Origin of the sequence: Salibacterium lacus (assembly GCF_042684865.1) — a bacterium.
In the GTDB taxonomy this organism is placed as follows: Bacteria; Bacillota; Bacilli; order Bacillales; family Marinococcaceae; genus Salibacterium; species Salibacterium lacus.
On the sequence record NZ_JBHUML010000002.1, the window covers coordinates 1,433,998 to 1,547,964 of the forward strand.

At 46.5% G+C, this 113,967-nt stretch carries 128 protein-coding genes and 1 other RNA gene (2 of these 129 cut by a window edge); 17 read left to right on the forward strand and 112 right to left on the reverse strand.

The window, feature by feature from the left end; genetic code table 11:
* Together ACFSUB_RS08120 and ACFSUB_RS08125 are read right to left on the reverse strand one after the other, a co-directional pair.
* Positions 1-614, reverse strand: partial view of a TIGR01457 family HAD-type hydrolase gene (locus ACFSUB_RS08120; protein ID WP_380712675.1) — the 5' portion only. It extends 166 nt beyond the left edge of the window; only the first 614 of its 780 coding nucleotides appear in the window; it begins with the start codon at positions 612-614; its stop codon lies off the left edge, out of view.
* Entirely contained in the window at positions 611-1,066 is a 456-nt protein-coding gene (locus ACFSUB_RS08125; protein WP_380712676.1) for a DUF86 domain-containing protein, read from the reverse strand. Before ACFSUB_RS08125 ends, ACFSUB_RS08120 begins: the two co-directional genes overlap by 4 nt.
* 151 nt (positions 1,067-1,217) lie before the next feature.
* Between ACFSUB_RS08125 and glpX the strand changes: the two genes are divergently transcribed.
* Together glpX and ACFSUB_RS08135 are read left to right on the forward strand one after the other, a co-directional pair.
* On the forward strand, positions 1,218-2,192 hold the full coding sequence (gene glpX / locus ACFSUB_RS08130; protein WP_380712677.1) for a class II fructose-bisphosphatase: 975 nt from the start codon (positions 1,218-1,220) through the stop codon (positions 2,190-2,192).
* Positions 2,193-2,281: 89 nt separating this feature from the next.
* The gene (locus ACFSUB_RS08135; protein ID WP_380712679.1) at positions 2,282-2,563 is read left to right on the forward strand and encodes a hypothetical protein; all 282 of its coding nucleotides are present in this window, start codon (positions 2,282-2,284) and stop codon (positions 2,561-2,563) included.
* A 360-nt stretch (positions 2,564-2,923) separates the two neighbouring features.
* Here the strand turns inward: ACFSUB_RS08135 and ACFSUB_RS08140 are convergent, their stop codons facing one another.
* Positions 2,924-3,214 carry a YutD family protein gene (locus tag ACFSUB_RS08140; protein WP_380712680.1) on the reverse strand — a complete coding sequence of 97 codons (291 nt, stop codon included), beginning with the start codon at positions 3,212-3,214 and terminating at the stop codon, positions 2,924-2,926.
* A gap of 149 nt (positions 3,215-3,363) precedes the next feature.
* On the opposite strand from ACFSUB_RS08140, the gene ACFSUB_RS08145 reads away from it, so the two are divergent.
* A complete protein-coding gene (locus ACFSUB_RS08145; protein ID WP_380713215.1) occupies positions 3,364-4,032 on the forward strand; it encodes a YhcN/YlaJ family sporulation lipoprotein in 669 nt (222 codons plus the stop codon).
* Here ACFSUB_RS08145 and lipA read toward each other — a convergent pair.
* Complete coding sequence (lipA, locus tag ACFSUB_RS08150; protein WP_380712681.1) at positions 3,969-4,925, reverse strand: lipoyl synthase; 957 nt, start codon at positions 4,923-4,925, stop codon at positions 3,969-3,971. The genes ACFSUB_RS08145 and lipA overlap by 64 nt on opposite strands.
* A gap of 137 nt (positions 4,926-5,062) precedes the next feature.
* Between lipA and ACFSUB_RS08155 the strand changes: the two genes are divergently transcribed.
* Positions 5,063-6,052, forward strand: coding sequence for a M23 family metallopeptidase (locus ACFSUB_RS08155; RefSeq protein ID WP_380713216.1), 990 nt, complete (start codon positions 5,063-5,065; stop codon positions 6,050-6,052).
* Positions 6,053-6,182: 130 nt separating this feature from the next.
* On the opposite strand, the gene ACFSUB_RS08160 is transcribed toward ACFSUB_RS08155, so the two are convergent.
* The 9 genes from ACFSUB_RS08160 to ACFSUB_RS08200 form a co-directional block, all read right to left on the reverse strand.
* Positions 6,183-6,290, reverse strand: coding sequence for a methionine/alanine import family NSS transporter small subunit (locus tag ACFSUB_RS08160; protein ID WP_380712682.1), 108 nt, complete (start codon positions 6,288-6,290; stop codon positions 6,183-6,185).
* Between the two features lie 5 nt (positions 6,291-6,295).
* Positions 6,296-7,816, reverse strand: a complete 1,521-nt coding sequence (locus ACFSUB_RS08165) for a sodium-dependent transporter (protein ID WP_380712684.1) — start codon at positions 7,814-7,816, stop codon at positions 6,296-6,298.
* A 154-nt stretch (positions 7,817-7,970) separates the two neighbouring features.
* Positions 7,971-8,816 (reverse strand): sporulation protein YunB, encoded by an 846-nt coding sequence (yunB, locus tag ACFSUB_RS08170; protein ID WP_380712685.1) that lies wholly within the window; start codon positions 8,814-8,816, stop codon positions 7,971-7,973.
* A gap of 67 nt (positions 8,817-8,883) precedes the next feature.
* Positions 8,884-9,372 carry a dihydrofolate reductase gene (locus ACFSUB_RS08175; protein ID WP_380712686.1) on the reverse strand — a complete coding sequence of 163 codons (489 nt, stop codon included), beginning with the start codon at positions 9,370-9,372 and terminating at the stop codon, positions 8,884-8,886.
* Positions 9,369-10,163 carry a thymidylate synthase gene (locus tag ACFSUB_RS08180; RefSeq protein WP_380712687.1) on the reverse strand — a complete coding sequence of 265 codons (795 nt, stop codon included), beginning with the start codon at positions 10,161-10,163 and terminating at the stop codon, positions 9,369-9,371. The genes ACFSUB_RS08175 and ACFSUB_RS08180 overlap by 4 nt, the downstream gene beginning before the upstream one ends.
* Before the next feature lie 14 nt (positions 10,164-10,177).
* Positions 10,178-11,290, reverse strand: a complete 1,113-nt coding sequence (locus ACFSUB_RS08185) for an HD-GYP domain-containing protein (protein ID WP_380712688.1) — start codon at positions 11,288-11,290, stop codon at positions 10,178-10,180.
* Positions 11,291-11,338: 48 nt separating this feature from the next.
* Positions 11,339-12,736 carry a bifunctional metallophosphatase/5'-nucleotidase gene (locus ACFSUB_RS08190; protein WP_380712689.1) on the reverse strand — a complete coding sequence of 466 codons (1,398 nt, stop codon included), beginning with the start codon at positions 12,734-12,736 and terminating at the stop codon, positions 11,339-11,341.
* Between the two features lie 37 nt (positions 12,737-12,773).
* Positions 12,774-13,598, reverse strand: coding sequence for a sulfite exporter TauE/SafE family protein (locus ACFSUB_RS08195; protein ID WP_380713217.1), 825 nt, complete (start codon positions 13,596-13,598; stop codon positions 12,774-12,776).
* A gap of 73 nt (positions 13,599-13,671) precedes the next feature.
* On the reverse strand, positions 13,672-14,529 hold the full coding sequence (locus ACFSUB_RS08200) for a DUF72 domain-containing protein (protein WP_380712690.1): 858 nt from the start codon (positions 14,527-14,529) through the stop codon (positions 13,672-13,674).
* Between the two features lie 295 nt (positions 14,530-14,824).
* Here ACFSUB_RS08200 and ACFSUB_RS08205 point away from each other — a divergent pair, with 295 nt between their 5' ends.
* Positions 14,825-14,977, forward strand: coding sequence for a hypothetical protein (locus ACFSUB_RS08205; protein WP_380712691.1), 153 nt, complete (start codon positions 14,825-14,827; stop codon positions 14,975-14,977).
* A 25-nt stretch (positions 14,978-15,002) separates the two neighbouring features.
* Here ACFSUB_RS08205 and ACFSUB_RS08210 read toward each other — a convergent pair whose 3' ends face one another.
* From ACFSUB_RS08210 to ACFSUB_RS08320, 23 genes are all read right to left on the reverse strand, one after another.
* Entirely contained in the window at positions 15,003-15,797 is a 795-nt protein-coding gene (locus ACFSUB_RS08210) for an N-acetylmuramoyl-L-alanine amidase family protein (RefSeq protein ID WP_380712692.1), read from the reverse strand.
* A gap of 3 nt (positions 15,798-15,800) precedes the next feature.
* Positions 15,801-16,256: a phage holin family protein gene (locus ACFSUB_RS08215; protein WP_380712693.1), complete on the reverse strand. Its 456-nt coding sequence runs from the start codon at positions 16,254-16,256 to the stop codon at positions 15,801-15,803.
* A gap of 34 nt (positions 16,257-16,290) precedes the next feature.
* Positions 16,291-17,979, reverse strand: a complete 1,689-nt coding sequence (locus ACFSUB_RS08220) for a DUF2334 domain-containing protein (protein WP_380712694.1) — start codon at positions 17,977-17,979, stop codon at positions 16,291-16,293.
* Positions 17,980-18,031: 52 nt separating this feature from the next.
* Positions 18,032-20,038, reverse strand: a complete 2,007-nt coding sequence (locus ACFSUB_RS08225; protein WP_380712695.1) for a non-contractile tail sheath protein — start codon at positions 20,036-20,038, stop codon at positions 18,032-18,034.
* Between the two features lies 1 nt (position 20,039).
* A complete protein-coding gene (locus ACFSUB_RS08230; protein ID WP_380712696.1) occupies positions 20,040-21,350 on the reverse strand; it encodes a phage tail spike protein in 1,311 nt (436 codons plus the stop codon).
* Between the two features lie 17 nt (positions 21,351-21,367).
* Positions 21,368-22,111, reverse strand: a complete 744-nt coding sequence (locus tag ACFSUB_RS08235; protein ID WP_380712697.1) for a hypothetical protein — start codon at positions 22,109-22,111, stop codon at positions 21,368-21,370.
* Positions 22,108-24,582, reverse strand: coding sequence for a phage tail protein (locus ACFSUB_RS08240; protein ID WP_380712698.1), 2,475 nt, complete (start codon positions 24,580-24,582; stop codon positions 22,108-22,110). Before ACFSUB_RS08240 ends, ACFSUB_RS08235 begins: the two co-directional genes overlap by 4 nt.
* Before the next feature lie 235 nt (positions 24,583-24,817).
* The gene (locus ACFSUB_RS08245) at positions 24,818-25,162 is read right to left on the reverse strand and encodes a hypothetical protein (protein ID WP_380712699.1); all 345 of its coding nucleotides are present in this window, start codon (positions 25,160-25,162) and stop codon (positions 24,818-24,820) included.
* Between the two features lie 18 nt (positions 25,163-25,180).
* Positions 25,181-26,068 (reverse strand): major tail protein, encoded by an 888-nt coding sequence (locus ACFSUB_RS08250; protein WP_380712700.1) that lies wholly within the window; start codon positions 26,066-26,068, stop codon positions 25,181-25,183.
* Positions 26,069-26,401, reverse strand: coding sequence for a hypothetical protein (locus tag ACFSUB_RS08255; protein ID WP_380712701.1), 333 nt, complete (start codon positions 26,399-26,401; stop codon positions 26,069-26,071). It lies immediately after the preceding gene.
* Positions 26,398-26,745: an HK97 gp10 family phage protein gene (locus ACFSUB_RS08260; protein ID WP_380712702.1), complete on the reverse strand. Its 348-nt coding sequence runs from the start codon at positions 26,743-26,745 to the stop codon at positions 26,398-26,400. Before ACFSUB_RS08260 ends, ACFSUB_RS08255 begins: the two co-directional genes overlap by 4 nt.
* The gene (locus tag ACFSUB_RS08265; protein ID WP_380712703.1) at positions 26,742-27,041 is read right to left on the reverse strand and encodes a phage head closure protein; all 300 of its coding nucleotides are present in this window, start codon (positions 27,039-27,041) and stop codon (positions 26,742-26,744) included. The genes ACFSUB_RS08260 and ACFSUB_RS08265 overlap by 4 nt, the downstream gene beginning before the upstream one ends.
* Positions 27,041-27,337, reverse strand: coding sequence for a head-tail connector protein (locus tag ACFSUB_RS08270; protein WP_380713218.1), 297 nt, complete (start codon positions 27,335-27,337; stop codon positions 27,041-27,043). Before ACFSUB_RS08270 ends, ACFSUB_RS08265 begins: the two co-directional genes overlap by 1 nt.
* A gap of 2 nt (positions 27,338-27,339) precedes the next feature.
* On the reverse strand, positions 27,340-27,612 hold the full coding sequence (locus tag ACFSUB_RS08275) for a hypothetical protein (RefSeq protein WP_380712704.1): 273 nt from the start codon (positions 27,610-27,612) through the stop codon (positions 27,340-27,342).
* A 14-nt stretch (positions 27,613-27,626) separates the two neighbouring features.
* The gene (locus ACFSUB_RS08280) at positions 27,627-28,814 is read right to left on the reverse strand and encodes a phage major capsid protein (RefSeq protein WP_380712705.1); all 1,188 of its coding nucleotides are present in this window, start codon (positions 28,812-28,814) and stop codon (positions 27,627-27,629) included.
* Between the two features lie 11 nt (positions 28,815-28,825).
* Positions 28,826-29,395, reverse strand: coding sequence for an HK97 family phage prohead protease (locus ACFSUB_RS08285; protein WP_380712706.1), 570 nt, complete (start codon positions 29,393-29,395; stop codon positions 28,826-28,828).
* A complete protein-coding gene (locus ACFSUB_RS08290) occupies positions 29,325-30,578 on the reverse strand; it encodes a phage portal protein (RefSeq protein ID WP_380713219.1) in 1,254 nt (417 codons plus the stop codon). Before ACFSUB_RS08290 ends, ACFSUB_RS08285 begins: the two co-directional genes overlap by 71 nt.
* Before the next feature lie 37 nt (positions 30,579-30,615).
* Positions 30,616-32,031, reverse strand: coding sequence for a hypothetical protein (locus ACFSUB_RS08295; protein ID WP_380712707.1), 1,416 nt, complete (start codon positions 32,029-32,031; stop codon positions 30,616-30,618).
* A 12-nt stretch (positions 32,032-32,043) separates the two neighbouring features.
* Positions 32,044-33,708: a terminase large subunit gene (locus tag ACFSUB_RS08300; RefSeq protein WP_380712708.1), complete on the reverse strand. Its 1,665-nt coding sequence runs from the start codon at positions 33,706-33,708 to the stop codon at positions 32,044-32,046.
* On the reverse strand, positions 33,705-34,082 hold the full coding sequence (locus tag ACFSUB_RS08305; protein ID WP_380712709.1) for a hypothetical protein: 378 nt from the start codon (positions 34,080-34,082) through the stop codon (positions 33,705-33,707). The genes ACFSUB_RS08300 and ACFSUB_RS08305 overlap by 4 nt, the downstream gene beginning before the upstream one ends.
* An 84-nt stretch (positions 34,083-34,166) precedes the next feature.
* The gene (locus tag ACFSUB_RS08310; protein WP_380712710.1) at positions 34,167-34,484 is read right to left on the reverse strand and encodes an HNH endonuclease; all 318 of its coding nucleotides are present in this window, start codon (positions 34,482-34,484) and stop codon (positions 34,167-34,169) included.
* Between the two features lie 556 nt (positions 34,485-35,040).
* On the reverse strand, positions 35,041-35,964 hold the full coding sequence (locus tag ACFSUB_RS08315; protein WP_380712712.1) for a Kiwa anti-phage protein KwaB-like domain-containing protein: 924 nt from the start codon (positions 35,962-35,964) through the stop codon (positions 35,041-35,043).
* A gap of 109 nt (positions 35,965-36,073) precedes the next feature.
* Positions 36,074-36,307: a hypothetical protein gene (locus ACFSUB_RS08320; RefSeq protein ID WP_380712713.1), complete on the reverse strand. Its 234-nt coding sequence runs from the start codon at positions 36,305-36,307 to the stop codon at positions 36,074-36,076.
* 89 nt (positions 36,308-36,396) lie between these two features.
* Here ACFSUB_RS08320 and ACFSUB_RS08325 point away from each other — a divergent pair, with 89 nt between their 5' ends.
* Positions 36,397-36,618, forward strand: a complete 222-nt coding sequence (locus tag ACFSUB_RS08325) for a DUF2188 domain-containing protein (RefSeq protein WP_380712714.1) — start codon at positions 36,397-36,399, stop codon at positions 36,616-36,618.
* A 132-nt stretch (positions 36,619-36,750) separates the two neighbouring features.
* Here ACFSUB_RS08325 and ACFSUB_RS08330 read toward each other — a convergent pair whose 3' ends face one another.
* From ACFSUB_RS08330 to ACFSUB_RS08435, 22 genes are all read right to left on the reverse strand, one after another.
* A complete protein-coding gene (locus tag ACFSUB_RS08330) occupies positions 36,751-37,152 on the reverse strand; it encodes a DUF1492 domain-containing protein (protein ID WP_380713220.1) in 402 nt (133 codons plus the stop codon).
* 57 nt (positions 37,153-37,209) lie between these two features.
* On the reverse strand, positions 37,210-37,680 hold the full coding sequence (locus ACFSUB_RS08335; RefSeq protein WP_380712715.1) for a hypothetical protein: 471 nt from the start codon (positions 37,678-37,680) through the stop codon (positions 37,210-37,212).
* Between the two features lies 1 nt (position 37,681).
* Positions 37,682-38,209 (reverse strand): hypothetical protein, encoded by a 528-nt coding sequence (locus ACFSUB_RS08340; protein ID WP_380712716.1) that lies wholly within the window; start codon positions 38,207-38,209, stop codon positions 37,682-37,684.
* Positions 38,206-38,982 (reverse strand): hypothetical protein, encoded by a 777-nt coding sequence (locus ACFSUB_RS08345; protein WP_380712717.1) that lies wholly within the window; start codon positions 38,980-38,982, stop codon positions 38,206-38,208. Before ACFSUB_RS08345 ends, ACFSUB_RS08340 begins: the two co-directional genes overlap by 4 nt.
* Before the next feature lie 11 nt (positions 38,983-38,993).
* Positions 38,994-39,281 carry a hypothetical protein gene (locus ACFSUB_RS08350; RefSeq protein ID WP_380712718.1) on the reverse strand — a complete coding sequence of 96 codons (288 nt, stop codon included), beginning with the start codon at positions 39,279-39,281 and terminating at the stop codon, positions 38,994-38,996.
* Positions 39,282-39,318: 37 nt separating this feature from the next.
* The gene (locus ACFSUB_RS08355; protein ID WP_380712719.1) at positions 39,319-39,441 is read right to left on the reverse strand and encodes a hypothetical protein; all 123 of its coding nucleotides are present in this window, start codon (positions 39,439-39,441) and stop codon (positions 39,319-39,321) included.
* Entirely contained in the window at positions 39,434-39,718 is a 285-nt protein-coding gene (locus tag ACFSUB_RS08360; RefSeq protein WP_380712720.1) for a hypothetical protein, read from the reverse strand. Before ACFSUB_RS08360 ends, ACFSUB_RS08355 begins: the two co-directional genes overlap by 8 nt.
* 11 nt (positions 39,719-39,729) lie before the next feature.
* A complete protein-coding gene (locus ACFSUB_RS08365) occupies positions 39,730-40,008 on the reverse strand; it encodes a hypothetical protein (RefSeq protein ID WP_380712721.1) in 279 nt (92 codons plus the stop codon).
* Between the two features lie 3 nt (positions 40,009-40,011).
* The gene (locus tag ACFSUB_RS08370; RefSeq protein ID WP_380712722.1) at positions 40,012-41,328 is read right to left on the reverse strand and encodes a replicative DNA helicase; all 1,317 of its coding nucleotides are present in this window, start codon (positions 41,326-41,328) and stop codon (positions 40,012-40,014) included.
* Positions 41,288-42,121: a conserved phage C-terminal domain-containing protein gene (locus tag ACFSUB_RS08375; protein WP_380712723.1), complete on the reverse strand. Its 834-nt coding sequence runs from the start codon at positions 42,119-42,121 to the stop codon at positions 41,288-41,290. The genes ACFSUB_RS08370 and ACFSUB_RS08375 overlap by 41 nt, the downstream gene beginning before the upstream one ends.
* An 11-nt stretch (positions 42,122-42,132) precedes the next feature.
* Positions 42,133-42,888 carry an MBL fold metallo-hydrolase gene (locus ACFSUB_RS08380; protein WP_380712724.1) on the reverse strand — a complete coding sequence of 252 codons (756 nt, stop codon included), beginning with the start codon at positions 42,886-42,888 and terminating at the stop codon, positions 42,133-42,135.
* The gene (locus ACFSUB_RS08385) at positions 42,885-43,106 is read right to left on the reverse strand and encodes a hypothetical protein (protein WP_380712725.1); all 222 of its coding nucleotides are present in this window, start codon (positions 43,104-43,106) and stop codon (positions 42,885-42,887) included. Before ACFSUB_RS08385 ends, ACFSUB_RS08380 begins: the two co-directional genes overlap by 4 nt.
* A 241-nt stretch (positions 43,107-43,347) precedes the next feature.
* Positions 43,348-44,250 (reverse strand): RecT family recombinase, encoded by a 903-nt coding sequence (locus tag ACFSUB_RS08390; protein WP_380712726.1) that lies wholly within the window; start codon positions 44,248-44,250, stop codon positions 43,348-43,350.
* Positions 44,243-44,539, reverse strand: a complete 297-nt coding sequence (locus ACFSUB_RS08395) for a hypothetical protein (RefSeq protein WP_125556565.1) — start codon at positions 44,537-44,539, stop codon at positions 44,243-44,245. Before ACFSUB_RS08395 ends, ACFSUB_RS08390 begins: the two co-directional genes overlap by 8 nt.
* The gene (locus tag ACFSUB_RS08400) at positions 44,532-46,043 is read right to left on the reverse strand and encodes an AAA family ATPase (protein ID WP_380712727.1); all 1,512 of its coding nucleotides are present in this window, start codon (positions 46,041-46,043) and stop codon (positions 44,532-44,534) included. Before ACFSUB_RS08400 ends, ACFSUB_RS08395 begins: the two co-directional genes overlap by 8 nt.
* A gap of 63 nt (positions 46,044-46,106) precedes the next feature.
* Positions 46,107-46,259 (reverse strand): hypothetical protein, encoded by a 153-nt coding sequence (locus ACFSUB_RS08405; protein ID WP_380712728.1) that lies wholly within the window; start codon positions 46,257-46,259, stop codon positions 46,107-46,109.
* 3 nt (positions 46,260-46,262) lie between these two features.
* Positions 46,263-46,535 carry a hypothetical protein gene (locus tag ACFSUB_RS08410; RefSeq protein ID WP_380712729.1) on the reverse strand — a complete coding sequence of 91 codons (273 nt, stop codon included), beginning with the start codon at positions 46,533-46,535 and terminating at the stop codon, positions 46,263-46,265.
* On the reverse strand, positions 46,528-46,797 hold the full coding sequence (locus tag ACFSUB_RS08415) for an AbrB/MazE/SpoVT family DNA-binding domain-containing protein (protein WP_380712730.1): 270 nt from the start codon (positions 46,795-46,797) through the stop codon (positions 46,528-46,530). The genes ACFSUB_RS08410 and ACFSUB_RS08415 overlap by 8 nt, the downstream gene beginning before the upstream one ends.
* Positions 46,798-47,111: 314 nt before the next feature.
* Positions 47,112-47,324 (reverse strand): hypothetical protein, encoded by a 213-nt coding sequence (locus ACFSUB_RS08420; RefSeq protein WP_380712731.1) that lies wholly within the window; start codon positions 47,322-47,324, stop codon positions 47,112-47,114.
* Position 47,325: 1 nt separating this feature from the next.
* On the reverse strand, positions 47,326-47,553 hold the full coding sequence (locus tag ACFSUB_RS08425; protein WP_380712732.1) for a DUF7667 family protein: 228 nt from the start codon (positions 47,551-47,553) through the stop codon (positions 47,326-47,328).
* A gap of 4 nt (positions 47,554-47,557) precedes the next feature.
* Complete coding sequence (locus ACFSUB_RS08430) at positions 47,558-47,821, reverse strand: group-specific protein (protein ID WP_380712733.1); 264 nt, start codon at positions 47,819-47,821, stop codon at positions 47,558-47,560.
* A 14-nt stretch (positions 47,822-47,835) separates the two neighbouring features.
* Complete coding sequence (locus ACFSUB_RS08435; protein WP_380712734.1) at positions 47,836-48,102, reverse strand: helix-turn-helix domain-containing protein; 267 nt, start codon at positions 48,100-48,102, stop codon at positions 47,836-47,838.
* 189 nt (positions 48,103-48,291) lie between these two features.
* Between ACFSUB_RS08435 and ACFSUB_RS08440 the strand changes: the two genes are divergently transcribed.
* Genes ACFSUB_RS08440 through ACFSUB_RS08450 form a run of 3 tightly spaced genes read left to right on the forward strand, consistent with a single transcriptional unit; the run spans position 48,292 to position 50,387 of the window.
* Positions 48,292-48,795, forward strand: coding sequence for a helix-turn-helix domain-containing protein (locus tag ACFSUB_RS08440; RefSeq protein ID WP_380712735.1), 504 nt, complete (start codon positions 48,292-48,294; stop codon positions 48,793-48,795).
* 14 nt (positions 48,796-48,809) lie between these two features.
* Complete coding sequence (locus tag ACFSUB_RS08445; RefSeq protein WP_380712736.1) at positions 48,810-49,226, forward strand: ImmA/IrrE family metallo-endopeptidase; 417 nt, start codon at positions 48,810-48,812, stop codon at positions 49,224-49,226.
* A complete protein-coding gene (locus tag ACFSUB_RS08450; protein ID WP_380712737.1) occupies positions 49,227-50,387 on the forward strand; it encodes a tyrosine-type recombinase/integrase in 1,161 nt (386 codons plus the stop codon).
* A gap of 87 nt (positions 50,388-50,474) precedes the next feature.
* Here ACFSUB_RS08450 and sufB read toward each other — a convergent pair whose 3' ends face one another.
* The 14 genes from sufB to ACFSUB_RS08520 form a co-directional block, all read right to left on the reverse strand.
* On the reverse strand, positions 50,475-51,872 hold the full coding sequence (gene sufB, locus ACFSUB_RS08455) for a Fe-S cluster assembly protein SufB (protein ID WP_380712738.1): 1,398 nt from the start codon (positions 51,870-51,872) through the stop codon (positions 50,475-50,477).
* Between the two features lie 138 nt (positions 51,873-52,010).
* A complete protein-coding gene (sufU, locus tag ACFSUB_RS08460; protein WP_380713221.1) occupies positions 52,011-52,460 on the reverse strand; it encodes a Fe-S cluster assembly sulfur transfer protein SufU in 450 nt (149 codons plus the stop codon).
* Complete coding sequence (locus ACFSUB_RS08465; protein ID WP_380712739.1) at positions 52,447-53,670, reverse strand: cysteine desulfurase; 1,224 nt, start codon at positions 53,668-53,670, stop codon at positions 52,447-52,449. The genes sufU and ACFSUB_RS08465 overlap by 14 nt, the downstream gene beginning before the upstream one ends.
* A complete protein-coding gene (gene sufD / locus ACFSUB_RS08470; protein ID WP_380712740.1) occupies positions 53,670-54,980 on the reverse strand; it encodes a Fe-S cluster assembly protein SufD in 1,311 nt (436 codons plus the stop codon). Before sufD ends, ACFSUB_RS08465 begins: the two co-directional genes overlap by 1 nt.
* Before the next feature lie 17 nt (positions 54,981-54,997).
* Positions 54,998-55,783, reverse strand: coding sequence for a Fe-S cluster assembly ATPase SufC (sufC, locus tag ACFSUB_RS08475; RefSeq protein ID WP_380712741.1), 786 nt, complete (start codon positions 55,781-55,783; stop codon positions 54,998-55,000).
* 230 nt (positions 55,784-56,013) lie between these two features.
* The gene (locus ACFSUB_RS08480; protein ID WP_380712742.1) at positions 56,014-56,142 is read right to left on the reverse strand and encodes a hypothetical protein; all 129 of its coding nucleotides are present in this window, start codon (positions 56,140-56,142) and stop codon (positions 56,014-56,016) included.
* Between the two features lie 221 nt (positions 56,143-56,363).
* Positions 56,364-56,765 (reverse strand): carboxymuconolactone decarboxylase family protein, encoded by a 402-nt coding sequence (locus tag ACFSUB_RS08485; RefSeq protein WP_380712743.1) that lies wholly within the window; start codon positions 56,763-56,765, stop codon positions 56,364-56,366.
* Between the two features lie 265 nt (positions 56,766-57,030).
* Positions 57,031-57,924 carry a MetQ/NlpA family ABC transporter substrate-binding protein gene (locus tag ACFSUB_RS08490; RefSeq protein ID WP_380712744.1) on the reverse strand — a complete coding sequence of 298 codons (894 nt, stop codon included), beginning with the start codon at positions 57,922-57,924 and terminating at the stop codon, positions 57,031-57,033.
* Positions 57,925-57,940: 16 nt separating this feature from the next.
* Complete coding sequence (locus ACFSUB_RS08495; protein WP_380712745.1) at positions 57,941-58,609, reverse strand: methionine ABC transporter permease; 669 nt, start codon at positions 58,607-58,609, stop codon at positions 57,941-57,943.
* Positions 58,602-59,624, reverse strand: a complete 1,023-nt coding sequence (locus ACFSUB_RS08500) for a methionine ABC transporter ATP-binding protein (protein WP_380712746.1) — start codon at positions 59,622-59,624, stop codon at positions 58,602-58,604. Before ACFSUB_RS08500 ends, ACFSUB_RS08495 begins: the two co-directional genes overlap by 8 nt.
* A gap of 310 nt (positions 59,625-59,934) precedes the next feature.
* Positions 59,935-61,761, reverse strand: coding sequence for an ABC transporter ATP-binding protein (locus ACFSUB_RS08505; RefSeq protein ID WP_380712747.1), 1,827 nt, complete (start codon positions 61,759-61,761; stop codon positions 59,935-59,937).
* 17 nt (positions 61,762-61,778) lie between these two features.
* Positions 61,779-63,527, reverse strand: coding sequence for an ABC transporter ATP-binding protein (locus ACFSUB_RS08510; RefSeq protein WP_380712748.1), 1,749 nt, complete (start codon positions 63,525-63,527; stop codon positions 61,779-61,781).
* A gap of 201 nt (positions 63,528-63,728) precedes the next feature.
* The gene (gene gcvH / locus ACFSUB_RS08515) at positions 63,729-64,112 is read right to left on the reverse strand and encodes a glycine cleavage system protein GcvH (RefSeq protein WP_380712749.1); all 384 of its coding nucleotides are present in this window, start codon (positions 64,110-64,112) and stop codon (positions 63,729-63,731) included.
* Between the two features lie 26 nt (positions 64,113-64,138).
* Positions 64,139-64,498 carry an arsenate reductase family protein gene (locus ACFSUB_RS08520; RefSeq protein ID WP_380712750.1) on the reverse strand — a complete coding sequence of 120 codons (360 nt, stop codon included), beginning with the start codon at positions 64,496-64,498 and terminating at the stop codon, positions 64,139-64,141.
* Positions 64,499-64,656: 158 nt separating this feature from the next.
* On the opposite strand from ACFSUB_RS08520, the gene ACFSUB_RS08525 reads away from it, so the two are divergent.
* The 4 genes from ACFSUB_RS08525 (at position 64,657) to ACFSUB_RS08540 (ending at position 67,978) form a co-directional block, all read left to right on the forward strand.
* A complete protein-coding gene (locus tag ACFSUB_RS08525) occupies positions 64,657-64,926 on the forward strand; it encodes a hypothetical protein (RefSeq protein ID WP_380712751.1) in 270 nt (89 codons plus the stop codon).
* A gap of 13 nt (positions 64,927-64,939) precedes the next feature.
* Positions 64,940-65,275: a spore coat protein gene (locus tag ACFSUB_RS08530; RefSeq protein WP_380712752.1), complete on the forward strand. Its 336-nt coding sequence runs from the start codon at positions 64,940-64,942 to the stop codon at positions 65,273-65,275.
* A gap of 224 nt (positions 65,276-65,499) precedes the next feature.
* Complete coding sequence (gene thpD, locus ACFSUB_RS08535) at positions 65,500-66,444, forward strand: ectoine hydroxylase (RefSeq protein ID WP_380712753.1); 945 nt, start codon at positions 65,500-65,502, stop codon at positions 66,442-66,444.
* A 127-nt stretch (positions 66,445-66,571) separates the two neighbouring features.
* The gene (locus tag ACFSUB_RS08540; protein WP_380712754.1) at positions 66,572-67,978 is read left to right on the forward strand and encodes a DUF2254 domain-containing protein; all 1,407 of its coding nucleotides are present in this window, start codon (positions 66,572-66,574) and stop codon (positions 67,976-67,978) included.
* 6 nt (positions 67,979-67,984) lie between these two features.
* Here the strand turns inward: ACFSUB_RS08540 and ACFSUB_RS08545 are convergent, their stop codons facing one another.
* Positions 67,985-68,206: a hypothetical protein gene (locus ACFSUB_RS08545; protein ID WP_380712755.1), complete on the reverse strand. Its 222-nt coding sequence runs from the start codon at positions 68,204-68,206 to the stop codon at positions 67,985-67,987.
* Between the two features lie 93 nt (positions 68,207-68,299).
* A complete protein-coding gene (locus ACFSUB_RS08550) occupies positions 68,300-68,599 on the reverse strand; it encodes a hypothetical protein (protein WP_380712756.1) in 300 nt (99 codons plus the stop codon).
* Positions 68,600-68,856: 257 nt separating this feature from the next.
* Here ACFSUB_RS08550 and ilvD point away from each other — a divergent pair, with 257 nt between their 5' ends.
* Positions 68,857-70,554, forward strand: coding sequence for a dihydroxy-acid dehydratase (gene ilvD, locus ACFSUB_RS08555; RefSeq protein ID WP_380712757.1), 1,698 nt, complete (start codon positions 68,857-68,859; stop codon positions 70,552-70,554).
* A gap of 739 nt (positions 70,555-71,293) precedes the next feature.
* Here ilvD and ACFSUB_RS08560 read toward each other — a convergent pair.
* The 4 genes from ACFSUB_RS08560 to ACFSUB_RS08575 form a co-directional block, all read right to left on the reverse strand.
* Positions 71,294-72,274: a siderophore ABC transporter substrate-binding protein gene (locus tag ACFSUB_RS08560; protein WP_380712759.1), complete on the reverse strand. Its 981-nt coding sequence runs from the start codon at positions 72,272-72,274 to the stop codon at positions 71,294-71,296.
* Positions 72,275-72,348: 74 nt separating this feature from the next.
* Positions 72,349-73,104, reverse strand: coding sequence for an iron ABC transporter ATP-binding protein (locus ACFSUB_RS08565; RefSeq protein WP_380712760.1), 756 nt, complete (start codon positions 73,102-73,104; stop codon positions 72,349-72,351).
* Positions 73,098-74,048, reverse strand: a complete 951-nt coding sequence (locus ACFSUB_RS08570) for an iron chelate uptake ABC transporter family permease subunit (RefSeq protein ID WP_380712761.1) — start codon at positions 74,046-74,048, stop codon at positions 73,098-73,100. Before ACFSUB_RS08570 ends, ACFSUB_RS08565 begins: the two co-directional genes overlap by 7 nt.
* Entirely contained in the window at positions 74,038-74,991 is a 954-nt protein-coding gene (locus tag ACFSUB_RS08575) for an ABC transporter permease (RefSeq protein WP_380713222.1), read from the reverse strand. Before ACFSUB_RS08575 ends, ACFSUB_RS08570 begins: the two co-directional genes overlap by 11 nt.
* A 252-nt stretch (positions 74,992-75,243) precedes the next feature.
* Between ACFSUB_RS08575 and ACFSUB_RS08580 the strand changes: the two genes are divergently transcribed.
* Positions 75,244-76,050: a ZIP family metal transporter gene (locus tag ACFSUB_RS08580; RefSeq protein ID WP_380712762.1), complete on the forward strand. Its 807-nt coding sequence runs from the start codon at positions 75,244-75,246 to the stop codon at positions 76,048-76,050.
* A gap of 164 nt (positions 76,051-76,214) precedes the next feature.
* Here ACFSUB_RS08580 and ACFSUB_RS08585 read toward each other — a convergent pair whose 3' ends face one another.
* From ACFSUB_RS08585 to ACFSUB_RS08620, 8 genes are all read right to left on the reverse strand, one after another.
* The gene (locus tag ACFSUB_RS08585; RefSeq protein ID WP_380712763.1) at positions 76,215-77,807 is read right to left on the reverse strand and encodes a catalase; all 1,593 of its coding nucleotides are present in this window, start codon (positions 77,805-77,807) and stop codon (positions 76,215-76,217) included.
* Positions 77,808-78,148: 341 nt separating this feature from the next.
* Positions 78,149-79,090, reverse strand: coding sequence for an aldo/keto reductase (locus ACFSUB_RS08590; protein ID WP_380712765.1), 942 nt, complete (start codon positions 79,088-79,090; stop codon positions 78,149-78,151).
* Between the two features lie 21 nt (positions 79,091-79,111).
* Entirely contained in the window at positions 79,112-80,131 is a 1,020-nt protein-coding gene (locus ACFSUB_RS08595; protein WP_380712766.1) for an NADP-dependent oxidoreductase, read from the reverse strand.
* A gap of 223 nt (positions 80,132-80,354) precedes the next feature.
* Positions 80,355-82,289 carry a BglG family transcription antiterminator gene (locus tag ACFSUB_RS08600; protein ID WP_380712767.1) on the reverse strand — a complete coding sequence of 645 codons (1,935 nt, stop codon included), beginning with the start codon at positions 82,287-82,289 and terminating at the stop codon, positions 80,355-80,357.
* Positions 82,290-82,357: 68 nt separating this feature from the next.
* Positions 82,358-83,746 carry a glycoside hydrolase family 1 protein gene (locus tag ACFSUB_RS08605; protein ID WP_380712768.1) on the reverse strand — a complete coding sequence of 463 codons (1,389 nt, stop codon included), beginning with the start codon at positions 83,744-83,746 and terminating at the stop codon, positions 82,358-82,360.
* Between the two features lie 15 nt (positions 83,747-83,761).
* Positions 83,762-84,067 carry a PTS lactose/cellobiose transporter subunit IIA gene (locus ACFSUB_RS08610; RefSeq protein ID WP_380712769.1) on the reverse strand — a complete coding sequence of 102 codons (306 nt, stop codon included), beginning with the start codon at positions 84,065-84,067 and terminating at the stop codon, positions 83,762-83,764.
* Between the two features lie 31 nt (positions 84,068-84,098).
* Positions 84,099-85,403 (reverse strand): PTS cellobiose transporter subunit IIC, encoded by a 1,305-nt coding sequence (gene celB / locus ACFSUB_RS08615; protein ID WP_380712770.1) that lies wholly within the window; start codon positions 85,401-85,403, stop codon positions 84,099-84,101.
* A gap of 49 nt (positions 85,404-85,452) precedes the next feature.
* Positions 85,453-85,764, reverse strand: coding sequence for a PTS sugar transporter subunit IIB (locus tag ACFSUB_RS08620; RefSeq protein WP_380712771.1), 312 nt, complete (start codon positions 85,762-85,764; stop codon positions 85,453-85,455).
* A gap of 241 nt (positions 85,765-86,005) precedes the next feature.
* Between ACFSUB_RS08620 and ACFSUB_RS08625 the strand changes: the two genes are divergently transcribed.
* Positions 86,006-87,217, forward strand: coding sequence for an NAD(P)/FAD-dependent oxidoreductase (locus ACFSUB_RS08625; protein ID WP_380712772.1), 1,212 nt, complete (start codon positions 86,006-86,008; stop codon positions 87,215-87,217).
* A gap of 510 nt (positions 87,218-87,727) precedes the next feature.
* Entirely contained in the window at positions 87,728-88,897 is a 1,170-nt protein-coding gene (locus ACFSUB_RS08630) for an IS256 family transposase (RefSeq protein WP_380712773.1), read from the forward strand.
* Positions 88,898-89,073: 176 nt separating this feature from the next.
* On the opposite strand, the gene ACFSUB_RS08635 is transcribed toward ACFSUB_RS08630, so the two are convergent.
* The 26 genes from ACFSUB_RS08635 to eno all read right to left on the reverse strand — a co-directional run.
* Positions 89,074-89,226 carry a hypothetical protein gene (locus tag ACFSUB_RS08635; RefSeq protein ID WP_380712774.1) on the reverse strand — a complete coding sequence of 51 codons (153 nt, stop codon included), beginning with the start codon at positions 89,224-89,226 and terminating at the stop codon, positions 89,074-89,076.
* Between the two features lie 100 nt (positions 89,227-89,326).
* Positions 89,327-90,079, reverse strand: coding sequence for a tryptophan-rich sensory protein (locus ACFSUB_RS08640; RefSeq protein ID WP_380712775.1), 753 nt, complete (start codon positions 90,077-90,079; stop codon positions 89,327-89,329).
* A 35-nt stretch (positions 90,080-90,114) separates the two neighbouring features.
* A complete protein-coding gene (locus ACFSUB_RS08645) occupies positions 90,115-91,557 on the reverse strand; it encodes an NAD(P)H-binding protein (RefSeq protein ID WP_380712776.1) in 1,443 nt (480 codons plus the stop codon).
* 245 nt (positions 91,558-91,802) lie between these two features.
* Positions 91,803-92,786 (reverse strand): nuclease-related domain-containing protein, encoded by a 984-nt coding sequence (locus ACFSUB_RS08650; RefSeq protein WP_380712777.1) that lies wholly within the window; start codon positions 92,784-92,786, stop codon positions 91,803-91,805.
* 272 nt (positions 92,787-93,058) lie between these two features.
* Positions 93,059-94,324: an ABC transporter permease gene (locus ACFSUB_RS08655; RefSeq protein ID WP_380712778.1), complete on the reverse strand. Its 1,266-nt coding sequence runs from the start codon at positions 94,322-94,324 to the stop codon at positions 93,059-93,061.
* The gene (locus ACFSUB_RS08660) at positions 94,317-95,216 is read right to left on the reverse strand and encodes an ABC transporter ATP-binding protein (RefSeq protein ID WP_380712779.1); all 900 of its coding nucleotides are present in this window, start codon (positions 95,214-95,216) and stop codon (positions 94,317-94,319) included. Before ACFSUB_RS08660 ends, ACFSUB_RS08655 begins: the two co-directional genes overlap by 8 nt.
* A 174-nt stretch (positions 95,217-95,390) precedes the next feature.
* Complete coding sequence (locus ACFSUB_RS08665) at positions 95,391-96,401, reverse strand: hypothetical protein (protein ID WP_380712780.1); 1,011 nt, start codon at positions 96,399-96,401, stop codon at positions 95,391-95,393.
* A gap of 29 nt (positions 96,402-96,430) precedes the next feature.
* Positions 96,431-97,141: an OmpA family protein gene (locus tag ACFSUB_RS08670; RefSeq protein ID WP_380712781.1), complete on the reverse strand. Its 711-nt coding sequence runs from the start codon at positions 97,139-97,141 to the stop codon at positions 96,431-96,433.
* Positions 97,142-97,156: 15 nt separating this feature from the next.
* Complete coding sequence (locus ACFSUB_RS08675; protein WP_380712782.1) at positions 97,157-97,462, reverse strand: hypothetical protein; 306 nt, start codon at positions 97,460-97,462, stop codon at positions 97,157-97,159.
* Between the two features lie 957 nt (positions 97,463-98,419).
* Positions 98,420-98,725 (reverse strand): hypothetical protein, encoded by a 306-nt coding sequence (locus tag ACFSUB_RS08680; RefSeq protein ID WP_090926699.1) that lies wholly within the window; start codon positions 98,723-98,725, stop codon positions 98,420-98,422.
* Between the two features lie 10 nt (positions 98,726-98,735).
* Positions 98,736-100,283 carry a hypothetical protein gene (locus ACFSUB_RS08685; RefSeq protein ID WP_380712783.1) on the reverse strand — a complete coding sequence of 516 codons (1,548 nt, stop codon included), beginning with the start codon at positions 100,281-100,283 and terminating at the stop codon, positions 98,736-98,738.
* 24 nt (positions 100,284-100,307) lie between these two features.
* A complete protein-coding gene (locus tag ACFSUB_RS08690; protein ID WP_380712784.1) occupies positions 100,308-101,030 on the reverse strand; it encodes a pilus assembly protein TadG-related protein in 723 nt (240 codons plus the stop codon).
* Positions 100,978-101,376, reverse strand: a complete 399-nt coding sequence (locus tag ACFSUB_RS08695; RefSeq protein ID WP_380712785.1) for a TadE/TadG family type IV pilus assembly protein — start codon at positions 101,374-101,376, stop codon at positions 100,978-100,980. The genes ACFSUB_RS08690 and ACFSUB_RS08695 overlap by 53 nt, the downstream gene beginning before the upstream one ends.
* A 34-nt stretch (positions 101,377-101,410) precedes the next feature.
* Positions 101,411-101,632 carry a hypothetical protein gene (locus ACFSUB_RS08700; protein ID WP_380712786.1) on the reverse strand — a complete coding sequence of 74 codons (222 nt, stop codon included), beginning with the start codon at positions 101,630-101,632 and terminating at the stop codon, positions 101,411-101,413.
* Positions 101,633-101,693: 61 nt separating this feature from the next.
* Complete coding sequence (locus ACFSUB_RS08705) at positions 101,694-102,635, reverse strand: type II secretion system F family protein (protein ID WP_380712787.1); 942 nt, start codon at positions 102,633-102,635, stop codon at positions 101,694-101,696.
* A gap of 3 nt (positions 102,636-102,638) precedes the next feature.
* A complete protein-coding gene (locus ACFSUB_RS08710) occupies positions 102,639-103,571 on the reverse strand; it encodes a type II secretion system F family protein (RefSeq protein ID WP_380712788.1) in 933 nt (310 codons plus the stop codon).
* Positions 103,568-104,920 carry a CpaF family protein gene (locus ACFSUB_RS08715; protein WP_380712790.1) on the reverse strand — a complete coding sequence of 451 codons (1,353 nt, stop codon included), beginning with the start codon at positions 104,918-104,920 and terminating at the stop codon, positions 103,568-103,570. Before ACFSUB_RS08715 ends, ACFSUB_RS08710 begins: the two co-directional genes overlap by 4 nt.
* Entirely contained in the window at positions 104,917-106,041 is a 1,125-nt protein-coding gene (locus ACFSUB_RS08720; RefSeq protein WP_380712791.1) for an AAA family ATPase, read from the reverse strand. Before ACFSUB_RS08720 ends, ACFSUB_RS08715 begins: the two co-directional genes overlap by 4 nt.
* The gene (gene cpaB / locus ACFSUB_RS08725) at positions 106,038-106,823 is read right to left on the reverse strand and encodes a Flp pilus assembly protein CpaB (RefSeq protein ID WP_380712793.1); all 786 of its coding nucleotides are present in this window, start codon (positions 106,821-106,823) and stop codon (positions 106,038-106,040) included. Before cpaB ends, ACFSUB_RS08720 begins: the two co-directional genes overlap by 4 nt.
* Before the next feature lie 17 nt (positions 106,824-106,840).
* Positions 106,841-107,632: a hypothetical protein gene (locus ACFSUB_RS08730; protein WP_380712794.1), complete on the reverse strand. Its 792-nt coding sequence runs from the start codon at positions 107,630-107,632 to the stop codon at positions 106,841-106,843.
* A gap of 1,078 nt (positions 107,633-108,710) precedes the next feature.
* Positions 108,711-109,052, reverse strand: a transfer-messenger RNA (tmRNA) gene (gene ssrA / locus ACFSUB_RS08735).
* A gap of 85 nt (positions 109,053-109,137) precedes the next feature.
* A complete protein-coding gene (smpB, locus tag ACFSUB_RS08740; RefSeq protein ID WP_380712795.1) occupies positions 109,138-109,611 on the reverse strand; it encodes an SsrA-binding protein SmpB in 474 nt (157 codons plus the stop codon).
* Between the two features lie 121 nt (positions 109,612-109,732).
* Complete coding sequence (rnr, locus tag ACFSUB_RS08745; protein WP_380712797.1) at positions 109,733-112,039, reverse strand: ribonuclease R; 2,307 nt, start codon at positions 112,037-112,039, stop codon at positions 109,733-109,735.
* A 305-nt stretch (positions 112,040-112,344) separates the two neighbouring features.
* Positions 112,345-113,100, reverse strand: a complete 756-nt coding sequence (locus tag ACFSUB_RS08750; protein WP_380712799.1) for an alpha/beta hydrolase — start codon at positions 113,098-113,100, stop codon at positions 112,345-112,347.
* 196 nt (positions 113,101-113,296) lie between these two features.
* Positions 113,297-113,548 carry a preprotein translocase subunit SecG gene (secG, locus tag ACFSUB_RS08755; RefSeq protein ID WP_380712801.1) on the reverse strand — a complete coding sequence of 84 codons (252 nt, stop codon included), beginning with the start codon at positions 113,546-113,548 and terminating at the stop codon, positions 113,297-113,299.
* A 115-nt stretch (positions 113,549-113,663) separates the two neighbouring features.
* Positions 113,664-113,967 carry the final stretch of a phosphopyruvate hydratase gene (gene eno / locus ACFSUB_RS08760; protein WP_380712802.1) on the reverse strand. It continues 980 nt past the right edge of the window, so 304 of the gene's 1,284 nt are visible here — the last part of the coding sequence; its start codon lies off the right edge, out of view — the gene reads right to left on this strand; its stop codon occupies positions 113,664-113,666.

Below are 113,967 nucleotides of genomic sequence, written 5' to 3' on the forward strand. Positions count from 1 at the left end.
TCTTCTTTTCGTACACCAAGCATCTGCAGGGCCTGATCCACCATCGTACACTCGGGCTTTCCAATAAAAACCGGGTCCACCCCGGAAGCAAGGCTGACAACGGAGGTTAACGAGCCATTTCCGGGAACAAACCCCTGTTCAGACGGCATGGCTCTGTCGGCGTTGGTGCTGATAAAGAAAGCACCGTTTTGGACGGCGGTACAGGCAGCTGCCAGTTTGCTGTACGTCACTTCACGGTCCATCCCCATCACAACGTAATCAGGACTCTTTTCTTTTTCCACAATTCCTGCGGTCTGTATTGCTTCTTTCAAACCGGCTTCTCCGATAATATAAGCACTCGGATCGGTCTGTCCCCGGGATTGTATGTAGGACGCAGCTGCCATGCTTGTCGTGAGCACCTGGTCTTCCCTGCACGACATCCCCATCTTTCTCAATTTCTGTGCAACCGAGCGCGGCGGTGCTGTTGAATTATTGGTGACGAATACGTAGGGAATGCCTTTGGCGCGTAGTCTGTTCACCAAATCAACGGCCTCAGGGATTGGGTCGGCACCCCGGTAGATGGTTCCATCCAGATCGAAAAGATACGCCTCATAGGATGCATTGTCTTCCTTCATTGCCCGCGGTCCTCCTCCGGCAGAAAAGCCGAAACAGTGCCCGGTTCCTGTTCAAGAAAGGTACGTACCCGGCCTGGAAAATGTTCGAGTGCCTGCTGATGACGGGACAGTGTTTCATGCAGGGCGTGCACCTGGATGGCGTAATAATCCTGCAGCAGCGTGCGCCGGTAGCCTATAATGGTTTTCAAGCCTGCTGCCTCTTCTTCAGGCAGCACATTTTCGTCCTCCAAAATATCCACAATGTCCTCATAACTGCCGGGATCCCTCATCACAAATCCGTCGATCAATTGATTGCCTGCATCGGTTACGGCTTCCACCCAGCCCTGTGCCATTCTCTCCAGCGCCAGTTTCTCAATATGGGTGTCCACTTTGTCGAGGTTCTTGAATGCTGTCGTCAATGTTTCCATGTACTCTAATATCTCTTCGATTTTTTTCCGGTCTACAAAATACAAGTCGAAACCTTCCCTTCTGACATGTTCTCACCGTATTATACCACATGCCGCTCCCTCCTTTTCCATGAAAGAAATTATCCATTAACCTCTCTTTTGTGATAGGATAATGACGGATTTATTCTTACCTGGAAAAGATGGAGGAGGACATACTGTGGATAGAGAATTAGCGCTTGAAATCGTCCGGGTGACAGAAGCTGCAGGTATTGCATCCGCCCAGTGGCTCGGCCGCGGCGAAAAAAATGAAGCCGACGATGCAGCGACGACTGCGATGCGGACGATGTTTGATTCTGTCAGCTGCAAAGGCACAGTGGTTATAGGAGAAGGTGAAAAAGACCAAGCGCCGATGCTTTATATCGGCGAAGAAGTCGGAAGCGGCGAAGGACCGGAAGTTGACATCGCCGTCGACCCTCTGGAGGGGACCAATATCGTAGCCGGCGGACGGGCCAATGCGATGGCAGTCATTGCGGTGGCAGACCGGGGAACCCTGCTTCACGCTCCGGATATGTATATGGAAAAAATCGTCGTCGGCCCAAAAGCGGCCGGATTAATACGCATTGATGATCCGATCGAAAAAACAATTGAAATCACAGCCAAAATGACAAATAAACGAGTCCGCGACCTTACGGTTATCATTCAGGACCGGGACCGCCATCAGCCCCTGATTGACCGTGTTCGTGCCAAAGGAGCCAGAGTGAAATTATTCGGGGACGGAGACGTCGGCGCTTCCATAGCCACCGCACTGCCGCAGACGGGTATTGATTTATTCGTCGGAACAGGAGGTGCTCCGGAAGGCGTCATTTCCGCAGCTGCCATTAAAGCTCTAGGAGGCGACATGCAGGCCCGGCTCGCTCCAAAAGATGATGAGGAACTGCAGCGCTGCCGGGACATGGGAATTGAAGATATTGATGAACCGCTGGAGCTTCGTGATCTCGTAAAAGGCGATGATGCCATTTTTGCGGCTACCGGCGTGTCTTCGGGCGAACTGCTGGAAGGCGTCCGCTTTCTCGGAGGAGACTGGACCGAAACGGATTCCATCGTGATGCGGGCCAAAACCCGTACCGTACGATTTATTAAAGCCCACCACCATCTCGAACATAAACCTCATTTGATCATGGAAGAGGATTAAGATGTCTCCTGACGCCGGATATTGAAACAGATATTCCCTCTCATGCCCGGCTTTTATGCCGGGCATTTTAATAAGGAGGAGGGAAAAACATGACAAACCGGTACGAAAAAAACCGCGGTCAACATGAATCTGCGGAATATAAGGACTTTGCCAACGTGGAAGCGTCGCGTGAGACCGTGCTCCCGGAAACATTTCCGGAAGGACCGTATGGCTCCCCCATCGAGAAAAAGCCGGGAAAAAGCACGCCCTGGAAAGAAGGACAGCATGCAGTCAGCGCATTCACCTATGAAAACAGAGACCTCCACAACGACAACCCGCGGCATTATCCTAACAGCCACCCTGTTCATTCCTATGCACAGAAAAAGAAGTAAAAACGCAGTACCGGAACAAAAAACCGGCAAAAAAGGAGCTGTATCAACAGGTACAGCTCCTTTTTCTATGTAATAAAATGAAAATAAGGCAGAGACTTTTTATACCGCCCCTGTGTTCGGAAGGGACATCGCCCGTCTGCAGCGCATGCCGGCATATTAACGAAGCGCTTCTGCCTGTCTTTCATCCAGCCGTGGACACTATATATGCTGTCCGGCGGGTTAGTGTCCATGGAGGTGCTTTGATTCGGAACAGCCTCAGGCCTGACTCAGGTGCCGGATTATTTTCATCTGTGAAAAAGGAGCTGTACCAACAGGGTCAGCTCCGGGAATGCAGCAAGGCGGCTTTAAACACAGCCTCTTTTATTCGTTCTGTTCCTCTTCTCTTACCTGCTTCAAAACGAAATACGCGCATCCAAAGTTGCAGTATTCGAGAAGGTAATCCTGGAGCGTGCTGATTTTGAAATCGTACGACACTTTTTTGCGGGAATCCTCAAAAAAGCCGCGCAGGCGCAGTTGATTGTGCCCCCAGTCTCCGACAATATAATCGTACTTATTCAGCACTTCGCTGTAGCGCTCCTTAAAAACCTGTTCATCCCATCCGTTTCTGGATTCTTCCAGAAGTTCGTAGTTGCGGCCGTGAACTTCAATCACAACCTAACACCTCACTTTACTCATCCATTTCATTATAGCACATCTCTGCCGGCACCGTATATTACCGCTAATTCCCATCTTAGAAAGATCGATCAGCAGCCATACTATAAACAGGACACTGGCAGGAAAGGGGTAGACATTTAGTGAGAATGACCGTTTTTATTGTTATCCTGTTTCTTTTTATGCAGGGATGCAGCGGATTCACCAGCATGGATAAAGAAGACCTCGCAGCAGAATACGGCCCGGAAGATTCTCTGGACTATATCGCAAATAATAAAGATGACGTTCCGGAAGGCCGAAACACCGGAAATCTGTTTGGATGGAACCGCAGTGACAGTTCCGAAGCAGACCTCGACGAAGACTTATCCATGCACGACCTTCTGGACCGTCAGCGCATTGCAGAAGGATTGAGTAATATTCTCGTACAGTCACCGGACGTGAAGAAAGCCGGTGTCTTAATTACGAACGAATACGCACTCGCTGCGTTTGAGGCCGATACCAAAGACACCAGAGAGGCAGCCAAACGTGTGAAAATGATGGTGGAAGCGGCTGTCCCGTATTTCTTTGTGACCGTCGTCACGGATAATCCGGCAATGATTCAGGATCTCGAGGCATTTAAAGGTATGGATGCCCGCTCGAGCGAAGGTCACCAAGCCCTTCGTCATACGATGGATACGATGCTCGACATGACAGAACAACCTTCTACACCAAAAGAAAAGGCCGGCTCCATGGAGGAGCAGCGGCCTTCTTTTCATTACGCGCGGTATTTATCTGCTTCTTCGAGCACCTGTGCTTCGTTCACCTGTTCATCCGCATGATAGGAAGAGCGGACGAGCGGCCCTGCCTCGCAGTGACTGAAGCCTTTTTCCATCGCAATTTCTTTCAGCTCAGCGAACTCTTCCGGAGAATAGTAACGCTGCACCTTCAAATGTTTCTTGGTCGGCTGCAGGTACTGACCGAGCGTTAGAATATTTACATCATGGGCACGGAGATCGTCCATCGTTTCAATGATTTCTTCTTTTGTTTCGCCCAGTCCGACCATCAAACTTGATTTTGTCGGAATATCAGGGTGAAGTTCCTTGGACTGCTGCAGAAACGTCAGCGTACGTTCGTATGTAGCTCTGGCTCTCACTTTCGGAGTCAGACGACGCACGGTTTCCACGTTATGGTTCAGGATGTTCGGGCGGGCTTCCATCAGTGTTTCAAGATTTTCCGGACGTCCCATCATATCAGACGGCAGTACTTCGATGGTCGTTCCCGGGTTGCGGCGCCGGATCGCACGCACGGTTTCAGCAAAAACGGCAGAACCCCCGTCTTTCAGGTCATCCCGTGCTACAGCGGTGATGACTACGTGCCGCAGTCCCATCTGCTCGACAGACTCGGCCACTCTCTCCGGCTCACCCCAGTCAAGCTCGTTCGGCAGACCGGTTTTCACCGCACAGAAACGGCAGCCGCGTGTGCAGACGTCGCCGAGTATCATGAAAGTCGCTGTTTTCCGTTCGCCCCAGCATTCGTGAATATTAGGGCATCCCGCTTCTTCACATACGGTATGCAGGTTTTTCTCCCGCATCATTTTTTTCAGGCCTTTATAGGATTCATTGGTATTCAGTTTTATTTTGAGCCATTCCGGTTTACGCAGATACTCTTCTGTTTTTGCCACTTTTATCACTCCTGCTGCTTGTTTCGGGTAGGAAGATCTTTCATGTAACAACTGTATACCTATCACTTTAACATGTCCGGCACATCACCGCCAAATTTCTTTTTTCCTTTCCAATACTTGGCGATAATGAAAACGCCTATATGTCACACACTATAACCAGAAAATTAACGAAGAAAGAATGATGGATGATGAGAAAAACAATGATACTGGCGATGGTCCTGTTCTTTCTGGGCGCAGTGGAAACAGGGTCTGCTGAAGCAGAGGAAGACCCGGAACAGGATATCTACGCCGAACGCATGGCACTTTACAAAAATATGGAATCCGTCACTCATATCCCATGGTACTGGCTGGCCGGTGCTGATGCGTATGAAAGAGGAATACGCCGCGCCGGAAACGACCGGGAAGAAGCGGAGGGGGTTATCAGTATTTATTATTCCCCGAAAGAATGGAGCGGGCCGCTTAATCCCGAATTTGATGCAGAGAACCCGGTGGCTGTTTCCATGTTTAACGGGGCCGGTCTGGACGGTAACGGTAACGGCACCGCTTCCCTGTCCGAAGACGCAGATGTACTGTACACGTTCGCACACTACCTTTCGGGATACGGATATGACGATAACAATATCCGAAAAGGACTGTGGGATTATTATAAACGGGATCAGGCCGTGCGCAGCATTACCAACCATGCCCGGATCTACCGGAAATACGGGACGCTTGATCTTGATGAGCACGCATTCCCTGTACCGCTGCGTTACAATTACAGTTACAACAACACGTGGGGAGACTCCCGGGGCTGGGGAGGCCGCCGTATCCACGAAGGAACGGATATTTTCGCGGACTACCGCACCCCGGTTCGTGCCACATCCTATGGTGTTGTGGAATTGACAGGATGGAATAAATACGGCGGCTGGCGGCTCGGCATCCGGGACCTTACCAATACGTATCATTATTTCGGCCATTTAACCAGTTATGAAGAAGGATTGGAGAAAGGAGATATTGTCGCCCCCGGAGAAACGATCGGGTATGTCGGAAGCTCCGGGTACGGCCCGCCAGGCACCGAAGGAAAGTTCCCCCCGCATCTGCATTACGGTATGTACCGGGATAACGGATACAGCGAATGGTCGTTTGACCCATATCCTTCCCTGAAGTCATGGGAAAAACAGGCGAAGAAAGAGGCTTGAGGGTGAAAAAGGGCGCTGAGGTCCTTCCCGCCGATAAAATGAAATAAGCGCCGATATCAACTTTACGCGGCGCATTTATATAAAAAGGGCTGTCCTTTTTGAAACAGGACAGCCCTTCCTCTATGGTGCGTTATCTGCGTTCTTTGGTCTTTTTCCGGGCAAACAATATGCTTGAAATAAGTCCACCCCAGATAATGACCATACCGAGAATCATCATGAATATTGCTCCGCCTGTCATGTCTATCACGCCTCCTTGTCCGCTTCCGTTTCGGGGTTACGTCTCCAGCGGATAAGAGCCAGTATAACACCGATGACCAGGGCTGCCGCCGGGACGGACCAGCCGTTTGTTAAGATGAACATATCGGGATAGCCTTCATAGTTACCATTTTCAGTATCAAACTGCTTCATTAAATTCTGCCGGAACAGGTCGAACATCATGTACCCGAGCACAATCGGTGTGATGATACCAAGACACAGTTTCCACAATCCGCCGACCCGGATATCGGAAATACCGTTGGCGTGATCCTGGAGCACACCGAGTCTGCGCATAAACCAGGCAATGGTAATAACTTCCACCAGACCGAGCAGGGCCACACCGAACTGGTTGATGAAGTAATCCGCTGCATCCAGGAAGTACAAACCGCCGCGGGTCGCATACAGCAGCGAAATCAGTGCAGCCAACCCGCCGCCGAACAGAACCGCCTTGCCGCGGGAAATGTTTAATTTCTCCGACAACCCTTTTACATAGGTTTCCGTAATGGAAATTAACGATGAAAGGCCTGCCAGGGTGAGTGAAGCGAAAAACAGAAAACCGAACAATCCGCTCAGTACCGGGAACTGGTTGATAATCTGTGGAATAACCACAAAGGCGAGGCCTATTCCGTCTGCTGCTACATCTTCCACCGGCACACCGGACTGGGTGGCCATAAAGCCAAGCGCCCCGAAAATACCGATTCCCGCGAGCAGTTCAAAGCTGGAGTTGCTGAACCCGGTAATAAAGGCATTGTTCGTAATGTCCGATGTTTTCGGAAGATAGCTGGAATACGTAATCATAATCGCAAAAGCGATCGATAAACTGAAGAAAATCTGACCGTACGCTGCCACCCATACATCTCCGTTCATAATCGCCGTGAAGTCCGGTTCAAAGAAGGCCTGCAGCCCCTGCACGGCTCCGGGAAGCGTCACTGCACGGATAACGATAATAAGGAAGATAATACAAAGTGTCGGAATGAAAATCCGGTTCGCAAATTCAATTCCCTTTTTCACGCCCCGGTAAATGACACCGAGTGTCACCGCCCAAACGATGATAAGCGGGATCAGAATTCCCGGAACGAGGCCGCCGACCTCCCCGGGGTTTGCTCTTTGCAGAAAGTCCTGAAACAGGAATGTTTCCGTATCCTGCCCCCACTGCAGATTGAAGGAAAAAATACTGTACGATATCGACCAGCCGATGATAACCGCGTAATACGTTGAAATGACGAACGCAACGATTACCATCCACCAGCCGATCCATTCTGACTTCGGATTCATTCTGGCATAGCTGAGCGGTGCGGATCCGCGGTATTTATGACCTATAGTAAATTCCATAATCAAAAGCGGAATTCCCGCCGTCAGCAGGGCAAATAAATAGGGAATGAAAAAAGCTCCGCCTCCGTTTTCAAACGCTGTTGCCGGGAAACGCCATATATTTCCCAGACCGATGGCAGAACCCACCGCAGCCAGAATAAAACCGGCGCGTGTCCCCCACTGCTCTCTCATACTCATGACTTTGTCTCCTTTTTACGTAATGATGTTCTTTGTCGATATATGCAGAAAGTACGGATTAACAAAATGCGTTTCTATCCTCCTTCGCTGCGTTGTTTTCTGATAATTCATTGTATTATTGTAATTTTTTCTGTGACATTTGTCAAAACAGTTTTCATTCCATCGTCTGTTCTTCAAGGGCCGGTTCTTCGGTTTCTTCCTGCTCCCGGGTTTCACTGGTTATATCTTCTTCCTGTATGACCGCCGGGGCAGGCATGTCGCCGTCTCCTGCATTGTAAAACTCCGGCACTTCTCCGGATATGAAAGCTACGCCGACAGGAATGGATGTCGCCACTACTGCGGTATCGGTCGCAAATGGAATGACGACCCTGACATCGACCTTGATATCAATCGATACTCTAACGTACGTATTGTTGATGCCTGACTCGATAATCGATTCACTCATCGAAGCTTTCACGTGACCGATGGCGCTGAAGCGCACCGGAACACGGGGGCCGAGCTGGGCAAGCAGAGCATTATTGGTAGCCTGGCCCAGCGGAATGACATGAATAATCCCGTCTTCGGTAAACTGTTCTGTATCCAGTTCCTGCTCAATTTCCTGAGGCAGTCCGAGGTCTTTAATATTTCCTTCCTCCATCATCTGCAGATACCGCTGCACCCGCATGACGGATTCGGACTGCACCCGGTTGTACATTTTCGAATTAAAGTTAATGGAAGATACATTGCCCTGGTTATCATGCTGCATGTCGATAATATCTTCCACATCAATGTTTTCCACAATTTTATTCGAAATGGCATCGTTAATCGCCTGGGTCGCAAGCTTCTGGGTTTCTGTATGGGCGATGGCCATCAACGTCGGCCGTATTCCTTTTTCGACCAGTATCAGTCCCTGTACCGTGAACAGCCCGAATAGAACAAACGATATCAAAAACACATACCGGAAAGGGAGCGGTCCTCTGAGAAGCCGTGGTTTCCTGAAAAATCGTCCCCGTTTTTTCATGGGTGCCCCGTCCTCCTTTACCTGCTTCATGTATATGCAGATAAAGGGGGATTCAATCCATGATTTACTATTTTCGTTCGAGTGTCAAAAACGTATGGGGAACTCTGTTTCTTTCATCCAAAACGCCCTGCTCTTCATGAATAACGCGCCATTCTTTTTCTTCCCATGCGGGAAAATATGTATCACCGTTGAAATGATCATGAATCATCGTAAGGTGCATCCTGGAGGCCTGCGGCAGCAGCTCCTCAAACAATGCCTCTCCGCCGATAACAAACAATTCTTCCTTTGGATCCTCCTCGTCCAGCGCCTTGACTTCTTCGATGGAATGCACCAATTCACAGTCCGGAGCATCCAGAGCAGGGTTGGAAGTTACGACGATGTTCCGGCGTCCGGGGAGGGCCTTCCCAATCGATTCGAATGTCTTCCGTCCCATAATGACAGGACCGCCGTATGTGACCTGTTTAAAGTGTTTGAGATCGTTTGGCAGGTGCCACGGCATCGAGCCGTCCGCCCCGATCAGCCGGTGTTCATCCATCGCGGCAACAAAGCTGATCATATCGAGACCTCCCCTTTGATATGTGGATGAGGATCATACCCCTGCAGTTCAAAATCATCAATGGAAAAGTCGAAAATGGAGTCGACTTCCGGATTGATTTTCATTTCCGGGAGCGGACGTGGTGTCCGTTCAAGCTGCTGTTCCACCTGCTCCACGTGATTCAGATAAATGTGGGCATCGCCAAACGTGTGGATGAACTCATATGCTTTCAATCCGCATATCTGCGCAATCATTTTTGTCAAAAGCGCGTAGGATGCAATATTAAACGGCACACCGAGAAACATATCAGCACTGCGCTGATAGAGCTGACAGGACAGCTTCCCGTCGTGCACATAGAACTGGAACAAACAGTGACAGGGAGCGAGGGCCATGTCTTTAATTTCCGCTGCGTTCCAGGCGCTTACAATCAGACGGCGGGAATCGGGATTTGTTTTGATCTGGTCGATTACCTGTGAAATCTGGTCCACCGTTTTTCCGTCCGCCCCTTCCCAGGAACGCCACTGTTTACCATAAATCGGTCCCAGATCGCCGTCTTCCCCGGCCCACGGCTTCCAGATACGGACGTTGTTTTCTTCGAGATACCGGTTGTTTGTATCTCCTTTCAAAAACCACAGTAACTCATGAATAATCGAGCGCAGATGCAGCTTTTTTGTCGTTATGACCGGAAACCCTTCTTCGAGATTAAAGCGCATCTGCCAGCCGAATGTGCTGATTGTGCCGGTTCCCGTGCGGTCTTCCTTTTGAATGCCGTGATCAAGAATGTGACGGCACAGGGTTAAATATTGTTCCATCCCTCTTCCACCTTTCAAAACTGGTATACATCCATCTCCTGTTCATCATCTTCGTCGTTGGCAATTGTAATATCCATGCGAACCGACAAGTCTATGTCATAAGGTTCAAAGACTGCTTCGCCGTCCTGTTCCATAATTCGTATAACCGGTCTCCACGGGAGGTTTCTGTTTTGTCGCACGACCACCGCTTTGCTTCCGTTGCTTACATTGACACTCACTCCATTCGGATAAAGCGCAATAACTTTCTGGAACGCCGCAACGATCTCATTGTCAAAAAGGGTGCCCGCCCCTTGATACAGAATTTCAAGACCTTCATGGGGCAGCATTGCTTTACGGTAGACCCGGTGGGAAGTTACCGCGTCAAATACATCAGCCACCGCCATCACTTTCGCATAGTCATGGATATCTTTCTCGTGCCTTCCATGCGGATAGCCGCTCCCGTCGATACGTTCATGATGCTGAAGGGCACAGTGGGCGGCAAGAAGCGGCACATTAGGCATATCTTTCAGAATATAATACCCGTCCGTTGTGTGCTGCTTTACTACTTCAAACTCTTCATCCGTCAGTTTTCCCGGTTTATTCAACACTTTCTCCGGAATTGTCATTTTTCCTACATCGTGCAGAATAGCACCAAGGCCGATTTCGCGCAGCGCTTTCTCCGAATAGCCAAGTTCCAGCGCAAGACGGAGCGTATACACGGTAACCTGAAGGGAATGTGTGAATACATAGGAATCATAAAGCAGCACATCCGACAGCAGTCCGATAGCTTCGTCGTGGCTTTTTACGTCACTCAGGACCATATCTACAATGCTTGAAAACGTCCTGCTTAAATTTTTACCTTTAAAAGAGCCGGCCAGGTTCTCTTCCCTGCCGATCCAGCTGAACTCTTCTTTCATTGTCTGTACAGCTTTAAGCCTTGTTTCATCCCGAAGCGGCTGCTTCACTTCAATATCATTAGTAAGTGGATCTTCGACATAAATATACGTGAACGACTTATCCTTCAAGCGTTTAATGAGTCCGGACGTTAACTCCACCCCGTCTTGAAGCAGAATCTTCCCCTCGTCATCGACCAAAGCCTGTCCCAGCTTTTCGCCGGGTTGTAGAGACTGGACCCGTTTAATCCTCATTGCAGCGTCACTCCCTTTTCTCCCCAAATCCTCTCCTGAGCAATCGATTTATCCATCTCTTTGCTTCAGTGCAGCTGCCAGTACATCCCGCATCATTTCCGGCATATAGTACGTTTTGGGACCGCACTGGGCAAGGCCCGGAAATAACGGGCCGAAGGTGAACATATCCGCTGTGGCAAGTTGATATGTCTGCTTTGGGTCGAGGGGCTCCCCGTGAATCAGAACAGTCTTTATATATTCTCCGGTTTCCCTTTCTTCCCAGATGAGATCCAGGCCCGAAAAAGCCATTCTTCCCATCATTTCTCCGCGGAACCCTAGACCTTTTACCGGAAGATGAATCATTTTTTCCGTAAAAGCAGCCAAAATGGTTTCTTTCAGCACAGCTCCCGGTACCGGCAGGACACAAGGGTTAATCGGATGCGGACAGAGACGGTGAAGGTCTGCACGACGAACCGTTCCAGCCTGCAGAGACTCCAGCAGCAGACCGGAATTGACCATGGAAATTTCTGCACGGCACCATTCTCTCAATCCTTGGGCCAGCTTATCGGCAAAAGGAGAAGCGTTCGTCCAGGATACCGGCAGAGGCTCTTCCATAAAAGCTACTGCGCTGTGCATCGTCTCTTCCGCATCGTTTTTTAATTGTTGCAGCAGATGATTGGTATCGTTGTCAGGTTCTTCCTTACTGATATCGACAGCTGCCCCTTCTTTGTTTACGAGTTGATTCGTATCTTTATCAAACTCCAGCTTCACCTGACCGGCATAGTATCCACTTTTTCCGCACTGGGCGATCAGTGTATCATTCAGCAGAATGGATGTTTTCAACAGGTGGTGCGTGTGAGCACCGAGAATGACATCGATATCTGAGTACGTGCGGGCAATCTCTTCGTCCTGGGGATAGCCGAGATGAGAGAGAAGGACAACGGCATCCGACTGGTGCTTAACCTCTGCAATGAGGCCGGGGAGAATATCATAGGGATCTCTCACATCCCAGCCCAGTTCACGGTAGAACGGGTAAAAAGGAACGGTCATCCCAATCAGACCAATCCGCACCCCTTCTTTTGTTTCGACAATCTCATAAGGCTCAGCCCAGGAAGGGAGATGCCCGCTTTCATCAAAAAGGTTAGCCAGAAGCACCTTGAAATCTGCTTCTTCGTATAATGCTTCCAATTCCTTTTTAGACAACGTAATCCCTTCATTATTGCCGATAGAAGCATATTGTATGCCGGCTTGGTTGAGAAGCGCCACATTTCCTTTTCCCCGAGTCGCTTCTGTTACAGGATGAACTCTGTCCGCATGATCTCCCAGATCAAAAAATAGAGCGGTTTCGTCTTTTTTTTCATGAAAACGACTTCGTTCTTTCATATAGGACACCGCTGCCGGCCACTGCTCCAGATTACTGTGCAGATCATTCATATGGTATAAATAAATAGGTTGTATAGAAGACAATAACGTGCACCGCCTTTTTCATAACTGCCGCGTGATGCTAGGTTCCGGTTACTCCCTGCCATATTAAACGTATGCCTATAACCACAAGAAATATCCTGAGGATAAGGACAAGGGTATTGCTTTTCAGGCGCTGATTGACAAAAGCTCCCAGTTTCGCTCCGACCCACGCCCCTGGGATGAGTGCCAGCACGTACAGCCACTCCACATTCCCAAGGGTGATGTGGGAAACGGAGCTGGTCAGTGCGGAAAGTAAAACGAGAAACATGGAGGTGGCCACAGCCGTATGGGGAGGAAAGCTGAAAAGAAGGATCATGACCGGTACCATCAAGGAGCCGCCGCCGATACCGAACAGACCCGAGCACATCCCCACAATAAAAGCAGTCAGAACCCCTGTAACCGGCTGAAAGCCATATTCTTTTTCGTTTCCGTCTGCATCTATGTATGTCCTGCGGATCCCTTTCCCACGCACCTTCATCGCAGGAAGCCGGTTGCGGACAATCAGAATACATGATATAAGAATCATGAATATGCCAAACCAAACAAGAAACGGTTCTGTTTCCATACCCTTATTCAGCCAGACTCCAGTTAATGCCCCCGGACCGCTTCCGATAAAAAATACAGCCCCGGCAACATAATCAACTTTTTGTTGTTTCATGTAGGCAAGCGTGGACGAGAGGCCGGTGAATATCATAATCAACAGAGACGTACCGACTGCCGTCTGCGGCGTAATATGGGAAAAAAATTCATGAATACCGCTGTATACCATCAACGCCGGTACGACGATAATACCGCCGCCAAGCCCCATCAGGCTTCCCAGCACCCCCGCCGCAAGACCTGTCACCAATAACAGGAGCCAAACCATAGTCATCCTCTTTTCTTCCATCTGCCGTCCTTACGTTTCCTCGTAAAGGATTCATTATTCTATTCTACTATGATTACATATCATCAAACAATGAAATTTGCCGTGGAGCCAGCCCTTCATAGGAAATACCGGCAATCTTCAGAAATGTTTCTGCATTTGGTGCGGCATGTCTCCCGGAATTATTATTAAAAATAAAATAAATATTTTCCGTTTGTTTTTCCAAATGCTGCAGCCGTTCATACCATGCTTTCAACTCATCATAGGAGTAATTGTACAAATATCGGACACTCCGCCAATTCTCCCCCTGCACCGGACGTCTCCATGCTTCCTTATTGCGGCCGTGAAGGCGTACGAGCGTTTTTTCAGGATCCGTCGCCCGCAGCACAAGCGGCACCGACCCTTCTTCGATCTGTGGTTCGTCACAGATGCTGTGAATCCACTCTTCCTGCTGCATGAATTCCAGTGTTTTTTCTTTCCACTCTTCGTTAAACCAGGACGAGTGACGAAACTCAAGCGCACATGGAAAACCTTCCAGTTCTTCCCGGACGTAGCGCAGGTATGCCACATTTTCTTTATTGCATTCAAACCACGGAGGAAACTGACAGAGGACCATCGCCAGCTTACCCGCCTGCTGCAGGGGGTCAAGCGATGCCTTAAAAGCAGCAAACATTTCTTTTTTGGAGGAAAAAGGGATCTCGCCGCGTTCGTGCCCGGTCATCCCCTGATACGCTTTTACAATGAACGAAAAACGCTCCGGCGTCTGCCGGATCCATTTCTCCATATTTTTCAGCGGCTGTACAGCATAAAACGAGGCATCGAGCTCCACCACCGGAAAATGAGCACTGTATTCCTCCAGTTTTTCCTGCTGCCGGATTCCCGGCGGATACAGCCGGTCATGGTCCCCCCAGCCAGTCAGTCCTGTCAGAATCATACCAGTCTCCCCTTATGTATTAATATGAAAGGAAAAAGCGAACCCTTCGGACGGGTCCGCTTTCTCACAGTGTTCGTCTATTAACCGATGGAGCCTTCCATTTCGAAACGGATTAGGGCAAATAGGCTAACAGTTTCACTTCTTGTCAACAAAGCGGATATGTAGGGGTTTTTAATTTTTCTTTTTCACAACTCATTGTACTACTTTTACCCATGTCGGCACAAAATCGGCACGTGCCGATTTGAGTTTCTTCCATTGTATAAGTGATAATATGAATTAAAAAGGAGCGATGAACATGAACATCAGTAAAATCAGAAGCGCCCTCTACAAAATCAGCCGGATCCTGGGTGACGTCAACGCCGCAAAGAAAGGAACGGTCGGCAAGCGTATTGGGAGACGTGCAGCAGGAAAAGTAACTGGTAGATTTTTGGGGAAACTATTTAAGTGAAGCAGGGGAAGAACCCCTGCTCTTTTTATTTCAGGCCGCGCTTTCTTTCTTCACCCATCAGCCGCATAAGATCGGCATACGTCATTTTATCGTTCTCGATCTTATCCACCCAGGACTGCCCGATCGGGTTACGCTGCTGTTTTGGGTTTGCCCACCTTTTGATTGTTGGCAGCCATGCCGCTTTTGTGTTCCCGTCAATCACTTGATTCATGTCGTCGTCCTCCTTAGATTTCACGTCTTTGTAAGGTATATCAAAGTATTCACAGAGAATCTTGGCATGCGTCTCTGCTACACGTTGGCGGTAGGACTCTTTATCAGAGCCAAATATACCTTGAAAATCGCCGTCATCGTCCATAAAACCATTTTCCGTTAGCACTGCAGGCATGTTGGTTTCCCGTGTGACATGAAGGTTTGTCCAGCTCCCACTCTCTCCGGCGTGTATGCCGTTTCCATGTGTTTCAAAACCTGCTTCCTCCATACGTTTTGCAAACAACTCAGCGAGCTTTCTGCCCTCTTCTGAGGTGCCCCAGTAAAAAGCGCACACGCCGGAACCACCTCCTGCGTTACCGTGGATACTCCAATACAAATCAACGTCGCGACGATTGGCCGCGTCAGTACGAGTGTCCAGGCTGACTTCTTTGCTGTTTGGCGGCTGCGGCAACCACACAGAAAAGCCATGCCGTTCCAAGATATCCTGAAGCCGCATGGCCACATCAGAGTTAAATTCATGTTCTGGGTAAGATTTACCCTTTCGGTGAATTCCTTTATCGGGTGGAAATGTATCGGAACCATGACCAATATCGACCGCGACCATTGGCATAACTTACTCCCCCCTGTCTTTATTGTTGAGGTACTCATCATCTTTGAAAAGCTCTATCGCCTTTTTGAGTGGTTTAGGAACCGGCATGCCCAGACGCCCTAGATTCTCACTGATACTGATAAACTCATTGACCAAGTAATAAATAATAGTGGCCGCCATGACAGAAACCTGCAGCTCTCCAATCGCTAATGGCTCCCCCATCTGGTCCAGGTACACCACATCTATCACATGGCCAACAGCAACCAGGGCAAAGATCATAATCTTTTTAGGGATTCCCCAGAACCCCACCTGTGCGTTCAGCTTTCCTTTATACCCTGCTGCCACCACGCCACTTACATAATCCAACGTCACAAAGAAAAGGAGCGCTCCAAGAAGAACGCTCCACCCACCAAATAAATAAGAAAAGACGACCGAAACGGCCGCCGTAATACCTTTTGCGTAATTAATCATCATGTCCATTATTAGCCTCCTTTTATAGAATAAAAAAAGAACCCTAGCTATGAGGGCTCTCAGTTCTACTATTTCTATTCAGTCCCTTTCGAGCAACATATAGAATGACTATAATTAAAATACCCAAAGGAAATGCAGCGTACTTTAGTATCTCTTTTCTAAATATTGATCTTTCATGTTCACTGGCAACCTTCGTATTATCTACTTCGATTTCTCCGTTACCGGATGTGATGTTTATATCACCAGCTCTGACTGTATTGTTTTGTTCTTTTAAGTTCAACCAAGCACTGTCATCAACTGCTTCAAGATTCTGCACGACTTTCTTCAGACCATCAAGACCCAGATACGGATGATAGAAAGCAGACAAATAGGATTTTGTAAGAGTAGACCGCTGCCCTATTTCTTCTTTCATACGCTCGAAGGAAGACTGCTCCCCTTTCTCGATATACCCCAGTGTTTCTGGATAAACTGTCATACCATGGAGAAAAGATGGCTGAGATTCATATGGGGGAGCATACTGCCCTTCCCATGTGGTGTCAGTTAACTGTAATTGCCCTACGTAAGAACTAAAATGCTCGGATACGACTTCATACCCCTGTTGCGACATAGCATAGTGAGGTGCTTCAAATGCCAATGGATATAATTTGTGATCCGTCAACTCTTGAATGCCCTTGTTAATTACTCCTTCGATATATTGTTTTTCAAAGGTTTCGGCTTCCTCTATATAACTGCGATATGCTTCATCCGTTCCAAAGTCGTTTTTCGTCTTTGCGTCTTCAGATGATGGTTGGTATATAGGCCGATCATTTTCGACATCCCAGAATTCAAAACCTTCCCCTGTTTCTGTATCTCTATACTGATGTTCATATCCATGAAGCACCATACTTCCGCCGTGATTCTGCATATATTGTAAGGTATCAATCAATTCCGGTGAATCAGATAAATGAACGGTTTCTCCCGTTTCATTTGTATGAACCGGAATAAGAGAAACCATGTACGGAATGTTCATTTCTGCTAAAAATTCCGCCTGAGATTGAAGTTGCTTGGGATCCGATAATGGATCAACGTCCTCCAACCGAAGATATTTAACAAGACTTTTATTCTCTTTTTCGAAATAAGCGGCCAACGATTCGGTAATTATCTGACCAAAGGGTGGAGAAAATGTTTCTCCGGAGAAATAATAGTTACCTCCCGAATGAACTACAAGTGGAACGCCTTCACTCTTTGCGGTGACGGTTGCCTTGTCATCTTTTCTGATGTCATACACAATTCGTTCTTCTGGTAAGGTCATCGACATGTCCGTCCTGCTTGAAGAAACATTACCATTAATCAGCGTTTCGCCTTCCCATTCTAAAAAAGAAAAACGCTGCTTCAGTTGATCTGCATTATGGCCAGCCGCATAAATCTTTCCCTGATAGTTTTTCAGCACGTTTATCATTCTTTCAGACAACTGCTTTGGAACGCCGCCGTAGTAGACAAGGTGACTGTAGGAGCTCACCTCTTTTTCTTGCAGCTTGTCATCCGTTATCAATGTAATATCATCAGTGAACTGTCCAAGCAAAGCGTCCAGCATTCTCACTTCTTTCATCTGCTCTTGGTTTTTCAAGGAGTGAACGAGTAGCACACTTGGTTTTGTGTCATGGCCTTTCTCAGCAGAAACAGTAGAATGTCCTATAAGAAGCAATACGCTGGCAATGATAAAGACCCATTTATACATAGTTTTATCCTTCATCTTTCTTCCTAGTTTTCATTTATTTTACTACAGATAGATCATGCCCAACAAGTCACCCTCCTTCATATTGGTGTAAATTCACCTGCATCCATGCTTCACAATCGGAAGAATAGTAGTTCTGTCGAGGTGTCCAGCTATCCCGGCGTATTTGTGTACCAGCCCATATAAATGTTTCTTTGAATTGCCTACCTACTGCACCTGCGGCAGCCTTCTCAATCAACGGCCATTCTTCTTCCGCATTTTCAGGCTTCAGTACAAAACCTGCAAAATAATGCTGCTTCACAAATGGATAGCCTAATTCCAGCCACGCATAAGGATATACGTTGACATGTTGATCATTTTCACTTGTCACCCAGTCATAGTCTTCAATTTGAATAAAATCAAGCTGATTGTCGTTCCACACATAGAATGGCGTGTTCACCGTTTGCATCATCACTGGAACACGCTCTTTATCAAGAACAGAAGGAGGGAAAAACAGTACGGTGTATCTTGAATCTTCATACTCATTGGCAATTGACTTCATAAACTCCGAGTAATCACCAAGATAGTGTTTCAATTTCTTCCAAACTTCTATATTCTCTTCAGTTGCTATCGTTTTTGATTCTTCATAGACAGGAAGCTGCTCCCCCGTCTCTGATTCATATCTGTTCAAAGTGTTAGGGGAATAAAAACAAGGCGGCTGTCCTTCAAATGGTTGATTAACATCACCCGGCTGAAACTCTTGCCACCAGTACCATGGTTCACCAAGCTGTAATGTCACTTGCATACCTTCAGATTCAACAATATCTAATATCTCTTTGCTTATTTTTCTGATATACGTTTGTACAGCTTCATTATTCGGGTCATAGAAGTTGGTGGGTGGTTGCCAACCTGTTGCTCCCGGCTGTCCATCATACATAAGCTGTTTCCAGTCATCAGGCATCTGCAAGTGTTCCATTGAAACGGAGATAATAATTTCATCAAAGTTGTTCAGCTTCATATGCTTCAGAAAACTTTGTAACCACACTCGGAACGGTTCATTGATGCCTTTTGTTGTATCAATCGTTTGTACGTTGTAACCTGTACTTTCCTCACCTTCTTGACCTACTTTATTGTGAAAGTGTGAAGCACCAATGTATAAATTGATCAGCTTTTCATAGCCAAGTGTGTTCATCTGCTCCATTAACCTTTTTGGGTTTTTATCGTACTCATCATCAAATCCCTCTGCTGGACGGTATACAGTACGTGGCATTGGCTCAGGCTTTGTATTCAACTCCCCATTTTCCACCTCTATACCGGATAATGTAATAGTAAAATCATCAGTTCTCCCTGTAAGAACACGACTTCCCTCTACATAATAATCAGGGATAATAGAAAATGTCATTTTAGATATGGTTGTAGGGTCAATCATCGTCTGTAAATCAGGGTGAGTACCTTCGTATAGGTTATTAAAATCCAACGTGTACTTCTCATGAGTATTGTAGGTATAGGTGATATCAACATCAGCATTATAAGGAATGCCGCCTTCTTTTGTATAAAAAAGACCATTTACATAGTCCATATCATAATCTTTGCCTAATTCACCTGTTCCACTCCTTGTCTCGGTACTTGTAGATCCATCTGGATTCTGCACAGTTACTTCTTTCGTCCACTCTACCGTTTCACTACCTACATCAATCCACGGATGAGACAACTCAATTTCTCCATCAAATAGAAAGGAATCTGAGCCATCGTTTTTCTGTCCATACAAGCCAAGTGTGACAATATATTCTGTACCATCCTTTGCTGTCACATTCATCGAAGTTTTCAATGTCTGATCGTTGAAGTGTGCTACTTTTCCGGTATATTCAGGCACAAAAGAGAATGTCACATCGGTGTAGTCGTAATTGGTTGTATATTTGTAGTGATCATGAGTGTTCACATCTTCACTTTGATAATACACACCAATATAATCACCCTCTGTTGTAAAAAAGCCAGTCATCACAAGGTTTCCACTATCGGTAGTGGTCAATGTACACATACACTCAAAGTTGAATACTGTACGCCACAAATCAGGGTCAAAACGTTGATATATAGCCATGTTATACCCTCCCGAATGCAAGCATACAGAATTGTTGCCCACTGCCAGAAGGAGCATGGATTTTGCAACCAGTATAGACGGGAATATCCTGGAGTGTAGATTGAATATATTCAACGGTCGGTTGGATAGATTCAGAGCCAATCACCGTACAGTTGATGACTGGTTTTGTTTTGAATGGCACGGAAAAGTCAATTGTCGTCTCTTCATTGCTGAATGGAACAGTCACAAACTCTGTCCATACATTCCCACGTCTAATACCTGTATCTGTCTCTTGCTTCAACATAATATCTGCAATCAAACGGTCGGCAGAGGGTATCATTTCCTCTAATGTGACCGTTCGTTGTACACCATTGCCATAAGGTACGATAGTCGTTTCAGTGACCAGCATTTGAAAACGAACGTCTAATTCTTCATCTATCACAAGAACTCTATCACCTGTGCCTATATCTTTCTCGAGAAAATCAACGTCCACCTCATAGCTGATTTTCGGATCTTTGTTTCGTTCAAGATAATCTTTAGCAGCCTGATACAAACTCTGCACATCAGCGATATTATCAAAGCTGACAGATGCTTCACGCGGAAGTTTATAGTCACCAATTGTGTCAGCATCAATGTATAGATTGCCATTTGTATCAGGGTGTTCCTCTAGTGTGAGACCATCAGAGCCATATGGGTAAAGCCTAGTAATGACACTCTTGCCATCTATAATACGTGTGACTTGGTTTGTGTTTTTGCGGTTGTGTATCAACTCTGCTACACTTTCACCCTCAGCAGGAAGAAGTGTAATAGTAAACATGCCACTCGAATCAGGTAAACCAGTACACACACGAATGGCATAGATATCTTTCACTAGTTCATCAATGATAGAAAGTTTTGCCCCTTTGGTCTGTGGAATGTTCACTTTAAATACATCGCTTAATTGACTTTTAGCCTGAAAACGTGTTCCATTCAGTATACCGGCTAACACATCGGCAGGTTTGCCATTCTGAACAGATGCAAAATTAGGCTCAAATGCATCCAATAGCTCAAACATAATATGTTCAGCCTGCACCGATACATAGTGTTGTTTTCCTTGTGTATATTCCTCAATAATGCGGATGATAAAGACAGTATCATTCCATCTCACAAACCTACCTTCCCTGATTTGGTCATAAAAGGTGGAATCTCTAGGAAAATTAAATTGAAAGGAACAGATATCATTCTTTTTGTCGTCCATTTCCGCATCAAAGAAGTCCTGGATGACAGCAATGCCGTTACTGTTAAAATACTCTTCATACTCATCATAAAGATATATGTAATCTACATTTGCCATGCTGCATACTCCCCTTTCTATACATATCGCTCTCTGTAAGATAGGTTTAATGAACCTGAAACATCGCCGTCTATGACGACTTTTGATGTGTTGATATTTAACTGTAGAAAGTCACCACTACTATTCATCAATCCATTTGAACCATTGTCATCAATAGTAAAATTGATAAAATCAATCGTCATGTAGGTATCATGAGAGCTACTATCATAACTGAATGTACTCTCTGAACCATCTTTCTGCACTGTTTTGATGGTGAATGATCCTGCTGTACCAGACACAGTAATTGTAAATCCGGTACTTTTTGTGCCGTAATACTCTATAGGTATCTCCTGTGGCAAGGAAAGGGCATCAAAATACTTTTCAATAGAATTTGCACTCTCATAATATGGACTTGCGGCAGTAATTGAAAACTCAAACTCTGCCGCATTGTGGCTTCTTTTGGTGATACTTATTGTACTCTGCAAAAATACTTTCAATCTTCTGTTTGACCAGGCATCAAATTCAATGTATACCTCTTTCTGGTCACCATTTTCATCTAAGAATAACCTCTTAAATTGGTCGATCTTCTCCATATAATCTGAACCTAAAATGAAACATGGAATAGAAAAGGAACGGACGCCATGCACCGTTCCATAATACACACTCCCACTTGTATTCAACTCCTGCATATATTGCCGTAGCTCAGGAAGAATGGCATACTCCATATCAGAAGTTGGATACACACCATACTGGTTTTTGATATCAAAGCCATCTATCTTCATCGTCTGCCACTCCCCCTTTTTCTATTTTCAATTTGCCTGAATAAATCTCTGGATATTTTCTCTATGTCAGCTTCTTCACGTACTGTTAAATTCGCCCCTTCCATCATGCCGCGGAAGTTATTCATCTCTGTTGTTCCGCCTGCACCACCATTCATATCAGGTGTAGCAACTGATGGCATACTTGGTGTAGCTGCTTGTGCCATCCTATCACTGGCTTGCCGGATCTTCTTCTGCATAGCTTCCATGCCAACCACAAGACCTTCACCGGTGAAACGGCCAAGTTCAGCCGTAACTTTTGAAGGAGAATTGATGTTCAATGCACCTTGAATGCGGTCTTTGATTCCATCAGCTATCTCTTTAGCTTTGTTCCATACCTGACTTGCCATCTCAGAAATACCGTTCAGCAAGCCCTGTATTATATCTCTTCCAATTTGAGTTAAATTAATAGAAGATAAGAATGATTTTGCTTGATTCCATATATTCTGAATGGAATTTTTCGCTTCAGTCATCTTACTGCTGACTGTGCTTGCAATACCAGAAAGAGCAGATGAGAACCAGCTTTTTATGCTGTTCCAGATAGACTGTATGGTAGTTTTCACGGTATTAAATACCGTTTGAGTAGTGTTTTTAATCGTATTCCATGCTGCAGTAAGTGCATTTTTTATAGCATTAACTGTAGTGGTAAAGGCAGTTTTAATACCGTTCCAGATGGTCTTGATAGTATTTTTGATAGCATTGAATACTGTAGAAGTGATATTTTTAAGGCGTTTCCAGCTATTTTGGATGAAAGTTTTAATAGCATTTACAGTGGTAGTGAAGACTGTTTTAATGGCTTTCCATATTGTTTTGATGGTGGTCTTTATTGCTTTCATGACAGTTTTTATGATTGTTTTGTATAGCTTGAAATACTGTTTAATACCAGTCCATATACCCTTTATAACGGTCATAACAGCCGTTTTAATGGCTTGCCAAACCGTAGATAGAGTATTTTTAATAGCATTCCATACGTTTTTTGCCTGCGTGCCAAGATTCTTAAACCACTTCACAATATTATTTACCCACTGTGGCAATGTCGTGGTGAAAAAGTCCATTGTTGCCTGCCATGCTGTCTTTATGGCTTCCCATGCCTTATTCACAACATTTCGGAATGTCTCAGAACGTTTGTAGGCTATAACAAGTCCAGCAGCCAAGGCGGCTATCGCGGCTATAACGAGTCCTACTGGACCAGTTAAAACGGAAAATACCGGACCTAGTTTTGTGACAACGCTAATGATATTACCCACAGAGGATATCAGCGTTCCCATAACCACAAGCAAAGGGCCAATGGCTGCGGCTATACCTCCAATGGCTATGGATATTTTCTGAGCTGTAGGACTTAAATCGTTGAATTTGGATACTAATTTGGTAACTAAAGTGGTCGCTTTCGTGACGATAGGTTCTAAAGTACTTCCTAATTCAGCCATTGATTGTTTAAAATTTGCTTGCGCTTCCTGGGATTTAACCAGTTCTTCATTATTCTTTCTGTACTCTTCATTAACTTTAGAAAGTCCACTGTCAGCAAGGGTCTGTAGAACATAGTTCTGTGCATTTCCATTCTCCGTTGCCTTTTGAAGCCCTTGATTAAACTTTTCCATGTCTATCCCAAGTCGATCAATAAGCTCTGAAAATGGACCTACAGCTTTTCCTGTCGATATCGTCTCTTGCAATCCATCAGCGAGTGATTCCATTTTCAACGTATCGGGGAATTTTACAACCGCACCAGAAAGAGCATCCATAGCCTTTGTCATGCCCTGTTGGTCAAAGCCAGACGCTAGAAGATTAGACAAGGCTTCAACATTTGCATTGGTATCATCAGATACTCCAGAAAGGCGTACAAGAGCATCATTCATTGCATCTGCTCCTACGCCTGCCTGTTCAGCGTTGGTCTGCAACTTACTTAAGTTCTGCCTATATTCTTCTGTACCTTTGGTGACTGCTCCAAGTCCTGCCAGTATTGGACCTGTTAAAAAGCCGGACATTTTACCTCCGGTATCCTTTAATCCATCTCCAATACCTTTCATTTTCTCGCTTGCGTTCTGCATTTTGTCAGCAAATTTATTGGCTTGTTGCTGAGATTCTTGCAGTTTTGTTTCAAATGTAGATAGTTTGGATTCTGTTTCCGTTATCTCTCTTTGAAACGACCGGTACTGCTCTTCTCCAATTTCGCCGCTTTCAAATTGTTGCTGCACCTGGCTTTGTGCATCACGTAACTGATCTAATTTTGAAGATGTATTCTCAACCTGATCAGCCAGCAGTTTTTGTTTTTGTGCAATCAAATCAGTATTGCCGGGATTGAATTTAAGCAGTTTATCAACGTCTTGAAGCTCACTCTGGAGATTCTTAGAACGCTTATTGACGTTAGATAGAGCCTTATCAAGACCTTTCGTCTCGCCATCCAGTTCTATCGTGATACCTTTGATTCGTTTTGCCATTATTCCACCTCCTTCCTCTTTTAGAAGGCGTCAAAATCCTTCTGTGTAGCCCTGCGTACACTATCTTGCTGTTGCTGTTGGTCTTTCGGCTTGTTCCACTCAATGTAGGTATCTACAATGTCCAAAGCCATGCCAATAGTTATTTCATCCAACTCAAAATACGATAGTCCAGCCTGTTTACACGTCATAAAAAAGGAATCGGTAGTGATTGGCTCACTGTCCGATTCCTGATCTGTCACTTTTTTTTACCTTCAATGGAGTTTGTAATAAGCTCCTGGATCTCCACCAAAATATCCATAAGAGGGAATGTTTCAAACTCATCTAACCATTCCAGCGGCTCTGGGATAGAGATATCTGCTGTTTTTGCCATGACCCAACAGATATTGTAGAACACTTCCATGTCTAGCATCTGCAGCTCTTCATAGCTCAATTGCTGATTTTTCTTCACATTAGACAGTTGTTGCATCTTCATGATATCCACGAAGAAATCCTGATTGAATTGCTTTTTGTACCTGAGGGGCGTTGAACCTTTGGATTCAAACCGTATCTGTTTGCCGTCTATCTCTATTGTTTTTTCCATATTGTTTTATCTCCTTTATTATGCAGTCGTAAAGTTGGTTACGCTATTTTGTTTTAGGTTGTTTCCAGCAACGTCTTTAATATTTTGAGTTGCAATAGCAGTATAATCCGTGGTCGTTGCGAGTTCTGAATCAGGTGTAAGTGTCACCTCTGTTTGGTCAGCGTTCAGCGACAATGTACTAGCAACTTCAGCGCCTGTATCATCATTCAGGAAGAAATTAGCGCTTGTTACATCAGCTTCACGGATTGCTTCAGAGAAAGTCCAGATAATATCAGTTGTAACTGCCACAGAAGCACTTCCATCACTAGGAGACACTGTTACGGTTGGTGACGTAGTGTCTTCTTTCGGTTCATATACTGAATCATACCAAGCATTATACACAGATGCTGTCGTACTTCCAGTAGTCGATACCTTCACTGCTCGATCTTTTTCCCGCGGAGAAGCGATGAATGTTAGCTCCGTCGTTGATGGTTCTACGGAATCTGTCTTTGTACTACCTGTCAGGTTCGGACGGGATACTGTACAGTTGTACATCAGGTGTCGTACTGCTTTTTGGTCGCCGTCAAATTCAAACATGAAAGCAATATTTTTAGGTTTTGCGTTCTGTTTTTCAATCAGAACAGAATCATTTGACTCCATTTCTTCTGCGAGCACTTCCTGTTTAAACTGTTCTGTAAGTTTTGCAATCGTCAATGTTCCGTTATAGCCTTGGTTGTTTGATGCGCTATAAAACAACATGTCATCAGCATAAAACTCTACTGGGTCACCACGAACCTCAAGGGATAGTTCCACACTTCCCGGTAAAGGTTTAGGTGTTCCATATGTTACTTCACCTGTACTTTCATCTTCACTTATCACTGCATAATGGGAATTTTTTAGTCCAAAAACTACTTTGTTTTCAGGCATTCAAATCACTCCTATAGAATAAATTCGTTGAAAAAGTTTCTCCGAGTCGATATAAACTTCATCTTCGACCTGGAAAGGTAATTCGTTGTCATTCAAAGCGTCTTCCAGCGCCTGTTCCGCTGCGACGTCTTTCTTGTCGGTGTACAATTCAATGGTCGGGTTCCTAACGGCATGATACACCTTGTTATCTGCTATGAGATTGTTTGATTCATCATCCAAGTAGACGATGAACGGCGGCGATGGTGCAGGTGTGGACGCCGTGTCTACAAAACGACTATGAGCGACTGGAAGACCGCTGCTTTTTAAAGCGCCGATAAATTCCAATAACGTCATCCTCTAATCGCCCTTTCTATACGATTTTCGAACTCTTCGATCGCTTCCTGCTCCACTGGTCGGATATGTGGTTGAGCCGGAACACGACCGCCGCCGCGTTTGGCATGACCTTTTTCGAGAAGGTGTGTAAGTTGATAGTCCGTCTTGTTGTGTACCACCCAAGCGTTCCCGACCTTTTTCGCTCGCCATCCTTTTGCGTAATCGCCAGTCAAACTTGGACTGGTTCGTTTCAGCGTCTTGGCTGATTCCTTAGCAACTTTTTTCTTTGCTTCGTCTAATTCTTCGGTAACTTCATCCGTATACTCAGAAAGCGCTTGGCTGATTTCTTTTTGCAGATCAATCATGTCCCCACATCCTTATCACAGACTAATTGGAGTTTATCTCCGCGCTCGTCCACGTCCATCACGTTGTATGTCGTGTCTTTGTGTTTCAGGGACGTTTCGCCGTCATACTCAAATGAGTAGATTTCAAAACGCTTCGACGGTTTCAACCCTTGTTGTCCGGCTTCGTATCGCTCGCTTGTCGTGACACGCATCCGATTAGCATAGACTTTCCTTTTGATCGGTTTTTCGATCGGGTTGCCGTAATCGTCATACTCGATTGTTTTCGATATGAGATAGATCACGTCGTTATATCGCATCAGGAACCAGCCGCCTTGTAGTCGCCGTATAGGCTGAGGTGCTGCTTCAACATAACGTATGATTCGTAAAATCGCCCGGCTTCGGGGTTATCATAGCCGAAATTAGCCTTCGCATACGTCTTGATGGCCCGTTTGATAATGGCATCCGGTTCGTCCATATTGACCAGTGACTCTTTCACACCGGCCTGGACGAGGTCAATCTTAGCAGAGTTGATCAGTTCCTGGACTTCGCCCTTAATCCCCTCATCATTCGTGGTGATGCGTAAAGCGGCTTTCACTTCTTCCAGCAAGGGCATGATCAATCACCATCCAATTCCGCCTGTGCTTTCTCGGCTTCTTTCTTCCCATTCACTTTTTCGCCATTGGACAGTTTGTAATAGCCGCCGCCGGCATGTTTGGGGTATTCCCCTTCCGATGGAGAAGGAGGTTGCTTACTCTTTTGCTCCAGGAATCCTTTTTCGGCCAAAAAAGAGATCCTATCCCCATCGGAATGGGAATAGGTGTCGCCTTTGGAATACGGTTTGTTAGCGTCGGTTTTGTCAAAAAACGCTCTAATCACTTTTCGCTTCACGGACTATATCCTCCTTACGCTGCGCTTGCTTTATTCAAGACAACGAGAGAATTCTTGTCCACTACCTTTCCATCTACGAGCATAACGGCCTTGGTCACTTGGTCGTCTGTCTCATTATCCTCATACCGTTTCACACCCATGCGGTAATTGGTGTTTACGATGTAGTCGGTGTAGTTGAAAAGGAAAGCAAAAGACGTTCCATCCGCGGCTGCGTCAAAGCTGTCAAGGTAGTTGCAGAGAACCACTTGACGTCCCAGCAGTGTACGCTCTGGTGTGCCATTGATGCCATAGTTTACGCGCGCAATCGGCTGGCCGTTGCTATCGGTCATGCCAACGAAATTCATGAAGGTCTTTTTCGTCATGGTCCACACCGCACCGGATTCATATTCAAGCGGCAGTGCAGCTTCCGCATCGACAAGCGCTTGATAATTTACTTCAGATGCGTCAATCGCCTGACCCGTTGCCGGTGTCTCTGAAAGGATACCTGTCGGCTTCCCTGCACCATCACCGCTGATGATCGCCTGCTCCAACGCTTTTGTCATAGCCTCCACAACGTTTTGAACAAACGTCGATTCAAACGCCGACAGTGCCATAGTGTCCACTTCAAGGGACATAGCGACAGCGCACCGAAGCTTGTGATAAGCAAACGTAATATTTCCAGTTGTTTTCTTCTGTTTGTCGCTTCCAGATCCTTCAGCCACCCAGGTAGCAACCGGCTTCACGCTCGATGTCGGGATAGTCAGACCACCGCGGTAAGCAGTGCGCGTCACCAATGGCAGAATCATTCCGCTGGCTTCTAGCTTCTCAACAATGCGATTCATCACTTTTTCCGGGATGACGGAACCAACATCTGTGGTGTAGGTGATCTCATCCGCTCGCAATTCAGCGGGGATTTCCTCCCCGCGTACAACGTGATTCATGAATGCCTTCCGGTACTCGATAGAATCAGTTCCCGTTTCGCGGTTCTCTTGTCTCGGCTGCCCATTGAACGTTTCGACAGAACGTGTCTGAGCATTACCTTCTTCGATTTCTTTCGTCTCATCAATCAAACGTTGACGCGTTTGCAGATCCTCCAATTCCTCGTTCAGTTCGCGGACCTCTTTCTCCAGTTCCTTCAGATCTGCGTCTTGGCTTCGTTTTTCATCCTTCAGAATTTCATTGATTTCTGCTTTACGCTGCAAAATTTCATTGATTCGATCCATGTGAATCACTCCTATACATTATTTAAAATATAAATTTTTGAACGACGTTCTTCGTGTTCTTCCTTTATCGGATCGTAGCCGCGCGCACTCACTTCGCTATCCGGGTAAGCCGGGAACGCTACAGCTGACACTTCCATCAGTTTTGCTTTAGTGACTGTCCTCAGAGGCATATCATCGTCCGGCTCTTCCAGATCATGACTTACCATCTGAAAACCAAAACTGACGCCATCCACATCACCCCTTTCGATGGATGTGTAAGTGTCTTTTCCAAGCGTCGTGTTCGGGAGATCCAATTCAAAACGCAACCCTGTGCTGTCTTCCATTAGCCGCAGCGTGTTGTTTTTGGTCCTTCCCAGCACCTGTGAGACATCGTGCGACCATAAAAAACGCTGATCGTCTTTTTGCAACGAATCAGCGAATGCCCCTTTTTGAAACTGTTCACGAAACTTCCGGAAAAACCCAAGGACGTGGGATTTCTTTTCCCATTTGACGGCGTATCCCGACAATGTTTTATTCCCTTCGTCGTCCTCGCGGATTTCTATTTTTTCTGTCAGCATTTCCCGCGTTTCCGTTTTGTCCATTATCCTCACCTCCTTTTACTGGAGCGGTGTCGAGTCTTCTCACGGGTTCGTCGCCGCCTTCAATCGGCGCAAGGTTGAGTATTTTCCGCCATTCATTCGGCGTCATCGCCCCGCGATCGACCATCCTTTCCAAATCCAGTTTGGTCGTCATGGAAGCGTATTGTAGATTGATTGACTCAAACACAATGCGGTTCCCGTGTCCGCGCTCGCGCCTGCTGAAAATCTTTCGAGTGTACTCATTTGCTATCTGCATGGCCACGGGTTCGATGACGGATTCGTAATAGGAATTCCATTCATCCTCGGTATAGTCGCTTTGGACAATATGCTTATTCGTGTTGAAAAAATCATACATACGGTCCGTGATATTCTTCATCTGTTCTTCATTCGGCACGTATGTTTTTGGATCGACTTGTTGCGCGTCTGCCTTCGCGTCAACCGCAGCGGCGCCAATGGTAGAACTGTCCGAAGAAAGAAAGTCGTCCACAAAGCGTTTTGTCTCTTTTGTGATATCTTCCGGCCGCAAGGTTTGATTAAATTTAATGAGCCATCGAATCACATTAGAGTTTTTAATTGCTTTTTTCATACCCTGGTCAATGGTCGATACCACTTCCATGATAGGTAAAAGCGCGTCCTGGGGACTGTCTCCAAACAGATTGTGTTTGTTGAAATCCTGCCGTAAGTGGATGACGTCCGCATATGGAACGACCATTTTGCTGCCGTCTTCAAAATAAAAACGGAGAAACATGTCTCCGTTCGGTCCTTCCAGCATCTCAACTTCAATCGCCGGAATCGGATAAATTTGTTCAGGCAGCAGCGTTTCTTCGCTCCGTTTTATCAGGGCAAAAGCGTTGTTATTCAGCTCCAGCTGTATGGCCATTTTCTCTTGTAACATTTGGCCACTCATGAGCGGGTTCGGATCTTGCAGCAGCATTTTGATGTTCGGATCAGGACTGTCCACAAATCCGTTCTGATTGTCCCGGACATGCTTCCCGACCAACTTCCCTACCGCTCTTGCTTTTGGACGGACACAGGCTCTCACAATGTCGCTTTTATATACCGAGCCATTCCACGAATAAAAACCGTCACCCAAATCGTTAATCATCTTGTAATTGGTGACGGTTTGTGATGTGTTTGCTTTTTTACCAAACATCCAGCCTACTAAACTTGAATCTAGTAATCCTATATCAATCACCACCTTTCTAGTTAATGTAGACTGATCATCAAACTTCCACGATTCTTAAACTGGAACTGTTTCTATCACCTTTCAGAGTGTCATTACTATTGCCTTGCGTGTCACTTTTCATGAGTTTAAACGCTCTGGTTGAGGACGGTGTGATTAGCGCTGATAATATATTACCTGTGTTGTTTGCGTTGCCTGCATTAACTGCGTTTAAAGTGACTTGGGCGCCTCCTTCCGATGGCTCTTCTTCGGTATCAGCATAAACCAGCTTTACCATCGTCCAATTGTCCCCGAAGTACATATGGAATTGCGCTGTAATAGAGTAAGTCTTACCCTGTTCCAACGTAAATTCACCGGTTGATTCATCATAATCAATGTCGCCAGAAGTTTTGCTGTTGAAGACTAGCGTTTCGCCGTTAGGTAAACTTTGGTTGCTCCCTGTCCTACGTGCGTAAAGCGTCTGCTTCTTCGGCACAAATTCAACGCCATTTATAAATAAACTTCCATTCTCCACAGTAATCTGATCGAGGGAGGGCTTGTTCGTATGTTCGTGACGTTGAGATGCAGCTTCATCAATATCCGTCGGGCTGCTGGATGGGCCGTCTTGAATATCCGACCATTTTTGAAAATCGAATAGTAAACGGCCGTTCGTTTCGTCTACCTTAACGATTTTTCCGTCTGCGTTTTCGTAGGTGGTGGGCGTATCTTGCATCTCCAAAAAGTTTGAAACATACTCAAATCTTCCAACATAGCGCCACATTCCTAAAGCGCCAGAATAAATATACATGGTTCGGTTGCCATCATGTGTTTCGTCTGCTAAAACAATAGCAACGGCACCATCTGTCATGGTAGTAGCTCCGTCTAAGTCAGCTTTCGTCTCAAACTCACTATAAAAGTGCATGCCCTGTGCTGCAGATTCTAAGTCATTTTTCAGTTGGTTAATCTGCGATTGGATGTTCGTTTCCGTTCCTGTCAGAGCATCGTTGATTTCCACAATGCCGATGGTCAAACCTTGTACATCCTTCACCACTACCACGTTATTTTCAGTAGCAAGTGTGCTCCCATCGATTTTATTTTCCAAATAACCTGGAGACGAATCACCACTGTTGTTCTTCACCTGGTACGGATTTAATGCCGAAAATTCGTCATCCACTTGCTGTTTTGTGTAATACAGCTCATCGTGGTTATGGTTCGTAGGGTTGTATGAAGATGGCTTATTTTGTACATCAGCCCAGTCAACCGAATCGACAGTTCCACCACCGCCCACATTTTGCAAGAGTTGAGTAAAGCTATAAACGTTACCATCTTCGCCGACAACCTCGTCACCTTGGGCGGCAAATTTATTAATATTCACCGGTGCTTTATCCAATGGCGTTCCACCACCTAAAATGTCTACGATGTTTTGGGTCGTTCCATCGCTTTGCTTTACCCTTCCACTGCGCGGGCTTTGCGTCATGCTTACCACCCCCTATATTAAGTTCACATAGTCTTGGTTCTTATTCTGGAACACGACATAGGCATTCAGCATAGCTGCCGTACCGTCGATGCGCCGACGTTGCTGCTTCCCTTTCGACGGCTGGATGTTGTCGTTTTTATCCACTTCCACGGATGTGTTAGACAAGCACCATTTTGTGACCTGATTGTTTCCGTAGTTGATACGTTTGCTTTCCAGGTCAGCACCCATGGACTTCATCGGGCCAGACAACGACTTCTTCCCCTGGATAACCGGTATCATGCTGTCTCTCCCAAAATGGTTCTGCATATCCTCAACAAAGTACGTGGCGGACCAGCTGTCATAGCCGATCCACGGCATGAATATATCGTATTCATCCTGCATTTGCGCGAACCAATCGACTACAAACTTATAGTGGACTTTGTTCCCTGGCGTCGTTTGTAACAATCCTTGTTCTTTCCAAACGTCGTAAGGGACTTTGTCTTCGTGCACTCGTTTTTCCAGTAAATCTTCCGGCAGCCAGTACATGTGTTTGAAATAGATTGTTTCATCACCCGGCACCTGAAACAAAACACAAGCAGACGTTAAATCCGTTGTACTGGAAAGGTCGGCTCCGCCTATACCATACCGTGGTTGCAACTCCGCAATATCAAAGGCTTGAGGATTGTCTAGCTGTTCAAACGTAAGCCACGCTTCGCTTGTGGTTGAACGTATATTAAAATCCTTTGTCAGCAAGTTCGTTACCAACAAAGGATTCGCTCGCGCCTTATTAACCTTTCGTTCAAGTTCTTCGGCGTTTTTTATGGTTCCAAGACCCGGATTTGCCTTTTCCCATTTATCCGGATCCGTCCATTCTTCCCTTTTGTCCAATTCATAGATGATCGGCAGCACATGTTCATCTTTGTACCCGTTCGGATCGTCGTAGCCGTTGATGATTTGTTCAGCCTCATCGTATTTCAGATCAAAGATTCCTTCCCGGACGGTTCCGGCTGTTGTCGTGATGATAGACAGAGGTTGTTCTCTCGCCGTCATCCCGTCGACGATGACATCATACAGGTTTTCATCTTCGATGGCATGCAATTCATCAATCAAAGAGCAGTGTACGTTGAGGCCGTCCAACGTGTTTGCGTCGCTGGAGAGTGGTCTGTAGGATCCGTCGTTGAAGTCCGTCATTAATTCAGAGACCAACGAACGGACGCGCTTACGTAATGCCGGTGATTTTTTGACCATCCGTTTTGATTCCAACCATACAATTTTCGATTGATCTTTTTTGGTCGCTGCCGATACCACCTCCGGACCAGGCTCTCCGTCGGCCATAAGCATATATAAAGCTATTGCCGATCCCCAAGCTGACTTTCCGTTTTTACGAGCAACTATCAAAATAAATTCTTTGTATTTTCGAGTGCCTTCAGTCTTATGGACAAAGCCGAAAAGGGCAGCAGTCATAGCCTTTTGCCACGACTCCAGCTTAAAGGGTTTACCGCCTTGCTTTCCTTTCGAATGTTTACAGAATCGCTCAACAAACGCTATCGCGTGATTTGCTTTATCTTCGTCGTATTCATATTCGGATGTATCGTCGTCTAAATCAGCAACTAACTTTTTATAGACGCGTTTAACCTTATTGCTTACAACCACTGCGCCCGATTCAATCTTCTCCCAGTATTCCAATATGGGATTCATTTCGCATTCACGAACGATTCAAAACCGTCATCCTCCGGCTTAGGTTTATCTTTCGGAAGCAAGTTGAAGAGCTCTTTATTAACCGTTGTGTACCGCTGGATCATCGTATTATACGTTTTAGCGGCCGGACTTTCCCGCATAATGGTGTATTCGCCTTGTGACATCTCATCAACCGCTCCATTTTCGGTAATGTCCTTTTTCAACTCTTCAAGTGTTACTCGCATAAAGGCTGATTCCTGCATAAGACCTTCAGCAGCAGCCAATCGTTTTTTATCTAAATCAAAATTTTTAAAAGTCCGCTTAAGTCGATTGAATTCTTTTTTTATTGCTTTTTCTCTAAGTTCCTGCTTGGAAAGTTGTTCATTTCCAGCCACTAAAATCACCACCTTTTGGGGGAGGGGGTCATGTAAAAATGACCTGTGTATTACAGAAAAGTCCCCCCATCGGTACCCACGGCCCTAGCTGTCGAAATCGGAAAGGGGGGAGTCGGCTTTCACTAAGTTACCCTCTTCATCGAACATCACATCTCTTCTTGTCAATTCTTTCTCTCCGTGGTGCTCTTGGTTATGGCAGATCTGGCAAAGTAATTCCAGGTTCTCAAAACTCAACGTCACATCCGGATCGTTGATGTTCTCCGGCGTGATGTATTCGATGTGATGCACAATATCACCTGGACGGCCGCATCGTTCGCAAAGACCATGTTGCTGCACAAAATAAGCCTGACGACAATGCCGCCAGGCTGCTGATTTATAGAACTTTTTAGCGTAGGGTTTCATTTATGATTCTTATTTATTATGAAAATTTTCCGGCCTATCCGTTTAACTTTTACATGATTTCGATTATGAATTTTATCCCCACTCACCTTCGATATGATAATTTTGCCGTCACTATCTTTATAAAAATTAAATCCCGTTAGTGTAAATAGAACATTTAAATATAGGGCATTGCCGTTAACATAGAAAACCCCTATCACCCCAAATAGCATGATGTTGATCAATATTGAATTGGGATTATTAGATTCTAATGTGATTAAGGGGACAACATAGGTGATAAAGTAAGTTAATATGTCCATGTTTACATTATCTATACTTTTAAAATCTTCTTCCCAGGTTAACTCACAAAAGAAAAAATATAAGAAAGTGGCTATAGATATAGTCACCAAGGCAATTAATATCAAGTACGTTGTAAGATTTGCGGACAAATTATCAGCAAAGCTCAATTTAAAGTCATAAAACTTCACGACAAGAATCAAATATAACGGCATGAAAGAAGAAATGAATAGTAAGAGTCTGAACGTTTTTGTGAACATTGATTTCTTACCTTTCTATAGGTCTAGTTGTAATCATCTCTTCCTTTTCTATCAGCTAATATAGTCCTATAATAGGCGTCCTTCATTAGCATTGTTATGTCTTTTAACTGGTCTTTATCTTCATAAACTATTTGATTTAAATCATCATTAAACTCGATATTTAAATCAAATAAATCAACAACTTCCGGAGCATTATCAAAGTATTCATGGAACAATTCAATTATTCGTGAATTTTGTTGGATCTTAGTCAATCTTCTAATGATACTGCCGGATTGCAAACAATCATCATAAAACTGATCAAAATTGGAAATTCTTCTTCCGTCTCGCACTTCTTCTAGTACGTATTGTGCAAATCTTGTAAATTGAGCTTGGAGATTAAAAATCCTTTCGGCCATATAGTGCGAAAAGAATGCAATTTCATTTTCAAATGCGATTGCATCTATGTCTCCGTCAAATGGTATGAGAGCTGAATCATCAATCACATCAAATGTGTCATTAACCCTTTTCATCCAAAAACCATTTCTGATTTTCCTGAGTTTGTGATGCTTTTTGAAGAAATAAACATATTCAGGATCTTCATATTCATCATTAATCCTTAATCTTATTGCAATAAAACTTATATTTTCGGGGTCTAATTGACTCTGTTGATAGGTGTTGAATAAATTAACTACTTCTTCAAAGTTACCCACATAATCATAACTACAAACTGAATACTCATCCCTCAAGTGACCACTAGGGTTGAACTGCACTTGATTGAGTTGATCATTACTAATGAAAGCCTCTACTCGACGTTTCAATAAATCTACTACCTCTTGTTGCACTCTTAAAGAGATATCAGGGCGGTTAGCCTCGTATCTGTTTCGATCTTTCTTAACTAACAAAATTGATAATCTTCCCTCAGGGTTCTGATACTGTCTTAGATATTCTTGAATTCTACTTAATTCCACATTATCACTCCTCCCGCCTCCCATTTTCGACAGGAGGTTCCATTTTCCTGCTACTTTTTACATCTTTTTTCTAGAAATTTTAAAGCATCCGTCCGAGGATGCTTTACTTTCAATAACTAACATTAAAATCGTTTAAATACCCGCATTTTGAACAGTACACCAACACCTTTGAGGGCCATTTATAACCGTCTTGTTCGAAAGTATCCACAGCTTCTTTAACACCTATCATATTACTTGGTTTTGACTCCCATTCAAGTCCCCTCTTTTTATGCTGAGGCACATGATAGAACCAATGAATAGTATGTGTGCAGTCTTCGCATGTGTCTTTTCTAGTAACATTCATATTTCCACCTCCTTGTTTCTCATTTCGACAAAAGGAAAGGAATTCCTTTTTTTCTGTCGAATTTCTTAGGTAGAAAGGAGGTGAAATTTATGGGTGATAATTACTACACTGTGAAATACGGTGACAAATGGGCTTCAAGACGAGAAGGTGCTTCAAAGGTGTCAAAAATCTTTGATACTCAAAAAGAAGCCATGGCTTATTCTAAAAAACAGGCAGATAAAAATCAGTCTGAACACAGAATTCAAGATAAAAACGGTAATTTCCGAGCTGCGGATTCCTATGGTAACGACCCTTATCCCCCTAAAGGGTAATAATTAAGGCTGCCAATTCGGCAGCCCTCTTCATAAAAACCACCGCGAAATTTTCGCGATGGCTTATTGATAAAATTCTATACTATTACTATAAAGCCGAAATTCAACAGAAAACAGTCACTCTACTGGGTGTTAATAAAGTGAAAGTTTTAATTCATCCGCGAATTTCAGCATTCGCTTCATCTCCGCGTGCTTTTTGTAAATGTAACTTTCGCTGTAGTGGAGGTGTGCAGCGATGGATTCCAAGGTCATGCCGTCCACGTATTTAAGCCGCAGTATCTTATGATCCAACCCCTTAAAAGTATCCACAAGACGCAGCAGTTTATCCCGCTGCTCTTTCTTATGGGCGATTTCCTCCTTATGGGCTTCAATCCGTTCTTCCAAATTGGAGGCAATGGAATCACGATGCAGCTTCACGTTCACCAGATCCCCTTCGACCCAACGCTTTAGTTCTGTTTCACAACGCTCCAGCTTATACTCTTGATAGTCTATGTCATTCTGCAACGTCTGGTAATCTAGCAGCCAATCGTACATCATGCTCACCCCAACTGGAAGAAGATAAGGCCCGGAGTAAACCGGACCTCGGTTTTATCATATCGGCAGATCGTCTTCACTTTCCTCTTTGGTTGTATCTTGGCTCACGTCTGCGGTGCCATCCAGATTCACGGTGTATTCCATGCTTTCATGATCATCTGCTGGTTCGTCGCCCTCTTCGCCGCTGTCACCTTCGTTGAAGTCTTCCAGGCTCATCTGCGACGGTTCAATCGTCATCATGATATACTGGCCTGCAAACTCATAAAGACTGAGTGCCTTATTCTCACTGTCACCTTTCAGCGTGAAGTCCAGAACCGTTTTCTTATTGTCCTTGTTGATTTTGGCGAATTCTGCAGTGATCGGACCAATTTCAGAGCCTTGCAGTTCAAAGTTCACAATCTCACCGGCCATTTCGTACAACTCCAAAGACACATTCTCTCCATCGCTCTTATCCTCGAATTTCAGAACCTCTTTCTTATCGTCCTTCTGCTGCTTTTTGAATAGTACATTCAGTTCTATTTTACTCATGTTATTTCACCTTCTTCTTAGATTTTGATGGATTCAACACCGTCTCAATCACTTCACGCTGCGCCTTGGTGTGTGTAAATGCGTCCCGGTTTCGGTAGTGTATGGCTCTTGCAATCTGTGCCAGTACATATGCGTCCCGAACGTTGTCGCTGGAATGTTCAAAGCCAAACTGTTTGAAGATATGGACTGCCAGCTCGTCCTTTTTGGTGTTGCCTTTTCCGCTCGCAAACTTCTTCAGGGATCCGGGAGATGCTTCAAGGTACTTCATTTTCCGACGGAACAGCGCCATTCTTAATCCCCAGCCGATACCACCGAGCATAATGCCCTGTTGCGTATTAAATCCGAACCCTTCCACACATATCAAATCTGTTAGGTCTGTGTGGCTTATAACTTCGTCAATGAGTGTTACCATTCGACGAGGGTCTTTGTCACCTGTTCCCGTCAATTCTTTCGCCCTGATGGTATGCCCGTTTGTATCCAGCGCTACGAACCCTGTCTTGGTACTTGGATCAATACCAACAAACCTCATGACTGCTGCTCCTGGTATGCTTCATGTAGCAACAGGGCAAGCTGAGACGCGTGTTTTTTGGCTTGGTTTGGTCCGGCTGTGATGGTTTCCATTTTCAAAGGTTCAGCGTACTCTGCGGCCGCTTGTTGAGCGTCCTGAAACTCACGTAACACTTGCTTTGTTTCCTGGTAGTGGCTTTCCCACTGCTCTGCTAGTTTTCGCCAATGATCTCGGTTACCCTGCGCCAATTCACATTCATATTTGGCCTGTTCGTACTTGTCTTTCCACTGTTCTTCGAGACATGGTGCGACTGGTTCAAGCGCATTGTTCTGCAGTTCTGCTTCCGCCTCGCCGTACTTCCACTGCCAATCATCGCGCTGCGCCTTTACCTTCTTCAGTTCCTCATGGACTTCATCTAGCATCACCTTGTTGGACTTGGCAACAAATTTCTCTTTCAGCTGCTCCGGATCACTTTCATCACTCTCTGTCCACTCTCTTTTCCTAGCGTACAGCGTGGCAGTAGTGATGCCGTATTCTTCAGCTATTTGTTTATTGGTTTTGTTGGCAGCGCGCTCTTTGTCGTACAGTTCCTTGTCCAGTTTCGGTTTTTCTTTGTTTTCAGGCACAGGCTCCGCCTCCTTCTTTTCTTTCTTTGGTGCAGGCTTAGGTGTTTCTATCAGGCCGTGACCAACCTTCCAGTCGTACAGTTCGTCCTCGCTCATCCCGGCTGCTTTGGCTATCTGCTCATCCGTGAACCCCTGACTGATCGCATCCGAGTATTCCGATATTTTCATAGAATCGCCTCCTATGCTTCCTCAATATCTTCAAACCACTCTATAAACTTATCCGGGTTAACATTGAGCAGCAGTTTTCTGACCTCGTGTTCGTCCAGGACATGCCAATCCGGAGGATCGCTCACATAGAAGGTGTCCACAACTTCAAACCATATGCCATTTTTTGTTCGATACAGCACACCATCCGTCCAGCGCCAGTGAACACAATGTATTTCCCTGACAACGCGTTCTCTCGAGAAACCAGTTATCTTTTCAGCTTTTTTTGTGTCGAATAACTTTCCGTCGATGACTTTTTTCATGCTCAATCACCCTTTCTAAATCGCATAATCCGTCCCATCAGCTGCAGTCATCGCAAGTCTGGGGATATCCTGGTGCTTCCGTCATCTCGTCATCATCTACAATGCCGCCGCAGCATTCACAAAGCGTTCCATCCATCATCATGTCAGCCATATCACCCATTGGTTTCATCTCCTTCTTCTTGGATCTCAATCAGATATTCCGTATGCGTGATTTCGTGCAGCACTACCGTGTCAAAGCCTTCTTTATGGCAGATCGCCTTCATTTTTTGCTTAAACTGCCGTCTTAGGTCAGCGTCGTTGATATCGAAATACGCCGGTAAAGACACTCCCCGTGTAGAAGGTGCGTGTTCGCCCCACTCTGCGACTTCCTCGGATTTCTGCAATTCAGCTTTATACGTTTTGGTCTTAGCAATGTCGCCGTGTTCTGTCAGATTCATTGATTTACCTCCTAATCGTTCAACCAATCGGTCATATCTTCTTCCTCGTCCGGATCCGGTCCATCTGCCGGAATCAACCCCTGTTCCTGGTAGATCTCTTTCAAATCCGGATCCCTTTCGGCAAAGTAATGGTTCAGGTATTCGTCTACTTTGGAAGATACATAGTCATATTTCTTCATGAGCTTTTCTTTCGATTGTTCATCCAGGAGTGGATGCTCCAGCTGCTGCGCCTTCTCTTTCATCCACTCGAGGGAATTCTGATACTGTTCCGTGGTCAGCACATCGTCCATCGTTTAAGCACCCCACATTTCCTCAAAACGCTGGAACCAGCCTTTGAATTGCAGTCGGAAGTCATTGATTCCTATGTCACGGCCTTTCGCAATGAACTGCTGCACGACTCTGCCCGGTGAATCATCTTCATCTTCCTCGTCATACCAGAGGAATTCGACCACGTCCGCGTCCTGCTCAATGCTCCCCGATTCTTTCAGGTGAGACAGTTGCGGCTTTTTGTGATTCTCGCTTTCCCTGGTCATCTGAGAAAGCATCATGAAGCAGCACTGCATGTCTCTGGCGATGCTTTTCGCGGCTGATGTGACGTTCCCAATCGCTTGATTCCGGGTTTCCTGCTTCTTTTGCGGTATGTTCATGATCTGCAGGTAATCCACGGCAATCATGGCAATCTTGCCGTATTTCCGTTTGAAGCTGCGCGCTGTCGCTCGGATTTCATCAATGCCTACGCCGGAAGAATCCTGGATGAATATCGGCAGGCTCTCGATATTGGCATACGCTTTTTCAACCTTGGCCATCTCGTCCTGAGACAGCTCTTTGTTTTTGATGCGGTTATAATTGACCTTCGATATGGCCGCAATCATGCGGTCTTTTATTTGGTTTTCGTCCATTTCCTGTGAGTACAAGAGCACTACGCCGGCGTCCTGACCGGCCACGTTGTAAACACGCTGCAGCAGCTTGGCTGTTTTCCCTACAGACGGCCTGCCGGCACTGATAAACAGCCAGCCTCTCCACAGTCCGTGCGCCCAGGTGTCGAATTGCGAAAAACCGGTTGGCATGAATTCGTTCTTGGTCCGCAGGTGTTGGAAGTAAAGGTCTTTCGATTCACTGAAGCTCCGCATTTTGCCGGTGTCGTTCGGTCTGATGTCTGCAATCCGTTCTTCCACGGCGGCGAAGTAATCATCATCGCTGTCGTAATCGTCGTCGCTCATCTTCTGGATATCATGAGCTGCTTCAATACCGCGCCTCCGGATAGCTTTGGACCGGACAATTTCGGCATAGTGCTCAACGCTGGCAGCTGTTGGTGTCGCATTGGCCAAGTCTGTGAGATAGCTGACACCGCCCATGTCATCGAAACGTCCAAACTTCACGTATTCCTGGCTTATGGTTAGGATGTCGACCGGTTTGTCCTGGGAAGACAGGTACTTCATCACCTCAAAGATTTTCCGGTTCTGCACCGTGGCGAAGTCACGGGATTCCAGAAAAACAATGTCGTCCAGCACGTCCGGTTCCAGGAGAACAGCACCAATCACCCACTGTTCCGCATTTACATCTTGATGATTAACCGGTCCAGTTGTTGTAAGCGTCCCAGCTGAACTCATCCGGATCACCTCCTGCCTGCATCCATTTCTGTATGGCTATTTCTTTGTCGCGGGGATCCGCTGGTCTTTTCTTAGGCGGTGGCTGTTGATTTTGATTGACGTATTTCTCAAAGTTCTGTTGACGAAAGAGGGTTGAGGGTCTGAGATACTCAAACATCTTTGAGTCCTGCAGCCAGTCCGAGCACTTGATGTCTATGACATGAATAAAGTCTGCCTGGGATCTCCCTTCATTCCATCTGGCACGGATCAATTTCTTATTCGCTTCACTTTTAGCGCTGAATTTCTTACCGGTTTTCGCATTGAGGTGGTTAATAATTTCAGCAAAAGGAACGCTCTCTTTATTCTTGGTTCTTCTTGGTTCTTCTTGTTTGTGGTTATCGCTTGGTTGATGCTTGGTTTCTTCTTGGTTATCAGCCTGGTTATCTTTATCATTACGTTCTTGATAAAAGTCGTAATTATGCACTTTCAGCTTGGTGTAATGCTTGGTTGATTCGATGGTTAAAAAATTGAGTTTTTCCAATTTCCTTAATGTGGTTCTTACTTTTTGCTCGGTCACTTCTTTATCAGTAGCAAACCATTCATTGGCGATTTTATTCCTGGAAATGACCGTCTCCCCTCGGTGTACTTCCACTTCAACGTCCTTATATTTGTCGTACCATATGCTTTTTTCATAGTTAGCGTCCAGAAGGATGTAAATGGCAATTAGTTTCTGGACGAGTGTAAGGCGCGAAAAAGTGTCACTCTCCATGATCTGTCTATGAAGTTTTATCCACCCTTCCGGTTTATTTGACATTTACCTCACCCTCATTTCACCACCTCCAACTCAAACTCTCTTCCTGGGTGGTAGCCTTTCTTTTTCAATTCTTGCTCGACTGCCATTTTGGCCAGTGCCGGCAGGTTGTTACTGCTGCTCAGGTGCGTCAGGTATATCTGCTCTCCCCTGCCTTGTATTAACTTGTCCAAAACGTCCGCAGTCTGCTCGTTGCTCAGGTGGCCGATGTGTGATGCGATCCGTACCTGAACGCTCAATGGATAGCTGGAATGTGTCAGCATGTCCACATCATGATTGGCTTCGATTATATAAATATCAGAGTCGCTCATCGCTTCCAGCATGGCTTCTGATACAACGCCTGTATCCAGACAGATTGATAGTTTTTCGGTAGACGTTTGAATGACATAGCCTTTCGGATTAAAAGCATCGTGGCTGACATTGAAGGAGATAACCTCAACCCATTCGTCATAGCCCTCGTAGTCATACAAGATACTGTTATCAATCGAATGCTGCAGTTCGTCATCTACGCCCTGGATCTCTTTCCATTCCTCTGCCGGCGCGTACACCGGAATGCCGTACTTATTGGCAAGCAGAAGCCCTTTAGTATGGTCTTTGTGGGCGTGCGTCACGAAAAATGCGTTAATTTGATCCGCCCGAATTCCGGCATCCAGGAGCTTCTTCTCTATCTTCGTTTTGGCCACGCCTGCATCTATTACAATCGTTGTGGCGCCAACCCGGACAGCAATGCAGTTGCCGTCCGAACCGCTTGCCAGAATGTCTATCTTCATAGCGACGCACCTTCATTGTCAGCTATCATCATGGCAAAGTTGGCGATGTTGGCGCAGCGGATGGTGATTTCATGCCTGTCTACATCATCTTTAGCCAACTCGTATTTCAGAACCTCGGCGTTCCGTTCCATCTCTCGCTGCAGGAATTCGTGGTGCTCCTTTCTCCAGTTGCCTTTATGCTCGTTGACCTGCAGCTGTGCTTCCATGTTGTGAGCCATGTCTCTGATAGACTTCCTCGGAAATGACGCTGGTTCAGTTTGGTGTACAAAATTCCCAATGCAGGGCCCTAATTCGTACACCAGCACACAATCTCTATCGGCCCCAAATCGCAAAGCTATATAAGAATCTTGGGTGTTTCGCAATGTGTCGAGAGTAGGGTCTACGCTAAATGCCTGTGCAGCGTGCTCCATGAAATCAAGATGCTCTGTGGTGATCTGTGCCGTCATCATCTATTCCTCCTTACTCCAGTTCGTCTTTTTGGGCTTCCAGCTGTGCGTCCAGCACCTTAATAAGTCCGGTCATTTCTCCAATAGTCGGATCCTGCTTGTTCTTGAATTCAATGCTGTGTTCATCGAAAAAAGCAGTGCGTTGCTCTTTATTGGTGTAGCCAAGCTGCTTAAACTTTTGGCCGATCTGTTTCTGCAGTGTCTCTTTATCGGGTCCTTGCTGTTCTGCTTCTTCCTGGTCCGGTCCTTCAATCTGCACTTCAGCAGCAGGATCCGGATCGTTCGGCGTAATATCTTTGCGCTCTGGTTTGTATTCCGGAACACTATCTGTACCGCCTGTGATCGTCTCGTCATCAAACTCAAGACCGTACTGCCGTTTCAGCGCACGCTGCTGCACGTGCTTCCCGAACATGTCAGAAGTCCATTTGTTCCAGTTGTCTTTGTTCTGACCGGTGAACATATGGGATATTTCATCAATATCCATGATGACGGTGACAGGGTGATGTCCCTCACGGCGCGCTATCGAGTAAGCGCCGATGATTTTCCCTCGAGGGAACCCGATGTCATGCTGGACAACTTCCATGTCGCCGGTCTCTTTGTTCTTCTCGACCTTAAATTCATCATTTTCGTGTACCATCTGCGTGTCCGGCGGCTGGAACCCTTCTTTTTCGCGTGCTTTGGACAGGAACGCTTCTGCAGCAAACTGAATCCTTGCGGTGTTGCCATACTTGATGAAGAAGATTTCATTTTTGAATGGATCCAGCCCGTAAGAAGCTGCCTTATGAGCGAAAAGCATGAATTCCTGATCGTTTGCGTCTTTGGCGATAGAGTTCCGGATTACTTCCAGTACCTCCGGCTTAAATGCCTCGTTGATTTCCGGTGTCATGGACTGTGTTGCGATTTGATTGTTAGCCATGTGTAAACCTCCTATTTTCTAATTTAATGCAGTCGCTTTCTCGTACTTTGAACACTTCTGTTTCATCAATACCGCAGGTTATAACCCTAAGCACTTTTTCTATTTCTCCATGAAGCACTTCGTCACTACTTGTTTTAATCGGGGCATCCCTCCAACAGTTGGATTCCAGAGAGCCTATAACTTTGTGAATAAAATACTCGTTTGGAACGCCATAACGGAGCATTTCAATTTCTACATAGTCGCCAAAGTCGATGTCGTTGGTTCGGCCCCATCCTGTAAATTCACTCATCTGCAGTCACCTCCAGTTCTTCGCCAGTCACAACCCGGCTGGTTACCAGCTGCCCGTTCGGTTCTTTGAACCGGCTGATGGATTCGGCATTATCCACGAATACCGGAGCGACAATTTCAGCCTGATCGCTCAATACTTCGCGCAGTTCCAGACCAGCTCTGATCTTTTCAGAGAGTGAAAGTTCGCGGTATGGCTTTTCATTCAATTCAATCTCGAAGGTCGGCTTCAAGTCGCCGTTTTTCTGTTCTTCAAACAGCCGGACGCCAAGCGTTTCAAACAGATCCTGTACCTTCTGAACCTGCAGGTCAGCTTCTGCTGCATAAAAGGCTTTGACAGCGTCCAGGATAAAGATAGATTCATTGAGGTTGTCGCGGGTTTCATTCTCTTTTTCCGCCGCTTCTGCCACCTGCTCCTGCAACTGGTTGTATTCATCGATTTTGTCCACCTGAGCCTGAGCCGTATCGATTTTTGCCTGATATTCCCGGACTTGCTCAAGCTGTTCATTAATATCCACATATTCGAGCTGCTCCAACTCTTCTTCCAGTTCTTTTCTCTTCTGAACAACCTGCTCATATTCACTTTTGAACTGGTCAACGCGCTTTTGTTTTTCTTCTTCCGCCGCCTGTAGGGATTCATCTTGGAGTGGCTGCTTGCAAACGCGGCAGGTTTCTTCAATCTCTTCGCCTTTCAACTCCTGGAACTTCTCTTTCATCCGGTCTCTCTCTTCAAGCAGTCGGTTGATTTGAATCTTAAGAGTGTTCACCCTTTCATTGTCTTTGGCGGCAGATTCCATTGTTTTTTCGACTTCTTTCTTTTGGGCGGCATGTGCCTTAATCCCATCTTCAAATCCTTCTTTTGTGAGAGAGGGCGCTTCTCTCTGCTCCAGCTGTTCTTTCAGCGTCTGCGCCCGACTCTGCGCGGCGATGTGTTCTTTCTCCAGCTTGGCCTTTTGGTCTTTATGGATTTTCTGCAAGTCCTCGAGGGAATGCTTTTTGACCAGGGCGGCCAGTTTCTCTGACTGCAGTTCCGGCAGCTCTTTCATAACTTCTTTGTTTGCCGGCGCCGTCACAAACTGCAGCACCATCGCGCGCTGTTTTTCCCAATGAAGGCTGAAAAAGTAGGACGGATTGAAAAGGCTCAAGAACAATTCTTTACCGCCTAGGCTGTCCACAATGTCATTAAATTCGCCGGCTTTGGACGGCACGTCATTGATGTGGTAGCTGGCCTTTCCTTTCTTAAGACTGCGCCCCAATTTCACCTGTTTGTCGTCGATGGAAAGCAGCAGTGTGACCGCCGTTTCCTCTGCATCATAGGTGATTGGTGTTGGGTCGAGCTTGCGTCCGAGCACGTCAGTGCCGTATACTGTCCACATAAGGGCGTCCAGAATACTGGACTTACCCTCTGCGTTGTCACCGGTGACCTCTGTTACCTCGCCAAAGTTAACGGAGAGGTCCTGGTGACTTTTAAAGTTTTTCAGGGTTGCTTCCTGGAATCTGATTTGCACGTTTTATCCTCCTCTTTGTGATCAATTTGCTCCGCGTCACGCCGTTTCTTGTACTGCTCCACTTCATCCAATGGCATCACCCCTTTCAAGCGCCCGCTGTTTCATGGCCACAAAAGCCGCAAAGCTCATGTACATGTAATACGGATTGCCAGCAGGCGTTTCAGCGTTCTGGAATTCAATCGCCCAGGCCTCCAGCAGTTCATCAGAAAGTGTCATCTTTCACCCTCCCCTCTGTTCATATAGCGGTACGAGATCTATTTCGTAATCTTTAACCGTCACATCGTGAGGCACCGTTCCACCGTCTTCGTCTAATAGAAATACGTTTAGGACTTTCATTCTGGGGTCAGCATTAACATCCGATATGGCTCTCAAAGCAGACAGCTTGTTTTCTTTGAGGAAAAATTCTGTCGCAAAGAACCCCACTCCCTTAGTAGGCGTCACTCTTTTTTCTGACGTAACAATGACAAAACTCGTAGCCCTCAACTCACTCACCGCCCTTCTGAATCGCCCGGATAGCCCGTTCTAAGATTTCATTTTCTTCATGGTCGCCATTGACGGTCATGCTTTCCAAATCCTCAACCAGCTGCTTCTTGTCTTCGTCTGTTTCGTAAGCTCGCATAACCAACTGGTTATCATCGTCCATAAACATCTCCAATGGCTGCCCAGAGTCCCAACCTTGTTCACGCCTAACTTCTTTCGGAATGACCACTCTGCCTAGTTCATCAATCTTTCTCACGATTCCGATTGCCTTCATTTCTAACAACTCCTTTAGTTTAAATATTGAGCATGACTCCATCTGGAATATCCACTAATAGTAGTAATTCAGATGCTTATACATCTCATAGAGCCCCTTCTTCCTTAAGTCCCACACTTTACTTTGGAGCGTCTTTTCTGTCCGTTCCAAAGCGAGTGCCATGGTCTGACGGTGATCGGACTCCCAAAAGGTGCAAAGGTATTCGAGTTCCTCTACTTCAAAAGGTTGCCCGTGCCTACTGTGGAAGTCAGGGTGATACATCATGCGACCGTAACTATCGTACTCAACAGGTTGTGTCACTGCTGCAGATGCCATCAGTACCACGTCCCTGCTTTTGTGTATTTGAACAGTTCGCCGTTTCGGAATCGCACTTCGATGACCTGTTCCTGCTGATTGAGCTTCACTTCTTTGATTTGGCCACGGGTGTATTTTTCTTTTTCGCTGGAACCCATCGCACCCATGTGTTTAGCGTGTGTTTCGTTGAGTACCTTGCGAGCGTGTTCGCCTAGTGCATGATAGCCCTTCATATCAAGAGCCTCCTTCCAGCTTCTCTAATTCAGCACATATATCGTGCTGACATTCCACATCGTCTGTCATGCTTGCCATGAGCGAGAAGTTCGGGAGCAATGCTTTTCGCCACTGGCAATGAAGCAGAAACTGTTTACTCTCCTGCAACTCTTGTGCTTCTACGGTGGAGAGCTCCCGGATGGCTGATGTGGCTAGCAGCTCTTTCACTCGGGTAATGACTACGTTCATTTTGTCACCCCTTCCCACGGATCCACCAAAGCAAGAACTCTTTTGTCTCTTTCGCCGGGAAGTACCATTTCTGGCCGACCTTATATTTTGGAAAGTTCGGATGGTAAAAGAACTGATCTTGTATCGTGTTCCAACTCATGCAGGTTTGTCGTTTTAATTCTTTTGCATCCCAATAAGCCGTTTCTGCTTCGAGTTCTTTCATGCGTTCATTCAACTTCTGCAGGTATAGTTCTTTGGCTTCTGCTTCATCAATCTGAACTTGAATCATCTTCTTGACCTCCTTCAAGCTGGTTGACCTGGTTGACTATCCGATTCTCTTACGTCATCCGGTAAATTCCGAAAAAACTCGGATTCAATGCCGAAAAAAATATTGTCCACTGGCACTTTGTAAATATCTTCGATCTTAATGAAAAAGGATCGAGGGACATCGCTTGAGTCTTTTTCATATCTCGAAAGCGTGTCTTTGTTAATACCGAACCGTCCTGCTGCTTCTATCAAAGTCAGACCCGCTCTCACTCTTGCTGATCTTAAAGTTATTTCTACGCTCACGGAATGCCTCCTTTCCTTTCGGCTTGGTTATACATTATCCGATATTTCTCGGAATGTCAATTAAAAATTCCGGGTTAAATCGAATTTTTACACTAAAGTGTGGAGAAATTCGGAATTTTTATTGCATTTCCGTATTTTTTCGGATATTATATATGTAACATACTTAATCGCGAAAGGAAGCGAACCGAAATGTTTGATCGTGACTTAGAGCTAAAAAAAGAAATAGCATCCAACATTAGAAGATTGCTTAAAGAAAATGGGTGGACACAATTAAAACTTAGCGAGCAGACAGGCATATCTAAAAGTACACTGTCTGATTACATTAACTTCAGAACTCTTATCAACCCAGGAAACGTGGAAAGATTGTCTACAGCTTTCGATGTTAAAAAATCAGAGATTGATCCAAGCTTTAAAGGTCGTGATTCAGAAGATGGTTCTGATAGGGGTGACTTTGTTAAAGAAGACGATCGAAGTTATGGACTTAACGCCAAAGACGAACGGGATATCCAGAAGGAGTTGGAGAGGATGATAAACGATCTGGATGATCCAGGAGCCTACGCTGCGTTCGACGGACAGTCTATAGAAGACATGGGCGAAGAAGATAAAGAATTATTAAAAGATTCTCTAGAGCATTCATTACGCATTGCTAAGCGCGCTGCTAAGCAGAAATTCACCCCTAATAAGTACAAGTAATCTGGAGTGATACCGTGGATATAAAAGGGAAGGTCAATGCACTAATACAAAAACATGAAACAAGCTGTCCTTTTAAAATCGCAGCTGCTAAAGGGATCCATGTGATTCAAGAAAACCTGGGCAGTAATCTCGGCTACTACAATAAAATCTTCCGCATCCCCATGATCCACATCCACGAATCAGCAGCAGAAGCACAGAAGAAGTTTATCTGCGCCCACGAGCTCGGTCATGCTGTCTGCCATCCTAATTCGAACACACCTTTTTTAAAAGCACACACGCTTTTCTCTACTTCCAAGATAGAGAAAGAAGCCAATTCCTTTGCTGTGGAACTTCTCTTTTCCGATGAAGGGGCTTCCCCGATACTTACGGTTCAAGAAGCCGTGGAGGAATACAAAATTCCAGAGCAGATTTTAAAGGAGGTCGGAAGTTGAATGGCAACGTACAGGCAATTGAAAAGCGGAAAATGGCAGGCAAGAGTGTCGGAAGACGGGAAAGAATTCTCTATTGGCACATACCGCACCAAAAAAGAAGCCAAAATTGCGGCGGCTTCAGCAGAAGAAAAGATTTATTACGGGCACACACTCGATGATAAGGAGAAGGCGTTCAAAGATTTGGCTGAAGAATGGCTGCACAACTACATGAAAAATAATCTGAAAGCGTCCACTTTCCGGAACTATGTGTCAGCTATTGAGCATCATATCCTGCCCTATTTTGGAGAAAAGAAGGTAGTGCGTGTTAAGCGGAGTGATATTATTAAGTGGCTGAATGATTATGCTGAGTCCTATGACAAGAATGGGAAACCGAAATACTCACACGGATCACGAAAACGATTTTTATCCATCTTGAAGAGCATTTTTCATTATGCTGCTTATGAGCTGGAAATATTGGAGAAAGACCCTTCAAAGAAGCTGAAAGCTCCGGTCAAAGATAAGGCAGGGGAAAGCGAAGAGGTGAAATATTTTTCGTTAAATGAACTGAATCAGCTTTTGGATTACATGGAAGGTTATCGGCACCAACGTTTCAGTGAATACCGGTTGTATTATGTGTTGATGTACTTTTTAAGCCAGACAGGGCTCCGCATCAGCGAAGCGTTAGCTCTGCGGTGGGAGGATTTGAATGGTGATAAACTTACCGTTGAACGGCAAACCAGCAGAGACGACAACAACAAAGTAGTCATCACATCGCTGAAGAACTCTTCCAGTTACCGCACCATTAAATTAGACCAAGATGTTCTGAAGGAACTAAAAAAATTCAAATTGGTTCAAAATCAGATGCTGCTTCAATATACTGCTTTTAAGCAAAATGAAGACGGAATCATCTTTCAAAACTGTTTCGGCAATTACCTCACTCCTTCGACCATCAGAGAAAGCATGCAGCGTTACTGTAGGTTGGCAGGTGTTAGTTATAAGGGCACGCACGGCTTCAGGCATACGCACGCTGTGTTACTGTTGGAGGCTGGCGCCACGATTAAATATGTATCCCAGAGGCTTGGCCACAAAACCATTAAAACAACAGCCGATACGTATCTTGATATCACCGATAAAATAGAAGAAGACGAACTTCAAAAGTTCGCCTCCTACACGAGAAGATAATTGGAATCGGCACAAAATCGGCACGACCTTTTTATCTTCTCTTTATTAAAACCCTCTAATCCCTTTCAATCAAGGGCTTTGTTAAGCTTAACCGATGGAGCCTTCCATTTCGAAACGGATAAGGCGGTTCATTTCAACCGCATATTCCATTGGAAGTTCTTTCGTAAATGGTTCGATAAAGCCCATCACGATCATTTCCACCGCTTCTTCTTCCGATACACCGCGGCTCATTAGATAGAAGAGTTGTTCTTCCGACACTTTGGAAACCGTGGCTTCGTGTTCAAGAGCGATGTTATTGTTCATGATTTCGTTATACGGGATGGTATCTGACGTGGACTCGTTGTCCATAATCAGCGTATCACATTCCACTTTCGATTTGGAGCCTTCCGATTTTCGTCCGAAGTGCGCGATACCGCGGTACGTTACCTTGCCTCCGTGTTTGGAGATCGACTTCGAAACGATCGTGGAAGAGCAGTTCGGAGCCAGATGCATCACTTTCGCACCGGCGTCCTGGTGCTGGTTTTTACCTGCAATCGCAATGGAAAGGATGGTTCCTTTCGCCCCTTCGCCGGTCATCATAACCGACGGATATTTCATTGTGAGCTTGGATCCGATATTACCGTCGACCCATTCCATCGTTGCACCGGCAGCTGCAGTAGCACGCTTAGTCACCAGGTTATACACGTTCGGAGCCCAGTTCTGAATGGTTGTATAACGGCAGTAGGCGTTTCGTTTTACCGAAATCTCAACAACAGCGCTGTGAAGGGAGTCCGTATTGTAAACCGGAGCCGTGCAGCCTTCCACATAGTGAACCGAGCTGTCTTCATCCGCGATGATAAGCGTCCGCTCAAACTGTCCCATGCTTTCCGAATTGATACGGAAATAAGCCTGCAGCGGCGTTTCTGTCTTCACGCCTTTTGGAACATAGATGAACGATCCGCCGGACCATACTGCAGAGTTCAGAGCCGAGAACTTATTATCTGATGGCGGAATGATTTTGCCGAAATGTTCTCTGAAGAGATCTTCATTTTCTTTCAGAGCTGTATCTGTATCTTTAAATACGATACCCATATCTTCAAGATCTTCCTGAAGGTTGTGGTACACCACTTCCGATTCATACTGCGCGGATACACCGGCAAGGTATTTCTGCTCAGCTTCAGGGATTCCGAGTTTATCAAACGTATTCTTGATTTCTTCCGGTACTTCATCCCATGATGTTTCTGAGCGCTCGGAAGGTTTTACATAATACGTGATATCGTCAAAGTCAAGGCCTGACAGGTCTCCGCCCCATTGCGGTGTCGGCATCTTATAGAACGTTTCCAGTGCTTTCAGACGGAAGTCCAGCATCCATTGCGGTTCTTCTTTCATATTGGAAATTTCACGAACAACGTTTTCTGTCAGTCCCCGCTCAGAACGGAAAACCGAGACGTCTTTATCATGAAACCCGTACTGGTACTCTTCCATTTCCGGCATTTGCTTAGCCATTATTGAATGACCTCCTTTTTAGAAAAATCCATAGAATTTTTCGGTTTTCTGCCGTTGTACAAGGTTATCGGGTTCTATCTTCCATTATAGGGGCTATCCCCCTATGAATGAAAGGCATATCGCTGTTTTTCCTGCAAATCAGTCGGTTTCTTCTTCTTCACCGAGGCCCTTTTCCATGGCCTTCCATGCAAGTGTAGCACACTTTATCCTTGCAGGGAACTTTGTCACACCCTGCAGCGCTTCAATATCGCCAAGATCATATTTTTCATCATCATAATCCTCACCCTGCACCATCTGCGAAAAGATGTCGGACATTTCCAGGGCATTTTCCACCGGCTGTCCTTTGACGGCCTCTGTCATCATAGAGGCGGAGGAAAGACTGATGGAGCATCCTTCTCCGACGAATTTAGCGTCTGAGATTTTGTCCCCTTCCACTTTCAGCTGCAGCTGAATCCGGTCGCCGCAGGTGGGATTATTCATATTCACATGGAGAGTTTCCCCTTCCATGTCCCCTTTATTGCGGGGGTTTTTGTAGTGATCCATAATGACCTGACGGTAAAGGGTATCGAGATTACTATGCGAAGACATCACCAAAATACTCCTTTGTTTTTATTAAACCTTCCGTAAGGGCATCAACATCTTCTTTCGAGTTATAGATATAAAAGCTCGCCCTTGCCGTCGCCACCACATTCAGCCATTTCATGAGCGGCTGCGCGCAGTGATGGCCCGCCCGGACCGCGATTCCTTCAATATCAAGTGCAGTAGCCGCATCATGAGGGTGCAGCTCATCCACATTAAACGTAACAAGAGCAGCGCGTGTCTTCGGACCGTAAATGTGAATGCCGTCGATTTCTTTCAAGCTCTGCAGAGCATACTGCGCGAGCTCTTCTTCATGGGCTTCGACATTTTCCATACCGATGTCCTCAAGAAAATCAATTGCAGCGCCGAGACCGATCGCCCCTGCAATAATAGGAGTCCCGCCTTCGAATTTCCACGGAATATCCTTCCACGTGGAATCATACAGGTCGACAAAATCAATCATCTCCCCTCCGAATTCCACCGGTTCCATTTTTTCAAGAAGACGTTTCTTTCCGTACAGCACGCCGATACCGGTCGGGCCGCCCATCTTGTGACCGGAAAAAGCAAAAAAGTCACAGTCAAGATCCTGAACGTCCACTCTCATGTGCGGCACGCTCTGCGCCCCATCCACCACAGTTACCGCATCATGCTGATGCGCAATCTGCGTGATTTCCTTAATCGGGTTGATGGTTCCAAGTACATTGGACACGTGGCTGACGGCCACGATTTTTGTGTCGGCCGTAATAGTGCGGCGGACATCCTCAAGAGAAAGCGTTCCATCTTCCTGCATCGGCATATACTTCAGGGAAGCTCCTGTCGCCTTGGCTGCCTGCTGCCACGGAATGATGTTGCTGTGGTGCTCCATCGGTGTCAGCACAATTTCATCGCCTTCCTGCAGCACGGACCGCCCGTAGCTGTACGCCACGGTGTTAATGGCAGTCGTTGTACCGCGCGTGAAAATCACTTCACGGGCTTTTGGCGCATGGATAAAGGAGCGTACCTTTTCCCTGGCTCCTTCGTAACCATCCGTTGCCAGACTTCCTAGTGTGTGAACACCGCGGTGCACGTTGGAGTTGTAGCGGCGGTAATAATCTTCCACCGCTTCAATCACCTTATTCGGCTTCTGGGAGGTGGCGGCGCTGTCCAGATAGACGAGGGGACTCCCGTTAACCTCCTGTTGAAGGATAGGAAATTGTTGTTTGATTTCCTTTACATCCATCAGTAGACTTTCCTTTCAATGACTTCCGTCAGACGTTCTTTAACAGCCTGAATCGGCAGCTCATTAACAACCGGCGCAAGGAAACCGTGAATAATCAGACGTTCCGCTTCGGTTCTTGAAATACCACGGCTCATCATATAGAACATCTGCATCGGGTCAACCCGGCCTACAGACGCAGCATGTCCTGCTGTTACATCGTCCTCATCAATCAACAGAATCGGGTTGGCATCGCCGCGGGCACGTTCGCTGAGCATCAGAACGCGTTCTGTCTGCTGTCCGTCCGCTTTTGTCCCGCCGTGTTTGATTTCTGTCACTCCGTTGAAAATCGAGGAAGCATGATCTTTCATAACACCGTGGGTCAAAATATGACCGACGGAGTTTTTACCGTAATGGATAATATCGGTCCAGAAGTTCTGACTCTGATCCCCGCGTCCGATAGAAACAGATTTCGTATCGGCGTGTGAACCATCGCCCTGAAGTATGGTGGTATTGTCGGAAACAGTATTTCCTTCATTCATCTGGCCGACTGCCCATTCAAGATGGCCGTCCTTTTCCACCCGGCCGCGGCGGTTCACATACGTTGTGACACCTTTTTCGAAATGATCCACGGCACCGTAGGAGACCTTGGCATTCTGACCGACATACACCTCGGAAATGATGTTGGCTGCAGCCGAGTGCTCTCTGTCAAAAGAAGCGTAGTTTTCAAGGTAAGTGACGTTACTATTGTCTTCGGCAGCAATAATAACGTGATTGAAAAGACCAGCTTCCGGATCATGCTGCCAGTAAATCGTCTGAAGCGGCACTTCCACGGTTACGTTTTTCGGTACGTATATGAACGTACCTCCGTTCAGAAGGGCCACATGCAGCGCCGTCAGACGGTGTTCATCAACGCCTACAACACTTCCCATAAAGTAATTTTTGAGAAGATCGCTGTGCTCTCTTGCCGCTGTTTCTATATCGAGAAACAGAACACCCTGCTCCTTGAGATAATTACTTTCTGTGCGGTAAATCGGCTTACCGTCACGGTATACAATCAGATTCTGTTCTTCTGTGCTGCGGTCGATTAATTTCTGCACGTCTTCATGCAGTTCATCCACCGAATGGATGGCAGAGATTTCGCCCGGATCATGTTTAAATTCCGTAAAGTTCCACGTTTTGATGTTGGTCTTTTCGGGCTTTGGCAGGTTCAGCTCATCCGCCAGACGTATGGCTGTAACGCGCTGTTCTGTAAGCCACTCGGGCTCTCCGCGGTTTTGGGAGTATTCTCTTACGTAATTTTCGTCGTACGTCCATTTCGTATCCACTGACATTCTATTACCTCCCTCGCTTACGCCTGTTCGCCGACTTTTTCGTCTTCAATGCCGAGTTCTTCTTTAATCCAGTCGTACCCTTCGTCTTCAAGACGCTGCGCCAGTTCTGCACCACCGGATTTGACGACGCGTCCCTGCATCATAACATGGACTTTGTCCGGAGTGATGTAGTTCAGAAGACGCTGATAGTGGGTGATGATAAGACAGCCGAAATCCGGTGATTTCATGGTGTTGATTCCTTTGGAAACAACTTTCAGCGCGTCAATGTCGAGTCCGGAGTCGATTTCATCAAGGATAGCGATTCTCGGTTCAAGCATAAGAAGCTGCAGAATTTCATTCCGCTTTTTCTCCCCGCCGGAAAAGCCTTCGTTCAGGTAACGCTGGGAAAAAGATTGATCAATTTCCAGATCATCCATTTTGCTGTCCATCTTTTTGATAAATTTCATCAGCGAAATCTCATCGCCTTCTTCACGGCCGGAGTTAATAGCCGAACGCATGAAGTCGGAGTTTGTCACACCGCTGATTTCACTTGGGTACTGCATTGCAAGAAACATGCCGGCATGGGCGCGTTCGTCCACTTCCATTTCCAGAACATCTTTGCCGTCCAGAGAAACACTGCCCTGGGTAATATCATATCTTGGGTGACCCATGATTGCGGAAGCAAGTGTCGATTTACCGGTGCCGTTCGGACCCATGATTGCATGAATCTCGCCGCCGTTTATCTCCAAATCCAGTCCTTTGATAATTTCCGATCCGTCAATTTCTACATGCAGATCCTGAATCTTAAGGGTTGATCCTGCCATCAGAAATACCTCCATCATATCAATATTAAAGGAACATTCGCGTTCCTTCGTGATTCTCAATTTATTCTCATTATCATTTTAAAACAAATTCAAATAGAGTTCAAGAAACACGGGTGTCTGTGTTTCAATAGAAAAGGGAGCCGCCCCTTTCAGGCTCAGCCCCCTTCACCACTTATCTTTTTTATTGTAACAAAAACGCGCGATTATTCAAAGGAAAAGCAGGTGGTATATTATTCACCAAACTGCGCAGCCAGCTGACGGCCTTTTCTGTGATTTTGTTCACGGGAAATTTCTACTTGAATACGGCGGTCCAGACTGTTGTTGTACTCCGCGTAACCGAAGCCGTGAAACTGGTGCATCGCTTTTTCCATTTCTGTTGTCGGATTGCTGCTGATTGCGTGGATAATGAATCCATCCTTTCGTTGTATTTAACACAGCACCAACGATACCACGCGCATTTTCTCACAACAAAGCGTTATTTTTGTTAAATTTTCTTACAATTGATTCTCAGTAGTAGTCTGCCCTGTTTCTTTCGAACAGACGGAAACATGCTGGGCGTTTCTTGGCGTTCCTGTTTTCATCACTGTTTCATTTGATTGTTTGTACTCAACTCCTGCACCGCTTCCTGAACCAGAGTGACAGCCTGGCTCATTGCTGCTCCGCCGCCGAATGCCGCAGTCACCCCGAGAATTTCCATAATCTCTTTTTCCGTGCATCCTTCATCCAGACAACCTTTCGTGTGATAAATGATGCAGTACTCATCCTGGGCATATACACTAAGCGCGAGTGCCATCCGCTGTTTTTCCCCTGCGTCCAGTTCCCCTGCTTTAAAACAGGCTTCCGTAAACGCGTTATATCGTCGTGCAATATGGGGTATTTTCTCCTGAAAAATGCCGACTCCTTCTTTGTACTCCTGCAGCGCCTGCTGTATGAATGAAGGCGGCTGTTGCTGCTGTTCCTCTTGCTGCTGTTGCTGGGGCATGACACGCCCTCCCTTTTGTCCTTTTCCTGTAGTATGCTTCAAAAACGCAGTTGTTTATTCGGACCGGGAGGCCGGAAAATTGTCCATAAAAACAGAATACCGGACACTTTGGGAAGGATCTTGAATAATTTTGGTTCATATTCATTCATTACGCCCATTTTAACCGGTATTTCTACTAAATTCTGTCTCTTATTTTAATTTATTGGACACAAAGCCGGAAACATTGTCCATAAAATTAGAAAAACCCGGCAGAGCCGGGCTTTCATTATTCGACAGCCGGAATGACGGCGCCGTCGTATTCATCTTCAATAAACTGGGCTGTTTCATCGGACTGCAGCACGTCGACGAGAGTTTGAATGCTCTCCTTATCTTCATCTTCGCTTCGTACAGCAACAATATTGACATACGGATTGTCTTCGGAGCTTTCCAGTGCAATCGCATCATCAACCGGGCTTAGTCCGTTATCAATCGCGTAGTTGGAATTAATAAGCACGGCATCCCCTTCTCCGTTCTGGTAAGCCTGCGGAAGCACTGCGGCTTCAACATCAGCACGGAATGTAAAGTTGTTCGGGTTCTCTTTGATATCCTCAATCGTCGCATCCACGCCCGAATCTTCCGGCATCGTAATTAATCCTTTTTCATCAAGCATTTGCAGAATGCGGCCGTGGTCAGCTACAGAACTGCTCATGATAATTTCGGCACCCTCAGGAAGCTCATCAAGACTGTCATATTCCTGGGAATACACCCCAATCGGCTCAATATGAACACCACCTGCATTTGCAAAATCATAGTTGTCATTATCTTCAAGCTGTCCCTCAAAATAAGGGATATGCTGATAATAATTGGCGTCAAGTTCTTCTTGAGCAAGTGCTTTGTTCGGCAGTACATAGTCGTTAAACGTTTCAATCTGCAGCTCAATTCCTTCTTCATTCAGCTGGTCTTTGGCAAATTCGAGAATTTCTGCGTGCGGTACATTGGTTGCCCCTACTGTAAGGGTTGTGGTTTCTTCCTCTTCCGAAGTGTTTCCTTCATTATTTCCTTCGGAAGTTTCTCCGGTAGAACCAGAGTCCTGTTCTTCCGATCCGTCATCGGCTGTGCCGCAAGCCCCCAAAAGCAGTACCAGTGATGGAACAGCGATAAGTTGTGCCAGTTTTTTCATATTCGTTCCCTCCATTTTATCGTTTATCTAATGTATTCGTCAGCCGGTCTCCAATCATCTGGAAAACGAAGACGATGATCAATACGGCGATGGTCGATGCAAATGTTACGTCAGGCTGCGACCGTTGAAATCCTTCTCTGTAGGCCAGATCCCCAAGACCGCCTGCGCCGATTGCACCAGCCATAGCTGTAAAGCTGACCAGAGTAATACCTGTAACTGTAATACCGGAAACAAGAGCCGGCATGGATTCGGGCAGCAGCACTTTCATAATAATTCTTCCCTGGCCGGCGCCCATAGACTGGGCTGCCTCAATGACCCCTTTATCAACTTCCCGGAATCCAATCTCCACAAGTCTCGCATAAAACGGTGCCGCACCGGCAACAAGCGCCGGAAGAGCAGCACTGGGTCCCAGAAACGTCCCAAGCATGGCGTTGGTAAAAGGAATCAATAGAATAAGCAGGATGATGAACGGGATGGAACGGAAAATGTTGACGATTGCAGCCGTCAAAGCATGCACCGTTTTGTTTTCCCAGAAATTCCCCTTATCCGTTAGATAAAGAAGCAGGCCGAGTATGATTCCAAGGATAAACGTCATGATAACAGCGGCAAGACTCATATAGACAGTTTCAAGCGATGCGGTCCACAGCGCTCCCCATTCCACGTTTGGAAACAATTGTTCAATCATGATGCAGCACCTCAGCTTTCACCCGGTGTTCTTCGAGAAAACGAAGGGCTTCATTCAGATGTTTTTCCTCTCCCTGAAGCTGTACGAACAGTGTACCGTAGCTTCCGTGCTGGGTTTTGGATAGTTTCCCCTGCAATATATTGACTCCTACCCCGCAATGACGAACCAGTTCCGTCATGACAGGCTGTTCTGCATCTTCTCCGACAAACCTCAGCTTCACGACAGGACCGTTTTCGTCATCAATGAGCTCATACACGGCGTCCATCGTTTCTTCGGGTTCGGTGATCTGCTTGACAAACTCTTTAGTCATGTCTTCTTTCGGATAACGAAAGACATCGAGAACATTTCCCTGTTCCACGATTCTCCCTTCCTCCATCACGGCAACCCGGTGACATATTTTCCGGATAACGTGCATTTCGTGTGTGATCAGCACGATAGTAAGCCCCAGTTTTTTATTGATATCGGTGAGCAGCTCCAAAATGGCATCCGTTGTTTTTGGATCGAGCGCTGATGTAGCTTCATCGCACAACAGGACTTTCGGATTGTTGGCAAGCGCCCTGGCGATGCCGACCCGCTGTTTCTGCCCTCCGCTGAGCTGGGAAGGGTAGGCGTCCCCGCGCCCGCTCAGTCCAACCAGATCAATCAGTTCGTTCACCCGGCTGTTTTTCTCCTGTTTGGACATCCCCGCAATTTCAAGCGGAAATGCTATATTGTCTTTCACCGTACGCGACCAGAGAAGGTTAAAGTGCTGAAAAATCATGCTGATTTCCTGGCGTGCTTTCCGCAGCTCCCGGCCTTTCAGTTCAGACATGTTTTTATCTCCGACGGTCACCTCTCCTTCCGTCGGCTGCTCCAGCATGTTCAGCAGTCTGATCAACGTGCTTTTGCCGGCGCCGCTGTAGCCGATAATGCCGAAAATTTCCCCTTCATTGATGGAAAGATCCAGTGTATCCACAGCAGCTATATCCTGGTCAGGAGTACGGAAAATTTTCGACAATTGATGCATCGTTATCATAAGTATCCCTCTCCGTTAATCCTGATTAAACTTATCAGAAAACTTATTATGTTTCCTATAAAAATTCCGGATCAGCACATTCAGAACCGGAAAGAACAAGCATATTCTTATTTTGAAATCATTAAAAACATTAGCACGGTCCCGGCCGCATGTCAACATAAACAGACAACTTTGTTTGATTAGAACAAAGGGCTGCCGCCAGCCAAAGTCTGCTTCGTTAACACGTTGGACAGGCGCTGCAGGCGGACACTTTCCTCCAGAGCATAAGCGTGAATTCTACAGCCCATGGTCACAGGTTCAAGATATAGGTTCATCCGACATGAGAAGCTTGAAACTGTGCTTTGACGAGCCGGTTGTACTCTCCCTGCTGCTGTATCAATTCGTCGTGACTGCCTTCCTCCAGAACTTTTCCTTCTTCCAGCATCATAATCCGGTCCGCTTCCCGGATCGTAGAAAGGCGGTGGGCGATCATCACGGCAGTCCGGCCTTTTAAAAGTCTCTGCAGAGCCTGCTGAATAATCTGTTCGGTTTCTGTATCAATGGAAGCTGTGGCCTCATCGAGAATCAAAATGCGGGGGTCCGCAAGCAGCGCCCTGGCAAAGGATATCAGCTGCCGCTCCCCGACGGAAAGAACATTGCCGCGTTCTTCTACTTCTGTTTCGTAACTATCTTTTAATTCACGGATAAAACGATCAGCCCCAACCTGGTAAGCCGCTTCTTTCACTTCTTCATCATCTGCTTTTGGATTCCCAAACCGGATATTATCCATAATCGTACCGGAAAAAATAAAAGTATCCTGAAGAACAATACTTACCTGCGAACGGAGGCTGTCAAGCGTAACATCGCGAAGATCCCGGCCGTCGATCAACACTCTTCCAGCGCTCGGATCATAGAAACGGCTGATGAGATTTGCGATCGTCGTTTTTCCCGACCCTGTATGGCCGACAAAAGCGAAGGTTTCCCCGGGACGGATATGAAGATCCAGATCCTGCAGCGCGTATTTCACCGCGTCGTACTGAAAAGAAACCTGTTCAAAACGAACGTCTCCTTTCATGGTACCGATGGATACGGCATCTTTTTTCTCCGGAACAGAAGGAGATTCATCCAGATATTCAAATATCCTCTCCGATGAAGCCATCGCCATCAACAGTTGATTATATATCTGTCCGAGACGGGAAATCGGTTCCCAAAACATACCAAGAAACGTCGCAAAGGTTACAAAATTCCCGATCGAAAGCGTGCCGTTCCCTATTAGATGAATACCGTACCAGATCAAAACGGCGGTGCCGACAGCGTTGGAAAGCTCCACAACTGGGCGGAATTTTGCGCTTTTGCGGGTGGCTTGTTCCCACGCATCATACGTATCCATGTTAAGATCGCCGAAATAACGCATATTTTCCTGTTCCTGATGATACGCCTGTGTTACCCGCATCCCCTGAATGCTCTCATTCAAATGAGCATTCATCGTGGACTGCCTGAGCCGGACCAGCTGCCAGGAGCGCCGGATTTTACGGCGCAGGTTGGTGGAAATATAAAACATGACCGGAAGTATAATCATGACTGCTGTCGTCAATTCCGGGCTTATCACAAACAGAATGCTTACAATACCAACCAGCATAATGATATCCATCATCAAATTAATGACTCCATTGGTGAACAGTTCCTGCAGCGAATGAACATCATTAGTGACCCGGACGAGAATCGATCCCGCCGACCGCTGATCAAAAAAACGGTGGGAAAGCGTTTGGATGTGATTAAACAAGTCCCGGCGCAGATCAAAAATAATGTATTGGCCCATCCGGTTAATCCAACGGATACGATAAACGTTCGAGATCCACTGCACACCATACATTCCTGCCAGTACCACCACAATCCAGATAAGTAAATCTCTGTTTCCCGGACTTATCGCCTGATCGATGGCATAACCGATAAGAACCGGCGCAGCCAGCCGTACAATCGTTCCGATAAACATCGCTGCCGCAGCAAGTGGAAGGAGTGTTCTGCCGTAAGGCTTCATATAGCTGAACAGCCGTTTCAGCTGGGACCAGTTAAACGCTTTGTCCACAACACGGTCCTGAGGGTAATGAAACCGCCCCGTGGATGCTCTGTCTTCTCCGGGTACATCTTTTCTTTTCATCTCCATCCCCCCTGTTCTTACCCCTGATGCTGCATCACCTGGTCTTGATCGCGGAATTGTATATCATGGATTCTCCGGTAAATGGAGGCATTTTTCAGAAGTTCCTCATGTGTACCTTCTTCCACAATACTTCCTTTTTCCAGTACAAGAATCTGATCTGCATGTTTTAAAGAAGAGATGCGGTGTGCGATGATAAAGGTCGTTCTGCCCCTCATCACTTCCCGGAAAGCAGCCTGAATCCGCTGTTCGGTTTCCATATCCACCGCGCTTGTTGCATCATCAAGCACCAGAACAGCAGGGTCCATGACGATGGCTCTTGCAATAGCGAGCCGCTGCTTCTGCCCGCCGGACAATCCCATCCCGCGTTCTCCCAGAACAGTCTCATATCCATGTTCCAAAGCCGTGATAAACGTATGAGCCTGGGCACGTTTTGCAGCCTCCACGACATCCTCCATGGAAGCATCCGGCCTGCCGTAGGCTATGTTATCCCGGATCGTCGACGAAAACAAAAACGATTCCTGAAGGACAAACCCTATGTTTTGGCGCAGGTCGGCAAGACTATACCGGGAAATCGGCTGACCGTCGAGAAATATATCTCCTTCTGCAGCGTGATAAAAACCAGCCGTTAATTGAGTGACTGTCGTTTTCCCCGAGCCGGCGGCGCCGATAAGTCCGATTGTACTGCCGGGAAGAGCATGAAATGAAACACCCTGGAGGGCTTTTGCTTCTTCTCCTTGATATATATGAGAAACATGATCAAATTCAACATCCCCCTTCAAACGGTCCAGAAAAAGTTCTCCCTTTCGGACATCCGTCTCTTCTTCATCCAGCACCTCAAGAAGACGCTCCCCGGCCGCTTTCGATTGGGAAAACGTATTAATGATAAATCCAAGGTTCATTAATGGGCCGACAATATACCACATCAGACTAAAAGAAGCGGCAAGCTGACCGATCTGAAGCTGACCGCTCATGACCAGATAACCTCCGAACCCCAGCAGCACAACGACACAAATATTCCCAATCAGTTCCATTACCGGAAAAAATACAGCCCAGAGTCCGGCATTATACAATGATTTTTCTTTATAATCATCGTTCCGGCGGGTGAAACGGTCCTTTTCCATTCCCTCCTGAGACAACGACTTCACGGTACTCATCCCGCTTACATTCTCCTGCACTTTCGTCGTCATATCGGCAAACGATTCGCGTATTCTCTTGAATCCCGGGTGAACTTTTTTGTCAAACCGGCACACGACGACAGCAAGAAACGGCATCGAAACCAAGGAAACCAGGGCCAGCTGGAAGCTGTAAACCATCATCACCGTGAAACTCAGTACAACAATCAAAAATAAATTCATTACCTGGGCAAATCCAAACGAGAGAAAGAAACGGAATGCTTCCACGTCAGCAGTCAACCTCGACATCAAATCCCCAGTCCTTGCATTATCATAAAATCTAAATGGCAGATACTGCAGCTTTTCATACAGTGACTGGCGGAGCCTGTAAACCGATCGGATTCCAAACATGTCGCCGCAGTATTGATGCAGGTATGTAGCAATCGCTTTCAAAACAGTCAAAAGCACAAAACCGACAGCTAAATACGGAAGAAGGGACGCGTTGGAAGCAATAACTACTTCATCAATAGCGTATTGAAGGACAATAGGATAAGCCATCGTCAAACTCGTCATCATAATCAGGAAAATAATCGATGCAAAGAAAAATTTCCGGTCCGGCAGGTAAAAATGTCTCAGGCGTTTGAATGTATTCACATCTTTCCTCCTTTGGAAAACGGTAGTATTACTATACCGATTTTATTCCTTTGTATCGAGAAGCAGGACAGTCTTGAAATACGAGGGAAAGAAAGACCGGTGAAGAAACACCGATCTAAAAAGACCGTACCGTTCTATTTGAGAAAATTTGAAAGTTAAAGTAAAAAAAGTCCCGCTCTCTTCAAGAGCGGGACTTATGTATTATTCGTCTCCGATCATTTCTTCGTACTGTTCTGCTGTCATAAGCTTTTCAATCTCGGCCATGTCAGCAGGTTCCACGACAATCATCCACGCTTTTTCATACGGAGATTCGTTTACAAATTCCGGAGAATCCTCAAGTTCGTCGTTAATTTCCACGACTTTCCCTGTAATCGGCGCATACAGCTCGGATACAGTTTTGACCGATTCGACGCTGCCAAACGGCTCGTCCGTTTTCACTTCACTGCCTACTTCCGGCAGTTCGGCAAACACAATATCACCGAGTTCGGACTGCGCAAAATCAGTAATGCCGACACGGACTTTTCCGTCTTCCACCTTCACCCATTCATGCTCCTGGGAGTACTTCAATTCTTTTGGGACGCTCATACATTAAACCTCCTTATTATCAATACCTACTGCTTCCACACTTCCTCAAATTCCTTTTCGCTAAACCCGACCGTTACGTTGCTGCCATCTGTCAGAATCGGCCGTTTCATCAGCATACCGTCGGAAGCGAGTAGATCAAGCAGTTCATCCTCGTCTGCTGTCTTCATTTTATCTTTTATGCCAAGCTCACGATACTTTTTTCCACTCGTATTAAAAAATTTTTTAAGCGGAAGACCGCTTTTCTCATAAAGCTTCTGCAGTTGCTCCCGGCTTGGCGGTTCGTTCACAATATGATATTCCTCGTAGGACACATTGTTTTCGTCAAGCCAGTTTTTAGCTTTCCGGCATGTACCGCAAGGCGGGTAACCATAATAAGTCAGCGCCATCCTTTCCGCCTCCTTTCTGTTTGGAGATTCTCTGTACAGTATACCGTAAATTCCGCTGCATCTCTAACCAGAAGACATGTTTGCTTTGTTTTTCACATATCTTTTCGGCCTCCTGCAGATACTACCCGCGAAACGATAACACCGAAAGGAAGGATAAAATGAGTCCACAACAGCAACCCGGTTCTTCCCCGGAAAATGTAATGCCTCAGCCGCCGCAGACCGTCACGGTGAAAGACCATCTGTATCTAAGTGATATGCTGAGCTGGAATTTGACTGCTGCGAAAAAAGCGTCTTTTTTCTCCAAACAATGCATGGACATGGAAGTCAAAAAGGAGCTCGAAAAAACAGCCCAAATGCACGAAAGACATTACCAGCAGCTTCTTACCCATCTTCAGCCCGCCGCGCAACCCGGTCCGGCTGCTAATTAAAAGGAGGATTCCTATGGCATCGTCTTCAAAAATTCAGAACCCGCAGACCCAAATTCCCAAGACGCCGGAAATGAATGACCGTGATTTTTTAAACGATATGCTGTCGACCGAAAAATACATGACATCTTCCTACAGCTACGCCATGAATGAAGCGAGCCATGAAGATCTTTATGACGATATCGCGATGATTTCAAGCGAAACCCAGAACTTGCAGCGTTCCCTGTTTAACATGATGTTCAAAAAAGGATGGTACAGCTTCGACGCAGCCGAAACGAATGCACTCAGCCAGTCGTATCAGCAGTTCAACGGATACACCAATCAACTCCCCGCCCAGGGAACCATCAATTGATTCAACAGCCCGCGCCGCCTGATGTTACAGGGCGGCGTTTTTTTATTTCAATCAAACAACATAAAAAATATTCTATCCCGCATGCTTTCTGTTTTACAGCGTTTCTTTCATCATGATATATTTAAAAGTTTTGCATTTGTGTTTATTTTATAACATATACGGGTAAGAGTGAGACGGACCCGCCATTTCATTAACAGAATAATAGGAAAAGGAGTGATGGTGTAATGGCAGTCGATAAATATCCTTCCAGAAACGGAGAGCAGGCTCAGATGATGGAACGGAAAGATCCTGTAGTTCACCGTAATCCTGCATTCTCAGATGGTCCTCTCAGTGAAAAAGAGATGAATGCTTTTGGGGAGAACGGCTATTTACTGTTTGAGAAATTGTTCAATGATGATGAAGTATCCATCATGAAAAGTGAACTGCAGCGGACGATGGATTACAATCAGAACCGCGGTGCCGACGATGTGATTAAAGAACCCGGAAGTAACGAAATACGGTCTGTTTTTGAAATTCACAAAGACAGCGGTTTCTTTCAGGCTCTTGCCAAAAATGAACGGATCGTAAAGGTCGCCCAGCAGCTTCTTGGAAGCCAGGTCTACATTACACAGTCCCGGATAAATTTTAAGCCAGGCTTTAAAGGTAAGGAGTTCTACTGGCATTCGGACTTTGAGACGTGGCACCAGGAAGACGGTATGCCGGATATGCGCGCCGTCAGCTGCTCGATTGTACTTACCGACAACTATGAATTCAACGGCCCTCTCATGCTTGTTCCCGGATCACAGAAATGGTTTGTGTCATGCCCGGGATCTACACCGGAACAGAACTACAAGAATTCCTTGAAGAAACAGGAAACCGGTGTTCCGGATAATGACAGTATGACACGTCTGGTGGATCATGCCGACGGCCGGATCGACCGCGCTACAGGGCCGGCTGGTTCGGTTCTGTTCTTTGACTGCAACACGATGCACGGATCCGCGGGCAACATTTCACCTTATCCGCGCAGCAACGTGTTTTTTGTATTCAACTCGGTGGAAAACAAACTGCAGACACCGTTTTCAGGTCAGGCACCGCGTCCGGAATTTCTCGCCAACCGGGAAAACACCGAACCGATAAAGCCGATTAAAGACCGTCTCCAGAATGTATCCCACCGCATCAAACGAAAATAACGCAGGGAAAGCCTCTCCGAAAACAGTGCGGAGAGGCTTTCTTTATTTATCCACCCGGATGTTTTAACAAAACATCATCGGGGTAGCTGAATGGGCAGGAAGAGACGTAAAAGGGAGGGATTATGACATGAAGCGCACCATGCTGCCAAAACGGCTCCTGAAACTTGTTACCATGTCCAGGCGGCAGATATGGTACGAGCTGCGGGCCAACCTTTGGTTCAGTTCGATAATATACGCCGTACTGGCCTTGATGTTTACAGGGCTGTCTTACTGGCTGGACTTTCACCTGCAGCTTCACACGTATGTTCCTGCTTTTTACGAGACGAGCTATCAGCTGACCCATATCCTGGTCAGCACACTAATCAGCGGCATTCTCACGTTGAATGCTTTCACGTTTAACTCCACGCTGGTCGTGCTTACAACCTTTTCCGGGCAGTTCAGTCCCCGGCTGCTGCTGAGCTTTGTTTCAGACAAACGCACCCAGCATGTTATCGGGATTTTTAATGCCTGTTTTCTATATGTTCTGGCTTCCTTTTTTCTAATTACCGAGAATACACAAATGTATGTGGCCGTCCCTGCTTTCACTGTCCTGGCGGCGCTTGTCACGCTCGGCACCTTCGTATATTTCATTAATCACGCTGTAAAATGGATGCAGGTCCCCAACATGACAAACTATATGAAACTGGAATCAAAACGTACAATTCTGAGGACTCTTTTAAAGGACCTTGAACCGTACCGGACGAAGGATCCACGTTACTCCCGGGAAGAACTCCCGGATAAAGACAGCGTGGTCATCCATTCAGAAGAGACAGGCTTCATCCAGATTTTTGACTATAAACGACTCATTAAAAAAGCCAGACAAGACGATGTAACCATTAAACTGGAAAAAAGAATCGGTGACTTCGTGACGGAAGGCCTCCCGTTAATGCGGTTGTGGAGCGATAAGGAGAAAAAGATAAAGGAAGAAAAATACCGAAAACTTGTTCATATGGGACCTAAGAAGACAGAAATGCAGGATTTGGAATTTGGAGTAAATAAGTTGACGGAAGTCGCTATTAAAGCGATCGGTAATGACGATCCCAACACTGCCAACAACGCCATTTATCAATTGACGGATCTACTCATTTCCATTTCTAAAGTGACGAGCTTCACCCCTTACCTTACCGATACAAATAATCAGCTCCGGATTATCATTAAGGATGAATCATTCGACTATTATTTATACGCCGCCTTTTCGCAGATCAGCACCTACGCGGTAAAAGATCCATACTTAACGGCAAACCTTCTGGAAGCGGTCACCATTTTGTCCAGATCCATCGCACCGGAAAATCACCAATGCTGCTGGGATTATGCCGCCTCTATCGCATGGAGATACAATGACAGCTTTACTTACAACTACAACAGCCAGCGTTTTTTCAGCAGTTTAAAAGGAATCGCCGAAGTGACAGGAAACGAGGAAGCATACGAGAAACTCTCCCGCCAAATCCAGGAAAAACAAGCTTCTGCTCCTTCTGTAAACACGAGTACCTCATAAAAAAGATCAGCTGCTTCCACGCAGCTGATCTTTCTTTTCTGTCTGCTGCTCCGACCAGGTGGGTTCCCGGCAGAGAAGCAGTCCATAAGACAGGGAAAACACCATGCCGGTAAAGCCAATGACCTGCAGGGGATATCCCGTTGTCTCTTCATAAAGGAAAGGAGCTGTAAAGAACAGCAAAACACATACTACCAGGATAACAAAAGCCCGCACGACAGGGATATGCAATAGAAACCCTCCTGCCAGAATGATTTCTAACCATTCTATGCAACGGACTTATTCCTATGCAGAAAAATCGGAGCGGGCGCTGGTTCTGCGGTTTTACGTTTCACTGCTCCTGCGCTGGTTCCAAAGCATCCCCATGGCGGCTGCCAGCACCACAATACCTGCCCAGAACGAAATCGATCCGGCAAGCACAAGCGCACCGATAATAAATAATACAAGCCCGGACGCAACAGAAATTCCCGAGCCTGCTCGTCGCAGCAGCCTGGCTCCTGTATAGAAGAGAAATATCGCAGTAAGAATGGATACCACCATCCCCACGTTATCTCCCACGAGTGCGAAAAGTCCAACCACCGCCAAAACGATAATAATGACATTCCATTTTCTTCCGTACATCATGTGCCATCAGCCGCCTTTAGTTCCATCGTTTATTTACCATTTCATCCTACAGTAACATACAATCTTTATGGCATCACACGTCGTTCCAAGCAGCAGGGTGGCAAGAACGACAAATAGGAGAAATTTTTTGACATTGTCAAAAGATACAATTGATAGTCAGTCTGACTCCTAGTATCATGAGAATAAGGTTTCTTTCACAAACTACACAAACCTTATCTACCTATATAGGATAGAACATCACTTGGGAGGGTTAATGAATGACGGAAGAAAACAAAGATCTGCGCATCCGCAGTAAAGTAATCAGTGACGATCCCAACCGGGCTCCGAACCGAGCTATGCTCCGCGCCGTAGGTTTTGAAGATGAAGATTTTCAGAAACCGATGGTCGGCGTAGCCAGCACATGGACAGAAGTAACGCCATGTAATATACATATTGACGAGCTGGCGCGGTCGGCAAAGACAGGAGCATCCGACAGCGGCGCCGCCCCGATGATATTTAATACGATTTCTGTTTCCGATGGTATCTCGATGGGACATGATGGCATGAATTATTCCCTGCCGAGCCGAGACATTATCGCGGATTCCATCGAAGCCGTCACCGGCGCGGAACGTCTGGACGGATTTGTAGCCATTGGTGCCTGCGATAAAACCACACCGGGCTGCCTGATTTCCATCGGCCGGATGAACCTTCCTTCCGTTTATGTATACGGGGGCACCATTCAGCCCGGGAAACTCGACGGCAAAGACATCGACCTTGTCTCTTCATTTGAAGCCGTCGGGCAGTATCAGCAGGGAACCATTGATGAAAAGCAGCTTCACCGGGTGGAGTGTAACGCCTGTCCCGGCGCCGGAGCCTGCGGCGGCATGTACACTGCCAACACAATGGCAGCGGCGGTGGAAGCTCTCGGCATGAGTATCCCCGGCTCTTCGTCTACACCTGCCATTTATGATTATAAGAAAGAAGAATGCCGCCAGGCCGGTGCCATGATCACCGACCTTCTCGAAAAAGAAATTTATCCACGCGATATCATGACCAAAGAAGCGTTTGAAAATGCGATCACCGTTGTCATGGCACTCGGCGGTTCCACCAACGCGTTTCTGCACCTTATCGCGATTGCCCGTTCCGCTGATGTCGACTTGACGTACGACGATTTCGAACGCATCCGCAAAAACGTGCCGCATATCGCGGACCTAAAACCAAGCGGACAGTATGTCATGCAGGATCTGTATGAAGCAGGCGGTGTACCGGCCGTGCTGAAAATGCTGCTTCAGGAAGGGCTGCTTCACGGAGACTGTCTCACCGTTACCGGTAAAACGCTCGCGGAAAACCTTGAAGAAGCACCAGACCTGAAAGAAGGCCAGGACGTCATCAAACCGCTGCACGATCCGATCAAACAGCAGGGTCCTCTCGTCGTGCTGAAAGGAAACCTCGCTCCCGAGGGCGCCGTGGCAAAAATGTCCGGTCAGAAAATCAGCCGTTTCGAAGGACCGGCCAAAGTGTACGACAGTGAATCCGAAACAACAAAAGCCATCGAAGCCGGCGAAATAGAAGAAGGCGACGTGCTTGTTATCCGCAATGTCGGCCCGAAAGGTGGACCGGGCATGCCGGAAATGCTGTCCATCACGTCCATGATTGTCGGGCGCGGGCTCGGCGGAAGAGTCGCTCTTATTACCGACGGCCGCTTCTCCGGCGGCTCCCACGGCTTTGTGATCGGCCATCTTGCGCCGGAAGCGGCAGCCGGCGGTCCGATTTCCCTGCTGCAAAACGGAGATACCATTACGATCGATAGCGAAAGTCAGGAGATTAACTTTGATGTGACGGACGAGCAGCTCGAAGAACGTGCCCGTCACCATGCACCATTTGAGCCGCGCTACAAAACCGGTGCGCTTGCCAAATACTCTAAACTCGTCTCCTCCAGCGCCAAAGGCGCCGTTACCGACGAGAATTTATTCTAAACAGTAAGACTGCGACGAGGCTGGGACAAAACCTCTATAAGATAGAAAAATGCCGAACGATTTTAAAAAATCGTTCGGCATTTTTCGTTGCTGAGATAAACCGCTGCGCCAAAATCCTTCGCTTTTACTCCAGAGCACAAGGGCGGCATCGATTCGCTGGGGCTCATCGTGTCTTCTATGCCGCGGGCACGGCTCAAAAGGAGGAAGATCGGCTAAGATCGGCACCTCCTGGCGGGCGCCGACCTGACCCGCATCCTGCGGGCCCTCGGAAGAAAACCGCATCCTGCGGGGTCCCCGTGACTCGTGCTGTTCTGAGCAGGAGTCGAAGCATTTTGGCTCCGCTACCATTCGACTGTTGAACAACGCCGCAAGACATTCGTGTTGTCCTCCACCTATTTTACTTTTGTCCCAGACTCTTTCTTATCTTATTGAACACTGTCTGGCTGGAGAGTGACTCATGCAGCATTGGCTGGTAATCATGCATGTTTCGCATGTAAATTGGATGATTTGGCTTGTAACAGACCATGGTTGGCAGGTAACGAGCAATCCGGCTGGTATAGCGGTTCATTTGGCATGTAAATGGCACTGTTCCGCTGGTAAACTACAACATTTGGCTTGTACGCATCCATTTCCTGCTCTCTAACGTTTGGAGAATAACCCAAAAACGGCAGAAAAACAGGTCCGCCCTCATCATGAAAAAAACCCCCACCGCAGTGAGGGTCTCTTTCATGATTACATGTTATTCGAGAGCGGCAGATGCCTGTTCGGCCATAGCCGGTACGGACTGCAGACCGCCTCCGGAAATGTACCAGTACTCCGGATTCAAGTAGATAATGTTATCATTCTTGTACGCTGTTGTCTCTTCTGTCAGTTCATTTTCTATTACTTCCTTGGCGGAAGTATCCCCGCCGACGACAGCTGAACGGTCAATCACAAACAGGTACTCCGGATCTTCTTCTTTTACATATTCAAAAGAAACACTCTGACCATGGGTGGACGTTTCAATATTTTTGTCCGCCTGTTTAAACCCGAATTCATCGTGGATGATACCAAAGCGGGATCCGGCACCGTAAACACTCAATTCACCGTTGTTGGCGAGTGTAATAAGGGCATCCCCCTCAGCTGAAGAAGCTTCTTCTTTCAACGTGTCGATAGTATCCCTGATGGAACCAAGTTCTTCTTCCACCTGCTCTTCTTTATTGAATATATTACCAATTTTTTCTACATTTGATGTGAAGGAATCCCAGTATTTTGTGGTATCCACGGACATGTCGACAGTCGGCGCAATATCACTCAGCTCTTCATAGGCACTCTGTTGTCTGCCTGAGATAAGGATAAGATCCGGTTCCATCGCTGCAATTTTCTCAAAATCCGGTTCCTTGAGACTTCCAACGTTTTCATAGTCCGAACTTTCGTATTTACTTAAGTATTCCGGGACAGTAGACTGCGGCAGTCCTGCCGGTTCTACTCCGAGAGTATCGAGCGTGTCGAGAGTTCCATAATCGAATACAACGACATCTTCAGGATTTTTTTCGACCGTGGTTTCTCCCATCTCATGGGAAATTGTTACTTCTTCGGCCGCTGTACTTTCACTCCCGCTTCCTCCATCTCCGGAAGTGTCTGTACTTTCTCCTGATGCTTCTTCACTGTTTTCCGTCCCGCAAGCGGTCATCCCGAGAACGAGTAGTCCTCCGGCTATCATTGTTTTCCATTGTTTCATAATATAGTTCCCCCTTATTATTAATCAATATAGTTATTCAAACGATACAGCAGCTGCTGCCCTCCTTTTTTGTGTTAAAAGTAAACACAGATTTTCTGCTGATTGATATGTTCAATGGTCATATCCAGTTCATAGATATCCCGCAGTACGCCGCGGTCGATGATGTCATCTTTTGTTCCTTTTTTGTACACCTCCCCGTCTTTCATCGCGACGATATAGTCGGAATAACAGGATGCAAAGTTAATATCGTGAATAACAAGCACCACTGTTTTACCAAAATCGTCCACCAATTGGCGGAGTACTTTCATAATCTGTACAGAATGTTTCATATCAAGGTTATTAAGCGGCTCATCCAGCAGGATATAATCCGTATCCTGAGCGATGACCATCGCAATAAAGGCCCGTTGCCTCTGTCCACCGCTCAATTGATCGAGAAACTTATGCTGCATCTCATCCAGTTCCATATAGGACATCGCTTCGTTTACGTGCTCCCGGTCCTTTGCCGTAAGTCTTCCCTGGGAGTATGGAAAACGGCCGAAGGAGACCAACTCTTTGACTGTAAGCCGAACATTCATGTGGTTGGATTGTTTCAGGATTGCTATCTGCTTAGCCAATTCCCTCGATTGGGCGTTAGTTACATCTTCATTGTCAATCAGAACCTCTCCACTGTCGCGCTTGATTAATCGGCTGATCATGGACATCAATGTACTTTTCCCTGCTCCATTAGGTCCGATGAATGTAGTGATGGCACCACGTTCGATATCTGCTGATACGTCGTGGACAACCGCCTGATCCCCATACGTTTTCGTTATGTTTTTTACATTTACCATGCTTTATTCTCCTTTAATAAAAGGTATATGAAGTAGACACCGCCGGTGAAGTTGACAATGACACTCAAAGTCGTCGAAAAACTGAATACACGCTCGACCAGCATCTGCCCGCCGGCAAGAGCAATAATGCTGATAAGGATCGACGCCGTGATTAACAGTTTGTGCCGGTAGGTTCTCATAAACTGATAGGCGACGTTGGCGACGAGCAGGCCGAGAAAGGTGATCGGTCCGACAAGCGCCGTTGAAATCGAGACAAGAACGACAACAATAAGCAAAAGACGCTTCACGACGTAACTGTAATTTACTCCGAGATTCACGGCATGTTCTTTACCCAGTGCAAGAACATCCAGATATTTCGCAAGAGGCAGAAAAGAGAGAAACATCAGAATCATTCCGCCTGACGCCAGGAGCAGCAGTTCTGTCTGCACATTGTTGAAACTGGCAAACATCTGATCCTGCACAACCATGAACTCATTTGGATCAATGAGCATCTGCATAAACGACGAAATGCTTTCAAAAAATGTCCCGCATACCAAACCTACTAAAAGGAGAAAGTATATGTTCCGTCCTTCGCCGCGGAAAAGAAATTTATACAACAGTACGGCAAATATCATCATGAGTGCTGCAGACAGAAGAAAATTCACCTGTTTATTCGCGATGGTCAGTGAGCCGGAACCGTAAAAGAAAATAATACCGGTCTGTATCAGCATATAAAGCGAATCAAGTCCTATAATGCTCGGTGTCAGTATCCGGTTGTTTGTCAGTGTCTGAAAAACGACCGTGGAAAAAGCAATCGCAGCACCAGTTAGGCTGATAGCCAGTACCTTTTTCCCGCGGCTTTCGAGCACATAGCTCCAGTTCCCTTCCACTCCCTGAAACATGAACAAACTCAGGGAAACGACGGCAAGAACAGTCAGTGTTATTAATTTGGCCTTATGACTCATAGGCTTTTCTCCTCAACAACAAGTAAATAAAGATACCGCTGCCGATCACCCCTACGGTCAGACCAATCGAAATCTCATAAGGAAAAATGATAACTCTGCCGAAAATATCGCAGAACAGAACGAATACCGAACCGAGCAGCGCTGTATGCGGCAGGTTTTTTCGCAGATTGTCCCCTTGGAAAATGGTGACGATATTGGGAACCACCAGACCTAGAAATGGAATCATGCCGGCGGTTAAAACAACAACAGATGTGACAGCAGCTACAACAATTAATCCAATATTCACGACTTTTTTGTAATCCAGCCCAAGATTAGATGCAAAATCTTCCCCCATACCCGCCACGGTGAACTTATTTGCAAACAAATAAGCAAGCACAAGAGCCGGAAGACTAAGATAAATCAATTCGTACTGCCCGCTGACAATCATGGAGAAATCACCATGAAGCCAGGACGACATATTCTGGATCATATTATTTTTGTAAGCAAAAAACGTCGTGATCGAACCTACAATATTCCCAAACATTAACCCGACAAGCGGAATAAAAACCGCGTCCTTGAATTTGATCCGCTCGAGAATCTTCATGAACACGAGTGTTCCGGCGAGCGCAAAGATAAACGAAATCGCTGCTTTTTCAAGTGGTGACGCATTCGTAAATACCATCAGGGCAACAAGAATACCAAGCCGGGCGGAGTCCATCGTCCCTGCCGTTGTCGGAGACACAAATTTGTTATGGCTCAACTGCTGCATAATCATGCCGCATATGCTCATGCTCATACCGGCTGTTATGATACTGGCGAGCCGCGGCAGGCGGCTCACCATCATGGTGTGGGCCTGATCTTCAGTCAGATTAAACAAATCAAGCGGTGATATGGGAGTTACTCCGATAAAAATCGAAGCAAAGGATAGAACAAGCAGCATGGCTGCCAAGTATCGTTTTTTCATCATTGCCTATACTTCCTCTTGTCTGTGAATGAACATTTGTTATCTGCGCGCAGAAACTAAAATTGATAATCATTATCATTTTAATTGATAACAGTTCTCATTCTATCACCTATATTTTTAATGTCAATAACTTCTTGTTTATTTTGTTTGTGTTTCAATTGACATGATCCGCCGGGAAGCGTAGCATGAACTCAAAAGTTTACCGAAGGCAAAAAAATAAGAATAGTTCAACATAAAAGGAGTGGAGAAAAAATGGAATATTTTCTAACGCTGCATCCGGTCATGCAGGCTTTTTTGGCTACATTGTTTACGTGGCTGATGACAGCGCTTGGTGCGTCCGTCGTATTTTTTTCCAAAGGAGCCAACTACCGCCTCATGGACGGGATGCTTGGATTTGCAGGCGGGGTGATGATTGCAGCCAGCTTCTGGTCCCTTCTTTCTCCTGCCATTGAGAGGGCGGAAGAAAGCGGTGTCCCCGGCTATATACCGGCTGTTATCGGCTTCCTGCTGGGCGGAGCCCTGCTTTTACTTGTCGATAAAATGCTCCCGATGCTGAACGATGACCGTTATTTTACTGAAATCAAGAACGTGAAGGCGAAGCACCGCACAGCACTGCTTGTCTTTTCGGTGACGCTTCACAATATACCGGAAGGACTCGCCATTGGTGTCGCGTTCGGAGCGCTTGCTGGTGACATTACGACCGCTTCTGTCGGCGGGGCAGCTGCGCTGGCACTCGGTATCGGGATTCAGAACTTCCCCGAAGGGCTTGCTGTATCGATGCCGCTGCGGCGCGAAGGAATGTCGAGGAGAAAGAGCTTTATGTACGGGCAGTTCTCGGGGATGGTCGAACCCATTTCGGCCGTGATCGGAGCTTTTGCTATTATTATGATTGAACCGGTGCTGCCTTACGCATTGAGTTTTGCTGCCGGAGCTATGATATTTGTCGTGGCAAAAGAAATTATCCCGGGATCCCAGGAACGCGGATACGTGCAGCTGTCTTCCATCTGTCTCATGATCGGCTTTGCCGTCATGATGACACTGGATGTTGCGCTTGGCTGATTAAGGAATTACAGCAACACAACAAAAACACGCTTTCGCCTATCTTTTATGATAATCGAAAGCGTGTTTTTATTTTGAGGATTCTGTTCCGGCTTCAGGTGCGTCCATCAGCGGCTTGAAACTGGAGAATAGTGTCCACTGAAAGAGTCTCCCCGCGCGTATTCCTAATACGGATCCGAAACATGCCCGGCTTTTTCCGCCTCCATCACAGCTTCTTCACTGTCATCGGTCGCAATCGGACCGCTGCTTCCGCTTTCCTCCGCCATTTTCAACCCTTCAGCCACCCTTTTGCCGTACTCCTCGTCACATTCATGGAACAGGGTGATCATTTGTTCCTGAATGCCGCTGTGACAGGTTTTCAAGGTGGTTACCAGGTTGTTGATTAAATCATTTTGTTCCCAGTCACTGAGACGGCGGTATGTTTCACCAGCCTGGCCGAAGTTGTTCGTACGCTTGATCGATTCACGTTTCAGACGCCCCGATACATAAGGCTCATGTTCTGTTCCCGGATTATGCTGTTCCTTCAACCCTTCGATGAACGATGGTTCATAGTTAATATGCGGGTTGCGGGGGCCGGCATAATCCGTCCTGTAATCCATCTGTCCTTTCTGCTGGTTTGTAACAGTTTCCTTGCGGGGTTTATTAATCGGAAGCTGCAGATAGTTGGTGCCGACACGGTACCGCTGGGTGTCGGAATAGGAAAACGTGCGCCCCTGCAGAAGCTTGTCATCCGAAAAGTCCAGCCCGTCCACGAGCACTCCGGTCCCGAATGCAGCCTGTTCCACTTCTGCAAAATAATGATCCGGATTCTTGTTCAGTACCATTTTACCGACCGGAAGCCACGGAAACTGATCTTTATACCATAGCTTCGTCGGATCAAGCGGGTCAAAATCCAGTTCCGCGTGTTCCTCATCACTCATAATCTGCACGTACAATTCCCATTCCGGATAGTCGCCCTCATCAATCGCCTCAAACAGATCCTGGGTCGCGTGATTGAAATTCTTCCCCTGAATGTGGTCCGCTTCGTCCTGAGCCAGATTCTTGATGCCCTGCTTCGGCTCCCAGTGATACTTCACCAGTACGGACTCTCCTTCTTCATTGACCCATTTGTACGTATTCACCCCCGATCCCTGCATATGTCTGTACCCTGCCGGGATCCCCCACGGTGAAAATAAAAACGTAATCATGTGCATCGCTTCCGGCGACTGCGAGATAAAGTCAAAGATCCGCTCCCCGTCCTGAATGTTTGTCACCGGATCCGGCTGAAAAGCATGAACGAAATCAGGAAACTTGATTGGATCCCGGATGAAAAAAATCTTCAAGTTGTTACCTACCAGATCCCATATTCCGTCTTCGGTGTAGAATTTCACCGCAAACCCCCTCGGGTCACGCAGCGTTTCCGGCGAATGCTTGCCGTGGTTCACTGTCGAAAACCGCACAAACACAGGCGTCTGCTTCCCTTTTTCCTGGAATACTTTTGCCCTCGTGTATTTGGATGCCGGTTCATTTCCTACCGTGCCGTAGGATTCAAAATAACCATGTGCTCCCGCTCCACGGGCGTGTACAATCCGCTCCGGGATTTTCTCCCGGTCAAAATGACTGATCTTTTCAAGAAAATCATAGTTTTCAAGGGTTGTCGGCCCCCGGTTTCCTACAGTCCGCGTATTCTGGTTGTCAGTGACCGGGTGCCCCTGCCGATTCGTCAGATTTTCTTTCTTTTCATGCTGGTACTTGTTTTTGTCATACATTATGCACATCGCCTCCCTCTTTTCTTCATTATTGCCAGGAGGCCTGAGATTATGACAGACAAAAGTTGAAAAAATGAACGGATCAGCATGTGCACGGCGCACCGTTACAACCATTTTACTGTAGAAAGTGTCGGTAAAACCGAAATAACAGACATGTTGACATGCAAAGTGTCCAGTACATTTTTTTACTGGACACTTCGGAAGAAAACATAAGACAAAATGGTCCATAACCTGTTTTTACAGACACTTCGTCAGCCATTCTGTCTGTTACCACTACTCTACGCCTCTGATCCACAGACATTGCGGCCAAAAAAATCCCGGATGCGTAGTCGGCATCCGGGATTTACTTCTTATGATTTGAAGATACGGTCAATCTCTGCGGTTTCTTCGTCCGTGAGATGGACATCGATGGTTTTCAGGTTATCCACCACCTGTTCCGGCCGTTTGGCACCGGGGATCACAGCGTCGACTGCGTTTCTTGTTAAATACCAGGCAAGGACAACGTGAGCCGTACCGGCTCCTTTATTTTCCGCCATGCGGCGTACCTGATCTACTTTTTCCAGGTTCTCTTTGAACGCTTCTCCCTGGAACATCGGACTGTCCGCGCGGATGTCGTCCGCTGCGAACGTTGTATTTTGATCATACTTTCCGGCAAGCAGACCGGAAGCGAGCGGGAAGTACGGAATAAACGTGATGCCCTTTTCCTGTACGAGTGGCAGCATATCCTGTTCCGCCCCGCGCTTAAACAGGTTGTATTCCGACTGGATCACATCAACGTGTCCATCCTGATCCGCATCTTTAAGCTGATCGACGGAGAAATTGGATACGCCGATGGAGCGGATTTTTCCTTCTTCTCTCAGCCGCTGCAATGCACCGACGGCTTCGGCTTTCGGCGTGTCTTCATCTGGAAAGTGAATGTAAAAGAGATCCACGTAATCTGTCTGCATCCGCTTCAGGCTGTCTTCCACCGCCTGCTTTAGAAAATCAGGATGATTGTTGAAAACCATCTCTCCGTCTTTAAAGGAATGGGCTGCTTTTGTCGCGATAGCTGCTTCACGGCGGTTTCCGCGTTCTTTTATCACATCGCCGATAAGCTCTTCAGAACGGCCCATCCCGTAAGCGTATGCTGTATCCAGAAAGTTCATCCCATAATCAAGAGCGTCGTGGACAACCTTTTTGCCCTGCTCTTCATCCAGGTTCGGATAAATGTTGTGGCCGCCTACTGCGTTTGTTCCGACTCCAATGGGATGAACCGTAACATCGGAGCGGCCGAGTGTTGTTTCTTTTTTCATTCCAAATCATCCTTTCCCTGTTTACTTCGAAGGCTCACTTACTTTCACAAGCTGCTTGCCGAGGTTTTCGCCGGTGAATAAACCGAGAAATGCGTCCGGTACGTTCTCAAATCCTTCGACAATGGTTTCTTCATACGTCAATTTTCCTTCGGACAGCCATGCAGCCAGTTTCTCGCTTCCTTCCTGAAAACGGGGAGCGTAATCACTGACAATAAAGCCCTGGATCAAGGCCCGGCTCTTCACAAGAATCGGCTGCACTCTCGGACCAACATCAGCTTCTGTTTTGTTGTAGGAAGAAATCGCGCCGCAGACCGGTATCCGGGCGAAATCGTTCAACTGCGACATCACAGCATCCGACACCGGACCTCCGACGTTGTCAAAGTAGACGTCTACGCCTTTCGGGCAGGCCTCTTCCAGAGCAGCTGTCAGATCAGACACCTGATTGTAATTCACCGTCTCATCAAAACCGAGTTCATTTTTCAGGTACTCTGTCTTCTTATTCGTGCCGGCAATACCGACAACGCGGGCCCCGCGAAGCTTAGCGATCTGTCCGGCGGCCATGCCGACAGCGCCGGCTGCCCCGGAGATAACCACTGTTTCACCGGCAGCCGGTTTTCCGATATCAAGCATGCCGAAATAAGCCGTCAAGCCGGTGATGCCGAGAATCCCCAGATAGGCGGATAACGGCGCAATAGTGTCGTCAATTTTGCGGACTGCCGCATCTTCAATGGTATTGTATCGTCTCCAGCCGAGCATCCCCATCACTTTGTCCCCTGGTTCAAACAGGCTGGACTTGGATTCCACCACTTCGCCGACGACAGTACCGTTTATGACTTCGTTGACTTCAAAAGGTTCAACGTAAGATTTTGCACTGCTCATCCGGCCGCGCATGTAAGGGTCGACCGATAAGTATATCGTTTTCACAAGAACCTGGCCGTCCTGCGGTTGCTCAATGGATTCTTCCTGATAGTCAAATGTGTCGTGGGAAGGCATACCTTCCGGGCGTTCTGCCAATAGAATTTTTTCATTTGTTTCGGGCATGGTATCACATCTCCCTTTAGTAATGTCACGTACACCTCTATTTTCTACCACTGTTTTCCTTTTGTAAAACATTACGATTTACCTTAAACAAAACACAAGGTTGGGGAAACGAGGAGTATTCAGCTTAGAAGGGCAGCGGAGGTGAACCCGGAACATGCTGGGAAGCATTCATTTTTACTTAATGAAAAAAACAGGCACCGTTTCCGGCCCCTGCTTCCTCGTTTCAGGATAAAAAAAGACGTATGAATTCGTTTCTGGTGCTGCAGTGAACAAGCTGCTGGACGAGGGAGAGGTCATCAATAACAGCACCCAGGCTTTTGTACAGTATCTGCAGATCCCGGCGGCTGTTTTTTTCCACGCTTAACAGGCATACAAGCTGCACACGTTTATCGTTCCAGAGAATCGGCTTCTGCAGGGTGCATACAGCGAGAAAGGTCGTTTCTGTCTGCGGGGTGATGGGATGCGGAACCGCCGTCATGTTGCCGAAGCTGGTCGGCGCGGCATCCTCGCGTTCATATAATTTTTCCAGGAAGCCTTCCTCCGTATATCCCTTTTCCTTCAACTGACTGCTCAAAAAATGCAGCACGTCTTCCTTTGAAGACAAATCCTGCTGCAGAAAAATCAGTTCATCTTTTACATACTCCAGCATGCTTCTCTGTTGATCGCGGGACACGACATGTTCCACTTTTTTCAGATCCCCTTCTCCAAGAATGGTGTTGACCTGGATGACAGGAATGGGGAGGTCTTCGGGAATCGCAATGGTACTGATAAGAAAATCGAGTTCCTGCAGGGGGATGCTGGAAAGATTATAATACTCTGTCGTACCGGCCAGCTCCAGCTGCGAACCGAAGCGGGCCTGCAGTTTGTAGTAAATCAGCTGGGCACTGCCTGCTCCCGAAGCACAGACGATCATGCAGCGTTTCGGTTTTTTCTCCAGGTTTTTTCGTTCCATAGCCGCTCCGAAATGAAGCGCAATATAACCAATTTCGCTTTCTTCAATGCTGACGTTCTCTTCTTTTTCCAGAACCATTCCCGCAATCACCGCCGCTTCAAAGGAAGCGGGATAGTTGGCTTTAATATCATCCAGCAGTGGATTGCGGATATTCATGCCGTAACGGTACCGGTTTACCGCCGGTTTTAAGTGGAGACTGAGGCCGATCTGTAATTCCCGGTCGTGCCGGACGTCAAGGTCCAGTTTCTCCTCCACTTCCTCCAGTATGGCGGAGGTGAGGAAGTAGGCACGTTCATCCATGACTGCTTCGATGCGGTCTTCTGTCATATTCGTTTCAGAAATCATTTTGGTACCAAGCAGGTGCATCGCAATGTAGGCAATTTCTACTTCCGGAAATGTGACTCCGACGGCATGTTCCACTTTTTTCACAATTGTTTCTGCCACTTCATATTCCTTCTGGTCCATGATTTCATCGAATTCTTTCGAGTAAAAAGAAATATGGTGGCCGGACTGTACCCGTTTGCATGTGATGGCCGTATGAATAAATAGATTATTTAATGCAATATCTGACAAGGTGATATCGTGTTCTTTTATTTCTTCCACGATGATATCCCATACTTCATTCATGTTATCTTTCATCAGCCACGGCAGCCGGCTGTTGAACCGGGCGGCTTCGTTTTTGATACTGCGGTCGAATACATACTCAGACATGCAGAACCGGAGTTTCATTTCGCTGCCGCTGACTTTCAACCCGTAGTTCGGCCGGTTCTCGAGGGTGATATCATATGTCTGTAAAATATCCCGGACGATACGGATGTCATTTTGAATCGTGGAGCGGCTGATGAGCAGTTCATCTGCCATATCATCCAGTTTCACATATTCCCCTGCCAGCAGCAGGCGCTTCATTAAATAGTTCACCCGTTCTTCCGGTTCATCCGGCATCATTTGGTTCGGCGCTGTATCTTCCTGAAAAATCTGTTCCAGATAATGGCGGAACTTGTCGTCATCATCAATCCGCAGTTCATATCCCCTCGCATGCAGGGCTTGTATGACAGCGCCGTGACGGGCAAGCGCGTCATTCAGCTGTTTGATATCATTTCGTGTTGTCCGCGTCGTCACCTCATTTTGATGCGCGAGATACCTGCTTGTAAGCGGGGTATCTGCCGCCATAAACTCACGGAGAAGCATCATGCAGCGTACATTCATAACTTCCCTCCTTTCCTTAGAAGAAGGCCCTGACTACAACGGTCAGCACCTTCCTCTTTGCTGCTTTATTAAAATCCGTTATTTTCTGCTGTTTCTTTAAACCAGTCTGCGCTTTTCTTTGCGGTTCTTTCTTTGGTATCCAGATCCACTGCAAAGAACCCGTATCTATTCTTATACGCATTCATCCAGGACCAGTTATCCATAAAGGACCATAGGTGGTACCCTTTTGCGTTGGCCCCTTCCTGAATGGCCTGGTGAAGCCATTTCAGATGGCCTTTCATAAAATCGATGCGGTAATCATCCTGAATCTGACCGTTTTCCAGAAACCGTTCTTCATTCTGAACGCCCATCCCGTTTTCTGATATAAATGATTCTATATTGCCGTAGTTTTCTTTCAGATTCATCATAATGTCATAGATACCTTTTTCGTAAATTTCCCATCCCCGGTACGGATTCATCTTCCGTCCCGGCATCTCGTACATGTCAAAAAACCAATCCATCATGAAAGGACCATAGGGATTCGGAAGATGTTCTTTGGCCTTGACCCGGCGCGGCTGATAGTAGTTGATACCGAGAATATCTGCTGTGTTTTCCCGTATCAGGCTGCTGTCGCCTTCTTTCGTTTCCGGAAGCTGGCCGTGTTCCTCGAGAATATCAAGCAGTTCCCGGGGAAAGTCTCCCTTCACGGCCGGATCCAGAAAACTCCGATTAAAAAACAGATCGGCAATACGGGACGCCCGTAGATCCGCCGGATTACTGCTTCTCGGGTACGACGGTGTCAGATTCAGGATAATCCCAATTTTTGCTTCCGGCATCGAAATAGACCGGAATACCTGCACCGCTTTGGCGTGAGCAATGATCGTGTGATAGGCCACCTGCGCCGCCCGCTTAAAATCCACGACATTCGGATAGTGAAAATCGTACAGATATCCCCCTTCCACCGGCACAATCGGTTCATTAAACGTAAACCATGTCGACACTCTGTCCCCGAACCGCTCGAAACATTCTTTCGCAAAGGCGGTATAGGCCTCGGTCACGTACCGATTCTCCCAGCCGCCGATTTTCTGCATCTCCATCGGCATATCAAAGTGGAACAGATTCACAAACGGTTCGATTCCCTGGGAAAGCAGCTCATCAATCACATTGCTGTAAAACATCACGGCTTCTTCATTTACTGCCCCGTCGCCATCAGGGATGAGGCGTGACCAGGATATCGAGAACCGGAATGTGTTATGACCGATTTCTTTCATTCTACGAATATCTTCTTTGTACCGGTGGTAAAAATCAGATGTTTCCTCCGGACCGACTCCTTCAAAAAAGCGGTCCGGCTCTCTGGAATACCAGTAGTCCCATATATTCCATCCTTTGCCGCCTTCAAAGGCCGCTCCTTCAATCTGGGTGGCAGATACAGCACTGCCCCACCAGAACCCTTCCGGAAAACGATATTCAAGTGTCATGTCGAACGCTCCTCCTTATTTATTGCGGTAGATTTCGATAATTTCCACGGCCAGATCCCGAACCGTCATCGAGGTCATGAGATGGTCCTGGGAATGAACGAGCATCACATTCAGAGGTGCGTCATCACCGTTTGCTTCCTGCTGAAGCAGTCTCGTCTGAAATTCGTGCGCCTTACCAAGCTCGGTGCCGGCTTCTTCAATCAGCTCATCCGCACGTTTGAAATCATCTTTTTTTGCTTCCTGAATGGCTTCCATCGCGCTTGATTTTCCGTTTCCTGCGTATAAAATAATCTGAAATGCGGTTTCTGTTATTTCTTCCATGGTTGGTTTCCCTCCTGCCTTCCACCTTTATCTATTCTTTTGATGCTTCGCCGTCCTCCTGCTGTTCAGACTCGTAATACTGCTTATCCATGATTTTCAGGAACGGCCACCAGATGAAAAAGACAATAAACATACTGACTACCTGAATGGCTGCCCCCTGCCAGGCATTTCCGGTCGCGAGAAAACCACTTAAGAGAGGCGGCGTTGTCCACGGTACAATCACACCAGCCGGTTTCGGCACAAACCCTGCTGCCATCGAGAAATACACCACGACAGCTACGACAACCGGTGCAAGCAGCCAGGGCACAAGCACCAAAGGATTCATAATAATCGGCAGACCGAAAATAATCGGTTCGTTCACATTGAAAATACCAGCCGGCGCTGACACGCGTCCGACCTGTTTCATCTGACGGCTTCGGCCAATCAGAAAAATACCGATAATAACCGCGAGTGTCATCCCGGATCCGCCGATACCGACAATAAACGTATCAATGAACTGCTTTGTCACAATATTCGGAAGTTCTTCTCCGGCCTGAAAAGCTTCAAGGTTCTGATTGTTCAGCGTGTACCAGATCGGATCCAGCACAGAATTGACAAGAATCTGACCGTGCAGGCCGAAAAACCAGAACAGCTGAATAAGAAGTACCGCCACGATCGTTGCCGGAAGACCTCCTCCCAGTACGGTGAGTGGTTCCTGCAAAACGGTATAAATGAAATTCTGTACCGTATCAAAAGGCGTTAAGCCAAAAAGAATACGGATGATAAGAAAGAGAAATAATGTCATCGCAATCGGGATGAGGGCACTGAATGAACGGGTCACAGCCCCCGGGACCCCGGCCGGCATTTTTATCGTCCAGTCCCGGTTCACAAAAAACCGGTACACTTCCGCTCCGAGAAAGGCCGTTAGTATCCCGAGAAACAACCCTTCTGCTCCGATACTTGCGGTCGGAATCACACCACTTGTTTCCTCGACCGTCTGCGGGGTAAGAATCAGAAAACCGGCAAGGGATACAACACCGCCGTATATTCCTTCCCCTCCGGCATGTTCTACCAGTTTATACCCTATACCTATAATGACAAACAATCCCATAATACTAAGAGTTGCAGCAGACGCCGGATTCAGCGCATTCTGATAGGCTGTATACGCCTCCTCACTCAAAAGCTGATCAAGAAACGGAAGATTCGCGATCACAACGAAAATAGATCCGAAAATGATGAGTGGCAGGGCGACCAGAAATCCGTCACGCAAAGCGGTCAAATGACGATTGTTATTCAATTTCTCGGCAATAGGCATTAAAATTCGTTCCAGCAGGTCCATAAACTTACTGTTATTCACAACACGTTCCCCCTGTTTTTCATATTATTTCTCCACCCCTTTTCTCCTTCTATTTCTGATCCATCAGTTCCAGCGCCTTGTTCAGTACGGCTTCCCCGTCAACCCGTCCGTATGCGACAGGATCGATAACATCGAGCGGTATCCCGATTTTTTCTGCTGCTTTGGAATACTTATTTTTCATGAATCTCATCTGCGGGCCGATCAGCAGCACATCGGCCTGTTCCATTTCCGTTTCCGCTTTGTCCTGAGCCACGGCCCAGATACGAACATCCATATCTTTTGCTTCAGCCGCTTCCTCCATTTTCGAGACAAGAAGACTTGTCGACATGCCGGCAGAGCACGCCAGTAAAATATTTGTCACGGGGCATCTCCTCCTTCTTTGATTATCTTCAGTTTATGGGAAAAGGCGCGGTATGAAAACGCATACTTTTTCCGTTAAGAAGCGGAAATCGTTTAAAGAACAAGGGACGGGGGATTTGTGAAACATTTAACGTTACCCCCTTTTTTGTTATAATGAGGATGGTTATAATTGTTAACGTTTTAATCTTTGGACAAGACTTAGGATGTAAGGTTTTATATCTCAGCACAGAAAGGTGATCATTTTGAGCACAAAACCAAGAATTGTCGTAGTCGGCGCCGGATATGCCGGCATGATGACGACAAAACGCCTCACCCAGCAGCTGCAGCCGCAGGAAGCGGACATTGTCCTCGTCAATAAGCATAACTATCATTATCAGACCACATGGCTGCATGAAGTGGCAGCGGGAACAATTGACCCAAACCGCGCCCGGATTATGATCAGTGATGTGATCGATACGAAACGCGTGCAGATGGTGTATGACACCGTCACCGAACTTCAGCCGCAGAATGAGCGTGTCATTCTCGAAAACGGCGAATTATCCTACGATTATCTCGTCGTATCCCTCGGTTTTGAAACGGCGACGTTCGGTATTCCGGGGATTGCCGAGCATGCATGGAAGATTGAGAACATAGAGAACAGTAAAGCCATTTATCATCACATTGAATCGCAGTTCATCAAATACGCAAGCGGCGAAACCGAGGACGACACCGCACTGAATATACTTATCGGCGGATCCGGTTTCACCGGCATTGAATTTCTCGCTGAAGTGGTGGAAAAAGTGCCGGAGCTTTGCAGCAAGTACGACATTGACCAGTCCACGGTCCGCATCATTAATGTGGAGGCCGCTCCGTCCATTCTTCCTGGTTTTGATGAAGAACTGATTGAGTATGCAGAGAAGAACCTGTCAGACCGCGGCGTAGAATTCCGTATCGGAACGAAGATTCAGGAATGTACACCGGACAGCTTTATCGTCGGCGATGACAACGAAGAGATTAAAGCCGGCACTGTCGTCTGGACAGGCGGTGTTCAGGCAAACCCTGTCGTCGGACAGTCCGGTTTCGAGCTGACCAAAGGAAAAGTGAACGCACGCGATGACCTCCGCGCACCAAATTACGACAATGTATTCATGATTGGCGATACGTCCTGGGTATGGGACCACGAAAACGACAAACCATTTCCGGTCAACGCCCAAAGTGCCATTCAGGAAGCTGACACCTGTGCTGCGAACCTCCATGCGCTCCTGCAAGGCAAAGAAACAAACAACTTTGTTTTTGATAACAAAGGTACAGTGGCTTCGATTGGGAAAGGCGACGCCATCGGCACCATTCTCGATGACTACAAGCTGTTCGGCAAAAAAGCACGACTCATGAAAAACGTCATCGACAACCGTTACCTGTTCCTCGTCGGCGGACCAAAACTGATTCTCAAAAAAGGGAAAGTCCGTTTCTTCTAAAAGAACACAGAAGGAGGAGAATAAAATGAAGAACTGGTTCATGATTATATCATTGATTTCCGTCGCTGCAGCCGCCATTTACACAGCTGCGAGCCGCTGCATGGAAGGAAGCCGCGACTTCCGCTGAATCGCCGGCCGGCATAAACAATAAATTAAAAATCCCGAACTATCTTTTGTGAATCGTTCGGGATTTTTTGCGTATGATTCACCGCTTTGCCTGCACTACAAAGCATAACAACGAGGTGTTTGGAGATTGGATTCGTTTATTCCGGAACGGGTCGTCGGTTCCGTGGACACTAAGATTGCCGCTCCGGCAGATAGTGTCTATTGATCTTCGCCGGAGGACACTAATTTCTGATTTCCGCAGGATAGTTTCCACATATCAGCGTCCCATGGACACTACGTATTTATTTTTCGATTAAGTCCATATAATTGTGTAAAAAGAATGGGACATTTCCATTTCGTCTACAATGTTTTTAACACCAAAAAATTGTAAAGGAGAAATGGAATATGTCCCAATTACAGCTTAACCTAAATCTGGACGAGCTAAAAGACTATGTCATGAATTCTGATTTGTTATCGATTTACAAAGCTATGATCGTTCTTGTTTTGAATGAGTATATGGAAAAGGAGCGTGATGAGCACTTAAATGTCTCTCCTTATGAACGATCGGATCAACGACAGGATTTCCGAAACGGCTACTATGAACGGGAACTGATGACCCATATCGGCTCCCTGCAACTCAAAGTACCACGCACACGGAATGGAGAATTTTCCACGGACGTTTTTGAGAAATATAAACGCTGTGATCAGGCTTTCACCCTAACGATGCTGGAGATGGTCGTTCAAGGTGTCTCCACGCGGAATGTGGACACTGTGGTGCGCCAGATGTGTGGCGAAACCGTATCGAAATCGTTTGTATCCACCCTGACGGCAAAGCTGGATCCCGTTGTACAGCAGTGGACGAATCGTCCCTTGAACACCGAATATTACCCCTACATTTTCGTTGATGCCATGTATATTAAGGTGCGGGAGAACCGTAAGGTTGTGTCCAAAGCGGTCTACATCGCTACCGCTATCCATGAAAAGGGCAAGCGGGATATCCTGGGGATGAAGGTGAGCCACGAAGAGAGTTATGAAGCCTGGAAAGAGTTCTTCCAGGAGTTGAAAGGGCGGGGACTGCAGACTCCGCGCCTTATCATATCCGATGCCCATGCCGGATTAAAAAAAGCAGTTCAGAAAGAATTCATCGGAACCTCCTGGCAGCGCTGTACGGTCCACTTTAAAAAGAATCTTATTCAGGGTATGCCGAAGAAAAATATAGGGGAAATAAAAAATGAACTCAAACACATCTTTGATGTAGATACGCCAGAGAAAGCCCGGCAGCTCAAAGAAGACTTCGTGAAACGGTATAACGATCACCCCAAACTTCAAACCGTCATTAATAAACTGGAAGATGGGTTTGACGATGCGATTCAGTATATGAACGAGCCACTGAAGGTTCATGTCTATATTCGGAGCACCAATTCGCTGGAACGATTGAACCAGGAACTCCGCCGCCGCGAAAGGGTCATCCGCATTTTTCCCAACAGTCAATCAGCGTATCGCTTATTGGGCGCTGTATTAATGGATTACGCAGAGGTTTATCATAAAAAACGGCGACTGGTCGACACACTCTGACCCCCGCGACGCGGCGAGCGAAATGGGAGGGAGGGGGATGGCCTTAAGGCCATCCCCCTCCCTCCCATCAAAACCACCTCAAAATGAAGCGCCCGTTAAAAACGGTAGACGATATTTTACACAAGATCAGGGGCTTGACTTATTTTTCGATGGTAGTGTCCATGAAAAAACTGAGCTTATGCAGCATCAACCAATCCGTTGGCCCAGTTGGTAAAATGCTTTTTCCAACAGCCGAACTTGTTGTTCACTCGTTTCAGACCCGTGGCTTCGCAGCCGCCGAATCCGTGGTGGGGTTTTTCCGTGAAAGCGCGGCTTCCCGGTGTTCTCATACAATAAAACGCCCGCAGCAGCCTCGGGCGTTTTTTCGGACATCGAGTCCCTCGAACTTGTTTTTCCCTGTGTTACGGGGAATGCGCGACCCCCGTCTTCTTACCTTCTCGTGTTCCATGACGACATTCCCCGCTTCTTCTTCGCTTTCCGCCGGGACATGATCTGCATGACAAGATGGACGGCAAGGATAAGAATACCGATGACGGTGGTCAATACAATCAGATTTTGTTCATTTTTTACGAACACCGCTGCATACACCCAGATGAAGACGAGGGAATACCAGACGTCACGGTTCACTCTGGTGAATACAACGGCCACGGCAGCCAGAATGAGAAGCATGAGTACCGTCCAGGCTACTTCCCCCATGCCGAGAAACGGCACGATATCATTCCAGACAAACCAGGTGAAAATGTTAACGACAGTGGCCGCGGAAACCCAGCCGATGTAAATGGAAAACGGCAGCCGCGCAAAGCCGGTCCGTTTATGTTTCCAGTAAATAATCTGATAAATACGGATTAAGGAAATGAGAAGCAGCACAATGACGAGCGTCGATACAAGAATCCACTCCATCGTGAACGCGACAATCCAGGCGCTGTTCAGGAGGAAGTTGATAGGGATCCACACCTGTGTATCCCGGTAGATATCCCCCTTCTCCCGGCGCTGAAACGGTGCGCGGAGAATCCATAAGAGCACCAGAACATAAATCAGGCCCCAGATGGAAAAAGCGTAGCCGGCAGGCTGAATCAAAGCCGGTTCCTGGTTGGCCGTAATGCCTACATTGGTGGCCGAGGAATAGTTCACGGCAATCATGAGAATAAAAAATAACAGATTAACAAGCGTGATTCGGATCATGGATTGTCACAGCCTTTCTTTCGTCGTCTATTGATTTATCGATGGCGGCCCTGCACGAGTAATGGAAGCCGCGCCGTCCCGTGCTTTATCTCTTCTTTTTCGAGATGGCGTCGAAAGCGGTACATCACAAAGCGGTGGGCTTTCGCCTGCGTGTATTTATACAAAAACCACGGCAGCGACGGCATGTAGTCATGGATGGCAATGATGCATTCCTGCCTGCCCGGGATTTTCCGGAATTCCAGCCTGCCTCGTTCATTCTCTGCTTTATCATCAAACAGCCCGCCGGTGATGTAGAAAAGGGCACGGTCCGGCTGGCTGCGGTCTGCCGAATGATGAAGTTCGAGCAGGATCCAGCCGCGGAACCGTATCTTTATGACACCGTCGAAATCATCCTGAACGCTGAGCAGCGGATGGATTTTACGCGAGAGCCACTCGGCATAGTAATGCGCCGTCCATAGTGCTGTTTTGCCGTGCGGAAGCGGAATCCGCTGTACAGACCGTACATCGTTGTCGATATCTGGAATGGTCAGCTCTTTCAACCGGGCGGCGGGGTGTTTTTGCTGCTTCTCTTCCAGGGATTTGCGGGCCGCTTCCCGGAATGGGGTCGATCCCGCGCTGATGCCGCTTACCATATTTTCCGGCCTCGCGATCATCGGGTGAATCAGACTTTCAATCAGCGGATATACCATTTCCCTCGGCGAGTTCGACACAAGACTGACCCAGAGCCTGGATAAGTTCACGGTCATGAAAGGAACCGGAATCATTTTCGGCTGTTTTCCCATGACTTCCGCCGTCTCTGTTAACATGTTTTTGTAGGTCATCACTTCCGGACCGCCGACGTCAATCGAGCGGTCATAAAGATCCATCCAGCCTGCGCAGCGGACGAGCGATTCCAGCATGTCACCGATATAGATCGGATGCGTCTTTTTTCTCGTCCATTTCGGAAGCAGCATCACGGGAAGACGGTTGACCATTTTAGCAAGAATCGGGAACGACGACCCATTCGGTCCGACAATCAACCCCGCCCGAAGTGTCGTCACCGGCACTTGATAGGAAGATAACACCTGTTCTACTTCAAGGCGGCTCCGGATATGGCGGGAGAGGTGATCGGCATCGGGGACGAGTCCACTTAAGTAGACGATCTGCTTGATTCCCTGCTTTTCAGCGGCCTGTGCGAAATTGTCCGCCAGAATGACATCCATATTTTCAAATGTGCCCTGCGTCAATTTGGCCGACGGTTTCATGGAATGAACGAGATAATACGCATAGTCCGCCCCTTCCAGCGCTTTCTCCGCGTCCGCCATCGAGAACAAATCACACGAGCGCCACGTCACATGTTCGGTGTCTTCTTTATCATCGCCGTTTCGGGACAAAGCGATAATATCGGCATAAGGGGTGAGCTGCTTCAGCAGATTCCGCCCAATATAGCCGCTGGCACCGGTTAATGCAATTACCGGTCTTCGATTGGTGGCTGTCATAGGGGGGAACTCCTTTATCGGTATAGTGTATACCACCTCTATACCCGTCTATGCTCCAATTTAGACAAGTGATCTTTTCTGAAGATCCGGCAGCAGCATTTTATCCGCTGAATGGAAGTGAATATCCGCCAAATTCGTCTAGTTATCCGTCAAAACACGCCTGTTATCCGCCACCGCCCGCGTTATCCGTCAAACTCCGCTCATTATCCGTCGTTGTGCATTTAATATCCGCGGAATCAAGTGCTTTATCCGCGGAGTGCCTCCAGCGATAACGTATACGTCCTATTTTTATTAAACCCTGAGTGCGGAAGATCTAGATGGTAGAGCAGTTTGTAGGCAACATCCGGGGATTCAAGCTTCATAAAGGTACGGAATTCTTTATTGGTGATGGTGGATTTGTGAAGAAGAAGATAATCGATGAGAGATGGAATATGAGCCCGGGGATGCAAAGAATGACAGACACGACAGTACCACCTGCCCCGCTGTCTCGGCAGCGGCAGATGATAACAGTCCGGGCAGTGTACGCCGGAGAGTAAAAGACGCGGATCTACTTCATTCGGAATATCCGGGATATGATCCTGGTGGTGTTTCATTAATTTACGGGAAATTTTCTGCATCTGCTGTTTTGTAAGAGTAACAGCCCCGTATTTTTTCTGGAGAGAGTCGAACGTATGGGGAAGAGCGGCCGCCCGGATAATAGAATGGTAAATATCTCGGTGCGCGGGATCGGTTTTAAGTACAGCAGACGGATTACTGATGACAACAAACCCCGGAACCGGTGCCTGGGGAAGTTTGTGACGAATCAACCAGTTCTGCAGCTGACTCTGCTGTCTCTGAAGTTGCAGCATCGGATCGGGAAACGCTTCTTCTTTGTCATGCAGCGTGCGTATGATTTGTTGAAAATCACGGTCAAAATACAATGTCCCCGCTATATTTTTGACCTCAAGGATAAGAAGAAAATGTGGGGTGATCAGCAGGGTGTCGATTTGAAAAAAAGTGTCCCGTTCACCGGGCAGTCGGAGATCATGCAGAATATAGCAATCACCCGGCGGCAGAAAAGCCAGATAATAGTCTATCGATGCTTCTCCGCGGTAACCGGCCCGACTGATGGCAAGCTGCTCCTCCAGTTTCGCCCGCTCCGGATGAGCAGCCGGCAGACGCCGCAGCAGCGCTTCCCATTTTCTGATTTTCCACGGGATTTGTCGTTCTTTTTTAATCAGGTGAATCACCTCTTTCGTTTTGTCCTTTCTATTATTCGACTTTTAACGAGGATTCTCCTTTATTTATTCTGTCGTGAAATGTATCCGTCGTTTCAAGGTGGTTATCCGCGGAATAAGGGGCATTACCCGCCAGCTGTGGCGTTATCCGCCAAACTCTGCTTTTTATCAGCTGTTGTGCATGGAATATCCGTCAAATCACGTGCTTTATCCGCCAAACCACAAACCACCAACCACCCCACACCAAAAAAATCCCGCTGTCCTCGCAGCGGGATCTGTCACATTTATTCTTTTTTCGATAACTGCAGGGCTTTCTTCACGTCTTTCAGGGAATTGGATTTCCCGTACAGCAGCACGCCGCCTTTATAGACTCTGGCGCCGGCCACCGCCAGTAAGAGAATGGTGCCGATCAGCAGCCCGAACGACAAAGCGGTTTCCCATATCGGCACCTCCAGCATCGTCACCCTCAAAAACATGATCATCGGTGCGAAAAAAGGAATGAAGGACGTGACCGTCACAAGCATATTATCCGGTGCATTCAGTCCGAAAATCGCGATGAAAAACGCAATCATGATGAGATAAATAAGCGGCGCCATTAACTGGTTTACTTCTTCGGTGCGGCTCACAAGAGAACCAATAGTCGCCGACATTGTTGCATACAATAGATAACCGAGCAAAAAGAAGATAATCGCGTAAATGAACGTACCGGCTTCCGCATGCTGCAGACCGAAATACTGAAACACGCCGCCCGTCAGCTGGTTCTGATTCGTCTGAAGCATCACGTAGCCTGCTGCAAGGATGATGCCGAATTGCGTAAGACCGAGCAGTGCGATTCCTGCAATTTTGGCAAACATCTGCGTCACCGGAGAGACGCTCGAGACCAGGATTTCCATGACCCTTGATGATTTCTCGTTCGCGACGTCCATCGCAATCATGTTGCCGTACATAATAACCGATAAATACAATAAGAACAGCATCACATACACAATACCGCGGGCGCTGTTTTGTTCCTCCGCCGATTGCGCACCCTGATCCTGCTCAAGCGCCGATGTGTCAAAAACGACCGGAGACGTGAGCTGTTCCACCACCGCCGGATCCACGCCGGCGTCCGCTGCCGCCATGTTCACTTTCACCGGCTGCAATGCCTGCTGCAGGCTCTGGGACAACGCGGAGGAATTGCCCTGCATCGAAAAATACGCCGCCTGCGGCTCGCCGCTTGGCATCGTAATGTTCAGGAAGCCATCGAATGTGCCGCCTCTTACCTCCTCTTTGGCTTCTGCCTCCGATCCTTCATAACGCTGGAGCGTTACATTTCCACCTGTGTTCTGCATATTGTTTCGCAAATCCGGAAAAACGTCCCCGGTCTCATCCAGCACCGCCACACGCTGGCCGGCGTCTTCTCCTCCGCTTCCACCAAAGGAAGACAGGATCGACGGCATATTCCCCGCAAGAAAAATGAACAGAACAGTGATAATGGTCGTAATGAGAAAGGATTTGGCTTTTACCCTGGTAAGATACGTATGACTTAAGATAATACCAAATTTATTCATACGACGTGCCCGCCTTTTCAATAAAAATATCATTCAATGAAGGCTCTTCCAGTTCGAATCGGCGTACAAATCCTCTGCCCTGGAGCGTCTGGAAAATATGTTCCGCCGTCTCTTCCCGGTCGATCTGCAGCACGTATCCGTCCGGCACCTCGGCAAAGGTTACAACACCCTCCACCTCTTTCAGATAACCAAGATCAAAATCAGCATGGATGCGGAGATTTTTTCTCCCGTAGGAGCGTTTGATTTCTTTCAGACTGCCATGTACAATCGGATGTCCATGCTGCAATATGCAGACATGCTCGCACAATTCCTCGACATGTTCCATCCGGTGGGAAGAAAAGACGATACTTGTGCCCATCTTCTTGACGTCCAGCACCGCCTGCTTCAAAAGTTCCACATTGACAGGATCCAGACCGGAAAACGGCTCATCCAGGATCAGCAGCTTCGGCTGATGAATCACCGCGGAGATGAACTGGATTTTCTGTTGATTCCCTTTCGACAGCTCTTCCACCTTCTGATCCATATAATCCGGCACCTGAAACCGCGCGAGCCAGCCTTCCAGTTGTTTCACAATATCCGCTTTCTTCATGCCGCGAAGCCGCCCGAGATATATCAACTGGTCCCGGACGGTCAGTTTCGGATACAGGCCTCTCTCTTCGGGAAGATACCCGATCATGCCGCTGCCCGCATATGTCATTCTGCCGCCGTTCCAGTATACTTCTCCTTCTGTCGCTTCAAGCAGTCCGATAATCATACGGAACGTTGTTGTTTTCCCGGCACCGTTTGCCCCGAGCATGCCGAAAATCTCTCCCTCCGGAATCTCGAGCGAAAGATCACGAACCGCTGTCGTCTCTCCAAATGTTTTCGTAATGTGATCCAGTGTCAGCGTCATCGGCGCCCCTCCTTCTTCTTCCTTTATACTATACTTCTACGCACAAGAGAAGGTTTTGTTTCAAAGCGGCTGAACGCAAAAACCGGCAGATTATCCATCTGCCGATTTTCTTCCCTTTATTTTCATTCCCTCTATTATAACGTTAAGCTTTTACACAATGAAACAGACCATCATTTATTCTGAACCGGACAACTCAGATATTTTAACTTCCTTGGCAATTTCATACCAATCGGTTGATGTTTCTTCGACCATCGACCCCTGCAGATTTCCTCCCGTTTCCCCGTACACTTCCTGAATGTAGGGTGGTTGTTCAAATGCCCTCATCGCCACATTGACGTACGGATCAGCGTCTTCACCCAGATTGTCTTCCCCTGGAATAGGTGCCCGCATCCGGAAACTTCCGTCCGGCCGAACATAGTCGTAGTCGTTATAACCCGAAATAATGTAGTTATCTGCATCAATACTGGCTAGTATCTTCGCACCTTGCAGAATGTTACTCTGTCCTTCTATGTATACAAAGTCACCTTCTCTTTCTGCGTCAAAGTCCAGCCATGCCTCCATCTCTCCATAATCTTCGGGCGGCTCGTTACCAGGAGGTTCTATCGTTATCGTTTGATCTTCTTCCCCCAGAACGTAATCGGTGTAAAGAATATGCTTTGGTTCGCCATTTTCCCGTTCTTCATCCGGATCGATTCGAACAAACGGTCCTTCCAGGTTTTCTCCGTATTCACCATAAGCTTCTACCATTTCTTCCTTTTGATCGTCCGGGCTGTATGTAATCATGAGATCCAGTGGTTCATCAACATTCGGATAGTCCACTTCACCGGAAAAAGATCCATCTTCTTCCACCGTGATGTTTGTCCAGTTCGAAAACAATATGTTTTTCACCGCATCAAAGCTTACAGTCAAATCCGCGCCCGGTATTAGGTTGGTTGTTCCTTCGATTTGGACGGCATCATTATCCCAGCTGAACACAATCTCCCCGTTTATGTCCACTCGAGGATCCCCCTGATTTTCCATCCCTTTTTCTTCTTTTGTACTGCCTTCTTCCTGCTTCTCCGTTACGTCCTCCTCTGTTTCTGTCTGATCAGAAGATTCTGTTGCTGCCGGATTTTCTGAACTGCAAGCGGTTCCTCCAACAACGAACACTAGCAGACTCATAAAAAGCAAACTGTTTTTTCCCATCGTCTTCCCCTCTCTCCAGCTTCAAAGCTTCATTCCGTCTCTTCTGGTTTAATAATTATTTCCACGCGGCGGTTCTTCGCACGATTTTCTTCGGTATCATTGGAGACAACCGGTTCCGTTTCCCCAAATCCTTTCGTGGAAAAGGTAAAATCGTCCATCGTTTCCTCTTCTAAAAAGTAAGCCTCGACCGCTTCTGCACGTTCCTGGGAGAGCTGCTGATTGTATGACGCCTCTCCCTGGTTGTCGGTGTGCCCATGAATCTTGACTTCCCCTGCTTCATATTGCTCCAGCTCCCCGCTGATTTCTTCCAGTAAAGCCAGTGCATCATCACGAAGCGTAGACTCATCAAAGTCAAACAGGAGATGATCCGGCACGTTAATCGTGATTTGCTCTCCCATACTCACCCCTACTTCTGGAACGGTGATCTCCGGCGCACTCACTTCAGGAGCTGATACTTCAGGTGCAGACACTTCAGGTGCAGATACTTCAGGAGCAGACACATCGGGAGGTGAATAATCAAAAGAAGAACCAGAGTCTTCTTCGTTATCTTTTTCCTCCTCTTCTTCCTCTGCTTTCTGTTCTTCCTCTTCCGGCTGCGCTTCATCGGCTGACTCCTGCTCCTGCGCTTCTTCCCCCGTGTCGGGTGCAGACTCACCGGATGAATCAGAATCATCCTCTCCGGCGCACGCAGCTAAGACTATCACGAGTAAAAGGAACGGCATTCCTGATTTTTTTAACATCATATCCTCCCTGTTTTAGAAAAATGAACGGATAATCGGCCAGTCGTTTTTCCATTCATAGAACAAAAGACCGAATATCATTATAAATAGGCCAGTCTGAAAGTGGACAAACCTCACTTGGTCTTCCTCAAAATACTTGCGAACGAAATTGGTAATTGATCCTATACCTACTATAAATAGCAAAATCCTCAAGGATACACTCAACCATGGAATGGCAAAGAGGTCTTCTGCTACCTCTAGCATGAAACCAGCCATAAAAAAGGAAATAACTCCCATTCCAATAAATATAACAACACATACATTTAATATCTTCACTAACATACGTATTCCCCTATACGGCTATTTGTTTTCATCGATGTTATGTTGAAGTTGGTTCTGTATCGGCGCAGGCTACATCTTCAACAGGGAGGCTGCCGCTTCACCTCTGCTTATTTAAAGTGTTCACGACAGACGAACATACTAGAAATATGAACTGATAATCGGCCACCCGTTTTTCCATTCGTAGTACAAAAGGCCTACTATCATTATCAATAGGCCAGTCTGAAAGTGGACAAACCTCACTTGGTCTTCCTCAAAATACTTGCGAACGAAATTGGTAATTGATCCTATACCTACTATAAATAGCAAAATCATCAAGGATTCACTCAACCATGAAATAGTAAATAAGTCTTCTGCCACACTTGGCGTAAAACCAGCCATAGAAAAGGAAATAACTGCCATACCAATAAATATAACAACACATACATTTAATACTTTTACCAACTTTAGCCCCACCTATCTGCTCCGGTAAAAGCGTACATCCGCTGCACAATCCACTTAAGTGCCTGACAACGAATACAACACTAAAACAACGAGTTCATGATCGGCCAACCATTTTTCCAGTCAAAAAATAACATTCCGAATATAGTTACCAATACACCATTGCGAAAGTGAACAAGCCTCACTTGGTCTTCTTTTTATGCATCCGGAACAAATTGGTCATCGCACCAATCATTAATATCAACATAAACAGCCTCATAAAGATGCTGAACCATGAAATGGTAAACATCCCCAACTACGAATTGATACTTCCTAAAACCAAAAAAGCAATCCCTATACCAAAAAATAAGACAACACATACATTTAATATCTTCACTAACATACCCATCCCCTATACGGCTATTTGTTTTCATCGATGTTATGTTGAAGTTGATTCTGTATCGGCGCAGGCTACATCTTCAACAGGGAGGCTGCCGCTTTACCTCTGCTTATTTAAAGTGTTCACGACAGACGAACAAACTAGAAAATTGAACTGATAATCGGCCAGCCGTTTTTCCATTCAAAGAACAAAAGACCAACTATCGTTACCAACAGGCCAATCCGAAAGTGAACAAGCCTCACTTGGTTTTCCTTGTAATACTTGCGAACAGCATTCGTCACTGTACCGGTCCATACCATAAATATCAAAATTCTCATGGATACACTCAACCATGAAATGGTAAAGAGGTTTTCTGCAACCTCTGGCGTGAAACCAGCTATAGAAAAGGCAGTAACTATCATACAAATAAACAAAACAACACATACATTTAATACCCTCACTAACATAGGTACCCTCCTATCCTCGCGAACGACTATTGGTTTTTTCATCGATGTCATGCTGAAGCTGTTCCGTATCGGTGTGGTCGACATTGCTTACGTTTCCATCCATCAAACGGTTCCAGCCATTAGAGAACATATCACCCAGTTTATGAAACCCGTTCATTATTGGTTTTTTGAAAGTGTTGGTGAATGCGGTCTGTTTGAAACCATTGATAACATCGACAGCAATATTCAAATTTTTCTTTTGTGTTGAGGTCATCGTTTTTCCAATCGTTTGATTAGCCATGGTCGTCGAATAAGATCCCAATGGGAAGAAGATAGCAGTAATCAACGCACCGGTGAGAAATGATGAGAGGGTCAACCCATCGCCAAGAGCCCAGTCACCAAGGGTAGAAGCACCTCCTCCTATTCCGGAAGCTGTGAATACCCTCTTCAATTTGTTCGCTAGACCAGGAGCCATAAATCCGCTGCCCAGTACAGCCAGGGACCCGCCAGTTAAAGTACCTGCTGTGATGTCCACCAACGCTTTTTTCATGTCAAAGGCTGAAGGATCTTCTAATAAAATAGCAAAATGTTGAAGAGAGGGTATACCTCCCCCGACAATAGCCCCCCATTTCATTTGACCAAAAACTCCGGAAAGACTTGCCCAGCCGGCTGATAATTTTGTCATCGCCCATCCGGTAAACCTACTGAGCGCAAGGTGGGATCTTGTTCCCAACATGATCGCTGTCCGTGTACTGAGCAGTGCTCCAGCACTATATCCTCCCAGTGGAATGAACACGGTTCCCAATGCAATGGCGCCGGCGGTGAGCGCATTAAAGTTATCTCCACCGACAATCGCACCATAAATCGCAGCACCAAGTGCTCCAATTCCTGCCAGGATAGCAAGCGCTGTGCCCCCAATGCCGAGCAGGAGCGCACCGCCGATAATGGCACCGGCAATTGCTAATCCAACTCCGAGTCCTTTGAGTAATCCCTGGACCCAGTCAGGCGCTGCATTCCACGCGTCAACCGCACCACTTGATAACAAATCAGCAAACATCATGCTCATGCCGGCGGGGGAGAGTGCAAACAGCCCTTCCCCTAATGACTTCAGAAAATCTCCTATTGAATCAGGGTTGGTAAGGCCTTTAATAATGCCTTCCATCTGCCCGCTGTACTCTTTTATTTTCTCACCGAGATTCGGGGCGATTTCTGATACCGCATCTCCCAGCGATTCACCTGCGTTCCCAACAAAATCTCCAAGTGATTCACCTTTGTCGCCTATGAATTCCGCAACCGTGCTGCCGCCTTCTTTAACGGTTTCTTTTCCCCAGCTCCAGAGACTTTCCCAAAAACCGGGGGAATGGTCTCCTGGATTTCCACCGGGTATGTCTCCACCACCATGATTGCCTCCGGAAAACCCGGTATCTCTTCCTTGATTTTCTGTTTGAGTTAATTTCGGAGCTTCTTCTTCATATTCAAACTCTATGTCAGATGCAAATGTGGTATGAACAGGAACAGCCAGGCGAAAGATCATGCATAACACCATTAGAATAGCTGCGGTTTTGTATAAAACGGTCAAAATCACCCCTCCTGTCTTCAATTATTAATGGCATGAACCATATTGAAATTGAACGTTTTCCAATATTGGAATCTCAGAGGACGCTTCGGTACGAATGTTTCTTTCCCCTGGTGCAAATGCTTGATCCGGCACTGTGACAAAAGTCGTTTCAGTATTGACCGATGCAAATATTTCAAATGATTGTCCATACGGAAACTTCATTTCAATGACTTCCTTCGCTCCATTTTCCTGAGCGAAATAATTGGCTTTGTCTTCAATATCGGACCAATTGTCTTTAATAGCGCCACACATTATGTTAGTTATTTCTGCATCGGTAAAAAAGAAGAGCAGTGCTTCATTCGTTAACGTAACATCGTCATCCATGATTTTATCTACGACCACGTCGGGCGCGCCTCTGCTCTCTGCTTCCTCACGGATACTCACCTCTTTATCTTGTGCCGCCTCTCTTACTTCCTTGGCAAAAGAGCTGAACTCTTCTTCAAGGCGTTCCGATAATTCTTCGTCATAGATATCTTTTGCCTCGCTGGAAGCAGCGACTGCTGCGGCATCTGCTGCGTTTTGACCGGTATTTTTATATGCATAGGTAGAAAATATATCAAAAAATACAAAAGCAAGAAAAACAAAGCATATGACAATAAAAAGGGACAACATCATTGCATTTCCCCGTTCATTTCGTGCATAAGAAAGCTGCGATTTAATCATCTTCTTCAGATTCATAAGGCATCGTGGCGCTTCCGGTAATTTCATAATCCAACTCACCTACATATGGGACATTAATCGTTTTCAGGGCAACATCCACATTAACGCTGACTTCCTCTCCATAGGAACTAGACATCACATCCTTAGAAATATGAAGAACTTCAAGCCCTCCGGCTGAGTTATGCACACTCGTTTCTATGTCGTCGTATTCACCGGAAACCGAGGCAACTCTTGCTCCATCACGCGCTGCTCCTTCTGCAACAACTACCGTGTACGCTGCCAACGCCATCTGCCAAACAAATAAGAAGGCAAAGATGATGAGGGGAAATGCAGCGACGAATTCAACAAGCTGAGATCCTCGTTCATTTTTTACGTATTTTAATAGATGCCGCATCCCATCATCACCTCCATGTATTTTCTTTCACTTCTTATTCTCCGGATCCTATACTCTCAACAAACTCTGCAATCTTGTCTATAATCGCACTTGCAATCGTGTTATTACCTTCCATATCATTTAAACTTGTTACAACCATACCAACCAATGCTACGCCCAGCAGTCCCAGCATGATCCATTCCAGCGATACCGATCCTTTTTCATTGTCCATATACGTTCTGAAGAATTGTTGTACTTTCACATACATGCTTACCATGATTCATCCACTCCTTATTGTTTTCAGTTTTGACTTCTGTTCCATTCAGCTGCAGCTTCTCTTAGTTTAAGAAAATATCGAGGCCGAATACCTCAGGGTTATACAGGAAGTTTAAGAAAAGCAGACCAACAACGAGTATAAATACAGAAGGTACAATGGTCAGCGTTGTAATCACTGTCACTTTCGGACTGGCCTTTGCTGCCTTTTCTTTTGCGCGAAAACCTCTGGTGTTTCTTAGATCATCTGCCTGCACTCGGAATGTACGGGATACTGGAACTCCAAGATCACCTCCCTGAATTAATGATTGAATCAGCATCTCCAGCTCTTGTGCATCATTTCGGTACAGCAGGTTTTCGTAAGCTGTCACCCGTGGTACGCCAAGATTAACTTCACTTCCGAGGCGTTCGATTTCTTCCCCGAGCGGCCCTCCCATTTGCTTGGCTACTTGCTGCATCGCTCCATCAAGGGACGCACCTGCCTGCAGCGAAACACTTACGACATCAAGAAAATCTGGAATTTCCATGCTGATTGTTTCCTGTCTTTCTTTTGCTTTCACCCGAAGCCAAACATCCGGCGCGAAAAACATCGCCACAGGAAACAGTATCAGTAAATAAACAGCGAATGGAAAGCCGAGTATAAAATAGATCCAGCCAAACACATAAGCAGAAATCCCAAGGATATAGCGCATCCCATAAAAATCCTGCAGCTGCAGCTGAAATGGATTTCCCGCTTTAGCAAGCAAACGTTCATACTGTTCGTGTTTTCCGAATAACGGATACTTAACGGCCGTTGGACCAAGATAGACTGCGCCTTTCACTAAAGGTGCCATCAGTAGTTCCTTCCATGACTTTTTCCGCTTTTTCTTTTTTTCTTTTGTCCCTACATAGCTGTAGAACTGCTGTTTTTTTGCAACGGCCATCCATATATAAATAAAGCCGATTAACAAGAGAAACAGCACCCCGGCTATAAGCAGAAAGGCAAAGCTTAGTATCGCATCATTCATTGGCTACACCCTTATATTCGTGACCTTTTTGATTGCGTAGTTACTAATAGCTAATACGATGGCAAAAATGACCATTAAAACAAGACCGGGCAGGGTGAACAGCGGATTCAAAAATCCGGGAATAATTAAATTCAGCATAATGGCTGTTATTATCGGTAAAAGCGGTAATATAAGCGCGACATATTTTGATTCTGCTGTCACGGCATTTATTTCTTTGTAGACCCTCCCTCTTTCTTCCAGCGTCCCGGCCATCACGTCCATAACCTCTGCTAAATTCCCGCCGATGCGGCGTTGAATGAGCACCGTGTTCATCATCACTTTTACTTCACGGCTGTTCACTTGTTCGACAAAGCGGTGGATCACGCGCTCGAAGCTGTCACCTAAGCTTAACTGTCTGGACATTTTCGCAAATTCCGGTCCAGCGGGCGCTTTTAATTCTTTGCCCGTCATGGCAATTCCCTGCTGCAAGGTTAGTCCTGCCTTCACCGTGTTACCGATCATTCGGCAAATATCCGGAAGCTGCTGATTAAATGCCTCGGAACGTTTTTCACGCTTCGTTTTCAAATACACATTGGAACCGATTTTCACCACCACATAAGCGACGACAAGATCAACCGGGAACATAAGCACTAGTACAAAACGGCTTACAAACCATAAAAGGAAGAAAAGTACAATGCAGATGGCGGCATATTCGGAGGGCATTATCGGGACGGCCCCTTGTTTTAACTTCTTATCCAGTCCCTCCGCTATTAACGACTCATCAAATCGGTCACCTAATAGAAAAATAAAACTTCTTCGTTTTTCTTCGTCCTGCGTGTGAAACCACGTTTTCACCCTTTTTCGGGGTTTGGCCATCCGGTACATTTTCACGATGTAATAAAGAAAAACCACAAACGAAAAGCCGGCAAGCGAGAGTACAAGATATAAAATCATCATGCCAGTTCCCCCTCTTTAAAGAAGGCATCCGGCAATGCTTGTCCATAGGCCCGCAGACGTTCTGAGATTTTTGGAACATAACCTGCCGCTTCGAAGTAACCGGCCACGTTTCCTTGATCGGAAAAACCCATCTGTTTAAAACGAAAGATTTCCTGAATCCGAATCTCTCCATCTTCTTCAAACACTTCAGAAATAGCGACAACTCTGCGCGTTCCATCCATTAATCTCTCTGTCTGCACAATCACATCAAGAGCACCGACAAAATAATCGCGGATAACATCTACTGTCAGCGGCAGCCCTGACATAATCACCATCGCTTCCAAGCGTCCAAGGGCGTCTTTCGGAGAATTAGCGTGAACGGTTGTCAGTGACCCTTCATGTCCGGTATTCATAGCCTGGAGCATATCCAATGCCTCAGAACCACGGACTTCCCCGACAATCACCCGATCCGGTCTCATGCGAAGCGCGTTTTTCACGAGGTGATTAATCGTAATGGCACCCTCTCCTTCCATATTAGGCGGACGTGCTTCCATGCGGACGAGGTTGTCGTAGTTAAAACGAAGCTCCGCCATGTCTTCAATCGTAACAATCCGTTCGCCTTCCGGAATTGATTCTGACAGAACGTTTAAAAGAGTTGTTTTCCCGCTTCCCGTCCCCCCGGAGACGAGTATATTGGTTTTTGCTTTCACCAAAGTCTCTAAAAACTTACCCATCTTTTCATTTAACGTTCCAAAGTCAACTAAATCCTGCAAAGAAAACGGGTCTTTGTTAAATTTACGAATGGAAATGATTGGACCGTCGATGCTGACAGGAGGAATGGCTGCGTTCACCCGGCTTCCATCTGGAAGACGCGCATCTACCATTGGTGAACTTTCATCAATTCTTCTCCCAATTGGTGCGATAATCCGGTCGATGATGTGATGGATATGTTCTTCGTTTTTAAAGCGGACTGATGTTTTTTCCAGTTTCCCTTGTCGTTCAATGTAAATATCATCTGGACTATTTACCATGATCTCCGTAATATCATCTCTTTCCAGTAACGATTCCAACGGACCGAAACCGACCGAATCGTGAATGAGCTGCTGGATAATCTGGTTCATGTCGTGACTTGGAATAATTACTTTTTCTTCCTCAATCATTTGCGACACCAGGCGCTCAATGCTCTGCTTTTTTTCCACAGGGGGAAGCGTAATAATTTCTTCTAAATTTGCTTCTTTAATTAACCTGTCTTTATAGTGCCTCACCCAGCGGTCAACAGTCGTATCTTTGATCGCATCTTTGTCTGTGTTCGTCCATTCCTTTGAAGACGAAGGTTGTTGAACTTTTTCCAGCCAAGACACAGCAATCACTTTCCTTTCACCTTTACAAGGTTCTTTTGAACGAAACGGTTGATATCCACGGTAAGTTTCGTTTGATTGACTTTCCCTTTTTTCGTGTAAAAAGGAAGTCCCATATTAATGAACGGCTGAATCCCGTAAAAGTCAGCTCTTACTTTTCCTGCAGCTTCTATACCAACAATATTTTTAATATCTTTTTCTGTAATCTCGTTCTTTGATTCTGTCTTATTTATGATGAACTGGAAGTTGTCCTTAGCTGTAAGCTGCAATCGATCAAGTAAGGCTTTTGTTTGTTTAAACGTGCGAATCGCCATCGTATCCGGTGTTAACGAATAATAGATTTTTGTCGCTTCACTGAGCGCAGTATATGTAACGGTCTGAAAGAAAGAAGGAACATCTACAATGACATAGTCATAATGTTCTTTGCACAGTTGAATGACCTTTCGTACTAATTCCTCTGTTATTTCTTCTGCTTTTTCAGGATCAGACGGACCGGTCAATACCTCAAGTCCGGTTTGTTCCTGCTCGGTCGTCACGTTATAAATGTGGTGAATCGAAAGTTCATTTAACACAGGCAGAAGGTCACTGTAATTCCGAACAGGTTCTAATGCCATCAACCCTTCTACACATCCAAACTGAGCATTTAAATCGAGAAGAAGAACGCTTTTGTCGTACTGGGTTTTGAGGCATTGGCTAATCATAGATGAAAGAAGCGTTTTTCCACTGCCTCCTTTTGCGCTGTAAAAAACCAGCACCTCTCCTCCAATCGAATTCCCTCTGGTAATCGTCGTCGCTTGTTCGATTTTTTCCAATCCGTATTCTATCAGCTCATCAATCCGCTCCCATTCATCCGGCATGAGAACAACATCTTCAACACCCTGTTTCATCCAATACCTTACATTTTCAAATGAACGTTCCTGAAGCAGCCCAATACATACGGAAGCCCGTTGAAACGTGTCCGGACTTTGCCTGTCAAAGACATCTTCTCCAACGAACAAAAAATGATAAAGCGATGATTCATCGATGGTTATCCCGCCTGTATCAACGTCCATATCTTTGTTTTCCAACTGCTCTTTGAGCGGCTGTTTGAGTTGCTCGTTGTTTGTTAAGATTGCAGCTCTATATGTACTCAAGATTCTGCCTTCCTTTCTTCCTGCTGCTTCCCGTTTTCGTTATTTGTTTCATCTGTATTTTCGTTCTCATTGCCGGCTTCTTGATTCTCACTCGTTTCTTCCTCATCGCCTGCCTCCTGCTCTTCGTTTCCGCTTGGTGCTTGAGGATTTTCATTTGGATTTGTCTGTACTTGATTGACAAGAAGGACACGTATTTGTTCGGCTGTGTTTTGATAATGAATCAAATCTTCCGCCTCTTCTATCGGTAACGAGACTTTGATACTAGCTGGTATGTCCTCCTCTTCGTCTGGTTCTGTCCGCTGTACCACATCCACCGAAGTAAACAACCTTCTCGTACGTTGGTCAGAATTAGAGGATGAATAAGAAACGATAATATCGACTTGATCTCCTTCTGCAACCGCCTGGTCCAGTACTACATTCTCCGTCGCATTCAGCCACACGACCCTTTGATCGTCTGGTACATCGACGGTTGAGCGTAAAATGTTCTTTGTCATTAGATCTCCTTGTTTTACCGGAACGATACTGATTGAACTTTCCATTTCTGATGCTTCTCTTACATAAGATGAAATATCGGTCGAAGCAGGAACCTCTTCCCATGAGATCATGTCTTCATTGATTTCTGTATACGTTGGAATATCCTCATCTGCCACTGCTACCTCAATCGTTTCCCCCAGTGAGGCCTGAACATTTCTTATTTCATTTAGAATAAGAGCCGTTGCTAATACAGCCAATATAAAACCAGCAGCAAGAAAAATCATTGCCTTCCTTTTCGCATCCAGCATGTTGTTTCATCTCCCATTCATGTTGATTGATGCCGTTTGGCAGGTTCAAACATTTGCACATACGGTACATTTACCGGAAAAGCTTCATCTTTCAATGCATAGGCAGGCATCTCTTCCAAAGACATTTCCGTCGCTTTTGTCACCACCCAGGTATTGCTTTTATCCGTGTCTTCCTTTACATCGTCCCAAAGCGCATACAGGGTGTCTTTCTTTCGAGCTTCCAACTTACCAGAGTCATGAATGCGGACCTGGGTATACATGTCCTGCTTTTTCTTTCGATAGACTTTATGTAATGTTCGTTTCTTAAAGATTGATTTAATATTTGGTGTGAACACCCATCCAGAGGCACCAGCTGTCCACGATTTTATGTGTTGTCTAAGCTCTTGGTATGTAAGGCCTATGGTTGAAAACTGCTCTTTTTTCTTTACCAGTTGGTTCATAATAAAAAGCGTTTCTGCTCTATTCAGTGCAGCAGGCAGCGGATACAGCTTTCTGTCCGGCTGAAAAACATTCTGCACACGGCGGATCACCGGATGATTCGTATAAGAGGGGTCATAAAAATAAATAACCAGATCAGCGGTCGAATCATGCTGAAAAACGTTGGAAAAGAATTCAATCTCGTCTTCCATAGAATACGGGGAAAATCGCAGGTTTTTAGAAAATACAGTCGAAGATTGATCCTTTACATACTCTTCAAACGTCTGGTTTGGCTTTTTCGTTTTCGCAGGCTTTATAACGTAGGAAATATCGTTTTCAACCTGAAAAGGCAGAGAGCTGAATCCAATAGTCTCGTCCAATACAATAAGCATGTTTATCATCCTCAATTATGTATGTATATAATAGTCACCTTAAAAAAGCAGTCATGAATGGATACAACCTAATAGATATTTTTATCACAGGAAAGGTTTTCCTTCAATTCATTTTTCTTAAAGAGATGTTTCTTGGTGATAAAAATAAGACATTGGACATACATCTTACGAAACAATAAAAATATGTAACTGCCAGTGATTTATTTCTCATTTAAATAGTTTTCATTTTATAACTATTTTCATTGCTGGAATATTTAATCTTACATTTCCTTCATGGAACGGGCTGTTACTGTAATTTGATAAGAAAATAATGGATACGAAATGGCACTAACGTAAAATAGGTGATACGACTATTATCTCTTTTTATATTTGATACTTTTTACCTTTTTTCGTCACTTCTATTACAATATCCGACACTCACTAATTTGCAAAAAAAAGAGCAGGGCGCGGCCTGCCCTGCTTTTTCTCCGTTTTGTTTATTGTTCTAAAAGTCATGGGTCTTTTTTAAAGGTGCAGGAAAATATACCTTTAACCAAGCCAAATGGTGTTGGTTTTAATAAAAGTGCTTCTTTCGTAGTAAGTGGGATATTCCGCCAAACTTTACGTTTCAAGCTCAGTAAGCTTGCGCAGCCACTGACTGCCGGTACATCTCTGCAGCGAATGAACGCCACAAATGCATCACTGGCTGCAATCCATGTTGCTTCTGGGAACGTTCCATTTGACCTAAACCAAAAAAGCATAAGCATCCCAAAAGGAACACTTATGCTTTAATTCAGTTCATTCGTATGTATGGTGGAGACGGTGGGACGTGTAATTCCATGCTTTCGCTATGGCACTGACTATATCTTGAACCTGAAAAGTTCAGGTTCCCCGGCGTATTATACGGAATGTAAATTTGCGTCATTGCAGTATTCCGTATCCTAGTACCACTCGGAAGGCGGCCTATAAGTCGATACACGGCTGAAGGATTACTCCTCATACCGCTCGGTGTTGCCATCCTGCCGTATCTGCAGTATCAGGTTTCACCGATTAAGCCGGATTATTCACTTATGTGTTGCCACATAAGGCGACTAGTTACTAATCGAACCCACGTCCAGAGATATCGCTGACTGAGCTTCTACGAGCGTAGTCACTATATTATGATTCGCCGCTGCTTTGGCTTAGTGACAAGCCGCTGCAGGGCTAGTCTGATTGGTCTCTTCTGCCAGCCTCAGACGGTGGCTGGACAGCGTAGCCCACTATTAGTGAGACCCCGTATCACTCCACATGGGCGATGGAGAGCGGGATCCGCAGAAAACTGCTTATGCAGCTACTGCGAGGTTTTCTTCTTGTTTGCCAGTTATTATTGGCGTGGGCCTTTTTCGAGGCCTGCCCAGCTCGGCTCGCAACTCAGCCTCGACCTATCTCTGTCGAAGCCGTGTCGTCCCCATTTGTAAAGAAAGGAGATACGTTCAAATCTCCTTTGGACAATTTATTATAACACATACACACACAGATGCAAGGGGTTATTCCCCTTTCATCTGGCGCCGTACCGCCCGGTCCATTTCGCGTTTGGCATCTTTTTCTTTAAGAGCCTGGCGTTTGTCGTATTTCTTCTTCCCTCTCGCAACGCCAATTAATACTTTAGCGACACCGCGCTTAATGTACACTTTCAGCGGTATAACCGAATAGCCGGGTTCCTGGCTTTTGCCGATCAGCTTGTTGATTTCCCGGCGGTGCAGCAGCAGTTTCCGCGTCCGGAGCGGATCGTGGTTGAACTGGTTCCCCTGTTCATAAGGACTGATATGGGCGTTATGAAGAAATATTTCCCCGTTATCCACCTTCGCGAAACTGTCCTTGATGTTGATTCTGCCCGCGCGGATTGCCTTAATCTCCGTACCTTTCAGCGCCATCCCGGCTTCATACGTTTCTTCGATAAAAAAGTCATGACTCGCTTTGCGGTTCTGCGCGAGTACTCTTGATTCCGTTTTTGTCGCCATCTCCCGTTCACCTACTTTACTTCGTCATTTCTATATCGTAGCAAAACAGGATAAAAACCGTCAACACAGGACCGCTTCCACCTTTTCCGAATGAAAGGCATGTCCTGCGCCGAGGAGGCGGTTATTTTTTCTTTTTGTTCCCTTTATTTTTCGGGGCATTCTGGTAAAAAGATTTATTGTCCCCGTTGTTGTTTTTACCTTTTTGTTTCCCCTTCTTTGCTGTCGGGTTTTCTTTTTTGGAGCGGTCGCCGCCTTCAATAACGGTTGGACTGTCTTTTTTCTTCCGTTTTTTCGGTGGTTTCATGCCGACGATTTCAAAATCAATATCCGCTTCGTCGAGATTGACCTGCAGCACCCGGACCTCAACCTGATCGCCGATGCGGTAGATATTCCCGGTCCGTTCTCCGATGAGCGCGTACTGTTTTTCATCATAGTGGTAGTAGTCGTCCGTGAGATAGCTGATGTGGACCATGCCTTCGATGGTATTCTCAAGCTCTACGAACAGTCCGAAGTTGGCCGCTCCGCTGATGAATCCAGTGAATTCTTCGCCAACCTTATCTTTCATGTACTGCGCTTTTTTCACGTCATCGACTTCGCGTTCGGCATCGACCGCGCGGCGTTCCATTTCCGAGGAATGCTTGGCGATGTCGGGAAGTTTTTCCCTCCAGGCTTCTTTTGTCTTCCCATCGAGGTTCTTCTTTACGAGGTATTCGCGGATCAGACGGTGGACAATCAGGTCCGGATAACGGCGGATCGGCGACGTGAAGTGCGTATAGAAATCCGAAGCCAGCCCGAAGTGGCCGAGGTTGTCCGCATCATAGCGGGCCTGCTGCATCGAGCGAAGCAGCACCGTATTAATCACTGCTTCTTCCGGTTCTCCTTTTACTTGATCGAGCACTTTCTGCATCGCGCTTGGGTGAATGGTGTTAGCCGTTCCTTTTACGACGTAGCCGAAATTGGTAACAAACTCAAGAAACCGTTCGAGTTTCTCGGAATCGGGGTCTTCGTGCACACGGTAGATAAACGGCACATTCATCCAGTGGAAGTGCTCAGCCACTGTCTCGTTGGCTGCGAGCATAAACTCTTCAATCAACCGCTCCGCCACAGACCGGTCGATAAGTTCCACGTCCTGCGGTGTTCCGTCCTCGTCGACTTTCACTTCCGCTTCTTTGAAGTCAAAATCGATGGCGCCGCGTGCGAACCGTTTTTCCCTTAGAATTGCTGCAAGCTCTTCCATCTGTTCAAAAAGCGGTACGAGACTGCTGTATTTTTCTCTTGTTTCTTCGTCCTGCTGCTCCAGAATAAGGCGCACGTCACTGTACGTCATGCGTTCATTCGTGCGGATGACACTCTCGAAAATGTCGTGATCCACGACCTCTCCTTTTTCGTTGATTTCCATTTCACATGACAAGGTGAGGCGGTCGACTTGTGGATTCAGACTGCAGATGCCGTTGGAGAGCCGGTGCGGAATCATCGGAATAACCCGGTCCACGAGATACACACTCGTCGCGCGATCGTAGGCTTCTGTATCAATCGGGGAACCCTGCTCCACGTAATAGCTCACATCGGCAATGTGGACGCCGAGCTTGTAGTTCCCGTTATCAAGTCTCTTCACCTGCACCGCATCGTCCAGGTCTTTCGCGTCGGCCCCGTCAATAGTGACGATCGTTTCGTCCCTCAGGTCCCGGCGCTGTGCTATTTCTTCGGATTTAATTTCATCCGGTGTGTTATTGGCGTGATCCAGCGCTTCTTCCGGAAAGTCACCCGGAAGCCCGTGTTTGTGGATAATCGTTAGAATATCAACGCCCGGATCATTTTTATGCCCGATGATATTTACGACTTTTCCTTCTGCGCTGAAACGGCCTTCCGGGTATTTCGAAATTTCCACGACCACTTTATGACCGTCCACAGCACCATTTTCAGCGTCCTGTGGAATGAAGATATCATTGTTGATATGTTTATCGTCCACTTCCACAAAACCAAAAGAGCGGTTATCGATGTACGTTCCCACCACTTTGCTGACGCCGCGCTCGAGAATACGGACGATGGCACCTTCGGGTTTGGAACCCGAGGATTTCTGCTGCACACGCACGAGCACGGTATCTTTATTCATGGCACCGTTCAGTTCATGCGCCGGCACAAACACATCCGCTTCTTCCTTGTTTTCCGGCAGAATAAAGGCAAAGCCGCGTTGATGGCTCTGTACTTCCCCTTTCAACAGGTTCATCTTTTCCGGAATGCCGTAACGGTTGCTGCGGGTGCGTACGATATCGCCAGATTCTTCCATTTCATTTAAGGCTTTCATCAATTGTTTCGTTGCTTCGCCGTCTGTCATCTCAAAGGCTTCCTGTATTTCTTCGACCGACATCGGTTTGACGGCTTCTTCTTTCATATATTGCAGTAATTGCTGCTTCTCTTGCTCATCCATCTGGTTCATCTCCTTTCGTATCGTATGATCTGATAAGCCACGCCTGTTGATTTACCATATAAAGGAATGGGAAAGGATTCTATGAGGAGGGGACATCTGTGATCAAAGCATGTATCCCCCTTCTTTTTCGTTGGATGGAGCCGTCTGCCCGACTCCAGCGGGAGAAGCGTCAGCCGAAGATCACCGGGTGATTTTCCCGGTAGCTGAGGCGACGCCCGCGGAAAGCAGGCAGGAAAGGCGGAGTCCAACGAAACGCTTCCTATATTTGCATAATCAAAAGCCGTGCTGATAAGCATTTTTTTATTCTATTTGTCTGATTCCCAGTCCAGCCGCTCCAGAAACTGATAAATGTCTTCATGGAGCTGTTCTTTTTCCGGACCATGAGTGATAACGTGGGAGGAATGTTCGTACCACTTCAATGTTTTATCATCGGAGGCGATATTGTCATGAATGACATTTGCGCTCTCAGGATGCACCATCGTATCCTGCACGGCCTGGACGACAAAAGCCGGTGTGTAAATCATATCGAGGGAATCTTTCACTTCGTCGATCGTTTCATTGATGGAGTAGAGCGTGTCGACCGGCAGTTCTTCAAACGATGCCATTTCCTTTTCAATCTGCTCTTCGTCTTTGTCCTCCATTTTTTTGAAATCACGCGCATACTGAAGTACACCTTGGTAGAGACGCTCTTTATTGTCTGTTGTAATGGCAGGGGCGCACATTGGTATGATACCCTTCAAATCAAACATGTATCCCGCCTTCAACGTCATCAGACCACCCAGGGAAAGGCCTGCCACGGCAATTTCTTCATAGCCTTCGTTTTTCAGGTATTCCACTGCCTTTTCGACGTCATACCACCAGGCGTCTGTGTCGGCTTCCATCAATTCTTCCGGAGGAACACCGTGACCGGATAAAATCGGTGCATGGCAGGTGTATCCTTTTTTCTGCAGAAACCTGCCAAGCATCCGGACATCCGCTGAATTTCCTGTGAATGCATGAAGCAGCAGCACAGCCCGGTTTCCTCCTTCAAAGGTAAATGGTTTTGGTGGCACTATTTTCATCGTAGGTTCCCCTTTCTCTCTCTATGATTCCTATCTTCCAGGTATCAATATACCCTGTTTTACGCGATTCAAGCCCCTTCTTCAAAAGAAAAGCTTTTACGTTGAGCTGCACCGGATTCGCCTGCAAAGCATAAAAAAACAGCAGGAACTGTGTGGATCCCGCTGCTTTCGTTTATCGGCATACGATATTTTCTGTTTACAGAAAGTAACCAAGTAGCAGAGTAAGCACAAAAAACAGTACAGCCAGTACGACAGTGGCACGGCTTAAAAAGGCTTCCACCCCGCGTGCTTTCTGTTTCCCGATCATCTGCTCTGCTCCGCCGGAAATAGCTCCGGATAAACCTGCGCTCCGGCCGGACTGCAACAGCACAACGGCAATCAGCGAAAGCGACACAATAATCAACAGTACGTAAAGCAACGTTTCCAAACCTGACACCTCCACGTCCATTTCACACTACCATTAATGTAACACAACCCTGTCCCAATGGCAAATATTCCTTAAAAGAAACAACAGAGAGGGGGGGCTGTATCTTTTGATACAGCCCCCCCCAGTGGCAGAGTGCTTATTTGTTCAGGTTATAAAAAGCCTGTTTGCCTGGATAGATGGACGTGTTTCCAAGCTCGTCTTCAATCCGGATTAATTGATTGTATTTTGCCACCCGGTCAGTACGGGACGGCGCGCCGGTTTTGATCTGGCCGGCGTTAACCGCTACGGCGATGTCTGCAATCGTAGCGTCTTCGGTTTCACCGGAACGGTGGGACACAACAGCTGTGTAGCCCGCACGTTTTGCCATTTCCATCGCGTCGAAGGTTTCAGTAAGCGTACCAATCTGGTTCACTTTGACAAGAATGGAGTTGCCGACTCCT

Bases quoted from the DNA above. Each gene is read 5' to 3' on its own strand.
- ACFSUB_RS08320 (WP_380712713.1), bottom strand. From the start codon at position 36,307: ATGAATGTTACTAGAAAAGACACATGCGAAGACTGCACACATACTATT.
- ACFSUB_RS08530 (WP_380712752.1), top strand. From the start codon at position 64,940: ATGGCATCGTCTTCAAAAATTCAGAACCCGCAGACCCAAATTCCCAAG.
- ACFSUB_RS08600 (WP_380712767.1), bottom strand. From the start codon at position 82,289: ATGAATGTACGCTGCATGATGCTTCTCCGTGAGTTTATGGCGGCAGAT.
- sufU (WP_380713221.1), bottom strand. From the start codon at position 52,460: ATGTCTTCGCATAGTAATCTCGATACCCTTTACCGTCAGGTCATTATG.
- ACFSUB_RS08565 (WP_380712760.1), bottom strand. From the start codon at position 73,104: ATGGTAAATGTAAAAAACATAACGAAAACGTATGGGGATCAGGCGGTT.
- smpB (WP_380712795.1), bottom strand. From the start codon at position 109,611: ATGGCGACAAAAACGGAATCAAGAGTACTCGCGCAGAACCGCAAAGCG.
- ACFSUB_RS08700 (WP_380712786.1), bottom strand. From the start codon at position 101,632: ATGGTAAGCATGTATGTGAAAGTACAACAATTCTTCAGAACGTATATG.
- ACFSUB_RS08695 (WP_380712785.1), bottom strand. From the start codon at position 101,376: ATGCGGCATCTATTAAAATACGTAAAAAATGAACGAGGATCTCAGCTT.
- ACFSUB_RS08550 (WP_380712756.1), bottom strand. From the start codon at position 68,599: ATGATGTACGGAAGAAAATGGAATGTCATTATTATCGTTTTGGCGGTG.
- ACFSUB_RS08670 (WP_380712781.1), bottom strand. From the start codon at position 97,141: ATGTTAAAAAAATCAGGAATGCCGTTCCTTTTACTCGTGATAGTCTTA.
- ACFSUB_RS08345 (WP_380712717.1), bottom strand. From the start codon at position 38,982: ATGAAAATATCGGAATACTCGGATGCGATCAGTCAGGGGTTCACGGAT.
- ACFSUB_RS08540 (WP_380712754.1), top strand. From the start codon at position 66,572: ATGAAGCGCACCATGCTGCCAAAACGGCTCCTGAAACTTGTTACCATG.
- ACFSUB_RS08560 (WP_380712759.1), bottom strand. From the start codon at position 72,274: ATGAAACAATGGAAAACAATGATAGCCGGAGGACTACTCGTTCTCGGG.
- sufD (WP_380712740.1), bottom strand. From the start codon at position 54,980: ATGTCAGTGGATACGAAATGGACGTACGACGAAAATTACGTAAGAGAA.
- ACFSUB_RS08465 (WP_380712739.1), bottom strand. From the start codon at position 53,670: ATGGATGTAAAGGAAATCAAACAACAATTTCCTATCCTTCAACAGGAG.
- ACFSUB_RS08630 (WP_380712773.1), top strand. From the start codon at position 87,728: ATGTCCCAATTACAGCTTAACCTAAATCTGGACGAGCTAAAAGACTAT.
- ACFSUB_RS08450 (WP_380712737.1), top strand. From the start codon at position 49,227: ATGGCAACGTACAGGCAATTGAAAAGCGGAAAATGGCAGGCAAGAGTG.
- ACFSUB_RS08405 (WP_380712728.1), bottom strand. From the start codon at position 46,259: ATGACACTTTCTGATGAACTGCTGGAGGCCTGGGCGATTGAATTCCAG.
- ilvD (WP_380712757.1), top strand. From the start codon at position 68,857: ATGACGGAAGAAAACAAAGATCTGCGCATCCGCAGTAAAGTAATCAGT.
- ACFSUB_RS08265 (WP_380712703.1), bottom strand. From the start codon at position 27,041: ATGCGATATAACGACGTGATCTATCTCATATCGAAAACAATCGAGTAT.
- ACFSUB_RS08180 (WP_380712687.1), bottom strand. From the start codon at position 10,163: ATGGAACAATATTTAACCCTGTGCCGTCACATTCTTGATCACGGCATT.
- ACFSUB_RS08155 (WP_380713216.1), top strand. From the start codon at position 5,063: ATGAGAAAAACAATGATACTGGCGATGGTCCTGTTCTTTCTGGGCGCA.
- ACFSUB_RS08385 (WP_380712725.1), bottom strand. From the start codon at position 43,106: ATGGCTCACAACATGGAAGCACAGCTGCAGGTCAACGAGCATAAAGGC.
- ACFSUB_RS08485 (WP_380712743.1), bottom strand. From the start codon at position 56,765: ATGCCCCAGCAACAGCAGCAAGAGGAACAGCAGCAACAGCCGCCTTCA.
- ACFSUB_RS08215 (WP_380712693.1), bottom strand. From the start codon at position 16,256: ATGGACATGATGATTAATTACGCAAAAGGTATTACGGCGGCCGTTTCG.
- ACFSUB_RS08245 (WP_380712699.1), bottom strand. From the start codon at position 25,162: ATGGAAAAAACAATAGAGATAGACGGCAAACAGATACGGTTTGAATCC.
- ACFSUB_RS08165 (WP_380712684.1), bottom strand. From the start codon at position 7,816: ATGAGTATGAGAGAGCAGTGGGGGACACGCGCCGGTTTTATTCTGGCT.
- ACFSUB_RS08635 (WP_380712774.1), bottom strand. From the start codon at position 89,226: ATGAGAACACCGGGAAGCCGCGCTTTCACGGAAAAACCCCACCACGGA.
- ACFSUB_RS08495 (WP_380712745.1), bottom strand. From the start codon at position 58,609: ATGATTGAACAATTGTTTCCAAACGTGGAATGGGGAGCGCTGTGGACC.
- ACFSUB_RS08360 (WP_380712720.1), bottom strand. From the start codon at position 39,718: ATGAATCTGACAGAACACGGCGACATTGCTAAGACCAAAACGTATAAA.
- ACFSUB_RS08570 (WP_380712761.1), bottom strand. From the start codon at position 74,048: ATGAGTCATAAGGCCAAATTAATAACACTGACTGTTCTTGCCGTCGTT.
- rnr (WP_380712797.1), bottom strand. From the start codon at position 112,039: ATGGATGAGCAAGAGAAGCAGCAATTACTGCAATATATGAAAGAAGAA.
- ACFSUB_RS08680 (WP_090926699.1), bottom strand. From the start codon at position 98,725: ATGTTAGTGAGGGTATTAAATGTATGTGTTGTTTTGTTTATTTGTATG.
- ACFSUB_RS08645 (WP_380712776.1), bottom strand. From the start codon at position 91,557: ATGACAGCCACCAATCGAAGACCGGTAATTGCATTAACCGGTGCCAGC.
- thpD (WP_380712753.1), top strand. From the start codon at position 65,500: ATGGCAGTCGATAAATATCCTTCCAGAAACGGAGAGCAGGCTCAGATG.
- ACFSUB_RS08395 (WP_125556565.1), bottom strand. From the start codon at position 44,539: ATGAGTGAATTTACAGGATGGGGCCGAACCAACGACATCGACTTTGGC.
- ACFSUB_RS08520 (WP_380712750.1), bottom strand. From the start codon at position 64,498: ATGGCGCTGACTTATTATGGTTACCCGCCTTGCGGTACATGCCGGAAA.
- ACFSUB_RS08590 (WP_380712765.1), bottom strand. From the start codon at position 79,090: ATGAAAAAAGAAACAACACTCGGCCGCTCCGATGTTACGGTTCATCCC.
- ACFSUB_RS08295 (WP_380712707.1), bottom strand. From the start codon at position 32,031: ATGACGCAAAGCCCGCGCAGTGGAAGGGTAAAGCAAAGCGATGGAACG.
- ACFSUB_RS08255 (WP_380712701.1), bottom strand. From the start codon at position 26,401: ATGACGTTATTGGAATTTATCGGCGCTTTAAAAAGCAGCGGTCTTCCA.
- ACFSUB_RS08200 (WP_380712690.1), bottom strand. From the start codon at position 14,529: ATGATTCTGACAGGACTGACTGGCTGGGGGGACCATGACCGGCTGTAT.
- ACFSUB_RS08270 (WP_380713218.1), bottom strand. From the start codon at position 27,337: ATGCCCTTGCTGGAAGAAGTGAAAGCCGCTTTACGCATCACCACGAAT.
- ACFSUB_RS08205 (WP_380712691.1), top strand. From the start codon at position 14,825: ATGAACATCAGTAAAATCAGAAGCGCCCTCTACAAAATCAGCCGGATC.
- ACFSUB_RS08230 (WP_380712696.1), bottom strand. From the start codon at position 21,350: ATGGCAAATGTAGATTACATATATCTTTATGATGAGTATGAAGAGTAT.
- ACFSUB_RS08390 (WP_380712726.1), bottom strand. From the start codon at position 44,250: ATGGCTAACAATCAAATCGCAACACAGTCCATGACACCGGAAATCAAC.
- ACFSUB_RS08525 (WP_380712751.1), top strand. From the start codon at position 64,657: ATGAGTCCACAACAGCAACCCGGTTCTTCCCCGGAAAATGTAATGCCT.
- ACFSUB_RS08585 (WP_380712763.1), bottom strand. From the start codon at position 77,807: ATGTGCATAATGTATGACAAAAACAAGTACCAGCATGAAAAGAAAGAA.
- ACFSUB_RS08145 (WP_380713215.1), top strand. From the start codon at position 3,364: ATGACCGTTTTTATTGTTATCCTGTTTCTTTTTATGCAGGGATGCAGC.
- ACFSUB_RS08300 (WP_380712708.1), bottom strand. From the start codon at position 33,708: ATGAATCCCATATTGGAATACTGGGAGAAGATTGAATCGGGCGCAGTG.
- ACFSUB_RS08490 (WP_380712744.1), bottom strand. From the start codon at position 57,924: ATGAAAAAACTGGCACAACTTATCGCTGTTCCATCACTGGTACTGCTT.
- ACFSUB_RS08430 (WP_380712733.1), bottom strand. From the start codon at position 47,821: ATGATTCAAGTTCAGATTGATGAAGCAGAAGCCAAAGAACTATACCTG.
- ACFSUB_RS08655 (WP_380712778.1), bottom strand. From the start codon at position 94,324: ATGAATAAATTTGGTATTATCTTAAGTCATACGTATCTTACCAGGGTA.
- ACFSUB_RS08665 (WP_380712780.1), bottom strand. From the start codon at position 96,401: ATGGGAAAAAACAGTTTGCTTTTTATGAGTCTGCTAGTGTTCGTTGTT.
- ACFSUB_RS08235 (WP_380712697.1), bottom strand. From the start codon at position 22,111: ATGAAGATAGATGGCTTTGATATCAAAAACCAGTATGGTGTGTATCCA.
- ACFSUB_RS08365 (WP_380712721.1), bottom strand. From the start codon at position 40,008: ATGGACGATGTGCTGACCACGGAACAGTATCAGAATTCCCTCGAGTGG.
- ACFSUB_RS08595 (WP_380712766.1), bottom strand. From the start codon at position 80,131: ATGCCCGAAACAAATGAAAAAATTCTATTGGCAGAACGCCCGGAAGGT.
- ACFSUB_RS08225 (WP_380712695.1), bottom strand. From the start codon at position 20,038: ATGGCTATATATCAACGTTTTGACCCTGATTTGTGGCGTACAGTATTC.
- ACFSUB_RS08160 (WP_380712682.1), bottom strand. From the start codon at position 6,290: ATGACAGGCGGAGCAATATTCATGATGATTCTCGGTATGGTCATTATC.
- ACFSUB_RS08710 (WP_380712788.1), bottom strand. From the start codon at position 103,571: ATGATGATTTTATATCTTGTACTCTCGCTTGCCGGCTTTTCGTTTGTG.
- ACFSUB_RS08250 (WP_380712700.1), bottom strand. From the start codon at position 26,068: ATGCCTGAAAACAAAGTAGTTTTTGGACTAAAAAATTCCCATTATGCA.
- ACFSUB_RS08370 (WP_380712722.1), bottom strand. From the start codon at position 41,328: ATGAGTTCAGCTGGGACGCTTACAACAACTGGACCGGTTAATCATCAA.
- sufC (WP_380712741.1), bottom strand. From the start codon at position 55,783: ATGGCAGGATCAACCCTTAAGATTCAGGATCTGCATGTAGAAATTGAC.
- ACFSUB_RS08350 (WP_380712718.1), bottom strand. From the start codon at position 39,281: ATGAAAAAAGTCATCGACGGAAAGTTATTCGACACAAAAAAAGCTGAA.
- sufB (WP_380712738.1), bottom strand. From the start codon at position 51,872: ATGGCTAAGCAAATGCCGGAAATGGAAGAGTACCAGTACGGGTTTCAT.
- ACFSUB_RS08185 (WP_380712688.1), bottom strand. From the start codon at position 11,290: ATGAGGATTAAACGGGTCCAGTCTCTACAACCCGGCGAAAAGCTGGGA.
- ACFSUB_RS08310 (WP_380712710.1), bottom strand. From the start codon at position 34,484: ATGAAACCCTACGCTAAAAAGTTCTATAAATCAGCAGCCTGGCGGCAT.
- ACFSUB_RS08415 (WP_380712730.1), bottom strand. From the start codon at position 46,797: ATGAAGGCAATCGGAATCGTGAGAAAGATTGATGAACTAGGCAGAGTG.
- cpaB (WP_380712793.1), bottom strand. From the start codon at position 106,823: ATGCTGGATGCGAAAAGGAAGGCAATGATTTTTCTTGCTGCTGGTTTT.
- ACFSUB_RS08220 (WP_380712694.1), bottom strand. From the start codon at position 17,979: ATGAAGGATAAAACTATGTATAAATGGGTCTTTATCATTGCCAGCGTA.
- ACFSUB_RS08210 (WP_380712692.1), bottom strand. From the start codon at position 15,797: ATGCCAATGGTCGCGGTCGATATTGGTCATGGTTCCGATACATTTCCA.
- ACFSUB_RS08705 (WP_380712787.1), bottom strand. From the start codon at position 102,635: ATGAATGATGCGATACTAAGCTTTGCCTTTCTGCTTATAGCCGGGGTG.
- ACFSUB_RS08380 (WP_380712724.1), bottom strand. From the start codon at position 42,888: ATGAAGATAGACATTCTGGCAAGCGGTTCGGACGGCAACTGCATTGCT.
- ACFSUB_RS08505 (WP_380712747.1), bottom strand. From the start codon at position 61,761: ATGAAAAGAAAAGATGTACCCGGAGAAGACAGAGCATCCACGGGGCGG.
- ACFSUB_RS08750 (WP_380712799.1), bottom strand. From the start codon at position 113,100: ATGAAAATAGTGCCACCAAAACCATTTACCTTTGAAGGAGGAAACCGG.
- ACFSUB_RS08420 (WP_380712731.1), bottom strand. From the start codon at position 47,324: ATGAAGGGCTATCATGCACTAGGCGAACACGCTCGCAAGGTACTCAAC.
- ACFSUB_RS08690 (WP_380712784.1), bottom strand. From the start codon at position 101,030: ATGAAATTACCGGAAGCGCCACGATGCCTTATGAATCTGAAGAAGATG.
- ACFSUB_RS08425 (WP_380712732.1), bottom strand. From the start codon at position 47,553: ATGAACGTAGTCATTACCCGAGTGAAAGAGCTGCTAGCCACATCAGCC.
- ACFSUB_RS08340 (WP_380712716.1), bottom strand. From the start codon at position 38,209: ATGAGGTTTGTTGGTATTGATCCAAGTACCAAGACAGGGTTCGTAGCG.
- yunB (WP_380712685.1), bottom strand. From the start codon at position 8,816: ATGAAAAAACGGGGACGATTTTTCAGGAAACCACGGCTTCTCAGAGGA.
- ACFSUB_RS08175 (WP_380712686.1), bottom strand. From the start codon at position 9,372: ATGATCAGCTTTGTTGCCGCGATGGATGAACACCGGCTGATCGGGGCG.
- ACFSUB_RS08610 (WP_380712769.1), bottom strand. From the start codon at position 84,067: ATGGAAGAAATAACAGAAACCGCATTTCAGATTATTTTATACGCAGGA.
- ACFSUB_RS08330 (WP_380713220.1), bottom strand. From the start codon at position 37,152: ATGTACGATTGGCTGCTAGATTACCAGACGTTGCAGAATGACATAGAC.
- ACFSUB_RS08285 (WP_380712706.1), bottom strand. From the start codon at position 29,395: ATGGACAAAACGGAAACGCGGGAAATGCTGACAGAAAAAATAGAAATC.
- ACFSUB_RS08440 (WP_380712735.1), top strand. From the start codon at position 48,292: ATGTTTGATCGTGACTTAGAGCTAAAAAAAGAAATAGCATCCAACATT.
- ACFSUB_RS08195 (WP_380713217.1), bottom strand. From the start codon at position 13,598: ATGGTTTGGCTCCTGTTATTGGTGACAGGTCTTGCGGCGGGGGTGCTG.
- ACFSUB_RS08135 (WP_380712679.1), top strand. From the start codon at position 2,282: ATGACAAACCGGTACGAAAAAAACCGCGGTCAACATGAATCTGCGGAA.
- ACFSUB_RS08355 (WP_380712719.1), bottom strand. From the start codon at position 39,441: ATGGGTGATATGGCTGACATGATGATGGATGGAACGCTTTGTGAATGC.
- ACFSUB_RS08575 (WP_380713222.1), bottom strand. From the start codon at position 74,991: ATGAAAAAACGATACTTGGCAGCCATGCTGCTTGTTCTATCCTTTGCT.
- ACFSUB_RS08335 (WP_380712715.1), bottom strand. From the start codon at position 37,680: ATGAGTAAAATAGAACTGAATGTACTATTCAAAAAGCAGCAGAAGGAC.
- ACFSUB_RS08375 (WP_380712723.1), bottom strand. From the start codon at position 42,121: ATGTCAAATAAACCGGAAGGGTGGATAAAACTTCATAGACAGATCATG.
- gcvH (WP_380712749.1), bottom strand. From the start codon at position 64,112: ATGAGCGTCCCAAAAGAATTGAAGTACTCCCAGGAGCATGAATGGGTG.
- ACFSUB_RS08480 (WP_380712742.1), bottom strand. From the start codon at position 56,142: ATGCACCAGTTTCACGGCTTCGGTTACGCGGAGTACAACAACAGTCTG.
- ACFSUB_RS08580 (WP_380712762.1), top strand. From the start codon at position 75,244: ATGGAATATTTTCTAACGCTGCATCCGGTCATGCAGGCTTTTTTGGCT.
- ACFSUB_RS08730 (WP_380712794.1), bottom strand. From the start codon at position 107,632: ATGCTTATTGTATTGGACGAGACTATTGGATTCAGCTCTCTGCCTTTT.
- ACFSUB_RS08325 (WP_380712714.1), top strand. From the start codon at position 36,397: ATGGGTGATAATTACTACACTGTGAAATACGGTGACAAATGGGCTTCA.
- secG (WP_380712801.1), bottom strand. From the start codon at position 113,548: ATGGACGTGGAGGTGTCAGGTTTGGAAACGTTGCTTTACGTACTGTTG.
- ACFSUB_RS08500 (WP_380712746.1), bottom strand. From the start codon at position 59,624: ATGATAACGATGCATCAATTGTCGAAAATTTTCCGTACTCCTGACCAG.
- ACFSUB_RS08240 (WP_380712698.1), bottom strand. From the start codon at position 24,582: ATGGCAAAACGAATCAAAGGTATCACGATAGAACTGGATGGCGAGACG.
- ACFSUB_RS08280 (WP_380712705.1), bottom strand. From the start codon at position 28,814: ATGGATCGAATCAATGAAATTTTGCAGCGTAAAGCAGAAATCAATGAA.
- ACFSUB_RS08675 (WP_380712782.1), bottom strand. From the start codon at position 97,462: ATGTTAGTGAAGATATTAAATGTATGTGTTGTTATATTTATTGGAATG.
- ACFSUB_RS08605 (WP_380712768.1), bottom strand. From the start codon at position 83,746: ATGACACTTGAATATCGTTTTCCGGAAGGGTTCTGGTGGGGCAGTGCT.
- ACFSUB_RS08660 (WP_380712779.1), bottom strand. From the start codon at position 95,216: ATGACGCTGACACTGGATCACATTACGAAAACATTTGGAGAGACGACA.
- ACFSUB_RS08640 (WP_380712775.1), bottom strand. From the start codon at position 90,079: ATGATCCGAATCACGCTTGTTAATCTGTTATTTTTTATTCTCATGATT.
- ACFSUB_RS08260 (WP_380712702.1), bottom strand. From the start codon at position 26,745: ATGATTGATCTGCAAAAAGAAATCAGCCAAGCGCTTTCTGAGTATACG.